116 protein-coding genes and 1 tRNA gene (2 of these 117 cut by a window edge) are annotated in these 115,343 nt (G+C 39.0%); 50 read left to right on the top strand and 67 right to left on the bottom strand.

Annotation, left to right across the window (positions count from 1 at the left end; translation table 11 throughout):
* The 4 genes from R2800_02950 to pbpC all read left to right on the top strand — a co-directional run.
* Positions 1-212, top strand: the 3' end of a protein-coding gene (locus R2800_02950; GenBank protein ID MEZ5015982.1) for a hypothetical protein. 700 nt of this gene lie to the left of the window's left edge; 212 of the gene's 912 nt are visible here — the last part of the coding sequence; the start codon falls outside the window, past its left edge; the stop codon is at positions 210-212.
* Positions 213-306: 94 nt separating this feature from the next.
* The gene (locus R2800_02945; protein ID MEZ5015981.1) at positions 307-1,041 is read left to right on the top strand and encodes an NRDE family protein; all 735 of its coding nucleotides are present in this window, start codon (positions 307-309) and stop codon (positions 1,039-1,041) included.
* 175 nt (positions 1,042-1,216) lie between these two features.
* Positions 1,217-6,604 (top strand): alpha-2-macroglobulin, encoded by a 5,388-nt coding sequence (locus R2800_02940; protein ID MEZ5015980.1) that lies wholly within the window; start codon positions 1,217-1,219, stop codon positions 6,602-6,604.
* A gap of 33 nt (positions 6,605-6,637) precedes the next feature.
* Positions 6,638-8,920 carry a penicillin-binding protein 1C gene (gene pbpC, locus R2800_02935; GenBank protein ID MEZ5015979.1) on the top strand — a complete coding sequence of 761 codons (2,283 nt, stop codon included), beginning with the start codon at positions 6,638-6,640 and terminating at the stop codon, positions 8,918-8,920.
* A 53-nt stretch (positions 8,921-8,973) separates the two neighbouring features.
* Here the strand turns inward: pbpC and R2800_02930 are convergent.
* A tRNA-Arg gene (locus tag R2800_02930) sits at positions 8,974-9,050 on the bottom strand.
* Between the two features lie 104 nt (positions 9,051-9,154).
* On the opposite strand from R2800_02930, the gene R2800_02925 reads away from it, so the two are divergent.
* Positions 9,155-9,628 (top strand): 23S rRNA (pseudouridine(1915)-N(3))-methyltransferase RlmH, encoded by a 474-nt coding sequence (locus R2800_02925; GenBank protein ID MEZ5015978.1) that lies wholly within the window; start codon positions 9,155-9,157, stop codon positions 9,626-9,628.
* A 24-nt stretch (positions 9,629-9,652) separates the two neighbouring features.
* Complete coding sequence (locus R2800_02920) at positions 9,653-10,264, top strand: rhomboid family intramembrane serine protease (protein MEZ5015977.1); 612 nt, start codon at positions 9,653-9,655, stop codon at positions 10,262-10,264.
* Here R2800_02920 and tilS read toward each other — a convergent pair.
* The 3 genes from tilS to R2800_02905 form a co-directional block, all read right to left on the bottom strand.
* Positions 10,245-11,588, bottom strand: a complete 1,344-nt coding sequence (gene tilS / locus R2800_02915; protein MEZ5015976.1) for a tRNA lysidine(34) synthetase TilS — start codon at positions 11,586-11,588, stop codon at positions 10,245-10,247. The two genes, R2800_02920 and tilS, sit on opposite strands and share 20 nt — an antisense overlap.
* 1 nt (position 11,589) lies before the next feature.
* Positions 11,590-11,904: a hypothetical protein gene (locus R2800_02910; GenBank protein ID MEZ5015975.1), complete on the bottom strand. Its 315-nt coding sequence runs from the start codon at positions 11,902-11,904 to the stop codon at positions 11,590-11,592.
* A gap of 91 nt (positions 11,905-11,995) precedes the next feature.
* Positions 11,996-13,945 carry a peptide-N-glycosidase F-related protein gene (locus tag R2800_02905; protein MEZ5015974.1) on the bottom strand — a complete coding sequence of 650 codons (1,950 nt, stop codon included), beginning with the start codon at positions 13,943-13,945 and terminating at the stop codon, positions 11,996-11,998.
* Between the two features lie 114 nt (positions 13,946-14,059).
* Between R2800_02905 and der the strand changes: the two genes are divergently transcribed.
* From der to R2800_02890, 3 genes are read left to right on the top strand one after another with little or no spacing between them, the layout of a single operon-like run.
* Complete coding sequence (gene der, locus R2800_02900) at positions 14,060-15,409, top strand: ribosome biogenesis GTPase Der (protein MEZ5015973.1); 1,350 nt, start codon at positions 14,060-14,062, stop codon at positions 15,407-15,409.
* The gene (gene rimO, locus R2800_02895) at positions 15,381-16,688 is read left to right on the top strand and encodes a 30S ribosomal protein S12 methylthiotransferase RimO (protein MEZ5015972.1); all 1,308 of its coding nucleotides are present in this window, start codon (positions 15,381-15,383) and stop codon (positions 16,686-16,688) included. Before der ends, rimO begins: the two co-directional genes overlap by 29 nt.
* Before the next feature lie 14 nt (positions 16,689-16,702).
* Entirely contained in the window at positions 16,703-17,140 is a 438-nt protein-coding gene (locus R2800_02890; protein ID MEZ5015971.1) for a hypothetical protein, read from the top strand.
* Here the strand turns inward: R2800_02890 and dprA are convergent.
* The gene (dprA, locus tag R2800_02885; protein MEZ5015970.1) at positions 17,137-18,252 is read right to left on the bottom strand and encodes a DNA-processing protein DprA; all 1,116 of its coding nucleotides are present in this window, start codon (positions 18,250-18,252) and stop codon (positions 17,137-17,139) included. The genes R2800_02890 and dprA overlap by 4 nt on opposite strands.
* A 63-nt stretch (positions 18,253-18,315) precedes the next feature.
* On the opposite strand from dprA, the gene R2800_02880 reads away from it, so the two are divergent.
* Complete coding sequence (locus tag R2800_02880; protein ID MEZ5015969.1) at positions 18,316-18,840, top strand: DUF6438 domain-containing protein; 525 nt, start codon at positions 18,316-18,318, stop codon at positions 18,838-18,840.
* Positions 18,841-18,898: 58 nt separating this feature from the next.
* Here the strand turns inward: R2800_02880 and R2800_02875 are convergent, their stop codons facing one another.
* The gene (locus R2800_02875; protein ID MEZ5015968.1) at positions 18,899-19,246 is read right to left on the bottom strand and encodes a 4Fe-4S dicluster domain-containing protein; all 348 of its coding nucleotides are present in this window, start codon (positions 19,244-19,246) and stop codon (positions 18,899-18,901) included.
* Between the two features lie 62 nt (positions 19,247-19,308).
* Between R2800_02875 and R2800_02870 the strand changes: the two genes are divergently transcribed.
* Together R2800_02870 and R2800_02865 are read left to right on the top strand one after the other, a co-directional pair.
* Complete coding sequence (locus tag R2800_02870; GenBank protein ID MEZ5015967.1) at positions 19,309-20,301, top strand: acyl-CoA reductase; 993 nt, start codon at positions 19,309-19,311, stop codon at positions 20,299-20,301.
* Between the two features lie 229 nt (positions 20,302-20,530).
* Positions 20,531-22,987 carry a gliding motility-associated C-terminal domain-containing protein gene (locus R2800_02865; GenBank protein MEZ5015966.1) on the top strand — a complete coding sequence of 819 codons (2,457 nt, stop codon included), beginning with the start codon at positions 20,531-20,533 and terminating at the stop codon, positions 22,985-22,987.
* 202 nt (positions 22,988-23,189) lie between these two features.
* On the opposite strand, the gene R2800_02860 is transcribed toward R2800_02865, so the two are convergent.
* The 4 genes from R2800_02860 to R2800_02845 form a co-directional block, all read right to left on the bottom strand.
* Positions 23,190-24,803 carry a glycosyltransferase family 39 protein gene (locus tag R2800_02860; GenBank protein MEZ5015965.1) on the bottom strand — a complete coding sequence of 538 codons (1,614 nt, stop codon included), beginning with the start codon at positions 24,801-24,803 and terminating at the stop codon, positions 23,190-23,192.
* A gap of 23 nt (positions 24,804-24,826) precedes the next feature.
* The gene (locus R2800_02855; protein ID MEZ5015964.1) at positions 24,827-25,477 is read right to left on the bottom strand and encodes a phosphatase PAP2 family protein; all 651 of its coding nucleotides are present in this window, start codon (positions 25,475-25,477) and stop codon (positions 24,827-24,829) included.
* Between the two features lie 2 nt (positions 25,478-25,479).
* Complete coding sequence (locus R2800_02850; GenBank protein MEZ5015963.1) at positions 25,480-26,934, bottom strand: LptF/LptG family permease; 1,455 nt, start codon at positions 26,932-26,934, stop codon at positions 25,480-25,482.
* Between the two features lie 122 nt (positions 26,935-27,056).
* The gene (locus R2800_02845; protein ID MEZ5015962.1) at positions 27,057-27,437 is read right to left on the bottom strand and encodes an START-like domain-containing protein; all 381 of its coding nucleotides are present in this window, start codon (positions 27,435-27,437) and stop codon (positions 27,057-27,059) included.
* A 249-nt stretch (positions 27,438-27,686) separates the two neighbouring features.
* Between R2800_02845 and R2800_02840 the strand changes: the two genes are divergently transcribed.
* Positions 27,687-28,556, top strand: a complete 870-nt coding sequence (locus R2800_02840; protein ID MEZ5015961.1) for an RNA polymerase sigma factor RpoD/SigA — start codon at positions 27,687-27,689, stop codon at positions 28,554-28,556.
* Positions 28,557-28,616: 60 nt separating this feature from the next.
* Here the strand turns inward: R2800_02840 and R2800_02835 are convergent, their stop codons facing one another.
* The 5 genes from R2800_02835 to R2800_02815 all read right to left on the bottom strand — a co-directional run bounded on the left by R2800_02835 (position 28,617) and on the right by R2800_02815 (position 33,818).
* Positions 28,617-29,216 (bottom strand): RNA methyltransferase, encoded by a 600-nt coding sequence (locus R2800_02835; GenBank protein MEZ5015960.1) that lies wholly within the window; start codon positions 29,214-29,216, stop codon positions 28,617-28,619.
* Positions 29,217-29,263: 47 nt separating this feature from the next.
* On the bottom strand, positions 29,264-29,953 hold the full coding sequence (locus R2800_02830) for a response regulator (protein ID MEZ5015959.1): 690 nt from the start codon (positions 29,951-29,953) through the stop codon (positions 29,264-29,266).
* Positions 29,950-30,975 (bottom strand): sensor histidine kinase, encoded by a 1,026-nt coding sequence (locus tag R2800_02825; protein ID MEZ5015958.1) that lies wholly within the window; start codon positions 30,973-30,975, stop codon positions 29,950-29,952. Before R2800_02825 ends, R2800_02830 begins: the two co-directional genes overlap by 4 nt.
* A 9-nt stretch (positions 30,976-30,984) precedes the next feature.
* Positions 30,985-32,454, bottom strand: coding sequence for a T9SS type A sorting domain-containing protein (locus R2800_02820; protein ID MEZ5015957.1), 1,470 nt, complete (start codon positions 32,452-32,454; stop codon positions 30,985-30,987).
* Between the two features lie 122 nt (positions 32,455-32,576).
* A complete protein-coding gene (locus R2800_02815) occupies positions 32,577-33,818 on the bottom strand; it encodes a pyridoxal-dependent decarboxylase (protein ID MEZ5015956.1) in 1,242 nt (413 codons plus the stop codon).
* A gap of 234 nt (positions 33,819-34,052) precedes the next feature.
* On the opposite strand from R2800_02815, the gene R2800_02810 reads away from it, so the two are divergent.
* The 10 genes from R2800_02810 (at position 34,053) to R2800_02765 (ending at position 48,393) form a co-directional block, all read left to right on the top strand.
* Positions 34,053-35,228, top strand: a complete 1,176-nt coding sequence (locus tag R2800_02810; protein ID MEZ5015955.1) for a DUF4856 domain-containing protein — start codon at positions 34,053-34,055, stop codon at positions 35,226-35,228.
* Between the two features lie 37 nt (positions 35,229-35,265).
* Positions 35,266-36,429, top strand: coding sequence for an imelysin family protein (locus R2800_02805; GenBank protein MEZ5015954.1), 1,164 nt, complete (start codon positions 35,266-35,268; stop codon positions 36,427-36,429).
* Positions 36,430-36,431: 2 nt separating this feature from the next.
* The gene (locus tag R2800_02800; protein MEZ5015953.1) at positions 36,432-37,808 is read left to right on the top strand and encodes an HTTM domain-containing protein; all 1,377 of its coding nucleotides are present in this window, start codon (positions 36,432-36,434) and stop codon (positions 37,806-37,808) included.
* The gene (locus tag R2800_02795) at positions 37,798-39,984 is read left to right on the top strand and encodes a TonB-dependent receptor (GenBank protein MEZ5015952.1); all 2,187 of its coding nucleotides are present in this window, start codon (positions 37,798-37,800) and stop codon (positions 39,982-39,984) included. The genes R2800_02800 and R2800_02795 overlap by 11 nt, the downstream gene beginning before the upstream one ends.
* Positions 39,985-40,169: 185 nt before the next feature.
* Positions 40,170-41,870 (top strand): GEVED domain-containing protein, encoded by a 1,701-nt coding sequence (locus R2800_02790; GenBank protein MEZ5015951.1) that lies wholly within the window; start codon positions 40,170-40,172, stop codon positions 41,868-41,870.
* Between the two features lie 335 nt (positions 41,871-42,205).
* A complete protein-coding gene (locus R2800_02785; protein ID MEZ5015950.1) occupies positions 42,206-44,293 on the top strand; it encodes a T9SS type A sorting domain-containing protein in 2,088 nt (695 codons plus the stop codon).
* 130 nt (positions 44,294-44,423) lie between these two features.
* Positions 44,424-45,647 (top strand): NADP-dependent isocitrate dehydrogenase, encoded by a 1,224-nt coding sequence (locus R2800_02780; protein ID MEZ5015949.1) that lies wholly within the window; start codon positions 44,424-44,426, stop codon positions 45,645-45,647.
* 123 nt (positions 45,648-45,770) lie between these two features.
* The gene (gene ftsY / locus R2800_02775) at positions 45,771-46,748 is read left to right on the top strand and encodes a signal recognition particle-docking protein FtsY (protein ID MEZ5015948.1); all 978 of its coding nucleotides are present in this window, start codon (positions 45,771-45,773) and stop codon (positions 46,746-46,748) included.
* Between the two features lie 44 nt (positions 46,749-46,792).
* Complete coding sequence (locus R2800_02770; protein MEZ5015947.1) at positions 46,793-47,167, top strand: hypothetical protein; 375 nt, start codon at positions 46,793-46,795, stop codon at positions 47,165-47,167.
* Positions 47,164-48,393 carry a hypothetical protein gene (locus R2800_02765; GenBank protein ID MEZ5015946.1) on the top strand — a complete coding sequence of 410 codons (1,230 nt, stop codon included), beginning with the start codon at positions 47,164-47,166 and terminating at the stop codon, positions 48,391-48,393. The genes R2800_02770 and R2800_02765 overlap by 4 nt, the downstream gene beginning before the upstream one ends.
* On the opposite strand, the gene R2800_02760 is transcribed toward R2800_02765, so the two are convergent.
* The 3 genes from R2800_02760 to carA all read right to left on the bottom strand — a co-directional run bounded on the left by R2800_02760 (position 48,341) and on the right by carA (position 51,589).
* Positions 48,341-49,033 carry an NAD-dependent deacylase gene (locus tag R2800_02760; protein ID MEZ5015945.1) on the bottom strand — a complete coding sequence of 231 codons (693 nt, stop codon included), beginning with the start codon at positions 49,031-49,033 and terminating at the stop codon, positions 48,341-48,343. The two genes, R2800_02765 and R2800_02760, sit on opposite strands and share 53 nt — an antisense overlap.
* 461 nt (positions 49,034-49,494) lie before the next feature.
* Positions 49,495-50,436 (bottom strand): NAD-dependent epimerase/dehydratase family protein, encoded by a 942-nt coding sequence (locus R2800_02755; GenBank protein ID MEZ5015944.1) that lies wholly within the window; start codon positions 50,434-50,436, stop codon positions 49,495-49,497.
* A gap of 40 nt (positions 50,437-50,476) precedes the next feature.
* Positions 50,477-51,589: a glutamine-hydrolyzing carbamoyl-phosphate synthase small subunit gene (gene carA / locus R2800_02750; GenBank protein MEZ5015943.1), complete on the bottom strand. Its 1,113-nt coding sequence runs from the start codon at positions 51,587-51,589 to the stop codon at positions 50,477-50,479.
* Between the two features lie 118 nt (positions 51,590-51,707).
* Between carA and R2800_02745 the strand changes: the two genes are divergently transcribed.
* From R2800_02745 to R2800_02735, 3 genes are read left to right on the top strand one after another with little or no spacing between them, the layout of a single operon-like run.
* A complete protein-coding gene (locus R2800_02745; GenBank protein MEZ5015942.1) occupies positions 51,708-52,397 on the top strand; it encodes a Fe2+-dependent dioxygenase in 690 nt (229 codons plus the stop codon).
* An 11-nt stretch (positions 52,398-52,408) separates the two neighbouring features.
* Entirely contained in the window at positions 52,409-53,122 is a 714-nt protein-coding gene (locus R2800_02740; GenBank protein ID MEZ5015941.1) for an aspartyl/asparaginyl beta-hydroxylase domain-containing protein, read from the top strand.
* Positions 53,123-53,133: 11 nt separating this feature from the next.
* On the top strand, positions 53,134-53,655 hold the full coding sequence (locus tag R2800_02735; GenBank protein ID MEZ5015940.1) for a hypothetical protein: 522 nt from the start codon (positions 53,134-53,136) through the stop codon (positions 53,653-53,655).
* Here R2800_02735 and R2800_02730 read toward each other — a convergent pair.
* On the bottom strand, positions 53,646-54,332 hold the full coding sequence (locus R2800_02730) for a nitroreductase family protein (protein MEZ5015939.1): 687 nt from the start codon (positions 54,330-54,332) through the stop codon (positions 53,646-53,648). The two genes, R2800_02735 and R2800_02730, sit on opposite strands and share 10 nt — an antisense overlap.
* Positions 54,333-54,398: 66 nt before the next feature.
* Between R2800_02730 and R2800_02725 the strand changes: the two genes are divergently transcribed.
* Entirely contained in the window at positions 54,399-54,884 is a 486-nt protein-coding gene (locus R2800_02725; GenBank protein ID MEZ5015938.1) for a CAP domain-containing protein, read from the top strand.
* On the opposite strand, the gene R2800_02720 is transcribed toward R2800_02725, so the two are convergent.
* The 8 genes from R2800_02720 to cyoE all read right to left on the bottom strand — a co-directional run bounded on the left by R2800_02720 (position 54,881) and on the right by cyoE (position 59,700).
* A complete protein-coding gene (locus R2800_02720; protein MEZ5015937.1) occupies positions 54,881-55,330 on the bottom strand; it encodes a DUF2147 domain-containing protein in 450 nt (149 codons plus the stop codon). The genes R2800_02725 and R2800_02720 overlap by 4 nt on opposite strands.
* A gap of 76 nt (positions 55,331-55,406) precedes the next feature.
* Positions 55,407-55,622: a hypothetical protein gene (locus R2800_02715; GenBank protein MEZ5015936.1), complete on the bottom strand. Its 216-nt coding sequence runs from the start codon at positions 55,620-55,622 to the stop codon at positions 55,407-55,409.
* Positions 55,623-55,646: 24 nt separating this feature from the next.
* Positions 55,647-56,189 carry a DUF420 domain-containing protein gene (locus R2800_02710; GenBank protein ID MEZ5015935.1) on the bottom strand — a complete coding sequence of 181 codons (543 nt, stop codon included), beginning with the start codon at positions 56,187-56,189 and terminating at the stop codon, positions 55,647-55,649.
* Positions 56,190-56,192: 3 nt separating this feature from the next.
* Positions 56,193-56,900, bottom strand: coding sequence for an SCO family protein (locus R2800_02705; GenBank protein ID MEZ5015934.1), 708 nt, complete (start codon positions 56,898-56,900; stop codon positions 56,193-56,195).
* A 13-nt stretch (positions 56,901-56,913) separates the two neighbouring features.
* Positions 56,914-57,354, bottom strand: a complete 441-nt coding sequence (locus tag R2800_02700) for a cytochrome C oxidase subunit IV family protein (protein ID MEZ5015933.1) — start codon at positions 57,352-57,354, stop codon at positions 56,914-56,916.
* A gap of 45 nt (positions 57,355-57,399) precedes the next feature.
* The gene (locus tag R2800_02695; GenBank protein ID MEZ5015932.1) at positions 57,400-58,146 is read right to left on the bottom strand and encodes a cytochrome c oxidase subunit 3; all 747 of its coding nucleotides are present in this window, start codon (positions 58,144-58,146) and stop codon (positions 57,400-57,402) included.
* Between the two features lie 69 nt (positions 58,147-58,215).
* Positions 58,216-58,788 (bottom strand): heme-copper oxidase subunit III, encoded by a 573-nt coding sequence (locus tag R2800_02690; protein MEZ5015931.1) that lies wholly within the window; start codon positions 58,786-58,788, stop codon positions 58,216-58,218.
* 12 nt (positions 58,789-58,800) lie between these two features.
* Entirely contained in the window at positions 58,801-59,700 is a 900-nt protein-coding gene (cyoE, locus tag R2800_02685) for a heme o synthase (protein MEZ5015930.1), read from the bottom strand.
* Positions 59,701-60,152: 452 nt separating this feature from the next.
* On the opposite strand from cyoE, the gene R2800_02680 reads away from it, so the two are divergent.
* Positions 60,153-60,581, top strand: coding sequence for a hypothetical protein (locus R2800_02680; GenBank protein MEZ5015929.1), 429 nt, complete (start codon positions 60,153-60,155; stop codon positions 60,579-60,581).
* A gap of 65 nt (positions 60,582-60,646) precedes the next feature.
* Entirely contained in the window at positions 60,647-61,762 is a 1,116-nt protein-coding gene (locus R2800_02675; protein ID MEZ5015928.1) for a hypothetical protein, read from the top strand.
* A gap of 286 nt (positions 61,763-62,048) precedes the next feature.
* On the opposite strand, the gene R2800_02670 is transcribed toward R2800_02675, so the two are convergent.
* The 3 genes from R2800_02670 to R2800_02660 form a co-directional block, all read right to left on the bottom strand.
* On the bottom strand, positions 62,049-62,192 hold the full coding sequence (locus R2800_02670) for a hypothetical protein (GenBank protein ID MEZ5015927.1): 144 nt from the start codon (positions 62,190-62,192) through the stop codon (positions 62,049-62,051).
* A gap of 45 nt (positions 62,193-62,237) precedes the next feature.
* Positions 62,238-62,546, bottom strand: coding sequence for a hypothetical protein (locus R2800_02665; GenBank protein ID MEZ5015926.1), 309 nt, complete (start codon positions 62,544-62,546; stop codon positions 62,238-62,240).
* Between the two features lie 185 nt (positions 62,547-62,731).
* The gene (locus R2800_02660) at positions 62,732-64,060 is read right to left on the bottom strand and encodes a DUF3987 domain-containing protein (GenBank protein ID MEZ5015925.1); all 1,329 of its coding nucleotides are present in this window, start codon (positions 64,058-64,060) and stop codon (positions 62,732-62,734) included.
* Between the two features lie 388 nt (positions 64,061-64,448).
* Here R2800_02660 and R2800_02655 point away from each other — a divergent pair, with 388 nt between their 5' ends.
* Positions 64,449-65,369: a hypothetical protein gene (locus R2800_02655; GenBank protein MEZ5015924.1), complete on the top strand. Its 921-nt coding sequence runs from the start codon at positions 64,449-64,451 to the stop codon at positions 65,367-65,369.
* Positions 65,370-65,435: 66 nt separating this feature from the next.
* On the top strand, positions 65,436-66,575 hold the full coding sequence (locus tag R2800_02650) for a hypothetical protein (protein ID MEZ5015923.1): 1,140 nt from the start codon (positions 65,436-65,438) through the stop codon (positions 66,573-66,575).
* A gap of 52 nt (positions 66,576-66,627) precedes the next feature.
* Here R2800_02650 and R2800_02645 read toward each other — a convergent pair whose 3' ends face one another.
* Positions 66,628-66,846, bottom strand: a complete 219-nt coding sequence (locus R2800_02645; protein MEZ5015922.1) for a helix-turn-helix transcriptional regulator — start codon at positions 66,844-66,846, stop codon at positions 66,628-66,630.
* Between the two features lie 65 nt (positions 66,847-66,911).
* Here R2800_02645 and R2800_02640 point away from each other — a divergent pair, with 65 nt between their 5' ends.
* Together R2800_02640 and R2800_02635 are read left to right on the top strand one after the other, a co-directional pair.
* The gene (locus R2800_02640) at positions 66,912-67,115 is read left to right on the top strand and encodes a hypothetical protein (protein MEZ5015921.1); all 204 of its coding nucleotides are present in this window, start codon (positions 66,912-66,914) and stop codon (positions 67,113-67,115) included.
* 312 nt (positions 67,116-67,427) lie between these two features.
* Positions 67,428-68,171, top strand: coding sequence for a C1 family peptidase (locus R2800_02635; GenBank protein ID MEZ5015920.1), 744 nt, complete (start codon positions 67,428-67,430; stop codon positions 68,169-68,171).
* Positions 68,172-68,254: 83 nt separating this feature from the next.
* Here the strand turns inward: R2800_02635 and R2800_02630 are convergent, their stop codons facing one another.
* On the bottom strand, positions 68,255-69,166 hold the full coding sequence (locus R2800_02630) for a DUF6607 family protein (protein MEZ5015919.1): 912 nt from the start codon (positions 69,164-69,166) through the stop codon (positions 68,255-68,257).
* 328 nt (positions 69,167-69,494) lie between these two features.
* Here R2800_02630 and R2800_02625 point away from each other — a divergent pair, with 328 nt between their 5' ends.
* Together R2800_02625 and R2800_02620 are read left to right on the top strand one after the other, a co-directional pair.
* Positions 69,495-69,896 carry a hypothetical protein gene (locus R2800_02625; protein MEZ5015918.1) on the top strand — a complete coding sequence of 134 codons (402 nt, stop codon included), beginning with the start codon at positions 69,495-69,497 and terminating at the stop codon, positions 69,894-69,896.
* 8 nt (positions 69,897-69,904) lie between these two features.
* Positions 69,905-70,378, top strand: coding sequence for a hypothetical protein (locus R2800_02620; protein ID MEZ5015917.1), 474 nt, complete (start codon positions 69,905-69,907; stop codon positions 70,376-70,378).
* A gap of 24 nt (positions 70,379-70,402) precedes the next feature.
* Here R2800_02620 and R2800_02615 read toward each other — a convergent pair whose 3' ends face one another.
* The 11 genes from R2800_02615 to R2800_02565 form a co-directional block, all read right to left on the bottom strand.
* Positions 70,403-70,675: a hypothetical protein gene (locus R2800_02615; protein MEZ5015916.1), complete on the bottom strand. Its 273-nt coding sequence runs from the start codon at positions 70,673-70,675 to the stop codon at positions 70,403-70,405.
* A gap of 237 nt (positions 70,676-70,912) precedes the next feature.
* Positions 70,913-71,992: an alkene reductase gene (locus R2800_02610; protein MEZ5015915.1), complete on the bottom strand. Its 1,080-nt coding sequence runs from the start codon at positions 71,990-71,992 to the stop codon at positions 70,913-70,915.
* A gap of 190 nt (positions 71,993-72,182) precedes the next feature.
* On the bottom strand, positions 72,183-73,007 hold the full coding sequence (locus R2800_02605) for a hypothetical protein (protein MEZ5015914.1): 825 nt from the start codon (positions 73,005-73,007) through the stop codon (positions 72,183-72,185).
* 180 nt (positions 73,008-73,187) lie between these two features.
* Positions 73,188-74,075 (bottom strand): Omp28-related outer membrane protein, encoded by an 888-nt coding sequence (locus R2800_02600; protein ID MEZ5015913.1) that lies wholly within the window; start codon positions 74,073-74,075, stop codon positions 73,188-73,190.
* Positions 74,076-74,180: 105 nt separating this feature from the next.
* Entirely contained in the window at positions 74,181-75,032 is an 852-nt protein-coding gene (locus R2800_02595; protein ID MEZ5015912.1) for a prolyl oligopeptidase family serine peptidase, read from the bottom strand.
* A 28-nt stretch (positions 75,033-75,060) separates the two neighbouring features.
* Entirely contained in the window at positions 75,061-75,717 is a 657-nt protein-coding gene (locus R2800_02590) for an ATP-binding cassette domain-containing protein (protein MEZ5015911.1), read from the bottom strand.
* The gene (locus tag R2800_02585; protein ID MEZ5015910.1) at positions 75,714-76,049 is read right to left on the bottom strand and encodes a hypothetical protein; all 336 of its coding nucleotides are present in this window, start codon (positions 76,047-76,049) and stop codon (positions 75,714-75,716) included. Before R2800_02585 ends, R2800_02590 begins: the two co-directional genes overlap by 4 nt.
* A gap of 59 nt (positions 76,050-76,108) precedes the next feature.
* Positions 76,109-76,921, bottom strand: a complete 813-nt coding sequence (locus tag R2800_02580) for a TPM domain-containing protein (protein ID MEZ5015909.1) — start codon at positions 76,919-76,921, stop codon at positions 76,109-76,111.
* A gap of 5 nt (positions 76,922-76,926) precedes the next feature.
* Positions 76,927-77,385 (bottom strand): TPM domain-containing protein, encoded by a 459-nt coding sequence (locus tag R2800_02575; GenBank protein ID MEZ5015908.1) that lies wholly within the window; start codon positions 77,383-77,385, stop codon positions 76,927-76,929.
* 24 nt (positions 77,386-77,409) lie between these two features.
* Positions 77,410-77,988, bottom strand: coding sequence for a LemA family protein (locus R2800_02570; protein ID MEZ5015907.1), 579 nt, complete (start codon positions 77,986-77,988; stop codon positions 77,410-77,412).
* Between the two features lie 121 nt (positions 77,989-78,109).
* Positions 78,110-78,619 carry a hypothetical protein gene (locus R2800_02565; protein ID MEZ5015906.1) on the bottom strand — a complete coding sequence of 170 codons (510 nt, stop codon included), beginning with the start codon at positions 78,617-78,619 and terminating at the stop codon, positions 78,110-78,112.
* Positions 78,620-78,782: 163 nt separating this feature from the next.
* Between R2800_02565 and kynU the strand changes: the two genes are divergently transcribed.
* From kynU to R2800_02550, 3 genes are all read left to right on the top strand, one after another.
* Complete coding sequence (gene kynU, locus R2800_02560) at positions 78,783-80,054, top strand: kynureninase (protein ID MEZ5015905.1); 1,272 nt, start codon at positions 78,783-78,785, stop codon at positions 80,052-80,054.
* 162 nt (positions 80,055-80,216) lie between these two features.
* Entirely contained in the window at positions 80,217-82,349 is a 2,133-nt protein-coding gene (locus tag R2800_02555) for a T9SS type A sorting domain-containing protein (protein ID MEZ5015904.1), read from the top strand.
* 104 nt (positions 82,350-82,453) lie between these two features.
* Complete coding sequence (locus R2800_02550; GenBank protein MEZ5015903.1) at positions 82,454-83,380, top strand: bifunctional riboflavin kinase/FAD synthetase; 927 nt, start codon at positions 82,454-82,456, stop codon at positions 83,378-83,380.
* On the opposite strand, the gene holA is transcribed toward R2800_02550, so the two are convergent.
* Together holA and R2800_02540 are read right to left on the bottom strand one after the other, a co-directional pair.
* Positions 83,372-84,382: a DNA polymerase III subunit delta gene (holA, locus tag R2800_02545; protein MEZ5015902.1), complete on the bottom strand. Its 1,011-nt coding sequence runs from the start codon at positions 84,380-84,382 to the stop codon at positions 83,372-83,374. The genes R2800_02550 and holA overlap by 9 nt on opposite strands.
* 2 nt (positions 84,383-84,384) lie before the next feature.
* Positions 84,385-85,110, bottom strand: coding sequence for a 3'-5' exonuclease (locus tag R2800_02540; GenBank protein MEZ5015901.1), 726 nt, complete (start codon positions 85,108-85,110; stop codon positions 84,385-84,387).
* Positions 85,111-85,159: 49 nt separating this feature from the next.
* Here R2800_02540 and R2800_02535 point away from each other — a divergent pair, with 49 nt between their 5' ends.
* The 7 genes from R2800_02535 (at position 85,160) to R2800_02505 (ending at position 91,685) form a co-directional block, all read left to right on the top strand.
* Entirely contained in the window at positions 85,160-86,131 is a 972-nt protein-coding gene (locus R2800_02535) for a hypothetical protein (GenBank protein MEZ5015900.1), read from the top strand.
* Positions 86,132-86,250: 119 nt separating this feature from the next.
* Entirely contained in the window at positions 86,251-86,934 is a 684-nt protein-coding gene (locus R2800_02530; GenBank protein MEZ5015899.1) for a response regulator transcription factor, read from the top strand.
* Positions 86,935-86,942: 8 nt separating this feature from the next.
* A complete protein-coding gene (locus tag R2800_02525) occupies positions 86,943-87,998 on the top strand; it encodes an ATP-binding protein (protein ID MEZ5015898.1) in 1,056 nt (351 codons plus the stop codon).
* 108 nt (positions 87,999-88,106) lie between these two features.
* Positions 88,107-89,378: an NADP-dependent isocitrate dehydrogenase gene (gene icd / locus R2800_02520; protein ID MEZ5015897.1), complete on the top strand. Its 1,272-nt coding sequence runs from the start codon at positions 88,107-88,109 to the stop codon at positions 89,376-89,378.
* 2 nt (positions 89,379-89,380) lie between these two features.
* Positions 89,381-90,040: a deoxyribose-phosphate aldolase gene (gene deoC, locus R2800_02515; protein ID MEZ5015896.1), complete on the top strand. Its 660-nt coding sequence runs from the start codon at positions 89,381-89,383 to the stop codon at positions 90,038-90,040.
* 12 nt (positions 90,041-90,052) lie between these two features.
* On the top strand, positions 90,053-90,511 hold the full coding sequence (locus R2800_02510; GenBank protein MEZ5015895.1) for an SPOR domain-containing protein: 459 nt from the start codon (positions 90,053-90,055) through the stop codon (positions 90,509-90,511).
* Entirely contained in the window at positions 90,504-91,685 is a 1,182-nt protein-coding gene (locus tag R2800_02505; protein MEZ5015894.1) for a M20 family metallopeptidase, read from the top strand. The genes R2800_02510 and R2800_02505 overlap by 8 nt, the downstream gene beginning before the upstream one ends.
* Here the strand turns inward: R2800_02505 and R2800_02500 are convergent, their stop codons facing one another.
* From R2800_02500 to R2800_02440, 13 genes are all read right to left on the bottom strand, one after another.
* On the bottom strand, positions 91,686-92,822 hold the full coding sequence (locus R2800_02500; protein ID MEZ5015893.1) for a beta-ketoacyl synthase N-terminal-like domain-containing protein: 1,137 nt from the start codon (positions 92,820-92,822) through the stop codon (positions 91,686-91,688).
* 1 nt (position 92,823) lies between these two features.
* Positions 92,824-93,246 carry an acyl-CoA thioesterase gene (locus R2800_02495; protein MEZ5015892.1) on the bottom strand — a complete coding sequence of 141 codons (423 nt, stop codon included), beginning with the start codon at positions 93,244-93,246 and terminating at the stop codon, positions 92,824-92,826.
* Positions 93,247-93,257: 11 nt separating this feature from the next.
* Positions 93,258-93,896: a hypothetical protein gene (locus tag R2800_02490; GenBank protein MEZ5015891.1), complete on the bottom strand. Its 639-nt coding sequence runs from the start codon at positions 93,894-93,896 to the stop codon at positions 93,258-93,260.
* Between the two features lie 5 nt (positions 93,897-93,901).
* On the bottom strand, positions 93,902-94,321 hold the full coding sequence (locus R2800_02485) for a 3-hydroxyacyl-ACP dehydratase (GenBank protein ID MEZ5015890.1): 420 nt from the start codon (positions 94,319-94,321) through the stop codon (positions 93,902-93,904).
* On the bottom strand, positions 94,321-95,205 hold the full coding sequence (locus tag R2800_02480) for a lipid A biosynthesis acyltransferase (GenBank protein MEZ5015889.1): 885 nt from the start codon (positions 95,203-95,205) through the stop codon (positions 94,321-94,323). The genes R2800_02485 and R2800_02480 overlap by 1 nt, the downstream gene beginning before the upstream one ends.
* Positions 95,198-95,452, bottom strand: coding sequence for an acyl carrier protein (locus R2800_02475; GenBank protein ID MEZ5015888.1), 255 nt, complete (start codon positions 95,450-95,452; stop codon positions 95,198-95,200). The genes R2800_02480 and R2800_02475 overlap by 8 nt, the downstream gene beginning before the upstream one ends.
* 168 nt (positions 95,453-95,620) lie before the next feature.
* Positions 95,621-96,421, bottom strand: coding sequence for a hypothetical protein (locus tag R2800_02470; GenBank protein MEZ5015887.1), 801 nt, complete (start codon positions 96,419-96,421; stop codon positions 95,621-95,623).
* A gap of 164 nt (positions 96,422-96,585) precedes the next feature.
* Positions 96,586-96,855, bottom strand: coding sequence for a hypothetical protein (locus R2800_02465; GenBank protein MEZ5015886.1), 270 nt, complete (start codon positions 96,853-96,855; stop codon positions 96,586-96,588).
* 125 nt (positions 96,856-96,980) lie between these two features.
* Positions 96,981-97,562, bottom strand: a complete 582-nt coding sequence (locus R2800_02460; GenBank protein ID MEZ5015885.1) for a hypothetical protein — start codon at positions 97,560-97,562, stop codon at positions 96,981-96,983.
* Positions 97,563-97,573: 11 nt separating this feature from the next.
* Positions 97,574-99,895 carry a TonB-dependent receptor gene (locus R2800_02455; GenBank protein ID MEZ5015884.1) on the bottom strand — a complete coding sequence of 774 codons (2,322 nt, stop codon included), beginning with the start codon at positions 99,893-99,895 and terminating at the stop codon, positions 97,574-97,576.
* Between the two features lie 58 nt (positions 99,896-99,953).
* Positions 99,954-100,283 carry a hypothetical protein gene (locus R2800_02450; GenBank protein ID MEZ5015883.1) on the bottom strand — a complete coding sequence of 110 codons (330 nt, stop codon included), beginning with the start codon at positions 100,281-100,283 and terminating at the stop codon, positions 99,954-99,956.
* 27 nt (positions 100,284-100,310) lie between these two features.
* Positions 100,311-101,156, bottom strand: coding sequence for a hypothetical protein (locus R2800_02445; GenBank protein ID MEZ5015882.1), 846 nt, complete (start codon positions 101,154-101,156; stop codon positions 100,311-100,313).
* Positions 101,157-101,219: 63 nt separating this feature from the next.
* Complete coding sequence (locus R2800_02440; GenBank protein ID MEZ5015881.1) at positions 101,220-102,395, bottom strand: acetyl-CoA C-acyltransferase; 1,176 nt, start codon at positions 102,393-102,395, stop codon at positions 101,220-101,222.
* Between the two features lie 170 nt (positions 102,396-102,565).
* Here R2800_02440 and R2800_02435 point away from each other — a divergent pair, with 170 nt between their 5' ends.
* The 3 genes from R2800_02435 to R2800_02425 all read left to right on the top strand — a co-directional run bounded on the left by R2800_02435 (position 102,566) and on the right by R2800_02425 (position 104,424).
* On the top strand, positions 102,566-102,925 hold the full coding sequence (locus R2800_02435) for a CoA-binding protein (GenBank protein ID MEZ5015880.1): 360 nt from the start codon (positions 102,566-102,568) through the stop codon (positions 102,923-102,925).
* Between the two features lie 159 nt (positions 102,926-103,084).
* Positions 103,085-103,609, top strand: a complete 525-nt coding sequence (locus R2800_02430; protein ID MEZ5015879.1) for a hypothetical protein — start codon at positions 103,085-103,087, stop codon at positions 103,607-103,609.
* A complete protein-coding gene (locus tag R2800_02425) occupies positions 103,609-104,424 on the top strand; it encodes a carboxypeptidase-like regulatory domain-containing protein (protein MEZ5015878.1) in 816 nt (271 codons plus the stop codon). The genes R2800_02430 and R2800_02425 overlap by 1 nt, the downstream gene beginning before the upstream one ends.
* On the opposite strand, the gene R2800_02420 is transcribed toward R2800_02425, so the two are convergent.
* On the bottom strand, positions 104,421-105,509 hold the full coding sequence (locus R2800_02420) for an anhydro-N-acetylmuramic acid kinase (protein ID MEZ5015877.1): 1,089 nt from the start codon (positions 105,507-105,509) through the stop codon (positions 104,421-104,423). The genes R2800_02425 and R2800_02420 overlap by 4 nt on opposite strands.
* A 58-nt stretch (positions 105,510-105,567) precedes the next feature.
* Here R2800_02420 and R2800_02415 point away from each other — a divergent pair, with 58 nt between their 5' ends.
* Complete coding sequence (locus R2800_02415; protein ID MEZ5015876.1) at positions 105,568-106,188, top strand: FMN-binding negative transcriptional regulator; 621 nt, start codon at positions 105,568-105,570, stop codon at positions 106,186-106,188.
* A 50-nt stretch (positions 106,189-106,238) separates the two neighbouring features.
* On the opposite strand, the gene sucD is transcribed toward R2800_02415, so the two are convergent.
* The 6 genes from sucD to R2800_02385 all read right to left on the bottom strand — a co-directional run bounded on the left by sucD (position 106,239) and on the right by R2800_02385 (position 112,798).
* On the bottom strand, positions 106,239-107,120 hold the full coding sequence (gene sucD, locus R2800_02410; GenBank protein MEZ5015875.1) for a succinate--CoA ligase subunit alpha: 882 nt from the start codon (positions 107,118-107,120) through the stop codon (positions 106,239-106,241).
* Positions 107,121-107,387: 267 nt separating this feature from the next.
* The gene (locus tag R2800_02405; protein ID MEZ5015874.1) at positions 107,388-108,161 is read right to left on the bottom strand and encodes an ABC transporter ATP-binding protein; all 774 of its coding nucleotides are present in this window, start codon (positions 108,159-108,161) and stop codon (positions 107,388-107,390) included.
* 84 nt (positions 108,162-108,245) lie between these two features.
* Positions 108,246-108,839, bottom strand: coding sequence for a T9SS type A sorting domain-containing protein (locus tag R2800_02400; GenBank protein MEZ5015873.1), 594 nt, complete (start codon positions 108,837-108,839; stop codon positions 108,246-108,248).
* 114 nt (positions 108,840-108,953) lie between these two features.
* The gene (locus R2800_02395) at positions 108,954-110,582 is read right to left on the bottom strand and encodes a carboxyl transferase domain-containing protein (protein MEZ5015872.1); all 1,629 of its coding nucleotides are present in this window, start codon (positions 110,580-110,582) and stop codon (positions 108,954-108,956) included.
* Positions 110,583-110,652: 70 nt separating this feature from the next.
* Positions 110,653-111,693, bottom strand: coding sequence for an isoaspartyl peptidase/L-asparaginase (locus tag R2800_02390; protein MEZ5015871.1), 1,041 nt, complete (start codon positions 111,691-111,693; stop codon positions 110,653-110,655).
* A gap of 34 nt (positions 111,694-111,727) precedes the next feature.
* Positions 111,728-112,798: an ABC transporter permease gene (locus R2800_02385; GenBank protein ID MEZ5015870.1), complete on the bottom strand. Its 1,071-nt coding sequence runs from the start codon at positions 112,796-112,798 to the stop codon at positions 111,728-111,730.
* Positions 112,799-112,931: 133 nt separating this feature from the next.
* Here R2800_02385 and R2800_02380 point away from each other — a divergent pair, with 133 nt between their 5' ends.
* The gene (locus tag R2800_02380) at positions 112,932-114,194 is read left to right on the top strand and encodes a hypothetical protein (GenBank protein MEZ5015869.1); all 1,263 of its coding nucleotides are present in this window, start codon (positions 112,932-112,934) and stop codon (positions 114,192-114,194) included.
* Here the strand turns inward: R2800_02380 and R2800_02375 are convergent.
* Together R2800_02375 and R2800_02370 are read right to left on the bottom strand one after the other, a co-directional pair.
* On the bottom strand, positions 114,191-114,550 hold the full coding sequence (locus tag R2800_02375; protein ID MEZ5015868.1) for an MmcQ/YjbR family DNA-binding protein: 360 nt from the start codon (positions 114,548-114,550) through the stop codon (positions 114,191-114,193). The two genes, R2800_02380 and R2800_02375, sit on opposite strands and share 4 nt — an antisense overlap.
* A 62-nt stretch (positions 114,551-114,612) precedes the next feature.
* Positions 114,613-115,343, bottom strand: the 3' portion of a protein-coding gene (locus R2800_02370; protein MEZ5015867.1) for a TonB-dependent receptor. It continues 1,525 nt past the right edge of the window; 731 of the gene's 2,256 nt are visible here — the last part of the coding sequence; its start codon lies off the right edge, out of view — the gene reads right to left on this strand; its stop codon occupies positions 114,613-114,615.

The following is a 115,343-nucleotide window of genomic DNA, read 5'->3' as shown; positions in this document are numbered from 1 at the left end:
CAAGCGGAGTTAATTCTTCTGTTGCAGGCAGTCAAGGCTTAACCATAAATATTACAGGTAATATCTATTATAAAATTAGAAACTGGCAGGTGGATATATCCGCAGGGTCTCCCGTACAAGTAAGAACAGCTAGACCAGACGGTTTAACAAAATCTTGGACCGTCATACCAAGATTAACTTATAATTTTCACAAGGAAATTAAAAAACAATAAATATATGCAGATTGCCACATAGCATTTGTTTAATCGTCTACTTGTGTCTATTTTGTATGTATTGAAGGAGGAATAAAGACTTGAAGAATACTTTATGTGTACCGTAACATATCTACCGTATAAAGATAAGATCTACATTACTGCAAACCGTGATGAGGAGATAACTAGACCTAGGGCACTCAACCCTATTGTAGCTGAACTGGCGTCTGGTAAAATACTATATCCTAAAGACGTTAAAAAAGGAGGCACTTGGATAAGCATACACGATAATGGGAATGCAATGGTATTGATGAATGGCGCTTTTATACCACACATTTCAAAACCCAACTATCGCAAAAGTAGAGGCTTGATTTTTTTAGAAATATTTGATTCTGAAAACCCTGTAAACAAATTTAATGAGGTAGATCTTGACGATATTGAACCATTCACCTTAATTGTATGGTTGAACCACAACAACACTTTATGGCGATTGACATGGGATGAGTATGAAAAATCAATCGAATCCTTAAAGGCTGATGTACCTCATATCTGGTCTTCTGTCACTCTCTATGATGACGAAATGATAGCTCAAAGACAGAAATGGTTTGATGACTTCAGGAAGGCTAATAAAAACAAAATTACAGGAGAGAAGATAAGGGACTTTCATGAACATGGAGGGGAAGGTGATGATAGAATAAACCTAAACCTTAAACGAGGCGGAAGGCGTAGAACATTAAGCATAACCAGTATCGAGATATCAGAAGAACGATCTGTGATGTATCACCACGACTTAATAAGTGGAGAACAAACAATAAACGGTTGGTTATTTGCTGATAATGAAAACCACTAATTATTAATCTTGTAAACAAAAAGGGGTAAGCATTCTGTTTACCCTTTTTTATTGTGCAAATGTGAAAACTCATTAACAAGACTTTCGCATAAGCTTAACTCATATCACTAAAACTTTGCAATTATAAAAAGTACTTTAGTTTAGAATTTCTTCCCATACAGTATATATACCTATTATGAAAAGCTACACTACTCTCTTCCACAAACTAATTATTGTTGCTACTCTATTACTAGCTAGTTGTGCGTCCAATGAGTCTCTAAAATTTGACGAAAAACAGTTTAAAGAAGACATTGGCAATCAAGAAAATCTATATTTCTCTTTCAATAAGGATATATATCCTGATAGCTTGGTAGGGCGATGGGATACAACAGCATATATCAGCTTTTCACCCAACATACCAGGGTCATTCAAATGGAATAGCTCAAGTGAGCTGGTATTCTCCCCTTCATCAAACCTTCTTCCCGAAACAAAATATGAAGCTACACTCAATTCAAACATTACAAGACTAAGTAAAAACAAGTATAAACTAGAAAAGAAGAAGATACAATTTAGCTCTACTCCTTTAAAGGTGACAGAAACAAAAGTATCGTGGACACGTGGGCAAAACAGGTCAAATATAATGATACAATTAGACCTTGACTTCAATTACAATTTATCTACAAAAGAGGCTTTAAAAAACATATCCTTAATACATGATGGGCAACCTATTACTACTACAAATATCAGTAAAGACAACTCAAAGAAAATATCATTACAGTTCACGCCCCTTAACGAACTAGACGATGTAACACCTTTTGAGATAGAAATAAATAAAGGAATAACTATTGCGGATGGCAACATTACATCTTCGTTAGATACGTCAATAAAGACTATCATCCCTAGCCGGTTTACACTCGCCATTACAAACATTAATAGTGAACATACAGGAGAACAGGGCATTATCACTATAAACACTACACAACCTGTAATTGACGAAAACTTGAAAAAACATATTGTATTAGAACCTGCTATACCTTTTGAAGTTGAGACAAGTGAAACAGGAATACATCTAACTAGCGACAAATTCTCTGTTACATCAAATTATGATATAACTATATCTAAAGATATTGAAGGTCGTTTTGGAGGGGTTATGAAAACCGATTTTGACGGGCAGATAACATTTAAAAAACTTTCCCCTTCAATTCAATTCACAAGCAGCAAGGGCATGTATCTGTCAACAAAAGGGAATAGAAATATAGGGCTAAGTATCATCAACACTAATAAAGTAAAGTTAAGGATCACTAAAATATATGAGAACAATATCAGTCAGTTTATACGAAGAGGGCAAAGCTATCGCTACGATTATGACGATGACGACTACCATAGTTACTATGTCTATAATACCCGTAATATAGGTGATGAGGTTTTCGCAAAGGAATACAACACGCAAGACCTACCACGAAAAAATGGTGCTCGTATACTCAACCTAGACTTTAAAGACAAGATCAAAAGCTTTAAAGGCACTTATTTGGTAGAAGTACAATCACAAGAACACACTTGGGTACAAGACTCAAAAATCCTAAACTATTCTGATGTAGGCTTAATTGTGAAAGAGGACAAAGACAATATATATGTCTTTGCCAACTCTATACGAAATGCAACACCCTTACAAGGCGTGAGAATATCCTTCATAAGCACCACCAACCAATTACTGGAAGAGATAACAACAAACAGCGAAGGAACCGCAATACTGTCTGATATCAAAAATAGATTTTCTGGTTTTAACATAGGTTTAGTAACAGCAAAAATGGAAGAGGAATTTAGTTTTATCTCATTAGAAAATGGAGGTGTCGAAACCTCTCGCTTTAATGTTGGCGGCTATTATCAAAACAGCACAGGACTAAATGCAATGATATATGCAGAAAGAAACCTATACAGACCCGGAGAGCAAATAAATGTTAGCACTATTATTAGAAATGACCATTGGGCATCACCTGGGGAAATACCTGTAAAAATGCAGCTTACTATGCCAAACGGTAAAGAGTTTGCTACCAACAAAAAGATATTAGATAAAGAAGGTTCTTGTGAGACTCATTTCAATATACCACCTAGCGCTATTACAGGCACGTACACCCTACATCTCCTTACAGGCAATAATATCAACCTTGCAACGTACGACATTAGTATAGAAGACTTTGTACCAGACAGGATCAAAACATCCTTAACACTTGACAAAGAAGAATATCAACCACTAGATAGCATCAAAGCAACCCTACAAGTAGACAATTTATTTGGAACACCTGCTGTAGGACGCAATTATGAAGCACAACTAAATATTTCAAAAAAAGTATTCAAGATTAAGAGTTTGTCTGATTATGATTTCAATATCAAGAACGATATCAAATACGAATATTTATCTCGTGAAGGCAAAACTGATAAGAATGGTACTGCCACTTTCAAATTCCCTCTAAAAAAGGAGTTTTCAGGAACGGGTATACTTCAAGGCAATATCATGGCAACGGCTTTTGACGAAACAGGAAGACCTGTCCATCGTTACTCCAACTTTACTGTATATACTCAACCTATTTTCATTGGTATAAAACATGGAGATGATTACGTCAACACTAAAAAGCCTCATAAGCTTCAACTTGTTGCTGTTGACCAAAAGGGTGGTATTAAAACAGGAGTAAAAGCAAAAGTGTCATTAATAAAAATAGAATGGCATAGTGTTATAGAGCGCGATGGTAATGGATATCGTTATAAGTCTAAAAAGCAGGAAAGGGTGCTGAAAGAGAAACTCATAACTATAAATGGACAGAATACTAACTACATATTTACTCCTGAGCTGAGCGGGCAATATGAGGTTCGCATCTCTCCAGAAGGCTCTGACAGTTATGTATCTAGATACATTTATGCCTGGGGCTACTACGATACAGAATACACTTCTTTTGAAGTGAATACAGAAGGCAATGTCACCATAAAAACAGATAAAGAGAAATACAATATTGGAGATAATATTGACATATTATTCACGACGCCTTTTGAAGGGCGCATGTTAGTGACACTTGAAAGGGATAATGTGATAGAACATAAATTTTTGACTACTAAAGACAGGTCAGCATCCTTCTCAATTAAAGCTGGAGAAAAACACATTCCGAACATCTATGTTTCTGCTACACTATTCCGCCCTATGGATGATGCAGCATTACCTTTAACTGTAGCTCATGGCTATAAGTCTATTAGCGTTGAAAACAAGTCATTACACATACCTGTTGCCATAACAGTACCTGAAAAATCAAGATCTAAGACCAAACAAACGATAAAAGTAAAAACAACTCCAAATGCATTTGTAACCATTGCTGCAGTTGATGAGGGTATACTTCAAGTAAAGAATTATAAAAGCCCAGACCCCTACACTCATTTCTATCAAAAGCATGCTCTTGGGGTAAAAGCTTTTGATGTTTACCCTTACTTAATGCCTGAGATCAACACAACACTTTCAAGCACTGGTGGTGATGGTGCTGACGAAAGTGCCATGCGGGCTAATCCGCTCTTTGTTAACCGAATAAAAAACGTGTCTTATTGGAGCGGCATAAAACAGGCTGACGCAAATGGAAATATTAGTTATGATATTGATATACCACAGTTCTCCGGCGATTTACGAGTTATGGCCTTAGCGTATAAAGGCAGCAGTTTTGGAAACGCTGAAAGCCATGTAAAAATTGCAGACCCTATTGTAATTAGCACAGCCTTACCTCGATTCTTAAGTCCTAAAGATGAAGTTTTAGTAGCCGTAACTGTAAGCAATACTACGAACAAAAGTACTAAAGCTACCATAGCGCTAAATACAAATGGACCACTAGGAGTTAATGGAGACAAGACCAAAACAGTTACCATTGGAGCTAATAATGAAGAAAGAGTAGTATTTAATATTAGTGCTGAAAACTCCATAGGAAAAGGCAAAGTAGATGTTACCGTAAAAGCACTAAATGAAGCTTTTGAGAACGAAACAGAAATTGCAGTAAGACCTCCTGCAGGATTACAAAAGAAATATATTGCAGGTTCAGTTAAAGCTGGCAGCAGCCAACCCATTAATATTGATAATAACTTTATGCCTCAAAGCATTAGGGGACAATTAATAGTTAGCAAGTCTCCACTTATCGAATTCACAAAAGACATCAATGACCTTATACGCTACCCTTACGGATGCATAGAACAAACTACATCTACAGCTTTTCCACAGCTTTACTACTACGATTTAGTAAAAAGCATTACCTCTATTGAGGACAAGGATATGAACCCCGGTTATAATGTTCGGGAAGCTATACAGAAGATACAATCAATGCAACAATACAATGGCGGCATGTCTTACTGGCAAGGTGGCGGGTACGAAAGTTGGTGGGGTACTATATATGCTACACATTTTTTAATTGAAGCACAAAAAGCAGGCTTTAAAGTAAGTAGCAATACGATAAAGAGATCAGTAGGTTACATGGAGCAGATGCTCAAATCGAGAAAAACAACTCGAATGTATTATAACAACAACCAATACAGAGAAATAGCTTCGAAAGAGATTCCATACTCACTATTTGTTTTGGCATTGGCAGGTAGTCCACAATATGCACACATGAACTACTACAAGGCACATCAAGATATGCTCAGCCTTGATGGTAGATATATGCTTGCTGCGGCATATGCTTTATCAGGACAAAAAGACAAAGCACAAAAAGTCTTACCAAAAGAATTTGCAGGAGAAGAATCCAAACCCACTTTTGGAGGAAGTTTTTACTCTTACATACGAGATTTAGCTATCTCTTTATACGTTATTCAAGAGATAAATCCGGATGATCTACAAATAAGCACGATGTCTCGCATCTTGTCAGAAAAAATGCGCCGATCATACTATTTAAACACACAAGAAAAATCTTTTGGCATACTAGCATTAGGAAAAATTGCACAGAGAGCAAACAAAACTCAAGCAACTGCTAATATTATGTATAACAGCAAAAGTATAGCTACTACAAATGGTAAAGATCAATCAATAGACCTTAGATCCCGAATGGATAAACCCCTACAACTAAAAGTGGAAGGGAAAGGCCAGTATTACTATTTTGCAGAGGCATCTGGTATTACTAAAGATGGTAGTTATGCTGAAGAAGATAAATATTTAAAAGTACGTCGCTCATTTTACACCAAACAAGGACGCCCAATTACCAATAATACCTTCAAACAAAACGACCTAATAGTTGTGGAAATAACATTGCAAGCGCAATATGATACTGAAATTGAAAATGTTGTTGTCACAGACATTTTACCTGCAGGATTTGAAGTAGAGAACTCAAGATTGTTTGACATGCCTGATATCAAATGGACCAAAGAACCTGACTATCCTCAACATGAAGATTTTAGAGACGACAGGGTTAATCTGTTTACTAGTGCTAGCAAGGAAACTCGGAGGTTTTATTACATGGTTCGTGCGGTAACACCGGGTACATATATAATGGGACCAGTTCAGGCAGACGCTATGTATAACGGTGCATTTCACTCCTACCATGGAGCAGGAACGATCAAGGTGTTAGAATAAGTGATCAATTCAATAAAAAACATAGCTAAAAAAATGGGTACAACTGCAGTAATTACAGCAGTTGTATTCATTTTTATTGATATTATTTTCCCTGTTAAAGGAAATATAGAATATGGTCAACTCGTAAGAGCAAGAGATAGTTCCGTTCTTCATGCATTTCTTACCAGTGACGAACAATGGCGCATAAAAGCCAACCTCAACGAGATTACTCCTGAGTTAAAAAAGGCCATCATTTATAAAGAGGATAAATACTTTTACTACCACCCAGGAGTCAATCTTTTAGCTATTGTAAGAGCTGCCTTCTTTAACGTCACAAAGCAGAAACGTACCTCAGGGGCTTCCACTATTACTATGCAAGTAGCAAGAATGCTGGAACCCAAAGAGCGGACCTACTTCAATAAACTTTGGGAAATAGTTAGAGCATTACAACTAGAGCTACACTATACTAAAGAAGAAATTTTACAGATGTATCTAAACCTTGCACCCTATGGCTCTAATATACAAGGAGTAAAGGCTGCTGCAATTCTTTATTTTGACAAATTGCCTAGTAACCTTTCCCTTGCCGAAATAACAACATTGAGCATAATTCCTAACAGACCCAACTCTTTATTAATTGGTAAACATAACAGCAGAATTGTAAAAGAGCGCAACAAATGGTTATTGAAGTTTAAAGAAGATAATCTATTTCCTAAAGATGCAATAGAAGATGCTGTAAGTGAACCATTAATAGCAAGTCGACTAAGTGCACCTAAAAAAGCGCCACAGCTAGCACTTAGGATGGCATATGACAACCCTCACTTTACAGAAATATTTACGACCATTGACCCTAGAAAACAGAAAGAATCTGAAGCGATAGTTAATGGATACATGAGCAGTTTAAAGCTAAAAAACATTCACAACTGTGCTGTGATCGTAATTAATAATTACACTCATGAAGTAGAGGCCTACATAGGTTCTCCTGACTTCTTTGATAATATGCATAATGGTCAAGTGGATGGGGTTTCTTCTGCCAGGTCACCGGGAAGTACTTTAAAGCCCTTTTTATACGCATTAGGGATAGATAAAGGGTACATTACTCCGAAGACTATTATTGCTGACGTTCCTATAAATATAGACGGTTACATGCCAGAGAATTACGACCTCGAATTCCACGGTAATATTACTGTAGAAGATGCGCTCAAAAAATCTCTAAATATACCTGCGGTAAAACTGCTAAACAGCATAGGGGCTGAACCTTTTATTAATATACTATCTATCGGAGGTATATCATCAATTGAGGATAATAGGAAACAGCTTGGGCTATCTCTTATACTTGGCGGGTGTATTGTTAGATTAGATGAACTATCGGCACTATATAGCAGCTTTGCTAACAATGGACTATATCATCCACTTGTGTGGCAGACGAATGTCATACAAGATTCTAATCTTAAAGCAGTAAGAATAGTATCTAAAAACGCTGCTTATATGACAACTAACATCATAACAGACGTGTATAGACCAGACCTCCCTAACCTATTTGACAACGCCAAAAGCTTACCAAAAATAGCGTGGAAAACAGGAACCTCGTATGGAAGGAAAGACGCTTGGAGTATTGGTTACAATCAGAACTATACTATTGGTGTGTGGGTAGGTAATTTTAATGGTGTGGGAGTTGCCGAGTTGAATGGTGCGGGTATTGCCACTCCTCTTCTTTTCAAACTGTTTAATACCATTGACAAACATGCAAGTAAAGACTGGCTCGTACAACCTGACAATATCAACTTTAGATATGTATGTAAAGAAACAGGCTTGATACCCAACGATTATTGTACCGAAACTACTACAGATTACTTTATACCATCAATTTCCAATAACAATATTTGCGATCACCTTAAAAAAGTATGGTTATCCGCAAATGAAGATATTAGCTATTGTCCTAATTGTATGCCGCAAAGTGGTTATATTATTAAAGAATATCCAAACATAAGCCCTGATCTTATAGCGCACTATAAAAGCAAACACATACCCATATCTACTCCTCCACCTCACAACCCATTATGCACGAGAGTGTTTGAAGGTTCTGCTCCTTATATCACCTCTTTAACCAACAAGGCCACATATATCATCACCGACAAAGGCAAACAACAACTTCAATTAAAATGCACAGCCTCTGGCGATGTAAAAGATATTTATTGGTACATCAATGATAAGTTTTATGCTAGTACTACTGTAGACAATCCGATATTGTTCTACCCTGAGGATAGAAACATAAAAATCTCTTGCGTTGATGACAAAGGGCGCAGTACTGACATTAGAATAAATATAGATTTTCTATAACAGGAGGATATAAAAAGATAAAACCTGCTAAATAGCAGGTTTTATCTTTTTAGTGGTGACCGCGTCAGGATTCAAACCTGAAACCTTCTGATCCGTAGTCAGATGCTCTATTCAGTTGAGCTACGCAGCCATACCCTTTAAATTGGGATTGCAAAGATAGCACCTCTATGTGATTTTGCAAAGCTTGTTTCCAAAATCTTTAAAATAATCTTTAAAAAGGGCTATTTTGCCTCCATGAATATTGAGCTCTGGTCGATAGGAAAGGCTAATGACAGTCATATAAATGAGGGTGTAAATATATACCTACAAAAACTAAAACAGTACTGCCCTACAGAATTAGTAATCATCCCCCCTTCTAAAAAAGCAGCTAAAGCGGATGCTTATCAAACAAAACTTTTGGAGGAAGAACTTATACTGAAGCGTTTACAACCTCATCACTATCTTATTTTACTGGATGAAAGGGGTAAACTTTATAATTCTATAGAGTGGTCCACTCAATTCCAACAACTGATGAATATGGGCACTAAAACAGTCGTAATACTTATTGGTGGGGCTTTTGGAGTGTCTGACAATATAAAAGAACAAGCAAAACAGACATGGTCTCTTTCCAAACTTGTTTTTCCGCACCAGCTGGTACGGCTTATGCTTGCTGAGCAAGTATATAGAGCTTTCAGTATATTGCACAACAGCCCTTACCATCATATCTAAAGCATACAACTAACAGACTATCAAATGAGTATCAATATTATTATCATACTAATAACTGTAGGCATATCTATAAGTGCTTTCAACAACATAGGGCTATTCAATAAACTTATATTATGGCCTAATAGAATGGATACACCAAGAGAATATTATAGGCTTTTATCAAGTGGATTCATTCATGCAGATTATATGCACCTAGCTTTTAACATGTTTACGCTTTTCTTTTTTGGAGATGCGATAGAATCCATTTTTCGTTTTCATGGACTAGCTACATTTATGTTCCCAATATTATACCTAACTGGTATTATTGCTGCGGCATTACCATCCTTTGTAAAGCATAGAGCCAACTACGGATATAGAGCATTAGGAGCATCGGGAGGCGTCTCTGCTATATTATTCTCATTTGTATACTTCGCTCCTTGGGAAAAGATATATCTATTTGGTGTAATAGGCATACCTAGTATACTAGCAGCTGTGGCTTACCTTATATATTCAGCCTATATGTCTAAAAAAGGCATGGATAATGTAGGACACGATGCCCATTTCTATGGTGCTATTTATGGTTTTTTATTTACGCTTCTTTTTGAGCCTTCTCACGGAAAGGTATTCATAGAGCAAATTATGAATCCGTATTTCTAGTAGCCTTATATAGTATTCGTAGCACCTTTTCTGTAGTTTTTTTCAATTTGAATCGTTCATCTAAACGCATGCCTGCCACCCAAACTATCTTCTTATCATTTTCAATTACCCAAATTTGCTCTTTTTGATGAACTGACAACTTGTTGTCTATAAAAAAATCACTTAGTTTTTTCTTCTTCATCTTCATGCCAAACGGGTAGAAATAATCCCCCTTTTTCCATCTTCTTACTTTAAGAGAGCCTTCAATAGCACTAATGTCTACCAACGCAACAGATAGGTCATTAGGGATTACCTGAGGCTTTTCCATTTCAGAAAAGCTAAAAACACCATTAGCAATTACAACGTTTTGACTATAGTCTTGAACAAGGAATAAGTCAGATGAATCAGGAGAAAGACTTGTTATTATTAAATGCTCTCTATCTTTTAAAACCCTGTGCGTTTGGGACAGAACATAACTCCCACTGTCACTATCCATAAGGCTAATGAGCTGTGCTATTTGTGTATGCTGAAAACCAAACTCTTTAAACAGTTCATAACAAATAGTATTTAAAGGCTTTCTTAAACGCAGCTTTCGTATTGAGATATAAACATCGTTTCCTCTTCTATCAATCAGCTTTTTGAGTTCACTCTCAATAGCTTTATAATATATCTGTTCAGCTTCTGAAAACCGCTCAACATTACGATTGAGGGTTGTAACTAACTGTGGAAATAGTTTTTCAATTTCAGGTATTACGTTATGCCTTACTGCATTTCGTAAATACTTATCTGATGCATTAGAGGCATCATCCCTGTACTCAATATTATGTTCTCTTATATAACCTTTTACTTCTTCTTTCGTAGCAAACAATAATGGTCTGATAATGCGACCATTAATTTTAGGGATAGCATGCAAGCCCAAAATGCCTGTACCTTTAAAAAGATTCATTAGAAGCGTTTCTGCATTGTCATTTGCATGATGAGCAGTAGCTATAGCCACGTAGCCATTATCACTCCTTACCTTTTCCAACCATTCATATCTTAATATTCTAGCTGTTTCCTGTATCCCTTTTTTGAGCTCATCAGCTTTTCCCTGCGTATCAAACCTTGTGACAAAGAATGGTACATTATACCTATTAGCTTCTTGCTCCACCAGCTTTTCATCAGCATCTGCATCGGCCCCACGCAACTGAAAATTACAATGCGCTATGGCAAAAGGAATCTTAGCTGTATGAAACAAATGACACATAACCATAGAGTCTGAGCCACCACTCACAGCTAGCAAAACAGGAGTTTTTGCTGCAAAATCCTGATTCCAACTGTTTGAAAAAGCTGTCTGTAAACTCATTTTAGAAAGTCAATTCTTCGTATGCACTACGCAATTCGCTAAAAGAGTGTGTATCACCTTGTTCTTTAGCAACCACCATACCCTGTTCATATACCTTTATGGCTTCATCTTCATCCCCCATTCTTTCAAGAAGCTTTGCTAAATGATAGTAGGTTGCTACATAATTTGCATCATAAGCCCTATTCTTCTCAAACTGCCCTCTTGCCTCCTCATCTTTGCCTATTTTAATATATTCCAAAGCCAATGCATGATTTAGAAAACAATCATTAGGAGACTGTTCAAGATATGATTGCAGCTTTTTTATTCTTTCATCCATTTCTAAAAAATAATAGCAAAGGTACGAATGACCTGTTATAAATAAATAGGGCTGCTATTAGCAGCCCTACACAAACTTATATTCAAGTAGATTATTTATCAACCACTAGCTTTTGCTGTAGCTTAATAGTACCATCTCCTGTGTTAGTAGAATAAACTACATTATACACTCCTGATGTCAACCTGTCAATATTAATAGTATTCTGAGAAGTGGTTGTACGCTCTGACACAACTACTCTACCCAACATGTCTACTATATTTATAGTACCATCAATTGTTGTTAGCCCTTCAATGGTAACATTAACCGAATTAGCCGCTGGGTTAGGGAATACTTTGAATGATGCCAATTGCTCATTAATATTTTTAACCGCTGTAGGGAATTTATAGTAGAAATATTGAGTAAATCCACAACCAAAATCACCACCAAAGTAGCCTTTTAATGCTACGGGAACTATACCAGGAGCTTTTCTTAAAGCAAAACTACCTGTACCACCATTAGGGTTAGCCCACCAACTCAAACCATTACAGCCTAAGTCTGTTACTACTAGTTTATAACCACCAGGTCCTATTTTTAAAGTATCATTGTAAGTAGTATTCGCTTGGTTATTAATTCTTTCCTGAACAACATTATTGTCTATATCATAAAGTCTCCAACTTGTCTCACTAACGCCACCAACTGTATTAGCGTTTGTTCTCATACTAATAGTAACTGTATTATCCCAAATTGGCACACCTTCAAATTCAGAAGATAGTTTGTTATTAGTAGCGTCATCATCGGCTTTACCGTTTACCTCTATTACCTCTACATTAAATGTATTAGTACCCGTCACTGTATTCAATGCAGCAAACTTTGCCAATTCTATCTCCGCAGTCTTCAGGGAAGTCAAACTACCATTCCATGTATAGGTTTCAGGTTGTCCTACTCCTGCTATGCTATATTGAAATTTAATAGATGTGATCGTAGTACTACCCGTATTCTGAACTATTACTTTTGGTCGGCCAACTATAGGGTTTTCTCTAAAGTGGATCTCGTGATTATTAGGAGCGATGATATCATCTAGAGAAACGTCTAATGTTTTATTAAAGCCACCATAATACACTACGGCAGACTGTATCGTATAAGACCCACCAGATGATGCAGTAGCAGCTTGGAAGTCTACATCTAAGTCATAGTTGGCACTGGCACCTACACCTGTTAGTGGGTGGCTATTGGTAAATACGATATCACCAGGACACCAGTTACCTCTATTATATATCCAAGTACCGTTTTGAGGATAAAAATGATTGTAACCACAATCATCTCTCCATATATCTTTTTGATACAATAAGTTATTATTCAATTTCACTTGATAGTACTTCTTACAGAATTCAGCACAGTTTTCACCATTGTTACCATGACCTGATATGGTAAACTTGAGCTCTGCAGCTTGTGTACCGGCAGGGCTGGTTTTATTTAAGCTCGTTACGTTATTATCAATTGGGTTACCTGTGTGATAGGCATAACTCTTAGCCCACATTTTATCCATACCAAGAACGTTTCGAGCAGGAGTACCCTCTATAAATGCAAACTTTACATTAGCTGTAAAACCCCAAGAGTAACCTGAATAATGTACTCTTATGGCAGCAGTGTCTTTCAAAACATTATAAAAATCTGTAACATCGAACGTATAACGTTGTTTCCAGTTTTCAACCGCAGCGCCCGAACCAATTCTTGGTACACCATCACCAGAATAAGGTGTGATATAACGGCCTAATTCTAATGTATCACCTCCTTTGGTCATTAGATGTGTAGACACTGTGTAATCCCAATCTCCACAATACTGAGGGTTACCAGGACATTGATATCTACCTAAAGTCCAGACCATAAACACTTTGCGATATGTTTTAGTACCATCAGGGAACTTAACAGAGCTGTCAAAATTGCCAAAATGATTCATTTGCACATCGTAATGCGCCTGCACCCATGTTGTATCTCCGGGAGCAGCTTTACTTACACTTACAATTAGTACTAGTGCACTTATAATACCTAAAATCTTCTTCATGTAATAACTATTTGGATGACCAAATTAAGAAAATATTACCTAGTAATTGAAGAATTACTGTCATTTTACCTGTGGTGAATAATTAGTAGTACCTTTGCCAATTAATTTTAGAAAATGCCTGGATTTACTGTAGCAATTGTGGGACGACCGAACGTAGGAAAATCTACGTTATTCAATAGGTTGTTAGAACAAAGAAAAGCTATCATTGATGACTTTAGCGGAGTTACAAGAGATAGGCAATATGGTATTGCCGATTGGAATGGGAAAGTATTTAACCTTATAGACACTGGAGGCTTTGTTGCCCAAAGTGATGATGTATTTGAACGAGAGATCAGAAAACAAGTACACATTGCGCTTGAGGAAGCCGATTTGCTAATTTTTGTTTGTGATGTAACAACAGGTATTACAGACCAAGATGCTGAGATGGCTGAGGTTTTAAGAAAAAGCAACAAAAAAACATTACTCGCTGTAAACAAAGTTGATAATTCAGAAAGAGCATTAGATGCCACTGAATTTTATTCTTTAGGCTTTGAGCATACATTTTTCATTTCCTCTATATCGGGTAGCGGTTCGGGCGAATTATTGGATGAGGTAGCCTTGAATATCCCTCAAAAAGAAGAAAGAGAAGAAGAAAGCCCTCTACCTAAATTTGCGATAATCGGTCAGCCTAATGCAGGAAAATCGACTTTACTAAACGCACTTACCGGGGAAGAACGTACAATAGTATCAGACATTGCAGGAACGACAAGAGACACGATACATACTCACTATAAGCAGTTTGGCAAGGAATTCATATTAATTGACACTGCAGGCATAAGAAAAAAGAAAAATGTCCACGAAAACCTTGAGTTCTATTCAGTAATTAGAGCTATAAGAGCCATGGACGAGGCAGATGTATGTATACAACTCATAGATGCTGAAGTAGGCGTTACCGCACAAGACATCAGCATTTTCAGCCTTGCAGCTAGAAAAGGTAAAGGCGTTATCCTACTTGTTAACAAATGGGATCTTATTAAAGATAAAGAGACGAATACTGCAAAACAATACGAAGAATTGATCTATAAGCGCATTGCTCCGTTTAAAGATGTACCTATCATCTTCATATCAGCCGCAGAGAAAAAGCGTATTTTCCAAGCTATGGAAAAAGCGTTGGAAGTGTATGATAACAGACAACGTAAAATACCAACCTCTAAGCTGAATGACATCATGCTGAAAGAAATAGAGAGCTACCCTCCTCCTTTATCCAGAGGATACTCTATTAAAATTAAGTTTGTAACCCAGCTTCCTGTTGTGGTTCCTTCTTTTGCTTTTTATGCCAACTATCCTGATGCCGTTAAAGAACCTTACAAAAACTTCTTAGAGAACAAGATTCGCAGCCATTTCAACTTTAGTGGCGTGCCTGTAAGGATATTTATGAGAAATAAAGACAAGAAACGTGAAGACAAAGACGACAAGAAAAGATAAGGTTAATATTATTACACTTGGGTGCTCCAAGAATTTGGTAGATAGTGAAGTATTAAGCGGCCAGCTAAATGCTAATGGAATAAGTGTGGCGCATGAAAGTGAAAAACCTGACCATAATATAGTTGTGGTTAACACTTGCGGCTTTATAGACAAGGCTAAGGAAGAAAGCATCAATACCATTCTTGACCAAGTAGAATTGAAGAAGGAAGGCAAGCTAGACAAAGTATATGTAACAGGATGCCTTAGCGAACGTTATAGAGGAGACCTTAATGCTGAAATTCCTGAAGTAGATGCTTGGTTTGGCACAATGGAATTACCATTAATATTAAAAAAGTTTGATGCTGATTATAAGCAAGAGCTAGTTGGCGAACGTTTTTTGAGTACGCCACAACACTATGCTTATCTTAAGATATCTGAAGGTTGTAATCGTACTTGTTCTTTCTGCGCCATACCATTGATGAGGGGCGGGCATGTATCCAAGCCTATAGAAGAGATTGTTGCGGAAGCTAAAGGTCTGGTAAAGAAAGGCGTTAAGGAAATAATGCTAATAGCCCAAGAGCTTACTTATTACGGGCTAGACATTTACAAAAAAAGGATGTTGTCAGACCTGTTAAAACACTTGTCTGACGTTGAAGGCTTGCACTGGATAAGACTTCATTATGCCTACCCTACTAAGTTTCCACTAGATGTATTAGACGTTATTCGCGAGCGCGATAACATATGTAACTATCTCGACATGCCTTTGCAACATATATCAGACAATATGCTGAAGGCAATGAAACGTCAAATAACCAGTAAGGATATTTACGAGCTGGTAAATACAATTAGAGACCGAGTTCCTAATATCGCTATACGTAGTACCATGATCGCAGGTTTCCCTGGTGAGACAAGGCAAGATGTTGAAGACCTGAAAAACTTCCTTGAAGAAGTAAGACTTGACAGAGTTGGCATTTTCACCTATTCGCACGAAGAAAATACTAGCGCCTATGAACTTGAAGACACTCTATCATCTGAGGAAAAAGAAGCTCGCGCCCAAGAAATAATGGAAGTACAGCAAGAGATATCCTTTGAAAAGAACCAAGACTTTATTGGTAATACTTACAAAGTAATTGTTGACAAAAAGGAAGCAGGCAGATATCTTGGACGAACCGAATATGATAGCGTAGAGGTAGATAACGAGGTTATAATCAATACAGACAAAGAATTAACCATAGGAGATTTTGTGAATGTAAAAATCACTAAAGCTTACGATTACGATATTGAAGGAGATGTTGTTTAAATAAATCCATACGCATGAAGTACCGTCTTAACATTCTAGCTATAGTTATTATTGCAGTACTTACCTCTTGCGACCCTGTATTTACTACTTATATCAGAAACAATTCCTCACACGATGCCAAAGTATTGGTGAGGCATTTTTACTCTGAAAAGAAAACATTTAGTTGGGATACAGACAGCCTTCCTTTGCATACATATAACTTAAAAGGTGTAATTGACACCATAGTTCGGAAGCGACTAACTGACAGCACTTACACTGCAATAGTACCTGCTGGCAAAGCTTTACAACTATATCCCAAAGCATTAGGCAGCGCTATAAAGGATATCTCAGTGGCTATAAATGACAGTACAACATGCTGCGGCAGTAGACCTCTATTAAGATACTACAAAAGTAAATGCCTAATAAAACACCACTTGATAAGACCACATATCTATTACTACATTAGAGACTAGTTCAACCTATAATTTTTACCCGGCAGCGCTTTTACCAAACCTTGCAATTCTAGTTGCAAAAGTACACCTGCTACTTTAGAACTACTCATTAATGACTGCTTGAGAATAGTATCTGTATGAACAGCATCTTTATCTTTTAGTATCTCTACTATTGATTGTTCTTCTTCAGTTAAGCTGACAAAGAGTTGTTGTTGCGTGGCTTTTTCTTGCTGGCTGCTATCCCAATTCATTAGTTCCAGCACATCGTTTGCACAGGTTACCATTGCAGCAACATTTGTTCTTATTAGCTCATTGCATCCAGAAGACTTTGTGTCAAAAACCCTACCTGGAAATGCGGCTACATCTCGATTATAGCCATTTGCTACTCTTGCTGTAATCATTGCACCTCCTTTTATATCACTTTCTATTACGATTGTGACATCAGCCATTCCTGCAACTATTCTATTACGCATGGGAAAATGATTCTTATCCGGCCCCACACCAGAGGGGTATTCCGAAAGCAAACCTCCTTGCTCAAGCATTTCCTGTGCTAGTTTTTTATTACTAGCGGGATATACCATATCTAAACCATGCCCTAAAACACCTACCGTAGGCAAGCTATGATTTACTGCAGCCTTATGCGCTATAGTATCTATCCCATAAGCTAGGCCACTAAGCACCAAAACATCTTGTACACTTGACAAGTCTTCTATTAGTTTTTCGCAAACACGTTGTCCATAATCAGTATATTTTCTTGTACCTACTATAGACACTACTTTAGAGGCATTCAAACTTGCACCTCCTTTATAATATAATAATACAGGGGCATCTTCGCACAATTTTAGCCTGCTAGGATAACTTTCGCTGTTAAGTGTTAAAACTTTTATACCATGTTTTTGTATATAAGTTAACTCATCTTCTGCTTTTTGTAAAAAAGTAGTTCCTTTAAACGCCTTAGCCCTGACCTCTCCTATGCCACCTACTTGTTTGATCTCTTTAACACTGGCTTCAAATATATTTTGAGCTGCACCAAAATGACTTAATAATTTCCTTGACGTTTTAGGTCCTATATCTTTTACAAATGTTAAAGCAATTTGATAAAGCGTGTCTTCAGTGATATTATTCGGCAACATATTTGTATCAATAAAAGTATACGCAAGATACAATCACTATATTTGACACGGAAAATAAATAAAATGATAAAGAGACTATTCAGTTTAGCTATTATTAGCACAGTTCTGCTTTCAGCATCTTGTGCACAGCAAAAAAAGGCAACAGGAAATAATACTACAACAAAAGCAACTACTAACAGTAGTACTAAAACGGCAAATGATATAACATCTGTCACAATGGAGCGCACGTCATGTTTTGGTCGCTGCCCTGCTTATAAAACAGAAATCTTTAGCGATGGCACTGTAAAGTATACTAGTAGAAGCTTCACAAAATATGAAGGTGTTTATACCTCAACTATAAAAACTAAAGAGGTAAGCAAATTATTTGCAGAAATGGCTGCCTATCAAATAGACACTTGTAGTGCAGAATACGAAAGCCTTATTGCTGATGTTCCAGGTATTATATTCCACATAATGCGTGGAGAAAAAGACCAAGAGATCATGAATGCTCACTTTGGTCCTAGTTACCTTAAATCTTTGGCTAAACGCATTGACGAACTAGCTACTCCAAATGAGAAATGGAAAAAAATAAGTGACATTAAAAACTAGTCAATATAAAAGAGCCGCTATATGCGGCTCTTTTAGTATAAATTATAGTTGAAGCATATTATAGATGCATCTTATCTTTCTTTGCTAATAATTCTTCAACAGTTTCCTCATACATCTCATCTGGTATACAGCAATCCACAGGACAAACTGCAGCACACTGAGGCTCTTCGTGGAAACCTTGACACTCAGTACATTTATCTGCTGTGATATAGTAAACATCTACGGAAACCGGTTCCTGCTTTGCATCCGCGGCAACTACAGTACCATTCATTAAGGTAAAATCTCCTTTTACTGAAGTACCATCAGTAATAGCCCATTCTACTCCACCTTCATATATTGCGTTATTAGGACATTCTGGCTCACAAGCGCCACAATTAATACATTCGTCCGTTATTTTAATAGCCATAAAAAGTATTTTCGTTTTATTGGGAGTAAAGTTACAATTTCGCACCCATAATTTAAATGAATATGATTTCTTTAGATACAAGAATAGATTTACTAGATAAACTAGCTCAATATATATCATCAAATGATGAACAATGGCTTAACACAAAAAGAAGAGCCATGGACGCTAATGGCTGGTTTACACAGGACAACATCAACCTTGCTCTTGATAGTATTACGAATAATTTCTTGCAAAGAGATCTGTTAGAGAAATGGGTGGCTAACTATTCCATAAAAGATGAAAAGAAGACTATAGGTATTATCATGGCAGGAAATATCCCTTTAGTTGGTTTCCATGATTTTTTATGTGGTTTTATAAGCGGGCATAACTTGCTACTAAAACTATCTTCAAAAGATGAAATATTACTCAAACATTTAATTCAGGTACTCATAGAATGGGAACCAGAATTGACAGAGACCATAAAAACTACAGAACTTTTAAAGAATTGTGATGCTTATATAGCCACAGGTAGTAATAACTCTGCAAGGTACTTTGAACAATACTTTGGCAAATACCCTAATATCATTAGAAAGAACAGAACATCTGTTGCTCTACTTGATGGTGCCGAAACTAAAGAAGACCTCCTAAATCTAGGGAATGACATATTCAATTATTTTGGTCTAGGCTGCAGAAATGTAACCAAGCTGTATATACCAGAAGGCTACTCGATCCCTAACTTTTTAGATGCTATGACTCCCTTTAAGGATATAATAAATCACCATAAGTATAAAAATAACTATGATTACCATTTAGCAATTTACCTACTAAATAAGGTTCCCTATCATAGTGATGATACCTTATTGATGGTTGAGAATGAGTTACCGTTTTCTGCCGTAAGCGTATTACATTATGAATATTACAAAGATAAAAAGCAGCTAATCAGTTCTTTACAAAACGATGACAGAATACAAGCCATCGTTGGAGAAGGGGCAATACCGTTTGGACAAAGCCAAAAACCAACACTAAATGACTATGCTGATGGCGTTGACACTATGCTGTTTCTTAACGACTTATAAGACATTATCCACATTTGTAATATACCCTATTATTTTTCAACAGCAGCTTTGCAATACTCAGAATTATTAGTATTTTAACAGCTGATATACTTACTTTTTTGTTAAAAATAGAAGCTGGTTTTGCCAACTTATGGCTCGAAACTTGCGTCTATACTTAATAATCTAGTAGCATATATCAACCTGTATAAGTAATTCGGACTGTTTAATTTTATATTAGAAACTTTTATTCATGATAAGAAAATTATCATTCAAGCACTACTTGTTATTGTTATTAGCAGTATTTAGTATGGGTGCAGCTAATGCACAATCGACTACTATTAACACAACCTACTCTCCTGTACCAGGAGGTTCTGTTGTTCCTTTTCCGCTAGGTAGTCCAAATACGTTTTTAACTTTTAGAGTTACAAACAACAATACCTACGCAGTTCAAGTAACAGATGTTTCGCATTTGCACATTAACTCTGCTGACATCACACAAGGTTCAACAACACTTGTGACAGGTTATAGCATGAATAATGCTAAATATTCGTTGTGGTATACTTCCACTAACGTAACAGGTAATCCTAATATTAGCGTTGCTAACGGATGGCGTAAAGCTGGCGATTACGGTCCTGTAAATACAACTGCTAACATTGTAACTACTGTAATGTCAAATGCAGAAGGGTTCGTTCCTCCTGGAGCTACCGTAAGATTTGCATTGGCTATAACAGATACAATTGTTGCTGTTGGTCCTAACCCAACACCTAGTAATTTCACTAGTGCTGGTGTTACATTAGATGTTTCTGGAGGCTACTGGGGAGAAATGCCAAATTCAGGTATTTCCCAAGGATTTGCATTAAACGGTTCTATTACTTTCAAACCAGGTGTTCCAAGACCTGATGTTACTGTTTCCCCTAGTACTATTTGTATAGGTACTAATACTATACTTGTTGCAAAAGGAGCTTCTTACATTAATGCACCAACTTATAGATGGTACAGGAATGGAGTACAAATAAGCACTAACGACACTTTGTTTATCAACAATGCACAAGTTGCCGATGCAGGTGCATATAAAGTAATTGTTATTGATAGTAACAAGAGATTTTCTGATTCAGCAACAGCATTTGTAGATGTTAAAAATCCTAAACCCCCAACCTATACAGGTAAAACACAATACTGTCTTAACGAGCCATTTGAAGCGCTTAATATAATAGGTACTAACCCTAAATGGTATTATGTGCAAACAGGCGGTTCTCCAATACCATTAACTCCAAGCTTTAATACCACAACTCCGAATAACTTTACTTATTACATTAGCCAAACGGTAAATGGTTGCGAAAGTGCTGAAAGAACAAAAGTATACTATTCTGCAGCACCGAAACCGCCAGTACCTTCTGCTACAACTCCTATTTATTATTGTGAGAACAATCCAGCAGATCAACTGGTAGCGAATGGAGAGAACCTAAGATGGTATTATGACGAAGTTGGTGGTGTACCTTCTTCTATCGCTCCTATCCCGGGTACTACAGTAAAAGACTCTCTGGACTTCTATGTTACGCAAACTGTTGATGGTTGTGCAAGTGACAGAAAAAGAATTGACGTAATTGTAACCTTCAGACCAAACGGTTTGATATTACCTTCTGACAGAGAAATATGTGCTGGAGACTCTATTTCTATTGGCTACTACGGTAGTGCCTTCCCTGGTTCTGCTTATAACTGGTCTTTACCTACAGGTAGTAATAATATAACGGGAATAGATCAAGGTCCTCTAAGATTAAATCTTGATACTCCTGGTTTACATAAAGTTACCCTTCAAGTAGGTAATATTGGATGTTACAGTAAACTATATGAAGAAAGCATATTGGTAAAACCTATACCAACCGCTACTATACTTGCAAAAGAAGAACTTTGTCTTGGTCAATCAGACTTAATAACTCTAAACAGTTATACGCAAACAATAGATACATTTACTTGGGATTGGGCTGGTGGCCAAACAACTCACTTCGCTACAGATCAAGGTCCATTTGGTGTATATTGGACAACTCCTGGTGAAAAAGTGATTAGCATAACTGTTACTGATAAAGAATGTAAAGCTACTATCAGAGATACTGTTATGGTTCATCCTAAACCAGATGCAACCATAAAAGCTTATGTAAGAACTGTTGGTGAAAGAAATAGTAATTACGCATCAAGCTTTACAAAAGACTTCACTGCAGGCAGTAAAGTTTGCTTTGGCGACAGCTTAAAACTAGAACCAGCAACTATTAACGCTAGCTCTAATTACACATGGACTCCTACTCGTTTCTTTGAAGAAAACAATAAAATACCTGCTACATATGCACGTGTTGATTTCAAAGGATATGTTAAGCTAAGAGTAGAAGACCAAATAGGATGTTTCAATGAGGATAGTATCATGGTGGACACAAAATCTTGTTGCGACATGGAGTTCCCTACTGCTTTCTCTCCAAACAACGATGGTAAGAATGATGTTTTCCGTCCTATTAGCCTAGCTAACTACGATGTTAAAACATTCAGAGTATTGAATAGATATGGACAAACTATCTTTGAAAGCAGAGACATTTACAGAGGATGGGATGGTACTCTAAACGGAGAACCTCAAGACCTTAATACTTACTTCTACTTCATTAGCTTTAAATGTAATGGCGAATATGTAGAGAAGAAAGGAGAAGTAATACTAGTTAGATAATAACCAATCAAATCTTATAAAGAAAGGCATCATATGATCTGATGCCTTTCTTCTTTTTATATATCATGTAAATAATTGTTCTCTTTCTCTTATCTATATTCAATAAAATAAGTTTACTTATTCAAAACATATTATAATGACAAGCCCCACCTTATAAAACTAATTGCAGGTTTGTTACTTGGGCTGAAAGTAATGCTAAAGATTACTTCCTTTTAAAGAATACAAATCCATTTTTCTCCCCTATTTCTTCGAGTTGTGTATAGGACCTGTAACTATCTGCTGCCGTTATTTTACAAATAAAATAGGCTGGCTTATCTATATCACCTGTCAATAACCACTTCTCATCATCATGCTTATCATTTGTTGGTACTTGCTTTTTAGTATAGAAGTAATGAGCATAACTTTTGTACCCTAACACATGTACATAAACATCTTTACCTACAAATTCTTCATAAAAATCAATAGCAGCACGTTGAGAAAACGCTTCTATTTTAGGTGTAAAATGTAGCACCGTAACTTGAATAATGATAAGCTGAACTACACATAATGCTATAAGCCCCTTTTTGAAGTTCTTTATCAATAAATATGCAGCCACCCATATACCAATAAGGTATAATATACCCCACATTGCTTCAGTATAGCTCCAACTAACATCTGCTTGCAAATTAGCAACAGCAAATGGATCATCTATTAGCCGAATTAATTTTTCTTTATTGATACCTATTAGCGGTAGCGCTGTAATAGCAATAGCGACTACAGAGCCTATAAACAGCAAGAGTACTCGTATTATACCTTTTATCTTGGTCTCCCCAACAGCAAGCTTATATGCTGCTAGAGCAGCCAAATAAGTAAGCGGGAAATAACAAAGAGAAGAATAATGAACGATCTTGGTCTTAACAATAGAGAATAAAAGAAGAACAACCCAGAACATTATCCACATCCATCTAGTAAAATCCTTTGTTGCTACAGTTGTAACACCACCCTTTCTTGAATACTGAAATAAAAAAACAGATGCAGGAAAACAACCAAGCAATAATATAACGAAATGATAGAAGAACGGTCCGCCATGTCCCGCATCTTGTGTTCTTAACAACCTTATTTGATAAACAATAAACTCATTAACAAACCACCATCCATTATTTATAATCTCAAAACCAAACCATAAAGAAGTAGTCGATAGCGCAACAAGAGCAATAATGGCTATATCTAGTATCTTATACCCTTTCAGCCCCCTGTTTATGATGATATACACTCCAAAAGCCAAAATGGCTATAAGAATGGCCGCAGGGCCCTTTGTGAGCACTGCTAAACCTAAAAAGACGCCGGCAAGTATATTATGGAGTGACCTTTTCTGCCCTACCTTTACTAAATAGGTCTGAAAAAAGGCTAAGAATATCAATAAATTGAAAAGAGGATCAATTATACCTGATTTAAAATAAAAATGAGGCAACCATGATGCTGCATATATTAACACCCACCACATAGCCATTTTCTCATTTACTATACGCTTACCCACATAAAACAATGAAACTAATGTTAGCACACCTATAAAAGCATTAGGAAAGCGCGCTGCATAGTCATTAATACCAAAAGCCTTCATAGAAAGCACCTGCATCCATATAAAGAGAGGTGGTTTTTCCCAAAAAGGCCTGAAGTTTATCTGCACTTGCAGATAATTATCTGTAAGTATCATTTCCCTTGCGCATTCAGCAAAGTTGATCTCATCCCAATCAAAAAGGTGAACCTGACCTAAATAAGGAAAGAATAAAAGTGAACCTATGACAATTATCAGTAGATACTTAACAGTAGTAGACATATGGCAATAAATATAGGGCGAAGTTACTTATTCTTCTTAAAGAAGACTGCTTGATACTTATTCATCAAACTAATAATGAATGTTGTAAATAGCACGCCAATAATGCTACCAATATATACGTCTTCAAAAAAATGCACCGCAAGATAAACCCTGGAATAGGCTGTAGATAATGCCAAAAGAAGAAAGACTACCCCAATAGCTTTATACTTCTGCGGTAGCAGAAAAGAAATAAATGTAAAAAAACAAAAGGCAGCCGTTGTGTGACCAGAAGGGAAGCTACGCTCAAAAGCATGCTGCCAATGAGGTAATATATGGATCCATTGAGCCTCGGCGAAAAACTTTAACGGCCTAGGAGCTCCCACATAGCTTTTTACTATCTGTGTAAGAATGCTTGGCAATATATTACAAGCTAAAGCGGCTATAAAATACCACCAGTTCCTAAATCTTTTAAATGCAAAAAGTGATAGTAAAATAATGGTTGTCACTACTCCTTCACCTAGCAATGTTAAACTGCTCATCGCTACATCAAGTACTGGAGAATGGTTAAGGTTGATCACTTTAAATAACTCTTCCTGTGTGTAGTAAAACTGAAATACAGCCCCTACAAGTACCCAAATAAAAAATGGGATCAGGAAATAACTGTTATATGAGCTATATGGCTTGGATACTCCCAAAACTATTGTTTTTTGCTTGGCACTATAGACTTAAAGGCTTTTAACACTTTAAGATACCAATCCTTACTCAAAACATTAGCATCATTACGTGCTTGATAAATAAGCAAAAAAGCTATAGGTAATAGCACGGCTGTGGCCATCCACATACCCATCCATGTTGGTACAGATCCTGTTTTGGCCATTTTTTCTCCTGTAACAGAAAGTATATGATAAATCACAAAGAACACTATAGCAATAACCAATGGCATTCCTATGCCTCCTTTACGTATTATGGCACCTAGTGGAGCTCCTATCAAAAACAGAACAATACAAGCAAAAGACAGTATGAACTTTTTATGCCACTCTACTAGGAAGTTCATAAAATTCCCTCCCTTCAATATTTTATCAGAATTGGTCACTCTCACCATACTTTGGCTATTCCTCACGTTTGAAGCTACTAATTGTAATACTTTATGCCTGTATTGCATAGGTATTGTCTCCAAAAATGTAGAATCGTACTGACGTGTACTTGCATCTAATAGAGCAACTCTCTTTATCAGAGTATCCCTGTCATCTCCCCTTAATAACATAGTAATATAGGGCCCTAAATAAATTTTAAGTTTCTCGGGTATACCCGCCTCATAGCGTTTAAAACTATCAATACCTTCCTTCAGCTGACTCACATTCATCATCTGATAGGCATTTTTGAATAGGTCTTCGTTCGTACGGTTTATCTTAAATGAAGACAAGTCAAAAACCTTGTCCCATTTCTTAAAGTACATTCTTATCTGCTCTTTATTCTGTGAAGAGTTTCTATTAATTGACTCTTCGTACCTCCAACCATCTTTAAGTCTAAAGATCATAAACTGCTTGTTAGCAGCAGGTATCATTTCCCCTTCCTCTGCAACCGTAACCTTATCATTACCATTGCCAGAAGTATGATCGTAGATAATAATATTCCTTATGGTCTTTCCGTCATTATCCTTCTCTCCTACTCTTATAGAATATCTATCAATATCCTTATTAAACTGACCTTCTTTAATATTAAATGTTGGCTTAGAATGCCGGAGATCATACAACAACGACAAGGCCTTTAGGTTAGCAAAAGGGATAACATTGTTATTGAAAATGAAAGCTATACCACTAATAAAGAGTATAAAAACGAACAAAGGCCTAATAAACCTCACCAATGATATACCTGCAGACTTGATGGCTACCAGCTCGAAATTCTCCCCCATATTACCAAAGGTCATTATAGAGGCCAATAAAATACAGAGAGGTAATGCAAACGGTACTAAGGTTGCAGACATGAGTACCAGTAACTGGATAATAAGCCAAGGCCCAAGTCCTTTGCCCAGAAGCTCGTCCATATACAGCCAGAAAAACTGCATGACGAATATAAATAACGTGACGAAGAACGTTACAATAAAAGGGCCGATAAAACTACGGATGATGAGTATGTCCAGTTTCTTGATCAATCGTACAGTATAAGTTGGTACAAACCTAAGGAAAAGGAATGCTATTTGGGATAGCTAACAACTAGATTAACCTTTCTTTTATAAAAAAGATAATGCCTGACTTAACAGGCATTATAAAATAATTAGCTTCCTATACGATGTTTCAAGTCACTTACTTGAGATTGCCACAAGCTCTCATTATCAGCAATTTCGTATTTATCGGCAAAATCAGTGATTGTGAGTATGGTTTCGTTCGTTACCGGACTTTGTTCAATTCTAAACTCAAAAAACTCATCATCATTATAATGATCCCATCTAAACCTCACATAATCATTCTCAAAATTTTCGATCAGCTCTGCTGTATCTGTAGAACCATTCCAAGTAAAGTGGAAAATATTATCACGTTGGTCAACCTTATCCGCAAACCACTCTTGCAAACCATTTGGGGTAGACAGAAATTCGTACAATATACTTGGCGAACATCTTATTGGGAATTCTAGTGAGTAAATTTCTTTCTTAAGCATTTCGTTAGTTAAGTTGTTGCAATAATAGAAAAATGAATGAACATTCAAAATTTTATATGGTATTTCCTACAGATTAATTTTAAACACCTATAAAATATTCTACTATATCAAGTTAAGAAAATCTTAATTTTTTTTGGGTTGTGTTGTCTAGAACCTTAGATTTGCCATACTAATGTCATTAATAATGACTTTGGTCAACAGTTAGAAGTTTCGATTCTCAATACTTTAAAAAATGGTTTGCCTATGTCTATGCGTCAGCTAAAAATCACGAAATCCATTACCAATCGTGAGAGCCAATCTCTTGAAAAGTATTTGCAAGAAATTGGTAAAGTAGATTTGATTACTCCCGAAGAAGAAGTGCAATTAGCCATCCGAATCAAACAAGGAGATCAAATAGCGCTAGAGAAACTAACGAAAGCGAATTTACGTTTCGTAGTATCTGTAGCAAAACAATATCAAAACCAAGGCTTATCATTAAGTGACCTTATCAACGAAGGTAACTTAGGTCTTATCAAAGCAGCTCAGCGCTTTGACGAAACAAGAGGTTTCAAATTCATCTCTTATGCTGTATGGTGGATTCGTCAATCTATCCTGCAAGCACTTGCAGAACAATCACGTATCGTTCGTCTACCTCTTAACAAAGTTGGTCTATCTAACAAAATCAGCAAAGCATACTCTCAACTAGAGCAAGAGTTTGAACGTGAGCCATCAACTGAAGAGCTTGCCAATATTCTTGAAATAGGTACTGAAGAAGTAGAAACAACACTAGGTGTTGCTGCTCGTCACGTATCTGTGGATGCTCCTTTCGTAGATAGCGAAGACAACACGCTACTTGACGTATTGGAAAACCCTAACTCTGACTCAGCAGATACAGAACTTGAGCATCATGATTCTCTTCGTTGTGAAATAGAGCGTTCTCTTAATACTTTAACAGAGCGTCAAAGAGATGTTATTAAACTTTACTTTGGTATTGGTGTTGAGCATCCAATGAGCTTAGAAGACATCGGAGAAAAGTTCTCTCTAACTCGTGAGCGTGTACGTCAAATTAAAGACAAAGCAATTACAAAACTTCGTTCTACAACACGTTGTCAATTATTAAAATCATATCTAGGTACTTAATAAAGCACCACAATACAACATAATAAAAGCCTACTGTTTAGTAGGCTTTTTATTTATAAATTATCCTCGCTCCTTAGCATTGGTATACCATTTATCTTGCAACATGCTATACTGCTCATCAGGCAATTTCTTTTCTCCATCATAATGCCCTAATTTATTTTTCTGCCTATAGGCCTCATATAAAGTAACTGCACAAGCCACAGAAACATTTAGCGACTTTATCATACCTACCTGAGGTATTACTATAGTACCATCACAATGGGTAACAAACTCATCTGATATACCGTTCGTCTCATTACCGAAAGCCAACGCTATAGGTTGAGTAAAATCCATTTCATGCAACTCTTTAGAGTCATGCTTTAGGCTTGTTGCATACAACCTTCCATACTTTTCCTTTACAGCATTTACACATTCATTCATATCTGTAAAATGATGCATGGTCACCCATTTAGAAGCACTTGAAGAACTTTTAGTGCCATACTTTCTCTTTTTCTCAAAAACAGTATTTAGTACGTAGATATCTTGAACCCCCACAGCATCACAAGTACGCATAATTGCAAATATATTGTGGGGATCTTCTATGTTTTCCATGACTACAGCTAAATCAGCCTGTCGTCTATTTAACACAGCATCTAGTTTATCTTTTCTTACTTGATTCATTCAGAAACGTCTATTTGCCGCTACAATATATAAAAACCAAAATAGACTCAATTAGAGAAGACCTTTCTTACATCGTCAAGATAAGATCTTCCAATAGGTATCCTTTCACCATTTACTAGTAAAACCTCCGAAGACGAAATGCTTTGTATCTTATTTATAGGAACGATATAAGACTTATGCGTTTGAATAAACGCAGCTTCAGGTAGTTGCTGTAATATACTACTCATAGAACTACGAACAAGTAGTTTTGTTTCTTTGCAAACTATAGAGACATATTCCTTTGCACTTTTGATATATTCAATATGTTCGGGAATGAGCTTATGATAATCGCTACCCGACCGTAAGACTACAGGAGCCAACAGGTTGTTTGTCGTCTTAGCATTAGTAATATTTTCCTGAAATCGATTGATAGCTTTAGCAAACCTTATAAAAGATATTGGCTTTAGTAAATAATCAATAACCCCATATTCATATGCTTCTATAGCATACTCTCTATAAGCAGTTGTTAGTATTACTTTAGGGCGATTTGATACACTTTCTAAAAACTCCATACCAGTCACATCTGGCATTCTTACATCAAGAAACATCAAGTCTATCTGCTTTGATTGTAACACACTAACCGCCTCTCGTATATTTCTGCACTTACTAACCAAATTTATATGCTCATAAGCAGCTATATGCTTACTAAGCAATTCAATTGCATATGGTTCGTCATCTACTACTATACAGTTTATCATGCTAAAGAGTTGATCTTTAAAACGACATTATATATTTGTTGCTCTGTGTTGACATCAAGGCTATAATTATCTCCATAGGTTAGCTCTAAGCGTTTTATGGTATTATTATTTCCAATGCCAGTCTTGTCACTTTTCACTGTTACATTAGGCTTATATCTATTGATCGTTGTAAGCGTAAGCGACTCCCCTTCTAATGTTATTTCTATATACACATAATAGGCGACTCCATCTACCAAAACATTTTCATAAGCGTGTTTAAATGTATTTTCTACAAAATTGAATAATATTAAAGGTTCTATGTCACTATTAGCTTCCCCGTTTACTTTATAAAAAATACGTTGCGTATCATCTAATCTTAGTCGCTGCAGGTTGATATAGTTTTCTATAAAATCTAACTCTTTAGAGAGTTTTACTTTCTTTTGATACCCATCGTAAATATTATAGCTCAACAACTCCGACAATCTCAATACAGCATCTGCAGCCTTGTCCGACTTATTGAGTACCAGCAGATATATATTATTTAAAGTATTGAATAAAAAATGGGCGTCTAATTGAGTGCGTAGCAACCCTAACTCTGCTTGTATCTTCTCGTAATGCAGTTCTTTTGATTTTTGCACTTTCACATACCACTCTTTGGCTACCTTAAAGAGAGAAAGCAGAAAGAACTCCATGGAAAACCCCATCATTGCTGCTATGGTCTTTTTTACGAAATACTTTTTAAATATCGACAGGTCGAAAATTATGCCAGATATATATATAGCTATCAAACTTACTACCCATAATGCCGTAACAGAAAGAAGATACGCTTTGTACTTTTCAGTAATAAAGTACTTCTTCATTAATACGTAAATATTAATGTAAGTGGCAGACATCAACACTACCATATGTGTGATGTAATAAAGCTTACCTGTAAGGTCTGCTTTAACAATGCTAGGCAGTAGAAAAACAATAAGGTAGGCAGCCCATACTGCTATATGAACCAACCACCTTATTGACTTGTATCTTATTTTCAATGTTGACAATAGCTGAAGTTATAACACATTTACCATTCTTCTCACTACCCCCTTGTTTGTTGCTACTTCTAATATATAGAGACCTTTGACTTTAATACTAAAGTCAACATTGTTTTTACTTAAATATGATGCTTCATATTCTTTAATTGTACTCCCATCTATACTCAACAATCTTAATTTCTGTACCTCAGCATTGGCAAATCGTACGTGTACTAAACCATCAGTACTTGGATTAGGGTATACTTCCCAATCTGAATTATTTAAACTTGAAAACGCTATACCTGTTGGGTTATTACTATACTTAGTAACAAAGATGTACCGTATAGGCTGCCCTGGCTTAAATACGGCACCTGTTATAGCCCATCCACCATCATTTGTAGCCACAATATCTAATGCTTGATAACTAGAGTCAATATTTCCATATGCAGTATCCCAAACTACATCTCCTGCGTTATCTGTTTTTAGCACATACATTTGTTGGCTTTGAGCTGTTGGGTCTAGTTTATATCCCGATATTATAAAGCCCCTGTCGCTTAATTGCTTTACAGAGTATCCTTCTCTTCTCCAAGGTGTGCCTTGTATCGTCTTATCCCATACCACATTTCCCGACAGGTCTATTTTTACAAAATGTAAATCACCTCTGGCATTACCCGGCTGTGCCTCTTCAGTATTCTTTACTCCTACAAAGACGTAACCTACCACAGAACCGTTATTTATATCAGGCGTTATCGTCCATGCCCAATCTACTCTATCTGCTAGCCCATAGGTCTTTCTCCATAGTTGCTTGCCCGAACTGTCTAGCTTAATGACCCATGCATCATCATACTGCCCTGCTGCAAAACTGTAAGTACCTCCTGTTATTACATATTCATTATTAACCGCTATTATAGTTTGAGCATCATCAAAAGCAGCACCTCCAAAGGTTTTGGTCCAAAGTGTATCTCCACTAAGATTCAATTTCAACAACCAAGCATCGGAATCTCCTGCTCCATAGCTTTCTGTTCTACCACAAACAATGATATTACTACCGTCATAGGCTACATCTGTTGCATAATCTAACGCATTGCCCCCATACCTTTTTTGCCAAATAGTATTGCCATTGATGTCTGTATACACAATAAGTGCATCAGTGGTAGCTGCATTAGGCGGTGTATTGATGCTTCCTACCAGAACTAGATTATTATTGGGTAGCTGTGTCATACCAAACCCTAACTCTCTATCATTGAAAGTGCCTATCTCTTTGGTCCAGATAGTATCACCGTTACTTTTTATCCTGAAAAGAAAAATACTACCTATATACTGAGAAGAGCTGGTAGGCACACTCCTTACACCACAAATAATAAAATCGCCATTAGCTTGCTCAATAATGCTTGAGCCTTGATTGCTAGGACCTGTAGAACTATATGTTTTCTGGAAATCTATTTGCTGTGCCGCAATATCAGCAACACAACAGATCAACAAAACGATCGTTGATAAAATCTGTTTCATAACGTATTGACTTTTAAGGTTAAAACTTAAATGTCAATAAATGTACCTTGCCGACTGTCACAGATAAAACTGATTCAACCAAACAAACTTACCTGCAATGAAACCCTTATATATGCAACGTATTATTTGCCTAAATGCGCCTTAAGCTCATTGATAAACATCTCTAAATGCTCCACTTCAACATGATCCATCACTACTATCTTGAACCATTCAGGGTTAGCACCATGAGAGTTAGGCACCAAGCCATACTTTTCAGCCAACTCGTTATTCATGTATTTGCCCATTATGGTAATGATGTTCATCTTTGGATACCTGTAGTAACCTACACCCAGTTCATCCAGTTGCTTACAACACCAGTCTGTTCTATAGAGTAGCTTGTTTATTTTCTCAAACCAGCCATGTGGTCCGTAAGTTACCATTATCATCCATATAGCTATGGCATTAGCACCTGAACGACTACCGCTCAACGTGATGTCCATACCATTTACATAAGCCGCCTCTTCGGTAAACACATATTCCATCAAGCCTTTTCTAGCTAGGAAAACACCTGTACCATAAGGCGCTTGTAGCATCTTATGCGCATCTAATGTTATAGAAGACACTTTAGGGTTGGCAAAGTTTATAGTAGAAGCAGGTGTACTAATAGGATAAATAAAACCACCAAAAGCACCATCCAAGTGTAGCTTATAGGCTACATCATTTGCTTCTAAGCATTTTATATATAGCTCCGGATCATCTACACTACCAAACATAGTTGTAGCCATATTAGAAATAACGATAAAATACTTTACCCCATCCTTCTTAGCCTCCTGTATCACTTCATTTAGCCCCTCCTCAACTATTATTCTGTCCTCATAACCCACAGGAGCCTCATACCATTCTAGATTTAGCAGGTTTGCAGCTTTTGATATAGAGTAATGGGTATCAGCAGAGCCCAGCAATGCTATTTCATTATGTGTGGCATTATGCTCTCTTTTAAAATAGTTACGATATATCCACGCTGCCTGAATATTAGCTTCCGTTCCTCCAGCCGCTACATAACCATCACAACTGCCTTCTTCTGCCTTAAGCATATCTACACAAAGCATTTCAATCACTTCACGCTCAATATCTTGTGTACCTTTAAAGAAAGTCTCCGACTCACCCAGCGTATGGCATCCTATATGGTTTGGATTGGCAACATAAGTACGTAACAGAGGTGCATCCTTCAAAAAAGGTGCTTGCTCATAAAACACATTACCATCCAAACGCGAGGCAGGAACACCCAAAGAAACCTTATCCTTGTAATCTATGTTTAAAGCCAGTGCTTTAGACACTCTTTCATCCTGCTGTGTGTGTGATAGTTTTTTCCAAAACTTTGCCATATCGCTACATTTTGCGCGCAAAGCTATTTTTTATTACTCGTCTTTTCAATGATTTTTATCAGAGAATCATATCAATGTTATTTATAACAACAGCTATACATGTATACGAAAGAAAATACATTCATTGATTATCAACGATATACATAGTTTCCCGATTTCGCAACAGATTTTTCCCGATTATTAAAACCACTCTTTAAACCGTCCCCTACATTTGCATCCGTAAAAAGAAAAACAATGAATAAAATAATCGGTTCGGCTTTATTATTAGCAATAGGATTTACCTCATGCACAAAGGATAACTCTGTTACTCCTGCCCCAACAAATAACCTTACAATACCATATAACACCTTAACCGCAAGTAGCAACTACTTGGAGACCTTTAAAGGTACTGACGGGAAAACTTCAGTAGACTTTAGCGGACAGACTACTCGTATTGAGATGCTAAAAGAGTTAGACACTTATATAAAAACAGGTACTACTGCAGCAATAAATGAGCAAAAGATGAAAGATATGTTCGAAAACAAGAACACACCTTTCACTAGCAATGACTTAAATACTGCAACAACAAAAGTTATCGTTAGCAAATCAGCAGCATCATTCTCAGCTGTAGATGCTGATGCAGAGCGTCAACATTTCTACAACTATTTCAAAGAATTGGAAAGAATTAGCAAGCTAAACGGACAAACAGCTACTCAAGGCAATGCAGGTTTGCTAGGCGGCAAGCGACTTGTAGATGAAAAAGGATTTGAATATGCTCAGTTTGTACAAAAAGGGCTTATCGGTGCTATGATGCTTGACCAGATCAGCAATGTATACCTAGGTACTGAAAAACAAGCAGCGGATAATAAAACAATAGTTGATGGCAAGAACTATACCGCTATGCAACACCATTGGGATGAAGCATACGGTTACTTGACAAGCAACCCTACCTACCCAATGAAAGACCCTAACGATGCTACAAAATATCTTGAATCGTTCTTGGGTGGTTATGTACGCCAAGTAGGAACATCTGTTGGTGGAGACCCTGAGGCTGTATATGTAGCTTTCTTAAAAGGACGTGCGGCTATTGTTAATAATGACCTGACAACACGCGACGAGCAAATAACCTACATTCGTACTGCACTGGAAAAGGCTGTAGCTACAGTAGCTATCAGTTACCTAAACCAAACAAAAACTGCTAGTGATGACGCAAGTAAATTCCACGCTTTATCTGAAGGGTATGGATTTATCTACTCACTACGTTTCGCATACAACGCTAAGATCGACAAAACAAAGTCTGATAATTTATTAAATATACTAGGAGGCAAAGCAAATGGATTCTGGTCATTAACCAATGCAGATATTGACAATGTAAGAGACCAAATTGCCACAGCCTTTGGAATCGATAAAAATGCAGTGGTTAGTCACTAATATATAAACATAATTACATCGATAAAGCGGCTCATGTATGAGACCGCTTTACGTGTTAATAAGAAACAAACTAAAGGAGATGAAAAAAAGGTTGTTATCAACAGGGTTATTGATCGTACTGGCAACTACGATAATAACCAGTTGCTCCAAAAAAGAGGAGAATAAAAACTCATCTAACGATCTAGACAGGAAGCCCATGTTGGAGCATTATGCCAACAACTATATCATACCTGCGTATGCAGATATGACGCAAAAACTAAATGCTCTAAAAACTAGCGTAGCCGCATTCACTACAACACCTAACGCTACTACATTAGGTGCGTTACGCACCTCTTATAGAACAGCCTATATCACTTGGCAAAAAGTAGATATGCTGGAGTTTGGTCCGGGTGCTGATGCTACCCTAAGAAATTTCATTAATATCTACCCTGCTTCTACCACAAAGGTGAATGACAATATATCATCCAATAGTTATGACTTGGAAGCTTTTGGTAATAAAGATGCACAAGGTTTCCCGGCATTAGATTATCTAATAAATGGTGCAGCAAGTACTGACCAACTAATAGTTGACCAATACACTACAGACCCTCAGGCTAACAACAGAAAGCAATATTTATTAGCTATCGCCAATAAGATGCTGGAAAAAGTAACCAACGTTAGTAACACATGGAGCAACTATAAGGATGATTTCATCAACAATACGGGAATCGATGTCAGTAGTAGTCTTACTGTGATGGTGAATGGCTATGTACAATACTACGAGCGTAATTTGCGTGCCGGTAAAATTGGTTTGCCTGTAGGAGCTATGACAGGCTTTGCTTCACCACAAATAGTTGAAGCATACTATATGCCAGAATTATCAAAAGAGCTAGCGCTAACAGCACTCAATGCCATTAAAGATTTCTATACAGGCAAAGGATATAATGGCACTAACGGCGCTAGTATGCAATCTTACTTAGCAGCGTTGGGCACAAAAGATAATGACGGTAGCCTTATTGCCGATGTTGTTGTTAAAGAAATAGATGAAGCTATAACCGCATTACAAAATTTAAATACAACTATCCTCAACGGCGTTCAAAACAACCGTACTGAAGTATTGGAAATCTACGAGCAACTACAAGATGTTGTTCCGCTACTTAAAGTAGACATGGTTTCCGCATTTAGTATTTCTATCACTTATGTAGATAATGATGGTGACTAAAGATGTTTCAATTTAAAAAGCACATATTATCAAAAGCCTATTTAGAGCAGCCTGTACACACAGCTGCTCTTGCTGCTTTTCGCTTTTTATTTGGCGTAATGATCTTTGGCAGCACATTGCGTTTTTGGCTAAAGGGATGGATAGAAGAATTATACATTACCCCAACCTACTTTTTCTCTTATTATGGCTTTGAATGGGTAAAGCCATTAGGGGGATACACCTACATTATTTTTGCTATCTGTGGTATCAGTGCACTTTTCTTTGCTCTAGGATATTTTTATAGGTTGGCATCAATACTCTTGTTTCTAAGCTTTACCTATATAGAGCTAATGGATAAGACCAACTACCTCAACCATTACTACTTTGTATCATTAGTGTTGTTTTTAATGATGTGGTTGCCTGCTAATGTCAACTATGCCTTAGACACCTTAAGGAAACCACAAATTACTCGTCAGTATATACCAAGATGGACATTGGGTAGCATACGGCTCATGATGGGTATTGTGTATGTATATGCAGGTTTGGCAAAACTAAATAGCGACTGGCTAATAGAAGCTATGCCATTAAGATTATGGCTTCCTGCTAATAATGATATGCCTGTTATTGGCTTTTTATTCAATAAGATATGGGTGGCTTATTTCTTTAGTTGGTTTGGCGCTATCTATGATCTTACCATACCATTCTTCTTACTCAATAGAAAAACAAGACCTTTTGCATATGCTACTGTTATCATTTTTCATTTGATGACGGCAATACTATTCCCTATTGGTGTTTTCCCTTTTGTAATGATATTTTCGGCACTGGTATTTTTTGAGAGTAAAGACATAGATGCTATACTTAATAAACTGAATTTAAAATCGAAGAACATATCAACTCAATACACCTTTTCAAAATTTTCTTTTACTCCTATCAGACATAAAATAACATTATCTGTATTTGCTATATTCTTTACGCTACAAGTGTTGCTACCTTGGAGGTATCTACTCTACCCCAACGAGCTTTTCTGGACAGAGGAAGGATATCGTTTTTCGTGGCGGGTAATGCTCATGGAAAAAATGGGCTACGCACAATTTGTAGTGAAGGATAGTGAAACTGGAGAAAAAATAGCTGTTAACAACAATGAGTTTCTTACAAGAAATCAGGAAAAGATGATGGCTACCCAGCCTGACTTCATTTTACAATACGCTAGCTTCTTGAAAGAGACTTTTACAAAACGTGGTGTTAACAACCCGCAGGTATATGCTACAAGTTATGTAGCACTTAATGGTAGAAGAAGTAAACTATTTGTTGACACTTCTATTGATTTAGGGAAAGAGAAAAACTCATTTAAACATAAAACTTGGCTGCTGGCCTTTAACGATACGATAAATGGTTTGTAGATATATACTACCTGTAATAATATTCATGCTACCCACTTGTGTATATGCACAAGACAGTACTAAGCGTGCCAAACTACAGGAAGTAGAAATAACGGACGAGAAGGATAACAACTTTGGTCATATGTACCAAGTAGATGGCATGAAGATAACTGCAGGCAAAAAGTCGGAAGTTATTAATGTTGAAAAGCTAACCGTTAATAAAGCAACTAACAACACAAGACAGGTATATGCAAAAGTAGCAGGGTTAAACATTTTTGAAAATGATGGATCTGGCTTGCAATTGAGTATTGGCGGCAGAGGATTGGACCCTAACAGAACAGCTAACTTCAATGTAAGACAAAATGGCTATGATATTAGTGCAGACGCATTAGGCTATCCTGAAAGTTATTATACCCCACCAGCCGAAGCCTTATCAAAAATAGAAATACTTAAAGGAGCAGCAGGTTTGCAATACGGTACTCAATTTGGAGGATTGCTAAACTTTGAGATGAAACAACCCGGTGCTAAAAAGGCCTTTACGCTTGAAAGCAGACAAACCGCTGGTTCTTTTGGTTTCTTTAGCTCTTACAATGCTATAAGTGGCACGAAAGGAAAACTAAAATACTTTGCCTATGCACATTATAAAAGAGGTGATGGCTGGAGACCAAATAGCAAGTTTGAATCTTTTAATGGCTATGTAGACCTACACTACCAAGTAAGTGAGAAGAGCAAAATAGGTCTGGAGTATACACACCTCAATTATATTGCACAGCAACCAGGAGGATTGAATGATAAAATGTTTGAAGAAGACCCAAGACAGAGCAACCGTACCAGAAATTGGTTTGCCGTAAACTGGGACTTGATAGACCTAGAGTGGGAATATAGAATATCCTCACGCACACAGATCCAAACTCGTGCCTATGGTCTATTAGCTTCAAGAAAAGCTGTAGGCTACTTAGAGAACTACCCATCGAGAACAGACAATGGAGGTGAACGTACACTATTGACAGGCGAATTTCAAAACCTAACGTTAGAGTCCAGAATACTGAATAGATATACCATAGGCAAACAAATGCAGGTAATACTAGGCGGCATAAGAGCTTATAGAGGTTATAATAGCAACCTATTAGGCAAAGTGAATAATGGTTCAGGGGCTGACTTTTCTTTTTCTGATGAATCATCTCAGGTTAATGCCGACTATTCTTTCCCTAACCTAAACCTTGCAGCATTTGTAGAAAACATTTTCAGACTAACGTCAAAATGGAGCATTACACCTGGTATTCGTGCAGAATACATTAAGACGCAAGCCAATGGTTTTTATGTAAACAGAGTGGTAGACCAAGCTGGCAATGTAATACAGAACCAAAAAATTGATGAACAGAAAGAGTTGCCAAGGTCTTTTATCTTATTGGGCGTAGGAAGTAATTATAAGCTGAACAAGAGTATGGAGCTATACGGCAACTTCTCTCAAAACTATCGCTCTGTTACTTTTACTGATATACGTATCACCACCCCTTCGCTTGAAGTAGACCCAAATATCAAAGATGAAAAAGGATGGAGCTCTGATCTAGGTATTAGAGGCAATTTCAACAACCTGGTTCAATATGACGTGAGTGCATTCTTTTTACGTTATGCTAATCGTATAGGAGAATATCAGTATAAAAAAGGTAATCAGGTTATTCGTAGAAGAGGCAATATTGGAGCTGCTCAGATATATGGCTTAGAGACCTTTGCTGAAGTAAACATACTGAACGCGTTCAAAACTGTACCGCAAAAATGGCGTGCCAGCATTTATTCTAACCTTGCTATTACACAATCAGAATATACCGAGAGCCCTCAAAAAAATATTGTTGGTAAGGAACTGGAATACGTGCCATTGATCAACTGGAAAGCGGGCATACAATTAGGGTATAAAAAACTTAAGCTAACCTATCAGTTTAGCCACATGGGCAAACAGTATACTGATGCTACTAATGCTGAAGACGGTGGTAGTAGTGGTGTTAATGGAGCTGTGCCTACTTATCAGCTAATGGACGTATCTATATCCTGGAGCTGGAAATGGCTAATACTAGAAGGCAGTGTTAATAACATAGCGGATGCCCATTACTTCACTAGAAGAGCTACAGGATACCCGGGACCAGGCATTATACCAGGAGATGGAAGGAGCTACTTTTTAACTGTAGGTTGTAAGCTATAAAACAGGCTTTTCATATAAGCAATACTCATATAACTAACTCATTATTAAGTCAGTGTGGTCTTATTTTTAATCTAGTATTAATTATCACGATTATTTTTTTTGACAAATTCGTGATAATTTGAATTCATATCGTTAAATTAGATATAAATAACCTTACACACAGATTTAATAAAGAGTAATTTTTTATGAAAAGTAGACTTCTACAATATGCGATGTTATTGGCGGTAACATCATTTTTTTCTAATAACATTTTAGCGCAATGCTCTACAACATCACCTCCCCCTACTTCATATTGTTGGGATTCTGATGCGATAGTATCACTTACACTTGGAGGTGTAACTACTACTCCTACTCCAAACTGTGGAAACTCGTCAACAGGGTATACGTTTTATTCTACACCTGTTAGAAGTTTAGTAAAAGGTACTACAGTTAGCTGGACCACAACCCACCCTGGTGTATGGACAGAAGGTATCGCTATCTGGATCGACTTCAATAACGATGGCGTATACTCTAGCAGTGAAGAAGTTGCAGGAAACGCGTCTAACTCTTCTACATCAATATCAGGGACTTTCACCGTTCCTACAACTGCTACAGCGGCTAGCAATGTAAGAATGAGAGTTCGTTGTCAATACAACCCATCATCTACTTGGGGTAACGGTGCTAACGATGCTTGTGGCGGTTATACTTGGGGAGAAACAGAAGACTACCTAGTAAATATTTGTGATGCAATTACAGTTTCTGCTCAGCCTCAAAATAGTATGGGTTGTCAAAACAAAAATGCTTCATTCTCAGTAACGGCTTCAGGTGCTGGTGGCTACCAATGGCAAATAGACAACGGTTCTGGTTTTACAGATATTACCAACAACAGTACATTCAGTGGTGCTACAACAAGCATGTTAAGTATTAATGGGCTTCCTGCATCTATCGATGGTGCTAACGTTCGTTGTATCATGAGTAGTTCTTGCAGCGCTAGTGTTAAAGATACTAGTGACCCTGCAACAGTAACAGTAATTGCTAACGCTAAAGTAAATAAGCAAACAGGAGACCTTACTACATGTGAAAAGATCCAAACAAAATTTGGTGTTAGTGCATCAGGTGCAATATCAGGCTACAAATGGCAAGTACTACAAAAAGGTGCAGGCTCTTTTGTTGATGTAGTAAATGGTGGTGTATATAGTGGTGCTACTAGTGATAGTTTAGCTATTAGCCAGATACCTGCTTCTATGGATGGTGCTATTCTACGTTGTATCGTATCAAGTGCTTGCGAAGCAGACACTTCAGACTCTATAAGAGTAGTAGTTCAACCTCTACCAAAAGTTGTAAAAGATCCGCCAAATGTTTCTGTTATTCATGGCAGTGATGCACTATTTGTAATAGAAGCACAAGGGCTTAATCTTACATACAGATGGCAAGCAGGTTATCAAGGCGTGTATTCTTTCATTAACAACAATGCTATCTATTCAGGTGTTGATAATGACTCTCTTAAAGTAGCTAGTGTTTCTGAAGCTCAGAATGGATTTACTTATCGTTGTATCATATCAGGTAAGGGCAACTGTGCTGCTGACCCTGACACTAGTTCTGTTGCAATACTTAATGTATTACCTCCATTGAATATCGCTAATACAACAACTAAAAACAGTATTCAACTTTACCCTAACCCTGCTTCAGGTAACGAAATAACTGTTACTATAAACAATGCTACAAAAGATTTGAATTATAAAATAATCAATACAGTAGGAAAAACTGTTTATGAAGGTCAATTGCCAAATACAGCAAACCATAATAAAACAATATCAATTGATGGTTTGAGTTCTGGTGTTTATACATTCCAAGTAACAAATAAAAATGGAACTAAAATTTCTTCAATACAGTTCTCTAAGTTATAATATATAACAACTAAACGTTTTTAAAAGGAGCAACACATATGTTGCTCCTTTTTTATTAGTGATAATCTCATCTATCATTTACAAACAACTATAAGTTACTTTAAACATAACCCCTTAATACCCTCTGGTTAAAACAGTTAAATAGTCATAGCTTTTATGTAAAAACTATGACTAACATATTCTATTGAGCATCGTCTATTATAGGTATAGCTTTTAAAGTTTTTGGCATATGTTACGAATTTGTTAACCAATTGGTTATCAATGCACAATACCTATCTTCGCCGAAATTTTTTTTACGCTACAATACTTTAATTCTCAAAAGAAACACAAGCATTATGATTGCTAGATCTAAACTAGACGCAAAAAAACATAGCCTACTTTTAGCCCTGGGCTTTTTGTTTTTCTCTATCAACTCTTGGGCACAAACACCAACTATCATTGCACACCCTGCAGACCAGAAAGCATGTGAAAATAGTGGCACTACTTTTGGCATTACCGCAAACGGTGTAACCACTTATCAATGGGAGGTAAACGACGGAACAGGATGGACTACATTATCAAACGCAGGACAGTACAGTGGAACAAATACAGCCACTCTTGGAATAATGAATCTTAGCATAGCTCAAGCCGGGTATAACTATAGATGTGTGCTAACTGATGCGGGTACTAACTCCATCAACTCCAATATGGCTACTTTGACCGTTTATGAAGTACCAAACATTACTAACAATCCTAGCAATTCAAGAATATGCTTGAATGACAACACTTCTTTTTCTATTGCTGCAGTAGGTAAAGATATAAGCTACCAATGGCAGGTAGATGATGGTAGCGGCTGGACAGATATAAGCAACACCGGCGTTTATAGTAACGCTACGACAAACACATTAAGCATTACAACAGCAACAGCTACACTTAACAACAATAAGTACAGATGTGTGGTTTCTGGCAAATGTGCACCTGTAGCACAGTCTTCATCGGCAGTACTAAACATTGATCTCCCTCCTACTATTACAACACAACCGAGTGATAAAACTACTTGTGAAAATGCAGGTACTAGTTTTTCTATTGCTGCAACAGGCACAACACTTTCTTACCAATGGCAAGAAGATAATGGTACAGGATATAAGAATATTATCAACAATAGTACTTACAGTGGTGCTACTACCAATAAGCTAAACATCACTGCTAACGGTACATTGAACGGTTATCAATACAGATGTGTAGTAACAGGAAAATGTAATCCTAGCGAAACTTCTAATGATGCTACTTTAACTATTAACTACCTACCCGTTGTTACTAAACAACCGGCACACAGCACTATTTGTGAAGGGGAGAATACGCAATTTCATGTAGCGGCTACTGGTACTAACCCAACTTACCAATGGCAAGTAGACAACGGTACAGGTAGCTTCAGCAACCTTTCTAACAACACTATATATAGCGATGTAACTACAAGTGTACTTAAACTAAAAAATCCACCGACATCATATAATGGTAATAAATACCGTTGTATCGTATCAGGTACTTGTAGCCCTGATGGTGTATCGAGCTACGGACAGTTGGAAATACTATTGACTACACAAGTGCTTACTAATATTGCTGCTGATACATTTTGTGAAGGAAAACTATCTACAGTAATGATCAATTCGAACGGAGCAGGACTAAAATATCAATGGCAAAGAAACGATGGAACAGGTTTCAAAGACATCGTGAACAATGCTACCTACTCAGGAGAAAAAACTAATATGTTAGCTATCAACAATACACCAAAAAGTCTTCAAGGGCAGTATATACGTTGTATTGTAAATGGTACTTGTAAAAGTGACACTACTGAAAACATAAAGGCTAACATTCTTTACAAACCTGAGGTGGTGAGCTCACCAACAAATGTTGCTGTAATTCAAGGTCAGAATGCTAGCTTTGAAGCAGAAGGTAAAGGAACAGGAATATACTACCAATGGCAGGCAAGTGCTGATGGCAGCAACTATTCTAACATTAACAATAATGCCATATACAGTGGAACACAAACAACAAAACTTACTGTATCTAATGTTTCGATGGGACAGGACGGTTTCTTATTCCGTTGTATGATCAAAGGTCTTCCAAGCTGCTCCTTCACAGGCGCTCCTACTAGTGCAGCAACGTTAAATGTTGCTCCTCCATTATCAGTTAGCAATTTGAACGCAAATAATAAAGTTGCATTATACCCTAACCCTGCAACAGGCAATGAAATAACACTAACAACTAGCTTGACAGAACCTGTTGACTTTATAGTTATAAACAATATGGGTAAAACTGTTTATAAAGGGCAACTAAACAAACAAACGACTCTTGAGACCAATAATATGACATCAGGTATTTATACAGTCATTTTCAAGAGCCAAGTAATTAGTTTACAACCAATTAGGTTTACCAAACTATAATAACACATTACACATAAAAAGGCGTTGCTAGTTGCAGCGCCTTTTTTTATTCTAATAACCTGTATGTGTTTTACGTTTGGGATTTTATTACTTTTGACCCACCAAGTAAAAAAAATTACAATCAATAAATATGAGTAAAATCAAAGTAGCCAATCCTGTAGTAGAGTTGGATGGTGATGAAATGACCAGAATCATATGGAAGTTCATTAAAGACAAACTAATACTTCCATATCTAGACCTAGATATTAAATACTACGATCTGGGTGTTGAGCATAGAGACGCAACAGATGATCAGGTAACTGTTGATGCAGCAAACGCTATTAAGAAATACGGTGTAGGTATCAAATGTGCTACCATTACTCCTGACGAGCAACGTGTAGAAGAATTCAAGCTAAAGCAAATGTGGCGTAGCCCTAATGGTACTATCCGTAATATTTTGGACGGTACTGTTTTCCGCGAACCTATCGTTATACAAAACGTTCCAAGACTAGTTCCTAACTGGACTGCTCCTATCTGCATTGGTCGTCACGCATTTGGAGACCAATATAGAGCTACAGACATGGTGATAAAAGGTAAGGGTAAACTTACTATCAAGTTTGAGGGTGAGGATGGTAATACTGTAGAGCACGAGGTATACAACTTTGAAGGTGATGGCGTGGCACTAGCTATGTACAATACAGATAAGTCTATCTATGGTTTTGCACGCTCTTGCTTCAACCAAGCATTATCTAAAGGATGGCCTTTGTACATGTCTACCAAGAATACTATTCTTAAAAAGTACGATGGTCGTTTCAAAGATATATTTGAAGAAGTATACCAAAACGAATTCAAAGCTGAGTTTGAGAAAAACGGTCTTACTTACGAGCACCGATTGATAGATGACATGGTAGCTGCTGCATTGAAATGGAACGGCAACTTTGTTTGGGCATGTAAGAACTATGATGGTGACGTACAGAGTGATACTGTAGCACAAGGTTTTGGTTCTCTAGGTTTGATGACCTCTACCCTAGTTACTCCTGATGGTAAAACGATGGAAGCAGAGGCAGCACACGGTACGGTTACACGCCACTACCGCCAGCACCAAGAAGGCAAACCAACTTCTACCAACCCAATTGCATCAATATTCGCATGGACAAGAGGTTTAGCCTTCAGAGGCAAACTAGATGATAACCAAGCACTTATAGATTTCTGTACTAAATTGGAGCAAGTTTGTATAGAAACTGTAGAAAGCGGTATCATGACCAAAGACCTCGCAGTATGCATACATGGTAGCCAAGTAAGCAAAGACCATTATGTATATACTGAAGAGTTCCTTGCAGCACTAGACAAGAACTTACAAGCTAAATTGGCTTAAATTTTATAACCTATATGTTTAAAGACCGAGAGTAATTTCTCGGTCTTTTTCTTTAACAGAAATTATACAAGCTAAAAATGTAATTTCACGGTCTGAATTGATTATTTAGACACTCATTTACCTATGGGAATTTTTGACAAGCTCTTCAAAAGGAGCAAAGAGCAAGAAGTACAAAAAGAAGCACTTGACGAAGGGCTAAAGAAAACCAAAGAAGGTTTCTTCTCTAAGTTGACCAAGGCTATTGCCGGTAAAGACAAAGTAGATGATGAGGTTTTAGATAGCCTGGAAGAAGCTCTGGTAACAGCTGATGTTGGCATTAAAACAACTGTAGACATCATTGAGCGTATTGAAGCCCGTGTATCTAAAGATAAATACCTAGGCACAGCACAGCTTAACGACATACTGCAAGAAGAGATAATGGGCATGCTTACTGATGCCCCTAGTAACGACTTTGAAACCTTTGACCTACCTAAAGACAAGCAACCCTATGTATTACTTGTGGTTGGTGTTAACGGTGTAGGTAAAACAACTACTATTGGCAAGCTGGCATATAACTATAAAAAGAATGGCAAAAAGGTATTATTAGGCGCTGCCGATACCTTTAGAGCTGCAGCTGTAGACCAGCTCACTATTTGGAGCGACCGTGTTGATGTACCTATTGTGAAAAAAGAAATGGGTAGCGACCCTAGCTCTGTAGCCTTCGATGCCGTACAAAGTGCTATAGCAAGAGAATCTGATATTGTGATCATAGACACCGCAGGACGTTTGCACAATAAAGCAGGCCTGATGGAAGAACTAAGCAAAATAAGACGTGTAATAGGCAAGAAACTACCAGATGCACCACACGAGGTATTGTTGGTACTTGATGGCAGCACAGGGCAAAATGCATTGGAGCAGGCTAAGCAATTTACCGCAGCTACTAATGTCAACTCTATTGCTGTTACCAAACTAGACGGTACTGCTAAAGGAGGCGTGGTACTGGCTATTGCCAATGAGTTTAAGATACCTGTTAAGTTCATAGGCGTAGGCGAAAAAATGGAAGACCTTCAAGTATTCAACAAAGCTGAATTTGTTGATACTTTATTTAGCTTGAACAAATAAGTCTTTTCAATAATCATTAGCGAATCTGTATCTTTCATGTCGGCATGAAAGGGTACTTTGTTATCATACTACTTTTAGTAAGTTCAGCTATTGCTACTTACTTGTTTCAGGAGCAACATAAGGATAAACCCGACCTTATGGACACACTAGCTATAGGACTAGATCCCATAGCTAAATTACTACCTGAAAATTCCTTTATCTATTACGATACACAGCAGGTGAACCAAGACGTATTTACCAGAGCCAGATATTTGCTAGCTCCTAGAAACTTGGTAATGGATAAGAATGCTACTTTAGACACACTGTTAACGATAATAGACACAATAACATACAATTCAAATAGTTACACAACACTACCTAATATAGTAATTGAATATAAAACAGGTAGCTATTACTATATCTTATCTACCAATAAATGAGTAGCGGCTCACTAAATATCATAAAATTATGGATGTGGTTAGGCCTAAGCAGCCTACTCTATTTTTGCTGTCTACTACTAGCCATACCTGTACTAATTACCACTATCTCAAGTATCACTTTAGGTGCATTCCTGTTTTATAAAGGAGAAAAAAACATCGAAAAGAACAACCTTATTGTAATAGGCATTGCTGCTATTGGTTGCTATTTATTAGTAGACCAATCGCTAGAGCTGGCAGAAAAACATGGCTTATGGGATGCTTGGGCGATATGGAACTTACACACAGTATACTTAGCTAGCCCTGAAGACTGGAAGCTACTCTTCAATAATAGCAATGGCGCGCACCCCGACTACCCTTTTGCCCTACCGGGTATACTGGCTTATTTCAAACATTTGCTACCTCGTGCCAATTACTGGGTGGCAGCCTATGGCATTCACCTGTTAACAACCATTTCTATACCAGTACTAATATATACAGAGACGTATAAGAAGAATATCATAATAGCAGGGATAGCCCTACTTTTACTATGTACCAATGTTCACTTCGTCTATATTGGTGTATCTCAACTTGCAGATACCCTACTATCCCTTTTCTTTTTGATCGCGCTAATAGCCCTGAATAATAGCCGCCACAACCCAAAACTTATACTTACTGCTGCCCTGTTCACAGGTCTTTGCATGTGGACCAAGAACGAAGGAATCGTATTTGCAGGCTTTATACTGCTATTTCACTTAAAGCAGTTTTTTAGCAAGGAGCATAGAAAGCTATCTATTATTGGCTTAATACTACCAGCACTTATACTATTATTATTCAAGACTTTATACAGCACACCTAATGATTTACTTTCGGAAGAAAGAAGGCCTATTTGGGAGCTACTAAGCGACACAAGCAGGTATAGCATGATATACCAAAGCTTTGTAGGCAACCTAAACCTTCACTTTAAGTCGGTGCAATATGCAGGTATACTCTTCCTCTTATTAGCTATAGTAAGATGGAAAAAGATACAGTGGAAACAACTAGTTATGGTACTGTGTATATGCCTCACGTTAATGTCTGTGTACCTCATTAGCCCACACGATCTGGAATGGCACTTGGCTACCTCTCAAGACAGATTGATATTACAGTTACTGCCTGCCTTTGTATATGTACTGGCTGAAAACTTTGCCTCGGTAGCTACTGTAGACCTGCCAAAAGCGCTTCTTTCAAAAGCAGAGCTCCCTCTGTAGCAGGTTTCTCTATCTTGATGACATTATTATACCTACCCACAGAAGGTATCACCTTATCCAATACATATTTATCTACCCTATCGGGTACATAATCTACCAAACCAGCCGCAGGATATACAGCAAGAGAAGTACCAACCAAAACGAACACATCTGCTGCCGACATGATCGGCACAGCCTCCTCTATCATAGGCACAGGCTCACCAAACCATACTATATGTGGCCTCAACCTCGACCCATCCATAGCCATCTCTCCCAAGTACATATCTCTATACATGGGGAATATTAGAGATTCATTACTCTCACTTCTGGCTTTGAATATCTCTCCATGCAAATGCAGCACGTTAGTAGAGCCTGCCTGCTCGTGAAGGTCGTCTATGTTTTGGGTAACAATATGTACATCAAAATGAGCTTCCAGCTCGGCAAGCACCTCATGTGCTTTATTAGGTATGGCATCAGCTACATTTCTTCTACGCATATTATAGAAGTCCAGTACCAATTCAGGATTTTTTGCCCATGCTTCGGGGGTGGCTACCTCCATTACATCATAACCTTCCCATAGTCCATCACTATCACGAAAGGTCTTCAATCCACTTTCTGCACTTATACCCGCCCCTGTAAGGGCTACTAATTTTGGTTTCAAGCTACTTAGTTTTATGAGCCGTAGGCCGAAGTACTACTTGCTGGTCAGGAAAAACTTGATGAACAGGATGATACTTATCAATAGAGCTGATATCGCAAGCGCTACGTATTTAAATATCCTCTTGCGCTTTAGGGCACCATGGTGCTTCCTTAGCATCTTTTGCCTTTCTGAGTACTTCTTCTTACCCACAATATAAAACTATACTTTTTTTGGAATAAGAAAACGTATTAGAGGTTGGAAATCAATAAAGGTATAGATAGCAATACGGCTGAAATAGTCAGCGCTGTATATTTGTATAACCTTTGTCTCTTGTTTTGGTTGGCGTGTTTACGCAACTTCTTTTGTCTGTCTGATAAATGTTTCATATTGATATGCTTTGAGCCTACAAAAATGAAAACAAACAATAAATTACAGAAAGAAATACTTGCCCTTAACTAGTAATTAACTAATGACTTGAAGTATTACTTTAGGTTAGCCAACATATCCTTAGTGATAGCATCTAGGTCAAACTCAGGCTTCCAACCCCAGTCTGCACGAGCTGCGCTATCATCTATGCTCTTAGGCCATCCGTTGGCTATCTGCTGACGAAAATCGGGCTCATACCCTATAGTAAAGTCAGGTATTACTTTTTGTATAGAGGCTGCAATTTCTTTCGGAGAGAAGCTCACTGCGCCAAAATTGTATGCCATTCTGGACTTTACCTGCTCTTCAGGGGCTTCCATAAGCTCTATGGTACCGCGAATAGCATCGTCCATATACATCATAGGCAGGTAGGTATCTTCCGACAAGAAGCAAGTATAGCTACCCTTCTTCAATGCTTCATGATATATCTCTACGGCATAATCGGTAGTACCACCACCCGGTTGAGACTTCCAGCTGATAAGACCCGGATAACGTACGCTTCTTACATCTAGTCCCCAGCGTTGATTATAATATTGACACCATAGCTCCCCTGCATATTTACTAATGCCATATACGGTCTGCGGTTCTACTATGGTCTTTTGCGCTGTATTGTCTTTAGGCGTGCTGGCGCCAAATATAGCTATTGAGCTAGGCCAGTATACTTTGGTCAGCTTCTCCTGCACTGCAAGGTCTAGCACCTGCAACAAGCTCTGCATGTTTATATCCCAAGCTTTCTTAGGCATCTTCTCGCCTGTTGCAGATAGCAAGGCAGCTAATAAATAGATCTGTGTTACCCCTTCTTTCTTTATAAAACCTAATATGGCTTCAGCATCCATAGCATCCAGTATGCTAAACGGACCTGTACCTGCCAACAAAGGATGCTCTTCTCTTATATCTGTTGCTATAACATTCTGGTCGCCATATAGCTTTCTAAGTGCAAGGGTTAACTCTACACCAATTTGCCCACAAGCTCCAATGATTAATACCTTTTCTTTCTTCATCTAACAAACAAAGTAAACGTTATAGCAATAAGATTTTCAATTAGTTATGAGACTTAATCAATTCGATAAAATCATCGAATAGATATCTCGAATCCTGAGGACCAGGAGTACTTTCAGGGTGGTACTGCACCGAGAACGCTGGCTTACCTACCACTTTAATACCCTCTATCGAATCGTCGTTCAAGTTCTTATGGGTCACCTCAACAGTAGTAGAACTCTTGATAGATTCAGGATCTACACCAAAACCGTGATTCTGTGTCGTGATCTCTGACCTTCCTGTTTGCAAATTCATTACAGGGTGGTTCAGCCCTCTATGGCCATGGTGCATCTTAAAGGTGCTTACCCCGTTAGCTCTGGCTAATATCTGATGACCAAGGCAAATACCAAACAAAGGTTGGTTATCCGCCATTGCCTCTTTTACAGTATCTACGGCATAGTCCATCACAGCTGGGTCGCCAGGACCGTTAGAGATAAACACACCATTAGGGCCAAAAGCCTTCATATCGCTATAGCTGGTTTTGGCAGGAAAAACCTTCAAGAAGGCACCTCTATCAGCTAAACACTTTAAAATATGCTGTTTTACACCAAGATCCAGTACTGCTATCTTCACGTCAGAAGACTCGTCTCCTATTGTATAAGCCTCTTTAGTAGATATGGTAGAAGACAATTCCAAACCATTCATACTAGGCACCTTAGCCAATGCAGCCTGAAGGTCTGCCAGCTCGCTATACTCCGAACTGATCACACAGTTCATCGCACCCTTACTTCTTATATGCTGCACCAAAACTCTGGTATCAACATCCTGTATGGCAACTATCTTGTTCGCTTCCAAATAGTCCTGTAGACTACCATCAGCTGTCATTCTGCTAAAACGGTCTGATATATTCTTACATATCAAGCCTTTGATCTTCACAGAATCACTTTCTACATCTTCATTTTTAACACCGTAGTTACCTACATATATGTTATTCATTATCAATACCTGACCTGTATAAGAAGGGTCAGTAAACACTTCCTGATACCCGGTCATACCTGTATTGAAGCAAATCTCACCACCGGTAGTACCTTTTGCACCAAACGATACACCTTTAAATAGTGTGCCATCTTCTAATAATAACCAAGCCGGACTTTTTTCTAATTCTCTTGTAGACATAAAAAAAACAAATTGTGCAAATGTATAAAAACTTAGACTTATTTAGTTTTTAAGGCTGAAAAACTTACCCACATAAGCCGCTCAATGTTATATTTGTTTCGTTACTTAAAATTTCGCCATGCAGATACCTTCTTCGGTAATTCAGATACAACAATTAATACAGCCCAACGAGCTAAAAGTCATTGACGAGCTTATCACAAAGATCAACTTCGAGGATGGCAAAAATACCGCCTCGGGAGCAGCCAAGCTGTCTAAGAACAACTTACAGAGCTCCAGACAACCTACTCCTGAATACAATAAGGCACAGGAGCTGATATTCAAAGCCATAGCGCAGCACCCCATCATACAGGCTGCTTGCATGCCCAAAAACATACTACCCCCTATCATCAGCCGATATAAGGTAGGCATGGAATACGGGATGCATACGGATAGCCCCGTGATGACCAACCAGTATACCATAAGGGTAGACTTGAGCATAACCCTGTTTTTAAGCCCGCCCGACAGCTACGAGGGTGGCGAGCTGGTGATACATACCCCTACGGGTTTTGTCCCATTTAAGCTGAACAAGGGAGATGCCATTATATACCCTACTACCCGCCTCCACTGTGTCAACCCCGTTACTAAAGGAGAACGTGTGGCTTGCGTTACTTGGATGCAGTCTTTGGTAAAAAGCACGGAACAAAGAGAGCTACTCTTGCAACTCAAGACCGTACAAGAGAGCGTTGGCAATAAGAACTTACAATCGCCCGAGAACCTGATGCTGTTGCAGATATACAGCAACCTAATGAGAATGTGGACAGACATATAAAACCAAACACCATGAACGATACCGTTATAAAATACATCAAGCTCCCCTTCCATTTCGATACGGCACCTATGCTCGCCGAAATAAATAACGTAAAGGAGACTTGGCTACCTCATTACAATTCGCAAGGCTACACGGGAGAATGGACGGCACTACCCCTAAGAACAATAGGCGGCACTACCGACCAGCACACCGCAGAAGCTATGGGCAGCAATAGCGGCTTTGAGGACACGGCTCTTTTGGCTCATTGCCCCGAGGTGCAGCAATGCATCGACACCCTACAATGCGAAAAACTAGGTATAAGGGTACTGAACCTAAGACCTGAGGCTACCATAAAAGAACATAGAGATTTTGACCTCTGCTACGAGGAAGGAGAAATAAGGATACACATACCCCTGCAAACCAACGACCAAGTATCCTTCTTGCTGGAGGGCGAACAGATGACCATCAACGAGGGAGAATGCTGGTATATGAACTTTGACCTACCGCATACCTTGAGCAACAATGGCAAAACAGACAGACTACACCTTGTTATAGATTGTGTTGTAAATGAATGGATTACAAACCTTTTCTCAAGCACCACATTAGAAAAAATAGCGCACACGGAGAATAGAAATAAGATGAGTAGAACAGATAAACAAGCTATGCTGGAGCAGCTGAAACAAATGAACAACGAGGCAAGCAGAGCCTTAATAGCACAACTAGAAAAAGAATTACAAACACCATAAAAACACACTCAATGAACACCAACCACTTGAACACAATAGTAGATTTCCTGAACGAAATAGGCATCTCTTGCCAACCCGAAACCATTACTACTGAAACCTTTTTGCCGGGCATCAGCATTAGGAAAGGGGTTATATATTATGATGAGCAACAGTTACTATCGCCCGGAGACCTACTGCACGAGGCAGGGCATATTAGCATACTAAGCAGTGAGGACAGGAGCAATGTCTTTGAATCGGAAAACGTATCGGGCAGCAAGCTGGACGATGGCGGAGCAGAAATGGCAGCCATAGCCTGGTCTTGGGCAGCATTGAAACACCTGAACCTACCTCCCGATGTAGTATTTCATGAGGAGGGGTACAAAGGCGACTCGGAAGCACTCATTGCGGCTTTTAGCAATGGTGGCGGAATGGGCATAAGCATTCTGAACTGGCTGGGCATGACCGAGCAGTCCAAGCCTAAGCAAACAGCTTCAGACAATCATTTTCCCAATATGCACAAATGGGTGCTGGACAAATACCCCAGTTATGTATAAAACACCACTACGTCTTCCAAAGGCTTACGCTCTAGCTTAGGTACTACACACTCCTCGGCAGGATAGCCAACGGGTATTAGCAAGAAAGGCTTCTCATTCTCAGGGCGACCTAGAAGTTTGGTTAAGAAGTTCATAGGGCTAGGTGTGTGCGTTAGCGCCACCAAGCCTGCATTGTGAATAGCAGCGAGCAGAAAACCACTTGCCAGTCCCACACTCTCCTGCACATAATAGTTGTTCTTCTTCTTACCCTCATCGCCAAACTCGTAGATGCGCTTGCAGACCACTATGAGCCAAGGGGCTATTTCTAAAAACTCTTTGTTCCAGTCGGTTTGTAAAGGCAATAGATCATCCAGCCACTCTTGAGGCATGCGGTTGTTATAGCTTTCATACTCTTCTTTTTCAGCCGCCTTCCTTATCTCGGCTTTCATCTCGGCACTACTGATGGCACAGAAGGTCCATGGTTGTTTATGCGCACCCGATGGCGCGGTAGATGCAGAAAGTATTATTTGCTCTATGACCTCTTGAGGCACTTCTTTATCAGAAAAGTCGCGCACGGTTCTTCTCTTCTCCATCCACTCATGAAACTCATGAGCTCGAGCCGTCATTTCATCTTTTTCAAAACTGTCTTTGGTATATACTTCAAACGGGAAGCCGTTTATTATTCTTTCTTCAGCCATAGTTTTTTAACGTTCTTATAAATCTTTTTTCATCTAAATTTATGGAGTTATTACTAAAAGCCCAGCATGTATAAAAACATTTTGATCGGCGCCCTGTTTGCCACCAACTTCTTATCCAATAGCGAAGAACCTTCCGCCTTCAAAACCACCCTACAACATCAAAAGCTATTGAATATGGTGAACCATGCACGTACCAAAGGCTGTAAATGTGGCGAGACCTACTACCCGCCTACTACTATCCTTAGCTGGAACGATAGCCTAGCCATAGCGGCACAAAAGCAGAGCAACTATATGGAGCAACATAAAACACTCACCCATACAGGTGCTAACAACTCTGACCCCGGAGACCGCATTACTGCCACGGGCTACCAATGGAGCACCTACGGGGAAAACGCGGCAGTAGACTACCCCAACGATGAAGCCTTGATAAAAGGATGGCTGGGCAGCAAGGGACATTGCAAAAACATCATGAACCCCAACTTTAAAGAAGTAGGCATGGGAGGAAGCGGCGCGTACTGGACTCAAGTATTTGCCACTAAGCTAAACCCCTAGTCTGCCTTTGTCCAAATAGCCGTTCTACCAATTAAGGAAATACCGATATACCCGCGCACTTTTAAAGAGTTGCCCTTGTGTGTAATGGTACAAGAATAGGTCTTGCCACTCTTAGGGTCATAGATAGTGCCGTCCTCATATTCCTTATCTCCGTCTTTTTCAAAACTTTTTAGGATAAGCATATTCAAGATAGGCTCTGAACGTTTCGACTTATCAGGGTTCTTATCATCCACCTTAGGTGTACCATCTTCTTCATTGGGGTTCTTCAACCAAATGATCTTACCATAGAACTTCTGATTCTTTGCCAGGTATATCTTTATCTTGGCAGAGCTGTCTTCACTATACCATACGCCTTCTATCGGGTCATCTCCCGCAAAAGCAGGGGCACTGTAACAAATAGCAAATGCTGCAATAAGTGTAGCTTGAAGCAATGATCTGAATTTCATATTTAATGGTTTAGAACCATAAAATACGACTTTTTACAAAAAGATAGACCTAATGGATAGATAAAATGAGGAAGTTTTAAGCAGCTTTATTATGCTTCCACCACATAAAACTAATAGTACCCAATATGGCTAGTGGCAGGCAGGCTAGGTAGATAATACCTCCGTTCAGCCCTTTAGCGCTTTTATCATCGAGGTTATCAGCAGTAAGGGTACACATAGAGCAGCCTTGCGCTACGGCAGCAGGTGCGCCTGTAACCAGTAGAAATGATACTATGAGTAATGCCTTTTTCATTGATGCAAAGTTAAAGATTATCCACTAAACGTAGTAAGGAGATATCATCAAATACACCACCACACCCGTTACACTCACGTAGAACCATAGTGGCCATGTATAGCGTGCCAGCTTCTTGTGCCTGTCGTACTCACCCGTAAGCGCCCTGTAGGCGGTGAATAGGATAAACGGCAGGATGATAGCTGCTAGGAATATATGCGTAATTAGGATAAAGAAATACACATAACGGATAGTGCCTTCACCCCCAAACGAGGTATCGCCCGCTAGCAGGTGGTGCGCAATGTAGGAGACCAAAAACAATACGGAAAGCACTATAGCACCCATCATAAAGTTTTTGTGTTGTTGATACTTCTTCTGCTTTACTGCAACTAGTGCCAGTACCAATAGTACAGATACCAAAGAATTGATAACGGCATTGATGGTCGCAAATACATGCACATCAAAACCCAAGTCTACCTCAAGCTTCACTTTAGATAGTATAGCCACAGCTATAAACACTACAAAAGAGACCACATAGATCAGTCCTTTTGCTTTCTTATCGTTCTTCTCAAACATTGGTTTCAACATAACCTAGTCGTTTTCTTTCTTTCTGTATTTCTGTTTGGTTAGTATCACGATGTCGTCGGTACAGCGTATCATATCTGCCGTGTCCAGCCCATCGTAGTAGCCGCGAATATAACGCATGGTATCCAGCACCACAATTTTCTGCGTGTGCAAAAAGTCGTCTACTCCTTCTCCGCCCTTGCCTACATTTACACGTAGTTCTTTTCTGGCATAGTTATAGATATCTGCTCTGCTACCTGTTAGGAACCACCAGTTCTTACGGTTCACATTATGGTCGTCGGCATATTTGCGCATCACAGGAAAGCTATCGCGCTCGGGGTCTACCGTGATGGAAATAAAATGTATGGCAGTATCTAATCTGCTCTTACGCTTAGGGTCTTTTCTAAAGGCATGCTGTATCACCTCCATATTGTTGGTGAGCTGCGGGCATACCGTAGGGCAGGTAGTGAAGATAAAATCGATGACCAATATCTTACCCTTCAGGTCTTTGTTGAGTGATACCTCCTCGCCAAACTGGTTGGTAAAGGTAGCCTCTGCCACTTGGTGGTATACAGTATCGTTAGTGCCTTCTGGGCTAGTAACTACATGGTCTACCACATAGTATTTAGGCAGGTGTAGCTTGCCTTTAGACAGTTGGCTTATCACTATAAAACAAGTTAGCGGTATCAAAATTGACACCGCTAAAGCTCCTATTAATCTAGTTTTTTTACTCATTGTTATGCTCTCACTACGGCGCTACTTGCTCTATTGTGTTCCTTACAGGAGAGTTACTATTCATCTTCAACCAGAAAGCACCATCGGCCAAGAAGGCTATAATGAACCACACGAATAAGAATAGTGGTATCAATACCGACATCTTGAAAGATTTAACCTCGTCGCCCAAGTGCATGAAGATAGAAACGATGTAACCAGCTTTCACTAGGGTAAGTACCAAGAAGATAGTGTTCAGTAATGTTCTATTCATAGTGTAGCTAAAGAACAAACCAAAACCAACCTCTACAATAGTTACAATAGAAAGAAGCACCAATACTTTAACGATCTTCTTTCTTTGTGCTTTTGCGGCAGGCGATTGCATCTCCTCATGGTGACCCATGATACCAGAGTATAGCTTCGACTGGTCGCCCTCGTATAATGATTGTATATCGTCGTTATGATTATTATGAGACATTGTCTATTATATTAAAGTTGTGTGAGTGTTTATGTTTTAATACGATTATAGTAGGTAGAAACAAGTGAATACGAATACCCATACCAAGTCTACAAAGTGCCAGTACAAACCTATCTTCTCCACCATCTCGTAGTGGCCTCTGTTCTCGTAAGTACCGTTTACCGTATTGATCAATACCAAGATAAGGAATACCACACCACTGGTAACGTGCGCACCGTGGAAACCTGTAATGGTAAAGAAGTAGTTGTAGAAGTCGTGCGTAGCTTGCATACCGTGCTCCGGCAATGCAGATACTACATCAGCGCTTTCCATATTGAAATATTTGTGGATCTCAGTGATCGGCATATCAGCATCAGTGAAAGCACCCCACCATGCACCTAAGTGGTTCAAGTGAGTCCACTCCCAAGCCTGACAGCTCAAGAAAGCGATACCACCAATGATAGTCCATATCAACCATTTGATAACACCTTGACGGTCGTTGTTATGACCACAGTGTACTGCCATTACCATCGTCACCGAGCTGGCGATAAGGATAAAGGTCATCAAACTCACGAATACCAACGGCAGATTCGTATGCCCCATGAACGGGAACGCATGGAATACGTGGTTCGGGTCAGGCCATACGGCGCTAAAGAAACGCGTAGTACCATAAGAAATAAGGAAGGCACCGAAAGTAAGGGCATCTGACAATAGGAAGAACCACATCATCATTTTACCATAACTGACATTGAACGGTGAACGTCCGCCACCCCAAGGTTTAGTCTCTGTTGTTGTCGCTGCTGCGTGTGACATAGATTAGTTGAATGTATAAGTTTTATATATAGTCTAGTTGCGAATTTGGGTACAAATCAATAAAAAAAATCACTGATTTACCAGAAAGAATACAAATAAATATATCCACAATACATCTACGAAGTGCCAATAGGTACCGACGATCTCCAGACCAGTTGCATTGTATATCTTTAAATTCTTCTTAAAGGCTCGGAAAAATACAATTAAAAGTGCAATTATACCACCTACAATGTGTAATAAATGCAGCCCTGCTATGATGAACAGGAACGATTCGCTAGGGTTGCCATCTACACGTATATTATTGGCATATAGCTGACCAAAACCTACAAACTGTAGTATGGTAAAGGCAATACCCAGCAATAAAGTAATGGTTATCAACGCTCTATAGCGAGTCATCTGGCGCTGTTTGAAGGCTCTGATACCCAGCACCATAGTGATACTACTTACAAAAATAACTACGGTAGACACCCAAAACACCTGCGGCAGCTCAAAATAAACCCAGTTGCCCTGCGCCTGGCGTACAATGTAGCCACTCGTTAAGCCGGCAAACATCATTATGATACTTGCTATGGCTATCCACATATTAAACTTGTGTGGATGTATCTTCTTTTTTTGTGCTGAACCTTCCATTGCCGTGTCCATCCTTATCAAAAATTATAGCTTATCAATATACATAGCCAACAGCATCACCGGCAGGTAAAAGAATGAAGCAAACATTACCCTGCGTGCCGACTTATGATCGTTGTTCTTGTAAAATACTACTGTAGCCAAAAAATACATAATACCGCAGGCTATGCCTATCCACATGCCTATATTGCCCGTCATGCCCAGTAGCTTAGGGAATATTGCAATAGGTATCAATACTATGCTGTAGAACATGCATTGTATAGCGGTAAACTTAGAGCTACGCTCCTGAGATGGTAGCATGCTGATACCTGCCTTCTTGTACTCGTCGTACCCTACCCAGCCAATAGCCCAGTAGTGCGGAAACTGCCAGAAGAATTGTATCAGGAAAAGGGTCATGCCACCTATACCTATACTACCTGTAGCAGCTACCCAGCCCAATAGTGGCGGTAGCGCACCCGGTATAGCCCCTATAAGCACGGCAATAGGATGCACACGCTTCATAGGTGTGTAGGCAAAACCATATAATAATAATGAGATAAAACTTAAGATACCTGCCAGCGGGTTGAAGTAGTAGCCTAGTAGTATAGCACCACCAAAACCTGCTAAGGCTGCCAGCACCCACGCTTCTGTAACACTGATACGACCGTTAGGAATAGGTCTGTTCTTGGTACGCTCCATAAGGGCATCTCCCTCACGCTCCAGTATCTGGTTGATGGTGTTAGCACCACCCGTTACCATAATACCGCCTATGAACAAGGCTACCACGCTACTCAAATTGAAAGCAATACCGGGAGCTAAGAGGTAACCGATAACACTGGTAAATACGACCATGAAGCTCAAGTTGGGCTTCAGCAGCATGTTATAGTCCTTGAAGCGGGTCAAGGCTACTTCGTGCCATTTGGCTTTTATCGACTCCTCACCAATCATACAGTAAATGTAGGTTAACAAAAAAAGTTACGCAAAGGTAATAAAGAAAGCCTTTTAATTGAAAACAAATCTGTATAAGTGGATAAATGTATGTGAGGGGATGGTAAGCTCTACCCCGCCTGTCATTGCGAATCCCTTTAGGGTGAGAAATCTGGTATGTTACTTATTAGATGTCTCTCTTCGTTCGAAATGACGAATAACTGTTGCACCGTAGCATTACGCTGAGTATGATTTTTATCTCTAATGCCCCCGCTCTTGAGAGCGGCAGTTCATAATTGGGTAGCTAAACTCTGTAAGTCTGCATAATTGTCCACTTTTCTACCGTCCACTTTTCTAGAGGGGATAGTGTCATACATAATAAGTATCATAAAAACACCATTTATATGTAATAATGGCAGTATATGAGCTTTGGCATATTTGGTGTGGTATAAATGTAGTTACTAAAGCTAATTATGATGATAATGAACGATTATAACGTTGGGGATATTGTAATTCTAGATACAAATAGAGAGCAGGTGATGAGAGTGGCAAGTGTTATTTTACTTTTAGGTAAACGGCTAGACCCTCCAAAAGTCACTTGTGAATATGAGAATCAAGGAGTTTGGGTTACAAAAGATTTTTATTGTAAGGACTTAGTGTTAGCACACCAAGCAATGATGATTACAGATAAGTTGAGTAGAGAAGAAGCCATTACAATCGTAAGCTTAGAAGATGTAAATAGAAGACAAATGGAGTTCGAAGAAGGTAAAAAGCAATTAGAGAAGGTTAGGTTTGAGTTCAAAAGTGCTGCGCTTGGAAACGGATTTGTAAAAGAAGGAGAACTATCAACGGATAATTATGCTTATGAGATTTACAACCCTCACTTTGTGATAAAAGAATAGCATATTATACAATAGATAGGGCAGTATTAACCCTGTTAATACATTTTTACTAAAAAATATTTGATATGGATATTTCCAAAGTCTACACAGTTATTTCTGACATATATAATAAACAGAATAATACACCACTAAATACCAATATTAAAGAACTACAGCAGTCTATTAATAGATTAGTTAATGCAAGGCAGGGTGTAGATCGCTCCCCATTAATTGCTGCTATTGAAAGACAATCTATAGGAATATTGGACATACTACACAATCTTTTACCTGTTAATATATCATTAGAAGAAAAAAAGATATATGAAAGGTTTCTGATTATAGATTTATTTGGAGAAAAAGGACAAAGAACGCTTAAAGACATTATTAGCTACTTATATACTAATGTTGGCGAAGCAGAAAGAATAACAAAAGAATATGTGAATTTATATGCAAAGTTTACACTTTTACATAGCTCCTTATATGACTATTCTGAAGGCATCCTGATAGACATGCCTGTTGATAGCGAAAACTTGATAATAATAATTTTTCAAGGTAATAGCTATATAAAAGAGCTAAGGGAGCTTGGTGAAGCATCAGATGAATGGTACAAGATTTTAAGGGGGTTTGCCCTTTTAGATGGGGAAACCGATACTTCATTTAATGTTCAGAAAGTAGAGAAAGGTTCTTTAATAATGACACTTTCTGCAACGTTCGGTGTAGTTTATCTCTTCGCAAAAGCGGCTGATAAAGTATTGGATGTTATCCAGAAATATTATAACATCAAAAAGAGCATTGCAGAAATTAAAAGGTATAACGTACCCGCCTTAAATGAAGGGCTTGCAAAGATGGAGGAGAGCTCAACAGTAGATATAGATAAGGAAGCAACTGAAATACTTGAAAAAATAAAAAAAGAGAATGATATAGAAAATATAGACGGAGATATAAACAATGCAGCCATCCATTCAATAAAAGAAATGATTCGTTTTGCAAATGAAGGAGGAGAGGTAGAAGTTAAGTTATTAATGCCTGTAAGCTCGGATAGTGGTGAAGGTAAACCTGAAGACAATTCAGAGACAACCAATCAGATTGAACTTGACATAAAAATAAAGCAAAAGACTATAAAGACTACAAAAGAAGAGATTAAAAGTATTGATGAATCATCTAGTACACTATTAATAAGTGAAGAAAATAAAAAAGAGTAAAATATCACCATCATTGCGCGGAGCATAGCGACAAAGCAATCTTGTAACAGCACAAGCACTTACAGTTACGAGACTGCTTCGTACCTCGCAGTGACGAATAGTTTATACAAAGCTCAACCCCGCCTGTCATTTCGAATCCCTTTAGGGTGAGAAATCTAGTATATCACTTACAGATGTCTCACGCTACGGTTCGACATGACGGGTATATTTTGTTGTACTGTGGCGTGTTGCACTGTTGCAGTAGGATGTGCTTAGTTTTTCAGCATAAGGAGCGAAGGACTAGGCGCTACTCCTCCTTCTTAGACCTCTTCTTCTTAGCGCCTGCCGCTATAGCAATTATAACCGCTATTACGGCTCCCATTATTACTGGTAAGTTCTCCTTCATAAATATTGTTTTAGATATGCTTGCTGTAAAGTACAAATGTATCATTAACCGTTATAATATATCTACCACCCATAGGGGGAGTTTTCGTACTTACTCCTTACCAAAGAATACAGGATAGAGTGTAAGTAATATTGCCACAAGTGTAAGGATGTAATACCAGTTCCACTTTTTGTAATAGCTGAGTAGCAACATGGCTATATAAGCCACCACACAGGCAAGCCCATGCCCCACATAGGTATATACCGAGGTGTAGATGCCGCCCCCCATAGCCGCCGAGCCAAAATAATACGGCTCTACCCCACCTTGCCACAGATCGTACAAGCTGACCAAGTGAATCCAAAGCAGCAGCACCGCAAAGCAGTTGAGGAATGTATTAAGATATAGACGCGAACGCTGCATGTATAGCTACGAAAATACCATTACTAATGATAACTGTTTGGTAAAATATAAGCACTTCACCACCGTCATTTCGAATCCCTTTAGGGTGAGAAATCTAGTATATCACTTACAGATGCCTCACGCTTCAGTTCGACATGACACTTGTGTTTTGTTGCACTGTTGCATGTTGCACTGTTGCAATACGCCTAGCGCATTTTTACACCATTCTTCTTTAGCATACGATTGATAGTACTGTACTTACTCTCATCGCCAAACATTAGTATACTTATCTCCCGCAGGCTCTTGCCTTCTTCATACAGGCGGATGCCTAGCAATATCTGGTCGTCGGTGAAGACGCTCTTGCGTTGTTGCCGTTGTGTACCCATGCTGTGTGCTTTTACTTTCTCATATACCTTGAGGGTGTGCTCTAGCAGATAGGTGGCTAGCTGCTGGGCAAGGGCATAGTCATCGGCACGGCAGATGATAACGGGCTGGTCGAGCTGCCGACACTCAAAGGCGCGTAGTATGGAGAGTATCATAGCTATGCGGTAGCACATCAATCCCAAGCGGTTGACAGAGCCTGCAAGGTCGTCGCCCACATCATACTTCACATCTTCCTTAGTGTTGCTAAAGTGCAGGTATAGCTCCTGCTGCTGTGTGCTGCTTAGCTGAAACTGTAGTGGCACCTCCCGTTCGCTTAAGCGCTGGTAAAGATTCGCCAACTGCTCGCTCAGGTATCGGAAATAATCATGATGCCCCATGCGCGATCTATCGAAAGGGTCTTTAAACTCATCGCTACCCTCCATCACATAAAAGCAGAACCGCGAGAAGAGCCCGTTGTCTATAGCGGGTATGAGCTTGAGGAGCTGGTCGTACGTACCGCTAAGCACTACACTTAGCTCGGGGTGTGGTATCTCTACATCTTCATTATTGGCACGGCGGTAGTAGCTCACAGGCTCGTGGTGGTAGGCTTTGCGTAGCACGTCCGAGAAGTTGCCATAGTCCTGTCGTAGCATATCGGCAAGGGTGTCGCCCTCCGTCTCGAAGATGATGCCCCGACCCTCGTTCTCCATCAGTAGTTGCATCACGGCGGTCTTGGTAGTGTTGGCAGGTATATATAGTTTGAGGTGTGGTGGTGCGGGTGGTAGCTTGGGTTCTTCGGCTAGGTGTCCTTTCTCATATTGCTTCAGCTCCTTGCGGTAGTGCCCCATGAGCCTGCCATAGTCTTCGTATAGTTCTGTGGTTTTCTCGTTGCGTTGTTGATGCACGGCATCGCCCAGCTTGCGCGCCCATAGCAGCCCGCCCTTGCCTATGCCATACCTACCCACTACAAAGCAGTATAGGTTGGGGGCTACGTGCTGACCAAAATACTCGCCCTGCACTTTGGGGAGCATACCACTAAGCACACCCAGTGCGCCCAGCAAGAGGAGTTCTTTATCCTCTGCGTCTTGCATTTTACTAATAGGTTCTTTGAGGAGGTGCGGCAGCCGAGTATATAGCTCCGCAGGCAGTAGTTGTCTACTATTGTTGTTCATGATGTGTTTTTTATAGTACCGGCTCTCCTAGTGTTTTTGTTTTGAAGTATGGAGGGGTACGGGGTTTAGAGAATAAGATTCATGGTTGTAGAAAGCCCCTTGTCATTACCAAGCGGGGGATTGAAAAAAGTAAACTGTTGTAATGAAACAGTGCAACATGCAACAGTGAAACAGCCGTTGCGCACCTGCCGTGCTACGTTAATTATCTATAGCAATATTACATAAAATAATTGATTTTAGCAAATGAGCGTTAGTACTGCTTAATAACCTTTGTCATACTGAGTCATGCGAAGTATCTCCTTAATGGGTAGTGACACAGCAGGGTGAAAACACCCTACCCTGCGCATATATATAGTAGTAGATTTATACTACCCCAATACACCCAACTATGGCGGAAGAAATAACAGCAGATAGCGGATTAACCGAACCCGTACAGGAAAGCAAGAAGGAAGATAGTAAGAGCTACCATAAATACTTGGTACAGCTCAAAGAGCTACTACCCATACTCTCTGTAATACTTGTATTTCTTGGCTACTGGAACTTGGATAGTTATTACGACCATTTCGATATTGATATATATAATTATGTAACAGCAACAGAGTTGTTGTTGAGTTTTTTACCGATTATTAAATACATTATCATATCAGTAAGTCTAATATCAGTATTTGTAGTAATATTATCATCATTAATAAAAAGTAAAAAAGGCAAAAAAAGTGTAAAACCAACTGCAAATATCCTGTTTACACCCCTACTCTTAAGACGTCTTTACAAAATTCGAAAAAAAAGGAAGTCTAGTTTATTTACAATAACAATTAATACTTATAAATGTCTACTCAATTTGTTCGTAATAGTAGTACCAGTTTTTCTAACTTTTCTAATTTGCGATGTATTAGAAAATGAAATTATTTCCATATTGTTTGATAAATGGACAAAGTATTTTTTTGTCTTTTTAATAGCAACAACAATTACTTACTATTCATTAATCTTTAATGACACAATATTTTCCCGTATTAATCTTGACCTAAGAGATTACACAATATTATTCTTGAGTCTAAATGTAATACTTGCAGTAATAATTATCACTAGCGTAATAAACACACTACAATCAAAAAGGGTATATTATAACAACAATCTAAAAACTACCTCCATCCTCATAGACAACAAAACAATAACCACCGATAGCAACCTAGTCTACATAGGGCAGACGCAGAACTATATATTTCTACGCAAGCTCAAGGAGGAGGTCAACGTCATTTACAAAATGAGTGATATTGACAAACTGGAAATAGAAGGAAAAACAATCAAGTAACTGTCCGCACTGCCCGCGCTTATAGAGTAGCGACCACCGGGGACACGCGGACAAAAATAATACACTATGGAAAATAAAATATTTTATTCATGGCAATCAGACTTGCCTAATAGTACAAACAGAAGTTTTATAGAAAGATGTTTAAAAAGGGCTATTGAAGAATTAAGAAACGAAGATGAGATACATCTTGACATTGCTGTAGACAGAGATACACAAGGAGTTTCAGGTACTCCTGAAATCACAGAATCTATTTTTAGTAAAATTGATGACTGTGATCTATTTGTTGCTGACATTAGTATCATTAATTCTGGCACTGATAAAAGACCATGCCCTAATCCAAATGTACTTGTAGAACTCGGATATGCTGCAAAAACATTGAACTGGAATAATATTATATGTGTATATAATACAGCTTATGGCAATATAGGAGATTTACCTTTTGACTTGAGAGGCAGACGCTCTGCTTACTACGAGTTGAAGGTAGGTGAAAATAAAAATAATGCTAGTAGACAGTTAGTTAATGTAATTAAATCTGCAATTACTAACTCCTTTAGCAATCACCATAGTAATAATATATTTTTTGATTATGGAAAAAGCAGACTTGAAGAACATATTGTTGATGTTTATCATCATTTGTTCAATTTACTTTACAACTACCAAATGGATTTTAACTTAAATTTCGCCAACCTACTCAAAATTAGCAACACAGAGGTAGAAGGTTTACTCAAGGGAAGAGATGTATTATGCTTTGGACTTATAAAAGATTGGACACTTTACGCACGTAAGATTGAACGAATTGTCAACCAAGCAGTATTAGTTGACAATTTTAAAGCTAAACATCAAAAGCTAATTGTTGCCATCATGTCGAACTTAAATAATTTATATGGACAAGTAAGTAACCTCTTTTTAAATTTTTTTAGGATTGAAACACAACTTGACAACTCTCTAAGACTGAGTAAATATGGTGAGACAAATGAATATAGCATATCTAGGAAAGGTGATCAGATCGATAGTGGTCCTATTCATCCATATTTAACTTCATTAGCTAAGCATATTACTCAAATACCTAATGGTCACTTAGTAACAATAGCAGGACCTATACATTCATTATTAAGTGACATCAATAAATGGTTTCTGCTAACAGGTGATGATTATTACTATAATGGAATAATTCATCATTTTAATAGAAAACAACATGAGGGGTAAACACATCTCAAGCCATCGCATCGTAGTGCGGGGTGACACACAGTGTCGTACACTACTCCACATCCAACAATTCAGACATAGATATCTCAAATGCTTGGGCTATCTTATAGATGGTACTAAGCTTTATGTTCACCGTGCCAGACTCTAGGCGGGATAAGTTAGACTTTTCATAATCTAACAGTGCAGCAAGCTCCTGTTGGGTCATACCTCTACCCTCTCTCAATGCTCTTATCCTCTTGGCTACTTTCTTTAATAGAACCTGCTCTTTCATTGTTATCGTATATGATAACAAGATTCAGTTTTTTGTGTATTTTTGGTTATCGCAAACGATAACCCATGAAGACAATTACCAAAGAATACGAAGACTTCGCCTACACCGCCACCCAGCTATCAGCCTATGCACGCACTATGGATGTATTTGTCATAGCCCTACGTACGGGTGAGATCATCGAGCATCGTCCCGAGAATGCTTTTGCCTTTCAGGTATGGCTCAACTTTCACCACATCCGCAACATAGAGCAAGAGTGGCTACCGCAGTAAAACGTCTTTACTCCCGTCATTGCGAACATCGTGAAGCAATCTCACAACAACACTCACACCTTGAGACTGCTTCGTACCTCGCAGTGACGAATAGATACACCACACATGTCATGTCGAACCGAAGTGTGAGACATCTCCTTAATGAGTAGGTAAGCAGCTTGCAAATGCTAGGGAGATTTTTCGCATGGCTCAAAATGACAGCTTTGTGGAGCTGCAAAAAAAACAGAACATCCTACCACAACAGTAAAACGGGTGTTTTCACCTGTTGCTGATAATTAAGAATGTATAACTTAGTATTCCTAAATGCTAACTATGAAATATACACTTACCCTACTACTACTCACTGTCTGCTCCCTTAGTTTCGGGCAGGTAAGCCTTAAAGAATATTGCCCCGACGATCAATCTCAATACAGAGCTACATGCGCTTCCTATGCGCCTACTTACACTGCTTTTTCTATTGCATACAATAAGCAAAATGGCTATAACAAAGCCCATGAGAACTTTACCGTTTTTTCAGAAGGGTTTGTAGCATCTAAAATAAAATCAGACAAACCATTTACCGGCAGAATATTCAACAAGTGCGGTAAAAATGTAATAGCACAAGACGCACTAAATGTTTTGAAAGATCATGGTACAGTCTTAAAAAAAGACTTTAGAGAAGGTTGTGCTTGCAGCAAGCAAAAAAAGCTATTAGCCAGCAATACAAAACGTTATAAGATAAAAGACTGGAAAGAAATAACGTCTTCTGACGAGACTACTCATATTGATAACATAACACAATCTTTAGATAACGGTAGCCCTGTAATCATTACCATCCTTCAAGAGCCATTCTTTCTAGATAATAAAGCTAGAGAAGTAACCTTTCCTCAAGGGCATGAAAAAAAGGAAGCCGCTGCAAACCATGTGATAACTATTGTTGGTTATGATAGCGCTATAAATGGAGGGTCATTTTTAGTTAAGAATAACTATACCACTTGGGGAGATCATGGATATGCTTATGTACAATACAAAGATCTACTTAAGATCATTAGAGGTTCTTTTGTGATACTGCTGTAATAGTTAACCCTTTTGCCTCAGTGCAACAAAAAAAGCGCTGGCATGAATATGCCAACGCCTCGTTGTAAACGAAAAAACCATCTTTATTGGATAACGAATCGACTCATCGTTTCCTTTATCTTTTTGCTCAGTTGTTTGTTGTTCCATTGCTCTTCCTTCCAGCTATACTCCAGCTCGTAGAAGTATTCAAAGAGTCTTTTGTCCTCTACCGTAGTGTGTAGTGCCAGCGTCTCTCGGCTGTCTATATAGCGCGCCCACTCTGCCCTTACCACCTTCCAAAAATCAATATGCTCTGCCCAGTGCAGCTTGGCTTTGGCGCAGTGGCTATCGTCTATCTTCACATAGGTGTTCAGCCCCTTCTCGCTCACTAGTAGGCTATCCTGCTTGCCCTTTCTTATTATCTTTTGGTTGTCTTGCTCGTGCACCCAGCCCTTGTCGGTAGTCACAATGCGGTTGGTACGCAGCATGATGTTATAGTCTTTACGCTTGGTATACTCACGGCGTGGTAGTGGTGCATAGGCGGTGCTCTCCCAATAGATTTTGTTGTCGTTGTCTATCCAGCTGCTATAGCCGCCATATCTTGGTATATCGTCTACCTGCCATACGGTCTGTGCCCATTTGCCCTTTACCTGCTGGGGCTGTAGGGTTTCTTTGGTCCATGTCTTGTTGCCCTTGTACTGTAGTATGGTGGGCTGCTCATAGGTCCAGTCTTCGCGCCAGTGTTTGATGATGTAGTTCTCGTTGACAAGGAGCATATGCTGTAGCGATATTTTGCCGTCCTTGTTTTCTATGGGTAGTATCAGCTCTCGGGCATGCGCTATCTTATCGTCATGAAATTGATAGTTGCTATCCGTTCTAAAGGTCTCGGTATACTGAAAGGTAACATCGTAGCAACCGCATAGCTGCATAATGTTGTTCACTTCGTGTTGTGGTTGTGCTTTTACTGCCAGTGGTAATAATAAGAGCCACACTAGGGCAAATTGTCTTGTTGTCATTACTAGTTTTTGGTTTGATAATTAATGTGCTGACAAAAGAATGACAATGACAGAACTATGACTTTCACAATAAGGAAAAGGATTTGTACAATCGGGAATACTAGGTGTACCCACAGCAATGCAAGTTACTCGTTGCGTCACTGCGAGGCACGAAGCAGTCTCACGTAATCAGTATGGTCTTGAGATTATCTCAATCATTACTATTGCTTTTGTTTCGATGAGCGCTTCGCCGTTACTTCGTCGCTCCACTCCTCGTAATGACGGTAAAATGTAAAACTTCCTGCTGCAACAGTGCAACACGCCACAGTGAAACAGCTATCTTTATCCAATGCTACCTGTACGACAAATACTAAAAGGAATAGCTATATTCAGTGTAATAGCCGTGATACTACTCGTTGTAGTGATGTGGGTAGCTGATATAGTTTCCCCTTGGAAAACAACAGGGAACATAAGAATAGAAACAGTAAACCAACAATATAAAGACTACGCTGTAGCCAGTTATAACGATGCAGAATTCATCTATGCACTCCTACAACTTACAGGCACAACGCTAGACTCCAATAAGATAAGAGCCATACATAAAATTCTGGTTGATGATGAACCCGAAGGTAGAAACTGGGAAGAGCTACACATCCACGATAAACACAACAAGTTTTTAGTTCGACATATATATTCATTAAAAAATGACACCTTAGAAGAACATTGGAGCAACGCCCCTATGTACCAATAAATAAACTCATGCCACAACTCATCTCTTATATCTTTCAGACCATAGCCAGTTTTGTTGTGCTGATGGTGGTATATATGCTCTTAGCGTTGACCGACTATCAAGGTGGTATCGGTGGGCTTATCGGGCTCACGTTCTTTCAACCCATTATGGGGGCTATCTTTTCTGTGCTTACCATATTGGCCTGCACTATACTGGGGCTGCCTATCCGCCTTAGCAAAAGCATTCGCCATTGGTGGGTACGCAGACCGTTCATCCCTATACTATTGTTTGTAACGGCGGTAGTCTTTATCATTATAGCCTTCCTACCCGACCAAATGCAGTGGGGCTCTTATTGGGAGGGCGACAGTGAAATTCCCATACGCATACCTAATTTATACTTCATCGCCACAGGATGGTTTACTTTAGCATTTGCCCTACTACACTTCTACCCTTTGGGTGCTATACTAGCAAAGGGAGAACAACATAAAAATAGCCGCAGATGAACTTACCTACGGCTATATACTTTCTTAAGAACCTGGACAAAGAGTATCCATCAATTTGATGAAGGTTTTCAACGGCTTGGTAAACTTGCCAGGTATCAAAGGTATCTTAGTAATAGCTACCAGTATCGGGCGAATACCTCTGTATAGCTTACAGATCTTTTTCAATACACTAGAAGGGTCTAGCGAAACTGCTTCTGCATCGAAATGGTGCTTAGCACCCGGCTCAAAGTCCGAAAGGTCTAAATTATTAATATGACTATCCAAGTCTTGATAGTTCATTGCGTTTTCTTTTGACATGGTATTACTGTTTTCATTGATGCCTACTCTTTACAGGATTTTCGGCTTACTCCTTAATACACATCCCGAAGCTTCATTATGAAAAGTGCACTACAAAAGAACAGCCTGCTACCCTGCCACAACAGCGTACAAATACCGATTTTAGAAAACGGGTAGATATACCCACAACAAGCAAAGGGCACCACAGCATATGCCGCAGCGCCCTTTATTTATAATCAACCGTTACTACCTCTCTACTTAGTTTGCCGACAGGAGCGGATAGTCTAAATACCCTTCAGCTCCCGGTGTATAGAACAAGTCGAACTTAGGCTCATTAAGTACCGCATCTTCTGCCAGTCTTGTTACCAGGTCGGGGTTGGCCAAGTATGGTCTGCCAAAGGCAACGATACTCTTATCATCCTGCTCCAATATGGCCTCCGCACTTTGCTTATCGTATCCACCACTGTATATGATCGTTCCGCTATAGGCATTTCTAATACCATCTATTACGGTCTGTGGCACTTCAGGTGCACCCATAGAAGAGTGGTTCACCAAGTGTACATATACCAAGTTCAGTTTTTCCAGCTCGGCTGCCAGTTGTATGTATTGCTCGTCTGCCCCATCAAAAGGAAAAAGATCGTTGAACGCACCGTATGGAGACAAACGGATACCCACCTTATCAGCGCCTATAGCTGCTACTACAGCTGCTGCTACCTCTACTACAAAACGGTTACGGTTCTCTGCTGAGCCACCATAGTCGTCTGTACGCTGGTTGCTACCCGGGTTGATGAACTGGTCTATCAAATAACCATTAGCTCCGTGTAGCTCTATACCGTCCAAGCCTGCCTTTATCGCATTTTCAGCTGCTTGTACATATTCTTGTATCGCTTGCTTGATGTCTGCTACCGTCATCTCACGCGGTGTAGGGTGTGGTTGTAACCCTTCATTATCTGTCCACATCTCCCCTTTAGCCACTATAGCACTAGGCGCTACTATCTCGCCACCTTCAGGTAAGTTGTTAGGATGACCAATACGTCCTGTGTGCATGATCTGCATAAATATCTTTCCACCTTTAGCATGTACGGCATCAGCTACTTTCTTCCAGCCTGCTACCTGCACTTCGTTGAACACACCCGGTATTCTTGGATAACCCAGCCCGTTGGGCGATGGTGCCACACCTTCTGTTATCAGCAAGCCACCATCTGCACGAAGTCCATAGTACTCCGCCATGATATCATTAGGTACATTATCAATAGCACGAGACCTTGTCATTGGTGCCATTACTACTCTGTTTTGTAGTGTAGTGTTTCCTAGTTGGTATTCCGTAAATAGTTTCATTGTTTTAATTTTTTACGATGTAAAGGTAAACGGAACGAACATTCCACAAAATAACCATTGTATATACACTAATAAGCGCTCTATATAGCTACTATTTCTTTAACAGTATTTTAAAACCATATTGTATAAAGTAAAAAACCGCTGTACTACTCAAAGCACAACGGTTCTTGTATCGTATTGGGCAAACAGCTTAGCGCACCACCATTCCGTTGATGGGCATATATCTGTTCCCGTCCTTCTTCCAAAGTATGATGGTGATGTACATATCCGACTCTTTATAGGCAGAGATATCAAAACTGTGCGACCAGTGTTTTTCCATATCCTTAAGATCAGTTCCTGTAAACTTTTCTCCGAATGCGCCTACCGCCGATTTTCTTATTACGTTATTATGCGTTTCAGGATGTACAGCTGCAGCCACCTGATAGGTCTTATAGCCATCCTCGGTAAGGAAAGCGGCAAGACCATACTCGCCATCAGGGTTGATGTCTATGAACTTCACCCCGTAGGTCAGGTCTATCTTATCTGTTGTTCTAACGATCTTTGCAGCCAGTGCAGGTTGTGTTACCGCCTTAGCTTCGTCTATCAGTTTGTTGATGTTCTTAATAGAAGCATCGGCATCTATATTTCCATTCAGTACTATGGCATTCTCATCTCCCACCCATAGCTGTGGTGTATAGCGTTGCCCATATCTGTTATTACCTATATCTGTAGACTCATAGGTGATCATGTTATCATTGTACTTGATGTGTACCGCTAGTGGTGTTATGGTATTGCCCCGCTCTTTTACTATTGACTTAAACGTTGGCTTGCCCCAGCTGCCACAGCCTCCGCAGCCTGTACTTGTAATTTCGAGGAACACGGGTGCTGTACGTTTGGTATAGTTCAGCTCATTAGTAGGTTGAGGTGTTGGTGTATTACCAACTGTTTGTGTAGTAGTGGCTGTTTTGTTACAAGCAGCAAAAAAAATACCACCCGTAAGCAATACGATAGCCGTAGCCAAAGAAAGCTTCTTCATATTAAAATATCGTTTACCTGTATGCAATATAAGTGTAGACGGAGACATAACCATAAACTTACACCGCAAATGACAAAACGGTGGAGGAGCTGTAGATATTGTATGCAGAAAAGCAGATACAATAAAGCCGCTGCACCACGAGGGTACAACGACTTATTATCAACTAAAACAACTAACCCCTTACTTAGCTACAAATCCATTCAACGCTTGGTATCTACTACCATCCTTCTTCCATAATACCACCGTTACATAAACATTGTCTTTGTTGTAGGCCGAAATATCAAAACTATGCGTCCAGCTCTTTTCCATATCTGTTAGGTCTGCTGCTGCAAAACTTTGCCCCCACGTTCCCGCAGCTGATGCTCTTATTACATTACTATGTATCGTTGGGTTGCTTGCTGACGAGGTTTGGCTGGCTTCAATACCATCCTCTGTCAGATAAGCCGATAGCCCATACTCGCCACTAGGCATTATATCTATGAACTTCACACCATAGGTTACCTTCAAGGTATTACCATCCTTAGTAATAACTGCTGCCAACGATGGCTGTGTTTTTGCCTTATCGGTAGCTATCAGGTCGTTCATTCGGGCAATAGAGGCACTACTATTGATACCACTAGTTACTACCATACCGTTATTATCACCCACCCATAGTTGAGGTGTGTAGAATTGTCCGTATCTATTGGCTCCTATTGCGTTCGACTCAGCGGTTATCATCGGGTCACCATATTTGATGTGTACTGCTAATGGTGTTATATCAGTACCATGTGTGCTGATGAGCGATTTGAAGGTAGGCTTACCCCAGCTACCGCACCCCGGGCAGCCTGTGCTTGTGAAATCAAAAAATAACGGTGCTGTCTTTTTCGTATAGGTCAGCTTCGCATTTTGGTCGGGATTATTGTTCCCTCCATTGTTACCATTATTATTTCCGTTGTTGTTGGGGTCAGGATTGTTATTGGTAGTTTGCCCCTGAACCTGTGGAGTTGTCTCTGTTTTCTGACATGCCGTTACTAGCATACCTCCTACAATAGCCATAGCTATTGCTGCTGTGATTGAAAGTTTCTTCATAAATAATTGTCGTTTACCTATTTGCAATATATAGGTAGACGCACAAACAACCAGAAACTTACAAGCTATATGGCGTTGTTATGACAATAGATGTATCGACAATAGTTATACCTTCTGCAAGAAGTCGATGGTCTTGTCCACTACTTTCTGCGCACTATCGGGTAGTGTTTCCTCATGCCAGGGGTGTCTACGGTCAAACACATGGTCGCCATCTACGACAAACAGCTCTGCTTTGGGCTGCCAATCGTAGAGCTGTACGGCTGTGTCTACAGGCACAGCAGGGTCTTGCTTACCATGGCATATCAGTATAGGTATGTCTAAAGATTTGATAGCACGCTCAATGCTTAAGCGTTCTTTATTTGCAGTATAGTTTTCGTAGAGTTGGTACTTCAAGGGCATCTGTTGTTGTGTGCGCCCGTTGACAAGATGCGTTATCCCTTCATCTTTCCAAGCAGCCATGCGTGCTTCCTCCCATCTACCCCAAGGAGTTTTGCACTCACTTACGGCTGCCCATGTTACCACCTTGTTTATTCTTATATCCTCAGCAGCCTTTAGCAGCACCATGCCTCCGCCCTTGCTATGCCCCAGCAGGGTCACATTGTTGGTGTCAATAAAAGGAGTATAGTCGTTATCTCTGCTCAACGTCCAGTCGATGATGGTATCCAGGTCGTCTAGCTGTATGGTATAGTTATCGTTGCTATAGGCTTCAAGGTCTACGAAATCGGCAGGCATTTGTGGGCTGGTACCATTATGCGAGAAGTTGAATTTCACAAAACAAAAACCAGCTGCTGCAAACTGTAAGGCGATCAGGTCAAAATTACCCCAGTCTTTAAAACCATTAATACCATGAGCATAGATAACGACAGGTTGCATACCTGCTGCTTGTTGATAAAAAACATCGGCAACAACAGGCTTGTTATACTTCCCCTCTATGATCAGATTTTTGATAATGTGCATAGGCGATGGCTCTTGAGTATGCAAGCTACTACAACTCAAACAAACTCCTATATGTTTCAATATTCTCCACGTCATTTCTGTGTTTGAGTACACCATTATTCAGGAAATATAGATCGTCGGCTATATGTTTTAAAGAGTGAAAGTTATGATCAGTAAGCACAAAACCTTTATGGCGTTTTTCTTCCAGTAGCAACATTTGTAATTGCTGCACCAGTATAGGACTAAGGTGTGTAAATGGTTCGTCGAGCAGTGTAAACTTTGTTGGTCTTTTGATAAGTAGAAACAACTCTAAAAGCCTTCTGGTACTACCATGCAGGTCAGCCACATGATCGCTACCTTTTATAGCTACATCAAAGCTTTGCTTAAATCCAACAAGACTCACTTCATATTGTCGGCAAATTTTATTTACTGTAGCTGTTTGTGGTAAGAAATTTTGTTGGGGTAAATAGTTGACCGCATCAGGTACTAAATAAGGTTGAGCCAAGTACTTACCATCTACCCTTACCGACTTGCACTCTGCATGCAACACACCAAATATCACTTTCATCAACGAGCTTTTACCCGAACCATTATTGCCCACCAAGCCTGTTATCCTACCTGTTTCAGACTTGAGATAGATATCAGACAATATGGCCCTATCTCCAAAACGCAACATCACACTATCTGCTTCCAATATATGACTCATATATTTTCAGACATTGAGGGTAATATAATAAGCACCATCGTCATGGCTAGTGTATAGATAAACATATCTATAAGTGCTGCTACTAAAAACAGCCCCCTTTGGGAGATGTGAAGATTGTAATAGTAGTATAGCTCCTTGCGTTTTCTGAAATGGATAAGATACAGAAATACTGCTGTAGAAACCAGCTTCATAATACTATTAGGTGCAATAGATGTAAGGTCTTTATCAACTCTTGTAACGATACTTACTACCACTACGATAGAAGTAATTATTAATGATGGCAGAGCAATACTCTTATAAAGTGCAGTATATAGTAGGGTTTTACGAAACAAGGGCAAAGAAAACTTTGCCCCTATAACGTATAAAAATAATATTTAGTATGTATGAAATACTACCAGCTACCGCCAGCACCGCCACCGCCAAAGCTACCACCACCAAAGCCGCCAAAACCACCACTACTACCACCGCCGAAGCCACCACCTCCGCCAAAACCTCTTCCTCTACCACCACCAAGTAGCTCACCCAGTAGCATACCTGTTGCCATGTCACTATACCCTCTACGGCTTACATAGCCACCGCCGCCTTTGCCACCACCACCTTTGCTGATAGCCCATAGTATGAAGTAAACAGCTACTATGAGTACAATAATAAGCCAAAAGGGCATCTTCTTTTCTTTTTTAGCAACTGATTTATATTCTCCCTTTGCAGCAGCCATTATAGCTGTAGTAGCTTCGTCAAAACCTTGATAGTATTGTTGGCGCTTAAAGTTGGGTACAATGATATTTCTGACAATTTCACCAGTCATAGCATCGGATAACACACCTTCGAAACCCTTACCCGTAGCTATAAAAACTTTACGATCTTGCATAGCAGCAACAATGATAACCCCGTTATCAGTTTCAGCTTGTCCAACTGCCCAATGGTCTTCATCTGCAAGCCTGAAAGCAAACGTTTCTATATCCATGTTTCCCATCGTTACCAAAGTAACAACCGCAATCTGCACAGAACTAGTGTCATCATAAGAAACCAACTTACGTTCTAACGCTTGCGCTTCTCCACTCGACAATACATTTCCAAAATCATTAACTAATGAATTAGGAACTTTCATTTGCAGTATCTCCTCTGCACTCATCTGTGCCGATACGGTATAAAACGATACCAAACACAGCAATAACAGTAAAAACTTCGCACTTACATATCTCATAGTCATCATCTGCCAAACACTATTTCATCCGGCAGTTCATTTTTAGTCACCTCAGGATCATAAGGGAAGTATTTAGCCAAGGCTGCTCCCAACTCATCAATACAAACACATAGGCCATCGCCAATGGCTCCCTTTTGCAAATATGCTTTTAACTCATCGGCAGCCTTCTGCCAAAAGGCAGGCCCACCGGCTTGTTCATAGATCTCCTTATCGCCAAGTATGGCATACTGGTGCGCGTCTACCGCCACATATATCAATACCCCATTTCTACGCACCGTCTCAGTCATTCCAAGTTCCCCAAATAGTTCTTTGGCTCTGTCCATTGCATCTACATAAGTGCACGCTCCTTCTATAAAAACACGCAGCTCCCCTGTAGTGTTAGCCTCAGCACGTTGTATGCTGGCAACTACTTTGTCTTGCTCTGCTTTGTTGAGGTACTGTTTCTTCTTTCTGAATGGCCACATAATTACTAGAGTACTTTTCTATACTTAAAACTTTACTTCAGGAGCTTTACTTGCACCTTCATCCGCCTTGAAGCCATGACGTTCTTTAAATCCTAATAGACGAGCATAGATAGCATTAGGAAATGTTTCTGTTTTTTCTTCATAGACTTGAACTGCATCATTATACTTATCTCTAGAATAATTAATACGATTTTCCGTACCTGCCAGTTCATCTTGCAGTTTCAAGAAGTTTTGGTTGGCCTTCAATTCAGGATAGCGCTCTACGGTTACTAATAATCTGCCAAGAGATTGACTTAACTGCCCTTGCGCTGCTTGAAATTCCTGCATTTGTGCCGCGGTCATATTAGTAGGGTCTACCTTTATACTTGTAGCATTAGCACGTGCTTTAATAACGGCTTCTAGTGTAGATTTTTCAAAATCTGCAGCTCCTTTTACTGTGTTTACCAAGTTACCTATTAAGTCTACCCTTCGTTGATATTGGCTCTCTACATTTGACCATGATTTATCTACAGCTATATCAGCCTTTTTCATGCCGTTGTAGCGAGAACCGACAAATAATACAAGTAGTACTAAAACTCCAATTACGATATAAGACTTTTTCATATTTCAGTTGATTTGTCACAAAAATACTCGTTTACTATCCATCCTCAAACTTCTTCACCGATAATTAACCGATAATTCGCCGTCGGAGAGCAAACGAGTATTTATTTATTCTTAAATTGTATTATCTAAAATAGTAGCGTGCACTCACACCCGTAAAGTTGTGCTGAAAAAACGACACCCCATTATTTACATTAACAGCGGGTTTCACATCTGCACTCAATCCTAATGGTATTTTTTTGAAGACATACTCTACACCTCCAATAGCATCAAATCCAAAAATAGGTTCCGGACGATCAGTAATATAAACACCATCCGACTCTCTAAACCACCTACCTCTATCCCAAGTGCCTGCATGCATACCTCCACCAAATATCAATCTCCACTGAGGGTTAGGCAGTGGAATATGTGCTTCTATTAACCCTACTGCATTTAAGCTTTTGCCTTCCAGTCCGTTTATACCTCCTGCGTTTAGCTGCCCCTCAAGAGCAATATTAGGGGTTACGAATACCTTACCTGTAAACCCCGCCCCATCAAGTGTAGCTCGGACACCTATTGCGCCAGTTTGTGCTTGTGCCTGCATAGTCAACAAACAAGCGATTACAATAGCTGATAACTTCGTTACAATTTTCATAATCTATTTAGTTTGGTTCATCAATGATCCTAATTAAAAATAATATCAAGACAATACCATGAGGTTTTGAAAAGCTTTAACAGTATTTGATGGTATTTTTATTGATGTTTAGGATAATTATAACAATGAGCACCTATTCATTACTTTTGCACAAAGCATAACAATGTCAGGAAACAATTACGAAGCTACACTTGCCTATGCGCAAGAGCAAGATCAGATAGATATATTATTCCCGTTTAGAGAGCGTTTTTTGATACCACAACACGAGGGCAAAGACAGTGTTTACTTGTGCGGTAATTCTCTTGGGCTACAGCCCAAAAGTGTGAGCTATTTAATGAAGCAAGAGCTGGACGACTGGGCAACACATGGTGTTGAAGGCCACTTTAGAGCTAAGAATCCTTGGTTGTCTTACCACCGTTTATTTACAGAACGCCTATCTAAAATAGTAGGTGCAAAAACGAATGAAGTAGTAGCTACCAATACGCTTACCGTAAACCTTCATTTACTAATGATCTCTTTCTACCGCCCAACGGCTACCAGGTATAAGATCATTATGGAAGCAGGGGCTTTCCCGTCAGACCAATATGCAATGGAAACTCAAGTAGAGATGTACGGTCTTGACCCCGAGCAAGCTATCATAGAGCTAAAACCAAGGGCAGGTGAACATATACTTAGAGACGAGGATATAATAGCTGCTATTGAAGATGCAGGCGATAGCTTAGCTGTTGTGATGATGGGAGGTGTTAACTACTACACTGGGCAGTTTTACAACCTAAAAGACATCACTGAAGCGGCACATAAAGTAGGTGCTTATGCAGGTTTTGACTTGGCACATACTGTTGGTAATATCCCAATACAGCTACACGACTGGACGGTAGACTTTGCCTGCTGGTGTTCTTACAAATATCTCAACTCTGGCCCGGGTGGTGTAGGTGGCCTATACGTGCATGAGCACCATAGCAGCAACCCTAAAACATTCCGCCTGGCAGGCTGGTGGGGCAATTCAGAAGCTACACGTTTCAAAATGGAGAAAGGCTTCATTCCTGAAACAACTGCTGAAAGCTGGCAAATGAGTAATGCTCCTGTATTCAACATGGTAGCACACAATGCATCTCTTGACATATTTGACAAAGCGGGCATGGATGCTTTAAGAGAGAAAAGCCTAAAGCTAACAGGCTACTTAGAATTCTTATTGAATAAAATAGAGCACCTGAACTTCACTGTCATTACGCCTAAAGAAACGCATCGCAGAGGTTGCCAACTATCTATGCTGTTCGACGAAAGGGGTAAAGAAGTGTTTGATAAACTAACGGCTAATGGTGTTATTGCAGACTGGAGAGAACCAAACGTCATTCGCATAGCTCCCGTACCATTATACAATTCATTTGAAGATGTGTACCGCTTCTATGAGATATTAATGAATTTAGAAGCTTAAGAATACTTACATAATAGAATACTGGATACTAAGGGATGCATTAATAATGCATCCCTTAATTGTAATACCAATGTCAGCAAAACTTTGTTTTACCAACGCATGACATTATATAGACATTTTAACAATACCTTGTATTCTATCGTTTACTAAACCTTATATCTTATGCTTCGTATCCTCTGCACCACCGTTCTTTGCATACTGCTTGCTACAAGCACTTATGCTCAAACCAGCTCCTTAACTATTTCAGACCCTCAAAGATGGGCAAAAAGCACCCAAGGCATTATCACCGATGCTGAAATTGACATTACTCCTGAAGGGGCATATGCAAAAGTAGACTTGACCTTTCTCATCAATGCTGAGAATACCTACAAGTCCACAGACACACTAGAAGCCGTACTTAATTTCAGTTTACCCAAAGGCTCATACATTAACGACTCTTGGCTATGGCTGGATCAAAACACTATTATCAAAGCAGATATTATAGAGCGAAATAGAGCTATTACTATCTATGAGGGAATAGTGAACCGAAGAAGAGACCCTTCTCTATTGGTAAAAACTGGAACCGATAGATACAAGCTCAATGTATTCCCGTTAACAACGCTATACCCTAGGAAAGTAAAAATATCTTATGCTGTACCTTTAAACTGGCAGGGAGATATGAGCAAACTGCCTCTTCCGACCGATCTATTCCGAGTATCAAAAACAGCCCCTACCCTTACAGTAAAAGTAAATACCAATCCGTTATTCAGAAATCCATCTTTTGTTATCAATGATTACAGCCAACATTACATCAGTACCGTAGGCGGGCAAGACCTATTGCAAATACCAGGCACTAGTTATGCTCAAAACGACTTTACGCTTAAATACAACACGCAACTGGCTAATAGCATCTCTGTTATTACTTACCCTACTGGCAACAATGAAGGTTATTATCAAATGATAATACCACCTTCGGTGATAGACAAAACAAGTACAAGATGCGTATCATTAATAGTAGATTACGATTCTAAAACCCAAGCTATACATACACCTTCGGAACTGAAACAAAAGCTGACCAATGCTTTCTTAAGCAACTATAATACTACGGACTCCTTCAACCTATTTTATGTGAATAACGGTCAGATTGTACAGGCATTTACCAGTTGGCAGTCTGTTAGTAACGCCAACCTTAATCAGGCCTTCAACAACATGCCTAACAGCATAGCTACGACCAGCAATACTTACGAAAGCTTACTAAAAACGGGTATGCAATTCTGTGCAGGAAAAACAAAAGACGAAGCAGAGGTACTACTAATAGGTACTAATGCAGACTATACCATAGACCAACAAAAAACCAACACACTTTTTAGCAATATAAAAACAGCTCTTGGTAGCTACAATCATAAGATCAACGTCATCAACAATAACAGGTATAGACAATACAAGTCGGGATCTGGTTATTATTATGCTAATGAGATACTATACAGTAAGCTCACCTTAGCTACAGGTGGTTTATACTTTAGAAACTACAGCTACAAATACATCTTAGTAAATAATAAGTACCAAGTTTTTTATGACATTGATTTTACTGCCAACATAAATCAAATAAGCAGTAATGCAGGCATTTCTACTTCAGCATACAACATCACCTTAAAGCCGATTACAGGTTTTGTGTATAATGAGTATACCATGTTTAAAAACCAAAAGCTACATCTATCAGACAACTATATAGTGTTAGGTAAATATAAAGGTAACCTTACTACAGGTAGTACAGTAGACATACAAGCCGTTACCAATACAAAGACCATCAACAAAACAGTAACCATAAATACTATTACTCCCGGTACAAAAGGCATTATACAAGATTGGGCAAATCTGTACATTCAAGACCTAGAAAGCTACAACAACGCATCTTATACGCAAGAGATAATAGACAGCAGCATCAACAACAGGGTGCTATGTTATAAAACAGCTTTCCTTGCCATTGAAACAGGCGACACCCTGAAATCTAATATAGATGACAACCCTGATGTAGTAAGTGTGAAAAACACCACCAAAAAAGGAGGTACTACAATAAAGGCTTACCCTAATCCTTTCAACAACGAGATAACCATAGAGCTACCTGCTAATGCTACACAAATAGAAATATATGATGTACTTGGCAGAAAGGTATTCGTAATAGCACTGAGCAAAAACGACAAAAAATATGTGTGGAACGGAAGAAATAGTAATGGAGATGCACTCAGCGCAGGCACCTACGTTATTATTGTAAAAACGGAAGATAGCAACCAAACACTAAAAGTGCTGAAACAATAAAAAGACCTTGCTTCATATATCTATAAAAAGGTGTCATTAAAAGAATGGCACCTTTTTAATTTACCAAACCGTTGAGATTGTTAACTTTACGCGCAATATTAACAATGGCGGTATTTTATTCTACAGATGCATTGCCCGAGTTTAAAAACCCGGTGATAACCATAGGCACCTTTGATGGTGTACATATGGGGCACAAAACCATATTGAATAAAGTAAAAGAAATAGCAGAAAAGGTAGATGGAACAAGTATTTTGATCACCTTCAACCCCCATCCACGCAAAGTTATTTTTCCGTATATGCCCATGCAAATACTCACACCGCTGGATGAGAAGATAAAACACATCAATGCAGAAGGTATAGAGCATATTATCATCGCACCATTCACCAAAGAGTTTGCACAATTATCAGCAGAGGCTTATATCAAAGACTTTTTAGTAGGACAAATAAAACCACATACCATAGTTATTGGTTATGACCATCAGTTTGGCCACGACAGAAAAGGAGATATAACTCTACTGAAGAAACTGAGTAGCACCTACAACTATCAAGTAGAAGAGATAGAAGCACAGCTAATAAAAGATGCTGCCGTTAGCTCAACAAAAATAAGAGCAGCCCTGCTGGAGGGAGATGTAGAACATGCTGCCAACATGTTAGAATATGACTACAAGATGAAAGGCACTGTAGAAAAAGGTGCGCAATTAGGACGCACTATTGGCTACCCTACTGCCAATGTCACTCCCGAAACTAGCGATCAGATACGTCCTGCTAATGGTGTTTATGCTGTATATATAACTCATAACAACACTACCTACAAAGCTATGCTCAACATTGGCGTGAAACCAACTGTGAGTAAAGAGCTTAGCCTTACCATCGAAGCACATATATTCGATTTTGACAGAACTATTTACGGAGAAGAGATAGCTATAACCTTTGTAAAACACCTGAGAGCAGAGCAAAAATTCAGCTCTATAGACGCACTAAAAGCACAGCTGGATATCGACAAGGAGCATGCACTAAAAGCTCTAGCCTAATATCGTTTCTAGTTTACCTACCATTTCTTTAAGCAGGTCGCCATCTTTAGCGGTACTACCAATACCTACAGCAGCAGCACTATATTTGCCCAACAACAGCATACAGGCCTCCATCTGTTGTACATTGAAGCGAGAAGCCACACTCACTAACCCCTTTGCCCTACTAGGGAAAGTTCCTAAAGCATCTGCAGCCTCTTTATCAGAAGCATTCTTTAAAAAGGAAGCTTTATATAAGCCGTTGAAATGATTGTAGAAAGAACCTATCAACAAAGGCATTGGTGCCGACTTAGGGTTGGCTATAAAATAAGAGAGCATTCTATAAAGCTTATCCTTATTCCCGTTGGTCAATGTTTCTGGAAACTCGAAAACATTGTAGTCTCTACTGATGCCTATATACTTTTGTATCATGGCAGCAGTTAATGCAGGCTCATTAGGCACATTAATACGTACCTTATCTATTTCGTTAACTACTTTTTGCAGATCGTTACCCAAGTAAGTAGCTAGTATTTGAGATTCTTGCAAGCCAATAGCAAAGCCTTTTTCTTTTCCATAAGCCTGTATCCATGACGGCATATGGTCGTCCTTCACTTTTTCTGAAGTGAAATAATAGCCCTTTTCTTTTGCCAGCTTAGTAACCTTACTTCGTCCATCGGCTTTCTTAAATCTATTTTCTAAAAGGAATATAGTTGTAGGCGCAGGGTTCTCTAAATATCCTGCCAGCTCGTTGAAGCCTTTTAACTGACCTGCATCTTTAAGAATGACCACCTGCCTTTCTGCAAACATGGGAAACCTTCTGCAAGCATTGACCACATCACTCCAGGTTACTTCTTTTGCATAAAGCACAATGAGGTTAAAATCTCGTTCTGCTTCAGTAAGGATATCTTGTTCAAAATGCTCTGTGATCAGATCCAGATAATACGGCTCTTCCCCATCTATCAAATAGACAGGTGCAAAATCTTTTTGCTTTATCGACTGTAGTATTTTCTTATAGTCTGCTACCATGCTTATTCATCTACAAATACAGGCTCGGGCTGTATATCTATTCCATCTTTTAATCTTAAATACACTCTTGCAGACGTAAGCACATCTTGCAAGCAATATTTGGCAATACGCGGTAGGTTTTGTTCTTTCCAGTACACATCGGCAACCATGCTACCATCAATATCATCCTTAGGCGAAGGTATTCCCAAAATTTCTGCCAACAAAGCTAACGATGTATAATGTTTATAATCTCCAAACTTCCACATATCAAGTGTATCCAAGTGCGGATTCTCCCAAGGTTTCATGCCTGCAATATTCATCGGCTTAGGCAGTTTGATACCATTAATTATCATTCGCCTGCACAGAAAGGGAATATCAAACTCTTTGATATTATGCCCGCAAAAGGAGAGTGCATTATAGTGCCCTTCGAAACGGGTAACCATCTCTGCAAATTCTTTTAACAATTCCTTTTCATCGTCATTGGTCAATGCTTTAAGTCTTAAGGTCCATTTCCCCTCACTGAAATAGAGACTACCAAAGCCTATACAAACCACCTTGGCAAACTCGGAATACACACCAGCTTTCTCTGAAAACAGCGCTGCGTCTGTACTTTCCTCTTCTAGATTCCGTTTCAGAAATTTAGTTTTCCTACCCCATTCCTGTTGCAACACTTCCGACAAGTCGTCATAATCAGGGTACAATGGCACCGTTTCTATATCGAAAAAAAGGATTCGTTTTAATTGTTCCATTACAATAGTCCTTTATATCTTTGTATCTAAAATAATTAATGCTTTTTATATGAGCGAAGAAACAAATCAACACACCACTTCAGAACATCCGTTTCAGAACAATCCTGAAAACAATCAAGAACCCAAAACGGATATGAAGAAAATATTTATTGCTGTAATAGCCGTTTTAGTTATTGCAATAATATTCCTTCTTGTAAGAAACAATAATCTTTCGAATAAACTAGACTTAGCACAAACTGACTATGCTATTTCCGACTCTTCACGCCGTGCTGTTGAGAGCGACTACCAAGCTGCACTAGTAAGACTAGACGATCTGGTATCTAAAAATGCACAAATGGACAGTTTGGTCAAAAATAGAGATAGTGAAATAGCTCAGCTTCGTCAAAAAATCGACAGGATCATTAACGACAAAAATGCTACCGCAGAGCAGCTAGGCAAGGCCAAACGCCTTATCGCACAACTTAATGGCAAGGTACACTCTTATGAAGAGCGTATTGCAGTGCTTGAGAGTGAAAATGTACGTCTAGGTTCAGAAAACGAAATACTACAAGACGAGCGCGACGCAACCGTAGCTGACAATATTGGCTTGCAACAACAAGTAAGGCTGGGTTCTGTTTTACATGCTTCTAACATCAGAATGGTTCCCCTTAACCTAAAGAGAGGTGGTAAGAAACAAGTAGAAACAGGAAAAGCAAGAAGAGTAGATGTATTGCGTATCATGTTCGATATTGATGAAAACAGAATAATTGAAAGTGGATTGCAAGAGATTTTCTTACGCATCAAAGGACCGGGAGGCAATGTATTGAGCAATGCCGCTTATGGCTCGGGAATTACCACTACTTACGACGATCAATCATTGAACTATACCTTATCTAAACAGCTGCAAATAGAGCAAAACACAGAAGCAAATGACCTGGTAGTAGACTGGAATCAAGATAGTGATTATCAAAAAGGAACTTATACCATTGAGTTATATCACAATGGTTATCAAATAGGTAATGGTAATGTAACCTTGAAGTAATAAGAACTAATAACAACTTAAGGAATACTGCGTTATCTTCTGCTTAACAATAAGATAATGTAGTATTCCTTTTTAGTTCACACAAGCTGTTATATTATTGTGCCGGAATACAAGTTGTTATGGATATACCAAGTAAAATTCTGATAGTAGACGACGAACCGGATATAGTTGAAATTATCAGCTATAATTTGAAGAGCAAGGGTTATGACATTGCCACTGCTTGTGATGGCAACGATGCGATAAGAAAAGCAAAAGACTTTCGTCCCGACCTTATACTATTAGATATCATGATGCCTAATAAGGATGGCATACAAACCATCAAGGAACTAAGGCAAATACATGATTTTGAAGATACTGCCATTATATTCCTAACAGCATTGGCTGATGAGAAATATGAAATAGAAGGATTGACGCTTGGTGCTGATGATTATATATCAAAACCTATTAAGCCCGATCTTTTATTGACACGTATCAAAGCAGCACTTCGTCGCTTCAAGAAAGATGATGACCAAGAGCAGAAGATCACCTTCGGCGATCTAGAGATCAATAAAACCAAATTTACTGTCACATATAAGGACAGGGATATACTTCTAGCTAAAAAAGAATTTGAACTACTTTCTTTACTAGCCTCAAAACCCGGCAGAGTATTTTTAAGAAATGAAATACTACAAAGAGTATGGGGTACTGATGTTATTGTTGGGGATAGAACCATTGACGTTCATATAAGAAAGGTGCGTCAAAAGTTGGGAATAGACCTTATAACTACAGTGAAGGGTGTAGGATATAAATTTGAAATGCCGTAGCTTTAAGCATGTCTATAGCGGGCACTAAAAACATTACTCCTCGTTTTTTATCGCTGATAACAGCTACACTATTATCAACATTAAACGCGCTTTTCAGTTTAATACTTCGAACTGAATGGTATGTTCCTGTATCTGTATTTGTTGTTACGTTTATCATTAGCTATTGGCTATACTACTATACACTTCAACGATTTATCTACCGTAAGATAAAGTTGATCTATAAATTCATCTATCAAACTAAAGCCACAAAAAAAGAAGCCTTCTTTTATAATAACATCTTACCCCAAAAATCCATTGAAGAGGTAAATGAAGATGTACAGAAATGGGCGGCTCAGAAGAAAAATGAGATAGAACTCCTAAGAGCTAACGAACAATTCAGAAAAGAATTTTTGTCCAACTTAGCACACGAATTAAGGACACCTATATTCACTGTACAAGGTTATATCGACATCTTATCTGACGGAGCTATCAACGACGCTAGTGTCAATACCAAATTTTTATCTAATGCATCAAAAGGCATAGACCGATTGGTAAGGCTGGTTGATGACCTTGGAGAGATATCTCAACTAGAATCGGGAAGAATACCGCTAGTACAAGAGTCTTTTGTTATACAAGAGCTAATAAAGGATGTATATGAAGAGCTTTCCTTGAAAGCAAAAAAGAAAAATATACGCCTACAACTAAAGAAAGGTACAGAACGTCCACTCAGTGTATATGCTGATAAGGCCAAGATAAAACAAGTGCTGGTGAACCTGATCGAGAACTCTATAAAGTACGGTTCAGAAAACGGCAGCACTATATCTGGCTGCTACGAAGTTGATGACAAGCATGTATACATTGAAATATCAGACGATGGACCTGGTATTGGAGAAGAACATCTTCCAAGAATATTTGAACGTTTCTATAGAGCAGACCGTAGCCGCAGCCGTATGATAGGCGGCACAGGACTGGGTTTGGCTATCGTAAAACATATTGTTGAAGCACACGGACAAACAGTGACAGTAAGAAGCAAGCCCAATGTTGGTTCTTCATTTGGCTTCACACTCAATAAAGAAAAAGCATAAGCTTCTCTTCTTCCACCTCGCTATATAAGCACAAATTCTATACGTTACACATTAGTCTAATCGCTCATTTTTCCCTATTTTCGCGCGCGTAATCCTAATAAAATTATTATGACTCCACAAAAAATAACTATGTCCGCAGAAGGGCAATTAGTAGTACCAGACAATCCTATTATACCTTTCATCGAAGGAGATGGTATTGGACCGGATGTATGGGGTGCTAGTAAAAAAGTATTGGATGCGGCTATAGAAAAGTGCTACGAAGGAAAAAAGAAGATCGAGTGGAAAGAAGTACTTGCTGGAGAAAAAGCTTTTAACCAAACTGGCGAATGGCTACCTAAAGAAACCCTAGATGCAGCAAAAGAATATCTTGTTTCTATAAAAGGACCGTTGACAACACCTATTGGTGGTGGTATACGCTCACTTAATGTCGCACTACGTCAGGAGTTAGACCTATTTGTATGCCTACGTCCTATTCAATGGTTCAGAGGAGTACCTTCTCCTGTTCACCATCCAGAGCGAGTAGACATGACTGTATTCCGTGAGAACACGGAAGATATATATGCAGGTATAGAATGCGAGATAGGCTCTGAACATGCAGCGAAGTTATTGGACTTCATTCAAAACGAACTAGGTGCAGGCGATAAAGTCCGTTTCCCTGAAACAACTGCATTCGGTATCAAGCCTGTATCAAAAGAAGGTTCTCAACGTTTGATAGGTGCTGCTATAGATTATGCTATTGCTCATAATAAGCCTTCTGTAACATTGGTTCACAAAGGTAATATCATGAAATTCACAGAAGGTGGTTTCAAAATATGGGGATACCAACTTGCAGAAACAAAATATGCTGACAAGGTATATACTTGGGATCAGTGGGCAAGAACTAAGAAAGAGAAAGGAGAAGAAGCGGCTAACGAAGAGCAAAAAGAAGCAGTAGCAGCAGGCAAGATCATTATCAAAGATGTAATTGCTGACAACTTCCTACAGCAAATACTATTAGCGCCTGCAGATTTCTCTGTAATTGCCACGCTAAACCTTAACGGTGACTACATCTCTGACGCATTAGCGGCGGCAGTAGGTGGTATTGGTATTGCACCAGGTGCTAACGTAAATTACGTAACAGGCACAGCAATATTTGAAGCCACTCACGGTACAGCGCCAAAATTTGCTAATACAAATACAATGAATCCGTCGTCGTTACTACTTAGTGGTGTAATGATGCTGGAATATATGGGTTGGTTAGAAGCAGCTCAATGCATCAAAGAAGCACTTGCTAATGCCATTATGCGCAAAAGAGTAACCATTGACTTCTATGACTTGATGAATGATGCGACACTTCTTAAAACTGACGAGTTTGCAGACGAGATTATAAAGAATCTATAATCTTGAACATTGCATCATATATAGACCATACTATCCTTAAGCAGGATACTACTGCTGCAGATATTTCTACACTTTGCCAAGAGGCATTGAAAGAAGGATTTGCAGCAGTTTGCATTCCACCCTTCTTCATCGCACAAGCTAAATTGCTTTTAGACAAAAGCCCTGTAAAAGTGGCTACCGTTGTCGGCTTTCCTCTTGGCTACCAGTCGCTAGTTACCAAACTAGCAGAAATAGAAGACGCAATACATCAAGGTGTTGATGAACTGGATATTGTACACAACCTCTCAGCACTTAAGTCGGGAGATTGGGATTATCTGGCAAAAGAAATAACAGCGTGTACACAATTGGCACATCAACATGGTAAGGCTGTAAAGATCATTGTAGAAAGTGGACTTCTAACCGAAGAAGAGCTTATTAAATGTTGTGAACTATACGCCCCTATCCATATCGACTATATGAAGACTTCCACAGGCTTTGCTGCCAAAGGTGCTGACCTACAAGCAGTAGCTACAATGCGAAAATACCTACCCGATACTATAAAAATAAAAGCCGCAGGAGGCATTCGTACAGCTTCATTTGCCAAAGAGTTGATAGCCGCTGGCGCCAACAGACTAGGTTGCTCTGCAAGTGTAGCTATAGTAAATGAGCTTAAAGAATTGTAATTTTGATACAGGATGAAGCACAGCCTTTACATATTATTACTTCTATTCAGTATACTATACACTAATATAAGCGTAGCACAAACGGTATCTAATACCAGCGATATTGTGGAAGAAGATGTTCCAAAAAAGTTTGGCAACATAACACTACACGTAGACAATAGGGTTGATCTTTTACTAGAAAGACATAAAACCTTTCAAACAGGTATACCTTATTCCGGCAGAGGGTTTAGAGTGCAGATATATTATGGTGGTGATAGAGACGAGGCAAGGAATACAAAGCTGGATTTTATGCGTAGGCATCCAGAAACAAGAGTTTACCTTACTTATATTGCTCCTCAATACCGTGTAAAGGTGGGCAACTTTGCTACCCATAAAGAAGCATGGGATTTTTATAGAGAAATAAACAGCGAATATAGTCGGTGCATGGTTGTACCCGACAATATTACTATTAATAAGAAATCAGATGATTGATATTATACAGCGTAAAGCACAAGAATACTTTAGCGACATACAAGCCATAAGACATCATATTCACGCCAATCCTGAATTATCATTTGAAGAGTATAATACTGCTGCTTTCATCTCTGAAAAACTAACAGAGTATGGCATAGCGCACGAGACAGGTGTGGCGGGCACAGGCGTAATAGGACTGATAAAAGGAAAGAATCCAGATAAGAAATGTATTGCTCTAAGAGCAGATATGGATGCCCTACCGATAACGGAAGCTAATGACGTGCCTTACAGATCAAAGAACGAAGGAGTGATGCATGCCTGTGGTCATGATGTACATAGTAGCTGCTTACTTGGTATTGCTCGTATACTGAACGACCTCAAAGATGAATTTGAAGGATCTGTAAAACTTATATTTCAACAAGGTGAAGAAAAGCACCCTGGTGGAGCTAGCTTGCTGATAAAAGCAGGTGTATTAGAAAACCCTAAGCCAGAAGCCATATTTGCACTACATGTATACCCACATATGCCAAGTGGCACTGTAGGGTTTAGGGCGGGACAATATATGGCAAGCACGGATGAAATATACATCACTATAGAGGGTAAAAGTGGACACGCTGCTTTACCTAACAAAGCGATTGACCCTATAGCTATCGGGGCACAGGTGGTTACTGGTTTACAACAAGTAGTATCACGTAGAGCCAACCCAATATCCCCTACCGTACTCACATTTGGGAAAATAGAAGCAGGCTTTGCAACTAATGTCATCCCCGACAAACTAGAACTTTGGGGCACACTAAGATGTATGGACGAAGACTGGCGTGCAGAAGCACATCAACTAATTAAAGATTTCACTACACATACCTGTGAGGCGTTTGGTGCTAAAGCAACCATTAATATTCCTAAAGGTCATGCCTCTCTGTATAACGACCCTGAGGTAACTAATAAAGCTGAAGCTTGGGCAAAAGCTTATCTGGGAGATGAAAATGTGAAGACTCTGGAAAAACGAATGACGGGAGAAGACTTTAGTTTCTATACATTACATATGCCAGGTTGCTTTTTCAGGCTAGGTACTAATAAGAATAATGAAGAATTCACAGCATCCGTTCACAATGCACATTTTGATATAGATGAAGAAGCGTTGAAAACTGGTGTAGGCACAATGACTTGGATAGCCTTGAACGCTTTAAATTAATTAAGCGTCAACCTTACTCCAAAGCAAAGCTGCATTACAACCTCCAAAACCCGAGGCTGTTTTAAGTACATGATTTATAGTAGCCTTAGTTGGCGCTGTTGTTACCTGTAGGTCTACTGGTACACCTATTTGCTCAAAACCTGCTGATGGAATCAGTGTTTGTTCTTGAATTGCTTTAAGTAACATAGCACATTCTAAAACACCAGCAGCACCTAATGTATGCCCCGTATATCCTTTAAAGCTATGCACTGCTGCTTTATCTACATCTGATAAGCCAAAAGCTTTAGCTTCCATTTCATCGTTGTAGGGTGTTGCCGTACCATGCGCTGATATCATATTTACCTCAGCTCCACTTACACTACCTGCATCAAGTGTTCTTTTTATAGCCATAGCCAACTCCTCCCCTGTACGAGAAGGGCCTGAAATATGATTGGCATCATTACTAGTAGCCCCAGAAACTAATATTGCTATAGGTTTGTCTACTGCTTCGGCAGACAATACAACGGTTGCCGCCGCCTCACCTAGGTTTATTCCCTTTCTATTTGCATCAAAAGGTTTACAAGGCGCTTCCGCAACAGCCTGAAAAGATTGGAAACCATTTAAAACAAACTTAGAAAACACATCGCAACCTACTATTACAGCATGTTTGTATCTACCATTTTGAATAGCTCTTAATGCATACATCTGTGCTACAGCACCCGATATGCAGGCATGAGAGATGACAACAGGTTTGTTTTTAAGCCCTAATATTTTGCTGATAACATCCGTACTGGCCGAAAACAAAGTACGACTGTCGTCTTTTTGTTCTAACCAATCGATATTACCTTTTGTGGTTGATAGCACAAACAACGTATCCTCACTGGTAAGAAGTTCTTCATTATCTTGTGTGGCTCTTTGTGCCGAAAGAATAACCAGTTGCTCAAAAAAAGAAATTTCAGAGAAGTTGTTTGTCGCTGTTTCTATTCGGTTTCTTTGCTGCGTATCAAATCTCGATCCCCAAAAAGAACCCGCACTAAAAGAATCATCATGATGTTCTTTAATACCCAGTTCTTTATTAAGCATAGCTTGCCAATGCTCCTCTACCCCAAAACCCATTGGAGAAATTATATCTGATGCTATAGCATAAACCTGCTTCATATTATTCTGATAGCCATTTTTTCTTCCAGTCTTCCATAAACTTCGGAATAGTCAACATCAGATCAAGAGACTCTCGCTCCATAAACACTTGCACTGAACTCCCTGTAGCGATCTTCTCTTCAGTAGCTACATCATATATCGCATAATCGAACAATAGCTTTGCTGCTAAGGAATCTTTATAGGTCGTCTCCAACCTTATTTTGTGTCCATAGCGCAACACTCGTTTGTAGTCGCACTGTATGCTAACAATAGGAACGATGATATTGTTTCTGTAAAAATCCAGATACTTGATACCGTAGGTCTCACCAAAGGCTTCCCTAGCATCTTCAAAGTATCTTATATAATGCCCATGCCAAACAATACCCAATGGGTCTGCCTCACTAAACTTTACTTCTAGCTCTGTACTATGATGTAGTGTCTTCAATATCTAAATTACTATTTACCCTTTTTCCACTTACCGTAGTTGTCTTTCACCTCTCTCAAACCATTGAAGAAAGATTTAGCCCAATAGTTTCTAAAACCAAAACCACCTGCTTTTCCTTCTATTTGTTTTGCTAACAATAGTTCCTTGGTACTCATATTTACATAGGCTACCCATATAGATGCCTTCTTAGCTTCTTTGTGTAACCCTTCTACTATAAACACCATACCTAACCCTGCCCTATCCTTATAGTCATAGGCCTTTACCATTTTAGCAATATCATCTTCAGAAAGATGCCTAAACTCATCATTGCCATGCCCAAAATGATCTTTCTCAGACTGCTCATTTATTGCGGCAACTACTTCTATTGCATAATCCGCTTTTTTACGATACATAGCGTCTGCTACGTCATATTTATCTTTCTCCGTATGGAAAAGCTCATTCCAGGAAACAAAGTATTTCTCTTGCAGTTCTGAATTACTAATACCGCCTACATCTTGCCATTGTGCTGCATCTCCTATAAAGTGTAGCTCCGAAAAATCAAGTCCTAACCAAGTTATAGGCACTTTCTTATCAAAAATGTCAGCCTTGGTTTGTGCATTAGAAAACGTACCTGCTAGTACTAATGCGATAAGAGTAATAATTTGTTTCATGATGTCTATTTTTCAGATTGTTCAAATATCTTCATTTCGCAACTAGCCACCTTCTCTTCATTCAAATACACTGTACACTCCACCACATACACATTCATTACTTTGTGGGTTATAACAACTGATGTTTCCAGCACATCACCTACTTTAGGTAACGACAGCACCTCTAAACCTTTAATAGACGCTATGAAACCAACGGGCACCACTTCCCCCTTAGATTGGTATCGATAACCAGTACCTGCACCTGCAGTTTGTGCCATATTCTCTACAAGACCCGGCTCTATAAACTCACCGTTTTTTACAAACAAATTATCAGGCCTAATTTCAAATTTCGTTTTTGAAATATGTTCATCAGCCTGCAATACTTCATCCACCATTACAAATGGTGCTCTCTGTGGTATATAATTGATTATTTCCGTCTGATCCATTAGTTCCAAAAATCAAAGTAATTAAACCATTGCGCTGGGTATTTCTTTATATATTTCTCCATCAACGCAATATATGCTTTCAGCATGTTGTTAATGCCTTCCATTCCTCTACCTTCATAAATTGTAGAAGGGAAAGCATAAAAATGATAGTGAAAATTAGTCTCTTTAAAGGCAAAAACAAAACAGACTGGTGCTTTTAATTTTGCACCTAGTGTAAATGGCCCTATAGGAAACTGGGCTTCCTTACCTAAAAACTCGTGAGTAATTGTTCTATTACCTGGTCTATACCTATCAGCATGTAAGCATATAAGCTCGTTTCTATTTAGAGCTGCCGTTATTTCGTAGATGTGAGAGTTGTCTTCTTTTAGATATATAATATTGAAGGATTTGTTGCCGTCAAACTGCTCCATGTAAGCTTTTACTTGCTCTCCTTCCCCATCATACATTAAAATGTTTATCGTAGTGTTTACCCTCTTCAATAAATGACCTGCAACCTCCCAATTACCCAAATGGGCACTTACTAATATCCCCCCTTTACCAGCGGCTACCATTTCTTCAATATGCTCTACACCTGTATGTTCAAAGCTAAGCTTATTAGGCAAGCCTGCTAGTACTACTATCTTGTCTATAAGTGTCTGCCCGAAAAACAGTAAATTTTTCCTTAACAGCTTTTTGGCCTTACTTTTTGAATAGCCTAAACGTTCCTGATAAAGGTATATAAGTGGCTTTGTAGCTTTCGGGACAAAGAATAAATAGTAAAGGGTAACAAAGTGTAATAATGCATAAGCAGGGGCTAAACCACCAACACGTAGCAACCAAACGAATATCTTGTAGCCTAAAGTGGAGCCACGAGATTTACCATCCCATTTAGGGTTATCAGACATTACTAGCTTCCAAGCGCTTAGTTACATAATCGTAGAAATCTTGTATTGTATGCATCTCTTGGAAATCTTCTGGTTTTACTTTAAACCCAAAGTTTTGCTCAATAGCTACTACAAGGTCTATGTAATCTAAACTATCAAGATCTAAAGTACTTTTAAGATCAGCACTAGGTTGTATTGCCGACTCTTCTACTTCAAAATCTTCGACCATAAATGAATTAATGCGGTCTATAATCTCCTGTTGATTCATAACAATAATAAAACGTTAAGGGGTTCCGTTTTTGATTATATGTAAAATGCAAAGATAAATACTAATATTCAATATTATAGTGCTTTAGCACTTAAAAAGAATTGATAGTAGGTATAAATAAAAAAGGGATGCTCAATTAGCACCCCTTTTTATTATAAATATCGTTTACTAGTTACTTCTATTCATTGAGAACTGGCGGTTTGAACCCGCAAAAGTTACTTTAGCTCTGTTTGAAGAGTATATAGTATCTACTTGATTACTTAGGTTAAAGTTATTATTAGTAAGAGTACCATATGCTGCACCATCTTTAGATAATGTTATTGTTACTTTCTTACCATTAGCACTTACAGCATATGTAACATCATCAGTAGCTGTAGAGAATGTTCCACCTGTTTGAGTAATTCTAGTTACTTTACCTTTAAAGTTTCTATACATTTTAATGATACGAGCTGTATCAACTTTATCATTATTCGGTGTAGCATCTAAATAAGTACTAGTTACCCATGTAGAGCTATCTCCTGATAAACCTAAAGCAATAAGGTGAGATGAATCTGCTGCAATATTATCTATTGAAAAATATTGAACACCGTTATTTCTTGCAAATTTGAATGTTCTAGCAACATCTGTATTCAACCAGTTTGAAGTAGAACCATCTGCAGTAAACCACTCTATAATGAAACGTAGAGAATCTGTTGTACTTTTTGTAGACTTAAAGCTTAATTGTTTACCCTTCAGCACCATGCCTGAAGACACTAGATTAGTATTTGCCTTATAATCAGTCTCAGTATTATAAACTCTGAAGAAGATATCACTATTAGAAGCGTTTATCAAACTAGGGTTTACCGAATCAGAAGCAGGTGGAATTGTGATTCCATTACCATTTGTATACTCCTTTTCTTTAGTACAACTGTACAAAGAAACAACTCCAGCCGTAAGGGCTATGATAGTAAGAATTTTAGCTATGCGCATAATACTGTAAAAGTTATTTTTCAACGAATAGCAATATTACGTAAAACCAAAATAATATCATAACAAGTAGTTAAAAAACACACTTGAATGACATTGCTGTATATCAAGAAACAAAAATGCCCATATCATACGATACAGGCATAGAAACATTACCTTTATTTACCTTAGAAACGAACATCTATTATACTTGCCAGAGGTATGGTCATTCCTCCTTTCAGCTGCAAATAGTTGTCCATAACTGACCACACAGTTGTTGAAACTGTTTTAGGTCCTTGTCTTGTTTCAAATGTAATGGTGGTTTTACCCTTAAATTCATTTCCTAATCGGGCTGCATATTGTAGTTCTTTTTGCCAGTAAGCTGTCTTATCAACGAATGCAGGCACAATGTTGTACTCTGGGATCTCCTCTTTAGCTATTAAAACACCTGTTGTCATATATTACCTTTTTAATCGTTATTTAATATCAATTTACAACTTTTAAACAAAAAAGCCAGCTATTTATTGAATAAAATAGCTGGCTTTAACATATCTATAAACAGCAAAAATCAAGCCATTTTCTATTAATTGAGCTTTACAGGGAATATTGCCTTAGCGTCTGTTTCCCCTCCTGCTGCATCTGCATTAGCAGCATTCTTATCTGTAGGCTCATGCTTTAAAGTCACAGTTAGTACACCATTGCCTGCAGCTCCTGTAGTAAAGTCTATGGTTTGGTTTAAGGGATTACCGTTATCATCCTTACTACCGTTAGTAAATGATATACTACCTGCGCCATTTGCAGGTGCACTTTCCAACACGAATAAATGTTCAGTATTTTCTGCTTTCACCTCCGTGGTAATATCCTCTACAGGATTTTCAGCTTCGTTCCATACCTCTACTGATACATTGTAAGTAGTATTGGGCGCTAGCACAACATCATCAATTACCGGTGTAGCAGGTGTTGTACTATTAAAACCATTATCTACTTTATAGCTAAAGGTTTTATTGAAACCTGCGCTATTAGTGACCACGAGTTTTATGGTAGTGATCAATTCCTGCTCTTGCGGTGTTGGGTTAACGACTAAATTCTCATTCTTCTTAGTACACGATGTAACAGATACTGCTACTAAAGCGCCTAGTAATAAAACTCTAAATATATTTTTCATCTTTTATTTGTTTACTGATTAATTGAAATAGGTACACGTACTCTTAGTATTACATTCCTTCCTTGCTGGTCTATAAAGTATCGGAAGGCATCTAAATAGTCTCGGTACCGTTGGTTTAAAATATTAGTTACACTTAAACTTAAGTGTATAGGTTGTTGATTGACCAATAGCTTAGCTCCTACAGATGCATCTAAAAGGAAATAACCTTTCGGAGGCCGTGGAAAATCTATTTGGTCAAAATTGGCTGGTATTCTCTTTTGTTGAAATACATATCTTCCATCTATAGACACAAATGCTTCCCTTATTTTTTCATTGATGTCTTTTTTATATGTGGTACTCAACGATAACCTATCGGCAGGCATAAGTATCAACCAATCTTTGGCTGTAACATTTCTTGCCAATAGAAAAGAGGCTTTTATCTTTGAAGTCAAACTACTACTCCAAAGATAATTTATACCTAAGTCAGCACCCGTTAAATGAGCATTGGTTTGCTTATAATTGAAGGTTTTAAAATATCCTCTAATGGTCAATAGATCATTACCAGGTTCGAGGTAAATGAAGTTCTGAATATACTGCGTATACAAAGCTATTTCGGTAGATAGCTTTGTACCAAAACGATGTTTACTCTCTACATTCAAATTATAGGAACGCTCCGGCGATAAGTTCGTATTACCTAACTCTATCCTGGCAGCACCATGATGAAAACCCGCACTAAACAATTCATTGGTTTGCGGAGCGCGCCACGAGTTAGCTACAGTCGTTATCACTTCCCAATTTTTACTCACTTGCTTGGTGAGCCCAATGGTACCCGATACATTATTGAAGTTATAATGATATTGTGCCACCTGCTGGTTAGTACCTTGAGCATTATATACATCATAACTCCTATAGTCGTAGCGCAAGCCCGCTTCTAATAACAAGTTATTACCTTTATATCTTTCTATTAGATATGCTGCCCAGCCGTTAGAACGATAATTGGGAATAAAAACCCTATCTCCCGGCTGTATAAAGTTCTCTTGAACAATACCATCCACTCCTATTTTCCCTTTCAACTTCCACACAGGTCTATGTTCCATGTTTAAGTTTAAAGTCTGCGTATTCAAGGTTACATTCAATTGAGCTTTCCCGTTTTCTTGACGTAGTACATCATACTCCTGTCTAAAGTTGTGCTGATAAGCATATGTTGCATGCAGCATACCATATTTAGTATCTAAATACCCTTTGGCTTTAATAAGGTCGTGCTCTACATGTTGGCGCGGTCTTTCTATATCGTAAGTAAAATCAGCCACAACCAAAGGCTTGTCACTTCTTATCGCCGCATTAAGGTCGTCTTGATTTCCAGTATGCGCTCCACGATAGATACCCAGATCGGTATTGAAACGACTATAGAACACCTCTGCACCATAATGCAGTTTGCGCCAGCCCAAAGCAGCTGAATAATTATTCTCCTTCACCCCTGTATTGGCTACCCAGTAGTTTGGGATACGATAATTGCCCCCTTGCTTAAAAGTACCTTGCAAGCGAAAGCTAAGAGGCTGTATTTTCTTAAAATTATGCCCAACCATAGCTGAGGCTACCCCCATTCTGTTATTACTAAAACCTGCAAGGTTCAACTCACCCTCCCAACCTGGTTGGCTTCTTAGAGGTGCAGGCTCTACAAGCACTACACCGGCTATAGCATCCGTACCATACTGAACACTAGCAGCCCCTTTTACTACAGTAATATTATTTGCTAAGAAGGGGTCTATATTAGGCGCATGCTCACCACCCCATTGCTGGTCTTCTTGGCGCACTCCATTATTCATCAGCACTATTCTATTACTATGTAGCCCATGTATTACAGGCTTAGCAATTGTAGCACCGTTGGAAATAGTAGTAACACCGTTCACTGCTTGCAACATATCCCCCAGCGTCTTTCCACTATTGGCATCTAGCTCGGCTTTATTCAGTTGTTCCTTAGATTGCAATAGCGACTGTTGTCTTTCTTCTGCTACTACAACTTCAGACAACTCTGTATTCAAATGAGCAACCTTAAATTTCAACTCTACACTTTCCTGAACAACAACTTGCTCTAAAGCATGCTCATAACCTTGTGCATGAAAATGAAAGGTATACTTGCCAGCACAAACATTATTAATCACCAATTTCCCCTTCTCATCTGTATCAAAAGCCTTATTAAGCTCATCAACAAAAACTACTGCGGGATATATAGGTTGTTTGTTATGCGCCTCTAGTACGGTTACCCGTATTTCTATATCACATTTGCTCTGTGCCATAGCTACCTCTACAAAGGGCACTAAACACAATAGCAACATCAGTACCTTACGATACATAGTCAACCTTGTTTAAACGAAAAAATCGTGCTCATAAAAAGCACTTGAACCTATTGAACTATACTGTAACAGGAGGGCCTCTGGAAGGGGAAGAAGGAACACTGCACGGAATAAGATGGATAACCGCAACAGATTGGTGTATTATAAATTGAGGCTTATACGTTTTGAACGTCACCTCATTATTAGCATGTTGGAAAGGCGAAAGGGTAAAAGACAGGAATGAACAGTGATGGTGCTCTGTCTCAAATACAGGATAATGACCCTCATGGTGGCGATGCTCTGTATCTACGTGATCAGCAAAAAGATGTATATACTCCTTAGGTGTAGTACCAAAGAGTAGCACTATGGATAGCAATACTGCTATGCTGCTATGTAGTATACGTTGCAACAAAACTTATAACAAAGATACTATATTCTAGTTCTTTAATTTTTCAGCGGCTTCTAACCTTGCTCTTTTTTTCTTCATTCCTATGTTAATATCATAACCCACCATACCTATTACCTCACCATAGAAGAAGTGATGTTTTAATTTACCGTCACCCACACCCAGTGAGTTTAAGTAATTGGCAAAACCTCCTTTAAGTGTAGCTTCTAAAAACAAATTTTTCAATGGGTAGAAACGCAAACCACCCTCGGCACCTAACACATAACCTGCAACGTGAAACTTATTATCCAGCTGCTCTCCCAATACGATCACATCGGAACGCGGAACAACAATACCACCACCTAGTTTCCATATCACAGTTGCCATTCTTCTACCATTATTTTTATTAGCCAGCAGCTCTTTTTGACCAACATAGTTGATCATATAAAAGTTAGCTCCATTAGTATGGTCTACATGCGCAAAGTGACGATGCACAAATGTATCCTTATCTATCTGATTGCCGCGTATTTGCCCCTTCACTCTTAGTGTTTCATAATCGCGCATTACATACTTGGCATGATCGTAATTGATCTCGATAGCATGCGTACGTTCTTTATTCAAATAGAAACCTATACGGTAACTATTTTGTGGTATGGTTATGTCTATCGGATTATTTTTGAATGCAGCAAAGTCGGGTTGGTCAGTAGCCCTTACATCATAAATAGTAAAGTCGTAATTACTCCCTTTAAATTGTATATCGCTCTTCGAATACCAATCTCTATTGTACCCCCACTGAAAGTACATACCATTGTAAGATGGTTTCTTGATTTTGATAAACTGTCCGTTGGCTTGGATGGCTGTTGCCGCTATAAGAATAGTTAATAATACTTGACGCATGACTTGTAATGAATGTAAACGCTGCGCAAAATTACGATTTTTTAGCCCAGCCGCTCTCAAAAACTACATTTTTTCTATAATGCCTGCTATTCCTTGTCCTCCGCCCACACATGCGGTCACCATTCCATATTTCTTGCCCAAGCGTTCCATATCGTTAAGTAACTGTATGGTAAGCTTAGCACCACTACAACCTAACGGGTGTCCTAAAGAGATCGCACCACCATTAATATTTACAATATCAGGATTCATACCCAGCTCGCGTATCACAGCCAGCGATTGTGAAGCAAATGCCTCGTTGAGCTCTATCAGGTCAATATCATTCAACTGCATCCCTACTTGCTTCAATACTTTAGGTACTGCTGCTACAGGTCCAATACCCATTATACGAGGGTCTACCCCTGCTGCGGCACAGCCCACTAGTCTACCCCATGGTTTTAGCCCCAATTGGTTCATCAGCTTTTCGCCCATCACGATAACAAAGGCTGCACCGTCTGATGTTTGAGAAGAGTTACCCGCCGTTACGGTGCCCGCTTCAGCAAATACAGGTCTCAACTTAGCTAGTGCTTCCATAGAGGTATCGGCACGCGGACCTTCATCAGTATCTACTATATATTCTTTTTCTACTCTCTTACCTTTAGCATTCAGCCCTATCTCCTTTACTGTAAGTGGTAGTATTCCTTTTCTGAAGTACCCTTCTTCTATTGCTTTGAGTGCTTTTTGGTGAGAGTGATAAGCAAACTCGTCTTGGTCTTCACGAGATACTTTGTAATCTTTTGCTACCTGCTCGGCAGTTAAACCCATGCTTAGGTAGTAATCACCATTGTCTTTAGCAATCTCGTAGTTGGGCATGGTACGCCATCCCGCTGTAGGCACCAGACTCATACTCTCTGTACCCCCTGCAATGATGCAGTTTGCCATACCGCTCTGTATCTTAGCCGTAGCCATAGCAATGGTCTCCAGCCCCGATGCACAATAACGATTGAGCGTAGCACCCGGCGCCCACTCACCAATAGCACGGTTGGCAATGATACGCCCTACCTGTAATCCCTGCTCCGCCTCCGGCACCGCATTACCTACCAGCACATCATCTACCAGTTTAGGGTCTAGCTCTGGGACAGATGCCATCAATCCCTTTATCACATCTACCGCCATATCATCAGGACGATAGAAACGCAACCCTCCTCTTTTTGACTTACCAACTGCCGTGCGATAACCCGCTATTATATACGCTGTTTGCATAGTATTGCTTATTTATTGTGCCTTACTAAAGTTAAACAATCTATTGCAGAAGCATGTGAAGGAAAGGTGAAAATAATATGGCTAGTAACCCTTAGCATCATAAAGCAAACTATAATGAATCATTATACTGCCATTATTCAACTACATGATACTGTATGTAACTTTACACCATGAAGAAGACAGTAGTATTAGGTGCATCGACCAACCCCGCGAGATATAGTTATTTAGCCATCAATAAACTAGTGGCCAACAACCATCCTGTGGTCGCTATTGGTAGAAAAGAAGGTATGGTAGCAGATATAGATTTTCTGATAGGTACTCCACAGATTGAAGATGTAGACACGGTAACACTATACCTCAACCCTACCAATCAGCAACCTTACTACGACTACATATTGTCGCTACACCCCAAGCGTGTGATATTCAACCCCGGCACAGAGAATGACGAGCTAATAGCCCTACTGGAAAAAGAAGGCATACAAGCACAAGAAGCCTGTACGCTTGTACTCTTAGGCACTGGGCAGTATTAGTTGAAATAACAGATTATCTAAATCAGTATTTCGAACCACAAAGTGGTGAGAAATTTACTTATGTTGTTTAGAGATTTCTCTCTTCGTTCGAAATGACTTTACTGTTTTATGGAACTTCTGTGGCAATAACATCCTACAAGAGTATTAACTTGTAGGTGCATGAAATACCTTTTACCTATACTACTCCTATTTGCTGTGCAAGTTTCCTTTGCACAAAATATTACCAATAGTATAACTATTACTGGTCAAGTAATTGATGAAAAAGGAGCGCCTGCTATAAGTGCTACTGTACAAATCTCAGTAGATAGTACCGTGATAGCAGAGACAGTAACTGATTATGATGGTAATTATCAAATCAAAATAGGATATCGAAAGGAAGTTGGTACTATTATACACAAATACATTGGTAGTAAAACACATTTCATTAGAGGGATACAACTTGATAGAGACACAATAGTAAATACAATTCAACTAGAAGTAGATTCTAATTACCAAGCAGATATGGTATGTATATATGATGCCCCCTTGATATTTATAGATAGGGAAAGAAGGAGCAGCGAAAGTTTTGACACACATATTTCTACCGATGAGATAATAGAATTTCAGATGGACAAAATGATATCCAACCACAAAAACAGGTTTTTATATTTAGATACTGACTGCAAAGTAATTTTAGCACACTAATGAAAAAGCATAAACCCATACAAATATCCATACCCCAACCTTGTAGTGAGGACTGGAACAAAATGACACCACAAGAGCAAGGACGATTTTGTAATGCTTGCCAAAAATGTGTGGTAGACTTTACTGGCTTTAACGACCATCAACTGTACAATTATCTACGTGCACATAAAGACGAGAAAGTTTGTGGGCGTTTTCGTAATACACAACTCAACCGTGCAATACACATACCACCACAGCCACATAGTAGGCTCTACCGTATTGCCATAGCTGTTGGCTTAACACTAGCCATCATAAGCACAGCAGAAGTATACAGCTTTGCTAAAGCTCCTTTGATAGAATATAGCCTTCTAGACAAACCTCAAGAAGATAGTACTACCAACAATAGTGACACCACCATTATAAAAGGGAAAGTGGTAGATGAACATGGAGAGCCTATAATTAATGCAAGTGTACAATTAATAAAAGATGGAATAATAATAGGAGGGACGGTTACTAATTATGATGGCGATTTCTTGATAGATGCAAAGTCTGTAACTAACAAAACATCCCTAAAAATAAGCTACGTTGGCTTTTGTAATACTGCAATTGAAGTCCGATCAACTTCAGAACCTATTATCATTACACTAAAACTATTACCAAAAGAACAGCTTGATAATATTATCATACATACGGGAGGCGTTGTTAAAATAACAACAATAGAACCTGTCGAAGAAGATACAAATCTCGTAGACAATAGACCTCTAATTGATACACTCAACCCCAGCCCTATGAATAAAACCATTAGTGGTGATAAAATAAACAAAATGGCACACTAGCTATAGCTATGCCCCATCCATAATGCACCGCTTATACTATCTCTGCTTGCACCTGTCACTTCACTAAGCACATTGGTTTCTTCTCTCCAACGTAGCACCCCTATTAGAGCCATCACTATAGCTTCCTTATAGTTCACCGTATTAGCATCAGGCACTTGTAGAGTTACATTAGTAAGTTGCGCCTGTATCTGTTCCATCAAAAAGCTATTGTGTGCACCGCCACCTGTTACCAATAACATGGCGTTCTCTTTATCAGCAGGGTATTTATTGATGGAAGCCGCTACTTCATCTGCTATTAGCTGCACCATTGTACGTAGGAGGTCTTTTGCTTCATATCCGCTATTCAGCAGTTTGGGCAGTACCAAGTCTTTAGCCTTTTCATTACTCAACGATTTTGGTGCTGCTAGCTGGTAGTACCCTTCTTTTTTCAACTCTGATAATAGTTCTGTTATTACCTCACCGCTACGTGCTAGTTCGCCACCTTCGTCATAGTCTTTACCTACAGTTTGTGCTATAGCGTTGAGTGCTTGGTTGGCTGTACACACATCAAATGCTAAGGACTTATCTCCATTAGGGACGGTTATATTAGCAATGCCCCCTATGTTCAGTAAATAATCGTAAGCACCGTACAATAGCTGGTCGCCTATAGGCACTATCGGTGCTCCTTGTCCGCCCAGGGCTACGTCAAGATTGCGCAGATCGCTCACCACAGGCAGCCCTGTTATCGCTGCTATACTAGCCCCCTCTCCTATTTGGCAAGAGGTATTGTTTTGTGGTTCGTGCAATATGGTATGCCCATGCGAGCCGATTAGTTGTACTTGGTGGTCTATTTCATGTTTATTGATAAAGTCTTGCACCGCATTACCCAATAGTCTCCCGTATTCGGTATGTAGTCTTATATATTCAGGTACTGTAGTATTAGTTGCGTTCTTCAACCGTTCTGTCCACTCCTCTGTATAAGGAACACACTCAACTTGTAATATTTCATAACTCCATTTGCTGCCTATCTCTTCAAATCGTACAAAGGCTATATCCAACCCGTCTAGCGAGCTGCCAGACATTAATCCTATTGCTTTATAAATCATGCTGCAAAAATATATAAACGAGGAAGTAATTTTTTACGAAATTTAGCTCATGTATCAAATGCCTTATTTTTCCGAAAAGGATACCGCCACTATACTACAGTTCATGCAAGAGCACCCTTTTGCCATGCTTACAGGCTGTGCTAATAACGAACCAGTTGCCACACAAATACCACTATTAATAACTGAAAAAGAAGATCAGATAACGCTTCGTGGGCATATGATGAAAAAGACAGACCATCATAAAGCTTTCTTAGACAACCCTAATGCCTTAGTACTCTTCACTGGGGCACACTGTTATGTAAGTTCCAGCTGGTATACACACAAGGGTGAAGGCGCTACTTGGAACTATATGACTGTACAAGCCAAAGGCAAAATGGAGGTACTGAGTGAAGAGGAAACCATAAGCATACTTCAAGAAACGACAGACAAGCACGAGGAACATCAACCTAATCCTCAATTCATGCGCGATATACCAACAGAATACATCCAGAAGCATGTAAAAGCTATAGAAGGGTTTAAAATAGTAGTAACAGAGCTAAATGCCACCTTCAAACTCAGCCAAAACAGAGATGAGCAGAGCTATGATAATATCATCCAACATTTGGAAAGAATTGGCAAACACGGCGAACTGGAAATAGCCCAAAAGATGAAGGAAAGGAAATCAAAATTATTCCAATAAGAAAAGGCTACCATTTGGTAGCCTTTACATTATATCTTAAATAAGTGCAATTATGCAGTCACTTTGCTTAACGCCTCTGCCATAGTTTTACCTATATCGGCAGGACTAGCAACAACGTGAATACCACACTCACCCATAATCTTCATTTTTGCAGCAGCAGTATCATCAGCACCACCAACGATAGCACCTGCGTGACCCATACGACGACCCGGAGGCGCAGTTTGACCAGCAATGAAACCTACAACTGGTTTTCTCATGTTGTCTTTCAACCACTTAGCAGCATCAGCTTCCATGCTACCACCTATCTCACCTATCATAATGATACCATCCGTTTCAGGATCGTTCATTAATAATTCAACAGCTTCTTGTGTAGTAGTACCAATAATTGGGTCTCCACCGATACCAATTGCAGTAGAAACACCCATACCTGCCTTAACTACTTGATCAGCAGCCTCATAAGTCAAAGTACCTGACTTAGAAACAACACCGATACGACCTTTTTTGAATACAAAACCAGGCATGATACCCACTTTCGCCTCATCAGCAGTGATAACACCAGGACAGTTAGGACCTATCAAACGACAATCCTTACCATTGATATAAGCACGAGCCTTCACCATATCCTGTACAGGAATACCTTCTGTGATACAAATGATCACCTTGATACCAGCGTCAGCAGCTTCCATAATAGCATCAGCAGCAAAAGCCGGTGGTACAAAAATGATAGAAACGTCTGCACCTGTCTCATTTACAGCGTTTTGTACTGTGTTGAATACAGGACGATCTAAGTGAGTAGAACCTCCTTTACCAGGAGTAACACCACCTACAACGTTAGTACCATATTCAATCATCTGACCAGCGTGGAATGTACCTTCTGTACCAGTAAAGCCTTGTACAATGACTTTAGAATCTTTATTTACTAAAACAGCCATGAGCTAATATATCTTTAATCTGCTTAAAATATCGCGGCAAAATTAAGGTAAATACCGCCAAAACCAAACCTAATATGAATAATTATATGTGATAGAATATTTTTTTTCGTTTTCCCCCAACCCTTTTTATTAATTCTTAGTCTATACAATCACAAGACGAACTATAAATATGCAAACTATAAATATGAAGCATATTTCAGCATAGAAAATTTGTAATGGGTAATCAATTCTAGATTTCGAAGGCCGGTTTCAACCGGCTTTCTTTTTTTAAGGTCTTTTCTCCTCTACTTTGCTCATTTCTTTTGCCTTTCTAAGGAAGTCTGAGGCAAAAATGAAATCGTTCAAATTCTTGTCTTCACTGAAAATAATGTCCTTATTAGAACCTTCCCAGCTTTTTTTACCTTGATTCAGGTATAAAATATGATCCCCACTTTCCATAACCGTATTCATATCGTGAGTGTTAATAACGGTTGTTGTATTATATTCCTTGGTCAAATCCATTATCAGCCTGTCAATAACCAAGGAGGTCTTAGGATCTAAACCCGAGTTAGGTTCATCGCAAAATAAATACTTAGGGTTCAATACAATAGCTCTGGCCAACGCTACCCTTTTCTGCATACCTCCACTTATTTCTGATGGATATTTATGATTCGCACCTTCCAAATTAACCCTAGCCAATACCTCATTCACTCGCTTTTTCTTATCAGCTCTGGTATCTCTTGTAAACATATCTAAAGGGAAACGCACATTATCTGCCACAGTCATACTGTCAAATAGAGCACCGCCTTGAAATAGCATACCTATTTGCATTCTTACCTCTTTAAGGTCAGCCTCGTCCATTGTCACCAAGTCCTTACCTTCATACAGTACCTGTCCTTTCTCAGGCTTCATCAAACCTATCATACATTTGATAAAGACCGTTTTACCGCTACCACTAGTACCGATGATCAGGTTGGTTTTACCTGGCTCCATAGTAGAGCTAACATCATCCAGCACTACTTTATCACCAAAACTTTTATGTATGTTTTTTACTTCAATCATTACAGCATCAAAATAACAGGTAAAAACTCAAAAAATGTAGTATTTAACTAAAATGTTAGGTTTTAATAAAGAGTATGCTCACCATTAGTCAACAAACAGCAGTTTACCTGTAGTTGTTTGCCCCTGTGCTGACTGTAATACTAAAAGGTAGAGCCCTGCGGGTAGTGCCCCTCTATGTAGTTTTATTTCATTGCCTGAAACGCCATCTAAGTTTACCACGCGCCTACCCGAAAGGTCGAAGAGCTGAAAATCGTGTTTTTGTCCATTACTATTGTAGAGAATATTAGCGGTGTACTTACTAGGGTTGGGGAATAATGTATAAGCAGCACTGGCATCCAAGAAAAACATCTCTCTAGCGGAGGTGAACTGAATCAAACCCAGCCTTAGCTTGTAGTAAGACTTCTTATTGGCAATGGGGTTAGTATCGGTAAACTCATACCCTACAGGCTCTGTACTACTGCCACATATCCCATCTATGAAACCAATTTCTTTATAATCTATCCCGTTTTCTGACCTATAGATTTTAGTACCGTTACAGATAGAGCCTTTTTCTATCGTCCACTTTACCTGCACATGTGTACCGTCTGAAAACACATCGAAATTACGGAGCACAATATCTTGTGCCGAAACTGCTACCGAAGAACATAGTATCAGAAATGTTACGTACCACCTTACCATACTACACTATAAACTTTTGAGGCTATTTGTTTATTGTGTAGACGGAAACACTAATATATCATTACAAAAAAAGAGCCTCATAATGAGGCTCTTTTACTATTCAACCAATGTCTTTTACACTTGAAACACCCCTGTTTTAAATTCTTTTATCTCAGGGTTGTGATTAGCAGCATTAATACCTTCACTAATTACCTTGCGTGTATCTATCGGGTCTATGATATCATCTACCCATAGACGTGCCGCAGCATAGTAAGCCGTTGTTTGCTCATTATACTTGTCTGTAATTTGTTTAAGCATTTCGGCTTCTTTCTCCGGTGCTATTTCTTCCCCTTTTGCTTTTAGAGAAGCTACTTGTATTTGTAATAAGGTCTTAGCTGCTTGCGCACCACCCATTACGGCTATCTTAGCATTAGGCCACGCATAAATAAAGCGAGGGTCATAAGCCTTACCACACATCGCATAGTTGCCCGCACCATAAGAGTTACCAATCACAATGGTAATTTTCGGCACTACGGAGTTGCTCACTGCATTTACCAGTTTCGCACCATCTTTAATAATGCCAGAGTGCTCACTGCGGCTACCTACCATAAAGCCTGTAACATCTTGTAAGAACACTAACGGTATTTTCTTCTGGTTGCAGTTTTGTATAAAACGAGCTGCTTTATCGGCACTATCGTTATAGATAACACCACCTATCTGCATTTCATTCTTTGCATTTTTGATAATGCTGCGCTGGTTGGCTACTATACCTACTGCCCAGCCATCAATACGTGCATAGCCACAAACAATGGTCTTACCATAGTCTTCTTTAAACTGGTCGAACTCCGAATTATCTACTATACACTCTATAAGCTCTACTACATCGTAGGGCTTGCTATTATCGTGTGCTTGTATGCCATATATTTCTTGAGGATCTCTTTTAGGAGGTGCTGGTTTTGCTCTATCAAATCCAGCTTTAGGCTGTGCTCCTATCTTGTCCATAATGCGACGTACTTGGTCTAAACACTCTTCCTCTGTATCAAATTTATAATCTGCAATACCACTGATCTCATTATGTGTTTTAGCACCGCCTAATGTCTGCGCATCTACATCTTCACCAATAGCTGCTTTTACCAAATAGGGGCCTGCTAAGAAGATAGAACCATTACCTTCTACCATCAGTGTCTCGTCACTCATAATAGGCAAGTAAGCACCACCTGCTACACAGCTACCCATTACCGCAGCTATCTGTGTAATGCCCATGGCACTCATCTGTGCATTGTTGCGGAAGATGCGTCCGAAATGTTCTTTGTCTGGAAATATCTCATCTTGCATTGGGAGGAATACACCTGCACTATCTACCAAGTAGATAATAGGCAAACGATTCTCCATAGCTATTTCTTGCATGCGTAGGTTTTTCTTACCCGTAATTGGGAACCAAGCTCCTGCTTTTACAGTATTATCATTGGCTACTACCATACACTGGCGGCCATGTACATAACCTATACCTGCCACAGTACCACCCGATGGGCAGCCACCATATTCAGGATACATATCCCAACCCGCAAAAGAACCTATCTCTACAAACTCGCTGTCTTTATCTAACAAATAGGCTATACGTTCGCGTGGAGCTAACTTTCCTTTAGCCTTGTTTTTTTCCATATATTTCTTGCCACCACCTTGACTCACTTTGGCATGACGTTTTTTCAACTCACTAACTGCCAAACGCATTTCATCATCATTTTTATTTCTTTCCAAGCTCATTATTAGGATTATTTGTTGGCAAATATAATTGTATCTGCCCCGAATATGAAAAACTGACCTATAGCTATTATTAATCTTTATATATAGCTACTTCTGTTTCGCCGTTCCATTTGATATAAGCACGGTGCATACCTACAGTATTAAACTCTATAGACACATTGCCATGCTTATCTAAGGCTATAATGCCTCCATCTCCTCCCAGCTTCTCCAGTTTATCATGAATCATTTCTTTGGCGGCCTGCTCTACGGTCATTCCTGCCAGCTCTACTCTATCGCATACTGCTTTTGCCAATGCTAAACGGATATAATATTCTCCCCATCCCGTACAACTTACACCACAAGAATTATTGTCTGCATAAGTACCTGCACCAATAATAGGGCTATCCCCTATTCGGGCATATTTTTTCATACTCATACCACCCGTACTGGTGCCAGCAGCTATATTACCATGTATATCAAGAGCCACAGCACCTACTGTTCCATATTTCTCATCCACATTTTCAGGCTGCTTCAATGAAGACTTTCCCTTTTCTTTCTCGTTGTTTCTTTCTTTCGCCCTATTACCCTCCCACATTTTTTGATTGCTGTATGTTTTAAAATAAGAAGGTGCTACCATTGAGCAACCTACTCTTTCTGCAAACATTTCAGCACCTTTTCTAGCTAGCATTACATGTGGACTTTTCTCCATCACCATCCTTGCAGCATGTATAGGGTTACGAATAGTGGTAACACCTGCAACAGCACCTGCATTAAGTGTAGCACCATCCATTATGGAAGCATCTAACTCATTCACCCCATTATAGGCTACAACAGCACCCTTACCCGCATTGAAGTTGGAATCATTTTCAAGGGTCATGATCACCTTCTCTACCGCATCAATAGCAGAGCCTCCCCTAACCAATACATTATATCCTACAGCCAGTGCTGTTTTTAAACCATTAATATAGACCTGTTCTCTCTCTTTAGATATAGCTCCCCTTCGGATACCACCTGCCCCACCATGAATGACAAGAACAAAAGTATCTGTAGCTGAAGCTAATTTTTGAGTTTGTGCTTCTGTAGCAACTGATAGGAATACGATACATATGGAGAGTAGGATTTGTTTCATCATATCTTATTTATTGTAACAAGATACGAATTACTACTTACTCCCACCTAAATACTCTGCCCGCTATTATATACAGTACTGCGCCCCAACCAAGCAGAATGAGCAATTCTATCCGCACATCCCACAAGCTAGCCCCGTCAAAAGCTATTTTCCGCAATGCACTATTGAGGTAGGTAAGCGGCAAAGCCCTACATATGGGCTGCAGCCAGCTAGGGAAAACATCTATAGGGAAGAATGTACCTGCTAATAAGAATTGAGGTAAGGTTATTAAGTTAGACAAGGGAGGAATGGTTGTCTCACTCTTTGTAATACCACTAATGATAAAGCCAAAACCCATAAACACTAATATAGCCATGGCACTGATGAGTATCATTTCTAAAAACGTAACTATACCATTGACCAATGTATACCCAAAAGCGAAATAACCAATAGTAATAATAACTACAGCACCCATTAGTTGGAATATCATTCTGGCTATCCCTTCACTAAGTACTATTATTTCTCTTCGTACAGGTGTTGCAAAGAAACGCTTTAACACCAATGTCTGACGTAGATTGAAAAACACAAACGCAGTACCAAAAACACTACCTGCCAATAAAGAGAAACCTAACTGACCCGGCAGTATAAAATCAATAGACTTGAACTCTCTAACTGTTGCTACTTCAACTTTTACATCAGCCATGGCATCTATTTTCGCCTGTATCTCAGGATCTAATTTTTGAACAGCCTCTTGTATTAGTGACTCTAACTGCTGCAGTTTAGCTACTTGAGAAGAACTGATATTAAGTAGTATATCGTAATGTTGTTCTTCATTTGTGGTTTGTTTCAGAAGAATGGTACCCATTAGATCACCATTTTTCATCCTCTTACTTACCTCAGCAGTATCTACAAGATGTACTAGTTTAATGATTTCATTCTTATCCAAACTGTGGTACAACTCGCTAGTTGTATCTGTACCAGTCTCAACTACCAAAGACATGGAAAGCAGTTGATTGTTGCCAAACAATCCAAAAACCACTATGAACACCAATGGAAACAATATACTAAAGACCACAGCCGAAGGGCTCTTTAATATTGATTGTAAACTAGCCTTAACTAAAGCGCGCATAGCACGCAGATTGTTATAATTCCCCATATCTATTGCAACGTAAAGGTAGCTAAGACAATATAATAGTTGTTAAAAAAGCAGAGGAAATTACGGAGAAGTAGCGGAATAGCGTAAATTACAAGTTGAGCAGTTTATGAAACGAAGAATAGTCCTTTTAATATTATTGGCAATAGCTCCCCTATTATCTATGGGTGCTCGTATATACATCCCCATGGATGCAGAAAACCAAACCAACCATCTTAAAGCTTACGGCATAGCCTATAAGGCACTAAACAATGGCATGGAGGTAGACTGGCTGCTCAACTACAACGGCGGTAGCTTTGCCATGAACCAAAATGCAGATATAGAACGACTGTGTAAACTCAAGGGTGTTAGCTACGAGGTTATTTCAGAAGCTCGCTATGGAGCCATAATAAGAGAGATTGCCAATCCTGACTTCAATGGTGATATCATGAAGCTGGAAAAGGCACCAAAAATTGCAGTATATACTCCTGATGGTAAGCAACCTTGGGACGATGCTGTAACTATGGTACTCACCTACGCAGAGATACCTTATGATGAGGTATATGACACAGAAGCCTTAAAAAACAAACTACCTGAATATGATTGGCTGCATCTGCACCACGAAGATTTCACAGGGCAATATGGAAAGTTCTGGGCGGCTTATAGAAATGCCTCTTGGTACCAAAATGATGTAAAAAGAAACGAGGTGTTGGCTAAAAAGCATGGTTATAAAAAAGTATCACAACTAAAATTAGGTGTGGCTAAAAAGATACAGGAGTTTGTAGCAGGTGGCGGATATCTGTTCGCTATGTGTTCCGCAACCGACAGTTATGATATTGGCATAGCCGCGCAGAATACCGATATATGTCATGTACCTTTTGATGGCGATCCTGCGGCTACCGATGCACAACAAAAACTGGATTACTCTCAAAGCTTTGCTTTTACCGACTTCAAACTATCCATGAACCCATATGAGTATGAGTTTTCTGATATAGACAATACTAGAATGAGAAATGTAAAAATGGAGATAGACTACTTTACCTTATTTACCTTCTCTGCCAAGTTTGACCCTGTACCTACCATGCTTTGCCAAAACCATACCACAACAGTAAAAGGGTTTATGGGGCAAACCACTTCTTTCAGAAATGAAGTGTTGAAGAAAAATGTATTGGTAATGGGTGAGTATAAACCAGCTAACGAAGCGCGCTATATACATGGTGATTTTGGTAAAGGCACTTGGACCTTTTATGGCGGTCATGACCCTGAAGACTACCAACATGCTATTGGCGACCCTCCTACAGACCTTAGCCTACACCCCAACTCTCCCGGCTATCGTTTAATACTTAACAACGTATTATTTCCGGCAGCTAAGAAGAAACCAAGAAAAACTTAATTCATTGTTCCAGTTTCGTCTATTAGCTTTTGCATCTTCTTAGTGAGTTTTGACTTTACCAATTCATAAGATTTAGCAAGATACTCCTGCCATTCTTGCTTTTTCAAAGCCCCTCTTTTTTGTACTGATACCCATTGCCTCTTAGCAAAATATGGTGCTTGTGTAATACCTTCTCTTTCTATCAGTTCATCAAACTCATCTGGGTCTATTTTGAATGATACGTTGGTATTATCATGCAGACCTGTAATACAAAATATCTTTTCACCTACAGTAAAACTCAGATGATCCTCAAACTTTATCTCTTCTTTTACTGCAGGCAGACTCAAACAAAAATCAGTTAACTGTTCGGTATTCATGATATAAAAATAAGAAAGGCTACTCTACTGAGCAGCCTTTAATTTATACTTTATGGTCAGCTTTACTTGATCTTCCAACGAAGACCAGCGTATATATTTCTACCCATTACCGGCCCCCAAATCATTGAAGCATCAAACTCATTACCAAAAGGCTGGTTAGAAGCTATAATAGGAGATGGCTGTAGGAAGTTGGTCAAATTCTCTCCTCCTAAGTAAACCTCTATCGACTTATTCCAGGTCTTGCTTATTTGTGCATTCATCAATACGAATGAAGGTGATTCCGCTGAAGGAATTGTGCTATTCATTCCTGTATTTACAGAAGGCACTCTCTTTGAGCTTATCCACTGCACAGTATAGTCGAAACGCCAAACATTCTTTGTTTCATAAGACAGATTTACAAATGCTCGATGTCTGGCGATTAAAGGTTTTTCTTTCAATACGCCACCATATGTCGTTTTCACATCAAACAGTCGGTAGGCCAATCGAACATCAAAACGAACAAGAGGCTCATAGTCTAACTGCGCTTGAAAGCTATTAGCAAAAGACTGACCATTCAAATTATAGAAGCGTACACTACTAGGTGTCTCTACATCTACCACTACTTGGTTTTGAAATTGTGTATAGTAGTAGTCCATAGAGAAAGCGCCATCTCTATAATTCAATCTGAATTTCTGCGTAAGGTTGATACCATAATTCCAAGCTATCTCCTGATCAAGACCGTAAGGGTTATTAGCATCAGTACCTAAGAACATAAAGTTTCTACGCGAAGCCATGTACCCCATATTCTCGGCCA

The sequence above is a fragment of the Flavipsychrobacter sp. genome, from assembly GCA_041392855.1.
Classification (GTDB): domain Bacteria; phylum Bacteroidota; class Bacteroidia; order Chitinophagales; family Chitinophagaceae; genus UBA5543.
Note: the sequence above shows the minus strand (reverse complement) of the source record. Positions and strands in the feature narration are given on the sequence as shown.

Coding starts and splice junctions, on each gene's coding strand:
- R2800_02425 (MEZ5015878.1), top strand. CDS start 103,609: ATGAAAAAGCATAAACCCATACAAATATCCATACCCCAACCTTGTAGT.
- carA (MEZ5015943.1), bottom strand. CDS start 51,589: ATGTCTACAAGAGAATTAGAAAAAAGTCCGGCTTGGTTATTATTAGAA.
- R2800_02725 (MEZ5015938.1), top strand. CDS start 54,399: ATGTATAAAAACATTTTGATCGGCGCCCTGTTTGCCACCAACTTCTTA.
- R2800_02610 (MEZ5015915.1), bottom strand. CDS start 71,992: ATGAAACTATTTACGGAATACCAACTAGGAAACACTACACTACAAAAC.
- R2800_02505 (MEZ5015894.1), top strand. CDS start 90,504: ATGATTGATATTATACAGCGTAAAGCACAAGAATACTTTAGCGACATA.
- cyoE (MEZ5015930.1), bottom strand. CDS start 59,700: ATGATTGGTGAGGAGTCGATAAAAGCCAAATGGCACGAAGTAGCCTTG.
- R2800_02485 (MEZ5015890.1), bottom strand. CDS start 94,321: ATGGATCAGACGGAAATAATCAATTATATACCACAGAGAGCACCATTT.
- R2800_02940 (MEZ5015980.1), top strand. CDS start 1,217: ATGAAAAGCTACACTACTCTCTTCCACAAACTAATTATTGTTGCTACT.
- R2800_02440 (MEZ5015881.1), bottom strand. CDS start 102,395: ATGCAAACAGCGTATATAATAGCGGGTTATCGCACGGCAGTTGGTAAG.
- R2800_02710 (MEZ5015935.1), bottom strand. CDS start 56,189: ATGTTGAAACCAATGTTTGAGAAGAACGATAAGAAAGCAAAAGGACTG.
- R2800_02700 (MEZ5015933.1), bottom strand. CDS start 57,354: ATGTCTCATAATAATCATAACGACGATATACAATCATTATACGAGGGC.
- R2800_02870 (MEZ5015967.1), top strand. CDS start 19,309: ATGATTTCTTTAGATACAAGAATAGATTTACTAGATAAACTAGCTCAA.
- R2800_02790 (MEZ5015951.1), top strand. CDS start 40,170: ATGAAAAGTAGACTTCTACAATATGCGATGTTATTGGCGGTAACATCA.
- R2800_02555 (MEZ5015904.1), top strand. CDS start 80,217: ATGCTTCGTATCCTCTGCACCACCGTTCTTTGCATACTGCTTGCTACA.
- R2800_02655 (MEZ5015924.1), top strand. CDS start 64,449: ATGGCGGAAGAAATAACAGCAGATAGCGGATTAACCGAACCCGTACAG.
- R2800_02455 (MEZ5015884.1), bottom strand. CDS start 99,895: ATGTATCGTAAGGTACTGATGTTGCTATTGTGTTTAGTGCCCTTTGTA.
- R2800_02435 (MEZ5015880.1), top strand. CDS start 102,566: ATGAAGAAGACAGTAGTATTAGGTGCATCGACCAACCCCGCGAGATAT.
- R2800_02785 (MEZ5015950.1), top strand. CDS start 42,206: ATGATTGCTAGATCTAAACTAGACGCAAAAAAACATAGCCTACTTTTA.
- R2800_02615 (MEZ5015916.1), bottom strand. CDS start 70,675: ATGTCAAAAGAAAACGCAATGAACTATCAAGACTTGGATAGTCATATT.
- R2800_02730 (MEZ5015939.1), bottom strand. CDS start 54,332: ATGGCTGAAGAAAGAATAATAAACGGCTTCCCGTTTGAAGTATATACC.
- R2800_02720 (MEZ5015937.1), bottom strand. CDS start 55,330: ATGAAATTCAGATCATTGCTTCAAGCTACACTTATTGCAGCATTTGCT.
- R2800_02625 (MEZ5015918.1), top strand. CDS start 69,495: ATGCTACCTGTACGACAAATACTAAAAGGAATAGCTATATTCAGTGTA.
- R2800_02530 (MEZ5015899.1), top strand. CDS start 86,251: ATGGATATACCAAGTAAAATTCTGATAGTAGACGACGAACCGGATATA.
- R2800_02690 (MEZ5015931.1), bottom strand. CDS start 58,788: ATGGACACGGCAATGGAAGGTTCAGCACAAAAAAAGAAGATACATCCA.
- R2800_02475 (MEZ5015888.1), bottom strand. CDS start 95,452: ATGAATCAACAGGAGATTATAGACCGCATTAATTCATTTATGGTCGAA.
- R2800_02445 (MEZ5015882.1), bottom strand. CDS start 101,156: ATGCGTCAAGTATTATTAACTATTCTTATAGCGGCAACAGCCATCCAA.
- holA (MEZ5015902.1), bottom strand. CDS start 84,382: ATGGTAGCAGACTATAAGAAAATACTACAGTCGATAAAGCAAAAAGAT.
- R2800_02745 (MEZ5015942.1), top strand. CDS start 51,708: ATGCAGATACCTTCTTCGGTAATTCAGATACAACAATTAATACAGCCC.
- R2800_02480 (MEZ5015889.1), bottom strand. CDS start 95,205: ATGTCTGATAACCCTAAATGGGATGGTAAATCTCGTGGCTCCACTTTA.
- R2800_02780 (MEZ5015949.1), top strand. CDS start 44,424: ATGAGTAAAATCAAAGTAGCCAATCCTGTAGTAGAGTTGGATGGTGAT.
- R2800_02815 (MEZ5015956.1), bottom strand. CDS start 33,818: ATGGCAAAGTTTTGGAAAAAACTATCACACACACAGCAGGATGAAAGA.
- R2800_02840 (MEZ5015961.1), top strand. CDS start 27,687: ATGCGTCAGCTAAAAATCACGAAATCCATTACCAATCGTGAGAGCCAA.
- R2800_02415 (MEZ5015876.1), top strand. CDS start 105,568: ATGCCTTATTTTTCCGAAAAGGATACCGCCACTATACTACAGTTCATG.
- R2800_02400 (MEZ5015873.1), bottom strand. CDS start 108,839: ATGGTAAGGTGGTACGTAACATTTCTGATACTATGTTCTTCGGTAGCA.
- R2800_02665 (MEZ5015926.1), bottom strand. CDS start 62,546: ATGCAGCGTTCGCGTCTATATCTTAATACATTCCTCAACTGCTTTGCG.
- R2800_02500 (MEZ5015893.1), bottom strand. CDS start 92,822: ATGAAGCAGGTTTATGCTATAGCATCAGATATAATTTCTCCAATGGGT.
- der (MEZ5015973.1), top strand. CDS start 14,060: ATGCCTGGATTTACTGTAGCAATTGTGGGACGACCGAACGTAGGAAAA.
- R2800_02600 (MEZ5015913.1), bottom strand. CDS start 74,075: ATGAAGAAACTTTCAATCACAGCAGCAATAGCTATGGCTATTGTAGGA.
- R2800_02380 (MEZ5015869.1), top strand. CDS start 112,932: ATGAAACGAAGAATAGTCCTTTTAATATTATTGGCAATAGCTCCCCTA.
- R2800_02890 (MEZ5015971.1), top strand. CDS start 16,703: ATGAAGTACCGTCTTAACATTCTAGCTATAGTTATTATTGCAGTACTT.
- dprA (MEZ5015970.1), bottom strand. CDS start 18,252: ATGTTGCCGAATAATATCACTGAAGACACGCTTTATCAAATTGCTTTA.
- R2800_02550 (MEZ5015903.1), top strand. CDS start 82,454: ATGGCGGTATTTTATTCTACAGATGCATTGCCCGAGTTTAAAAACCCG.
- R2800_02605 (MEZ5015914.1), bottom strand. CDS start 73,007: ATGAAGAAGCTTTCTTTGGCTACGGCTATCGTATTGCTTACGGGTGGT.
- R2800_02525 (MEZ5015898.1), top strand. CDS start 86,943: ATGTCTATAGCGGGCACTAAAAACATTACTCCTCGTTTTTTATCGCTG.
- R2800_02580 (MEZ5015909.1), bottom strand. CDS start 76,921: ATGAGATATGTAAGTGCGAAGTTTTTACTGTTATTGCTGTGTTTGGTA.
- R2800_02660 (MEZ5015925.1), bottom strand. CDS start 64,060: ATGAACAACAATAGTAGACAACTACTGCCTGCGGAGCTATATACTCGG.
- R2800_02420 (MEZ5015877.1), bottom strand. CDS start 105,509: ATGATTTATAAAGCAATAGGATTAATGTCTGGCAGCTCGCTAGACGGG.
- R2800_02640 (MEZ5015921.1), top strand. CDS start 66,912: ATGAAGACAATTACCAAAGAATACGAAGACTTCGCCTACACCGCCACC.
- R2800_02795 (MEZ5015952.1), top strand. CDS start 37,798: ATGGTTTGTAGATATATACTACCTGTAATAATATTCATGCTACCCACT.
- R2800_02635 (MEZ5015920.1), top strand. CDS start 67,428: ATGAAATATACACTTACCCTACTACTACTCACTGTCTGCTCCCTTAGT.
- R2800_02810 (MEZ5015955.1), top strand. CDS start 34,053: ATGAATAAAATAATCGGTTCGGCTTTATTATTAGCAATAGGATTTACC.
- R2800_02755 (MEZ5015944.1), bottom strand. CDS start 50,436: ATGAAGAAAGAAAAGGTATTAATCATTGGAGCTTGTGGGCAAATTGGT.
- R2800_02565 (MEZ5015906.1), bottom strand. CDS start 78,619: ATGAAAATTGTAACGAAGTTATCAGCTATTGTAATCGCTTGTTTGTTG.
- R2800_02765 (MEZ5015946.1), top strand. CDS start 47,164: ATGAGTAGCGGCTCACTAAATATCATAAAATTATGGATGTGGTTAGGC.
- R2800_02735 (MEZ5015940.1), top strand. CDS start 53,134: ATGAACACCAACCACTTGAACACAATAGTAGATTTCCTGAACGAAATA.
- R2800_02845 (MEZ5015962.1), bottom strand. CDS start 27,437: ATGCTTAAGAAAGAAATTTACTCACTAGAATTCCCAATAAGATGTTCG.
- R2800_02875 (MEZ5015968.1), bottom strand. CDS start 19,246: ATGGCTATTAAAATAACGGACGAATGTATTAATTGTGGCGCTTGTGAG.
- sucD (MEZ5015875.1), bottom strand. CDS start 107,120: ATGGCTGTTTTAGTAAATAAAGATTCTAAAGTCATTGTACAAGGCTTT.
- R2800_02390 (MEZ5015871.1), bottom strand. CDS start 111,693: ATGATGAAACAAATCCTACTCTCCATATGTATCGTATTCCTATCAGTT.
- R2800_02680 (MEZ5015929.1), top strand. CDS start 60,153: ATGATGATAATGAACGATTATAACGTTGGGGATATTGTAATTCTAGAT.
- R2800_02675 (MEZ5015928.1), top strand. CDS start 60,647: ATGGATATTTCCAAAGTCTACACAGTTATTTCTGACATATATAATAAA.
- R2800_02575 (MEZ5015908.1), bottom strand. CDS start 77,385: ATGTGGCCATTCAGAAAGAAGAAACAGTACCTCAACAAAGCAGAGCAA.
- R2800_02695 (MEZ5015932.1), bottom strand. CDS start 58,146: ATGTCACACGCAGCAGCGACAACAACAGAGACTAAACCTTGGGGTGGC.
- R2800_02865 (MEZ5015966.1), top strand. CDS start 20,531: ATGATAAGAAAATTATCATTCAAGCACTACTTGTTATTGTTATTAGCA.
- R2800_02820 (MEZ5015957.1), bottom strand. CDS start 32,454: ATGAAACAGATTTTATCAACGATCGTTTTGTTGATCTGTTGTGTTGCT.
- R2800_02405 (MEZ5015874.1), bottom strand. CDS start 108,161: ATGATTGAAGTAAAAAACATACATAAAAGTTTTGGTGATAAAGTAGTG.
- icd (MEZ5015897.1), top strand. CDS start 88,107: ATGACTCCACAAAAAATAACTATGTCCGCAGAAGGGCAATTAGTAGTA.
- R2800_02880 (MEZ5015969.1), top strand. CDS start 18,316: ATGATAAAGAGACTATTCAGTTTAGCTATTATTAGCACAGTTCTGCTT.
- R2800_02905 (MEZ5015974.1), bottom strand. CDS start 13,945: ATGAAGAAGATTTTAGGTATTATAAGTGCACTAGTACTAATTGTAAGT.
- R2800_02835 (MEZ5015960.1), bottom strand. CDS start 29,216: ATGAATCAAGTAAGAAAAGATAAACTAGATGCTGTGTTAAATAGACGA.
- R2800_02510 (MEZ5015895.1), top strand. CDS start 90,053: ATGAAGCACAGCCTTTACATATTATTACTTCTATTCAGTATACTATAC.
- R2800_02715 (MEZ5015936.1), bottom strand. CDS start 55,622: ATGAAAAAGGCATTACTCATAGTATCATTTCTACTGGTTACAGGCGCA.
- R2800_02670 (MEZ5015927.1), bottom strand. CDS start 62,192: ATGATACATTTGTACTTTACAGCAAGCATATCTAAAACAATATTTATG.
- ftsY (MEZ5015948.1), top strand. CDS start 45,771: ATGGGAATTTTTGACAAGCTCTTCAAAAGGAGCAAAGAGCAAGAAGTA.
- kynU (MEZ5015905.1), top strand. CDS start 78,783: ATGTCAGGAAACAATTACGAAGCTACACTTGCCTATGCGCAAGAGCAA.
- R2800_02925 (MEZ5015978.1), top strand. CDS start 9,155: ATGAATATTGAGCTCTGGTCGATAGGAAAGGCTAATGACAGTCATATA.
- R2800_02375 (MEZ5015868.1), bottom strand. CDS start 114,550: ATGAATACCGAACAGTTAACTGATTTTTGTTTGAGTCTGCCTGCAGTA.
- R2800_02740 (MEZ5015941.1), top strand. CDS start 52,409: ATGAACGATACCGTTATAAAATACATCAAGCTCCCCTTCCATTTCGAT.
- R2800_02920 (MEZ5015977.1), top strand. CDS start 9,653: ATGAGTATCAATATTATTATCATACTAATAACTGTAGGCATATCTATA.
- R2800_02630 (MEZ5015919.1), bottom strand. CDS start 69,166: ATGACAACAAGACAATTTGCCCTAGTGTGGCTCTTATTATTACCACTG.
- R2800_02540 (MEZ5015901.1), bottom strand. CDS start 85,110: ATGGAACAATTAAAACGAATCCTTTTTTTCGATATAGAAACGGTGCCA.
- R2800_02465 (MEZ5015886.1), bottom strand. CDS start 96,855: ATGACAACAGGTGTTTTAATAGCTAAAGAGGAGATCCCAGAGTACAAC.
- R2800_02595 (MEZ5015912.1), bottom strand. CDS start 75,032: ATGCACATTATCAAAAATCTGATCATAGAGGGGAAGTATAACAAGCCT.
- R2800_02800 (MEZ5015953.1), top strand. CDS start 36,432: ATGTTTCAATTTAAAAAGCACATATTATCAAAAGCCTATTTAGAGCAG.
- R2800_02460 (MEZ5015885.1), bottom strand. CDS start 97,562: ATGAAAAATATATTTAGAGTTTTATTACTAGGCGCTTTAGTAGCAGTA.
- R2800_02945 (MEZ5015981.1), top strand. CDS start 307: ATGTGTACCGTAACATATCTACCGTATAAAGATAAGATCTACATTACT.
- tilS (MEZ5015976.1), bottom strand. CDS start 11,588: ATGAGTTTACAGACAGCTTTTTCAAACAGTTGGAATCAGGATTTTGCA.
- R2800_02650 (MEZ5015923.1), top strand. CDS start 65,436: ATGGAAAATAAAATATTTTATTCATGGCAATCAGACTTGCCTAATAGT.
- R2800_02805 (MEZ5015954.1), top strand. CDS start 35,266: ATGAGACCGCTTTACGTGTTAATAAGAAACAAACTAAAGGAGATGAAA.
- R2800_02470 (MEZ5015887.1), bottom strand. CDS start 96,421: ATGCGCATAGCTAAAATTCTTACTATCATAGCCCTTACGGCTGGAGTT.
- pbpC (MEZ5015979.1), top strand. CDS start 6,638: ATGGGTACAACTGCAGTAATTACAGCAGTTGTATTCATTTTTATTGAT.
- R2800_02910 (MEZ5015975.1), bottom strand. CDS start 11,904: ATGGATGAAAGAATAAAAAAGCTGCAATCATATCTTGAACAGTCTCCT.
- R2800_02385 (MEZ5015870.1), bottom strand. CDS start 112,798: ATGCGCGCTTTAGTTAAGGCTAGTTTACAATCAATATTAAAGAGCCCT.
- R2800_02620 (MEZ5015917.1), top strand. CDS start 69,905: ATGCCACAACTCATCTCTTATATCTTTCAGACCATAGCCAGTTTTGTT.
- R2800_02770 (MEZ5015947.1), top strand. CDS start 46,793: ATGAAAGGGTACTTTGTTATCATACTACTTTTAGTAAGTTCAGCTATT.
- R2800_02830 (MEZ5015959.1), bottom strand. CDS start 29,953: ATGATAAACTGTATAGTAGTAGATGACGAACCATATGCAATTGAATTG.
- R2800_02860 (MEZ5015965.1), bottom strand. CDS start 24,803: ATGTCTACTACTGTTAAGTATCTACTGATAATTGTCATAGGTTCACTT.
- R2800_02490 (MEZ5015891.1), bottom strand. CDS start 93,896: ATGAAACAAATTATTACTCTTATCGCATTAGTACTAGCAGGTACGTTT.
- R2800_02570 (MEZ5015907.1), bottom strand. CDS start 77,988: ATGAAAAAGTCTTATATCGTAATTGGAGTTTTAGTACTACTTGTATTA.
- R2800_02535 (MEZ5015900.1), top strand. CDS start 85,160: ATGAGCGAAGAAACAAATCAACACACCACTTCAGAACATCCGTTTCAG.
- R2800_02430 (MEZ5015879.1), top strand. CDS start 103,085: ATGAAATACCTTTTACCTATACTACTCCTATTTGCTGTGCAAGTTTCC.
- R2800_02705 (MEZ5015934.1), bottom strand. CDS start 56,900: ATGAGTAAAAAAACTAGATTAATAGGAGCTTTAGCGGTGTCAATTTTG.
- R2800_02590 (MEZ5015911.1), bottom strand. CDS start 75,717: ATGAGTCATATATTGGAAGCAGATAGTGTGATGTTGCGTTTTGGAGAT.
- R2800_02645 (MEZ5015922.1), bottom strand. CDS start 66,846: ATGAAAGAGCAGGTTCTATTAAAGAAAGTAGCCAAGAGGATAAGAGCA.
- R2800_02395 (MEZ5015872.1), bottom strand. CDS start 110,582: ATGAGCTTGGAAAGAAATAAAAATGATGATGAAATGCGTTTGGCAGTT.